The 115,343-nt window shown below is 63.0% G+C and carries 101 protein-coding genes and 2 tRNA genes (2 of these 103 cut by a window edge); 58 read left to right on the top strand and 45 right to left on the bottom strand.

Annotated elements, in window-relative coordinates; translation table 11 throughout:
• Positions 1-1,507: the 3' portion of a hypothetical protein gene (locus J2W46_RS06330; protein WP_310352246.1), read on the top strand. The gene continues 701 nt to the left of window position 1, outside the view; the window shows 1,507 of its 2,208 coding nt (coding positions 702-2,208); the start codon falls outside the window, past its left edge; its stop codon occupies positions 1,505-1,507.
• A gap of 92 nt (positions 1,508-1,599) precedes the next feature.
• On the opposite strand, the gene iolB is transcribed toward J2W46_RS06330, so the two are convergent.
• The 7 genes from iolB to J2W46_RS06295 all read right to left on the bottom strand — a co-directional run bounded on the left by iolB (position 1,600) and on the right by J2W46_RS06295 (position 10,664).
• Positions 1,600-2,400, bottom strand: coding sequence for a 5-deoxy-glucuronate isomerase (gene iolB / locus J2W46_RS06325; protein ID WP_027776561.1), 801 nt, complete (start codon positions 2,398-2,400; stop codon positions 1,600-1,602).
• The gene (gene iolE, locus J2W46_RS06320) at positions 2,397-3,347 is read right to left on the bottom strand and encodes a myo-inosose-2 dehydratase (protein ID WP_020069481.1); all 951 of its coding nucleotides are present in this window, start codon (positions 3,345-3,347) and stop codon (positions 2,397-2,399) included. The genes iolB and iolE overlap by 4 nt, the downstream gene beginning before the upstream one ends.
• 10 nt (positions 3,348-3,357) lie before the next feature.
• Positions 3,358-5,343 (bottom strand): 3D-(3,5/4)-trihydroxycyclohexane-1,2-dione acylhydrolase (decyclizing), encoded by a 1,986-nt coding sequence (gene iolD / locus J2W46_RS06315; RefSeq protein WP_310352244.1) that lies wholly within the window; start codon positions 5,341-5,343, stop codon positions 3,358-3,360.
• Positions 5,340-7,388, bottom strand: coding sequence for a bifunctional 5-dehydro-2-deoxygluconokinase/5-dehydro-2-deoxyphosphogluconate aldolase (locus tag J2W46_RS06310; protein WP_310352242.1), 2,049 nt, complete (start codon positions 7,386-7,388; stop codon positions 5,340-5,342). Before J2W46_RS06310 ends, iolD begins: the two co-directional genes overlap by 4 nt.
• Positions 7,389-7,451: 63 nt before the next feature.
• The gene (locus J2W46_RS06305) at positions 7,452-8,291 is read right to left on the bottom strand and encodes an ATP-binding cassette domain-containing protein (RefSeq protein ID WP_310352241.1); all 840 of its coding nucleotides are present in this window, start codon (positions 8,289-8,291) and stop codon (positions 7,452-7,454) included.
• 13 nt (positions 8,292-8,304) lie between these two features.
• The gene (locus tag J2W46_RS06300) at positions 8,305-9,477 is read right to left on the bottom strand and encodes an ABC transporter permease (RefSeq protein ID WP_131319802.1); all 1,173 of its coding nucleotides are present in this window, start codon (positions 9,475-9,477) and stop codon (positions 8,305-8,307) included.
• 140 nt (positions 9,478-9,617) lie between these two features.
• Complete coding sequence (locus J2W46_RS06295; protein ID WP_020069486.1) at positions 9,618-10,664, bottom strand: sugar ABC transporter substrate-binding protein; 1,047 nt, start codon at positions 10,662-10,664, stop codon at positions 9,618-9,620.
• A 276-nt stretch (positions 10,665-10,940) separates the two neighbouring features.
• On the opposite strand from J2W46_RS06295, the gene J2W46_RS06290 reads away from it, so the two are divergent.
• The 4 genes from J2W46_RS06290 to J2W46_RS06275 all read left to right on the top strand — a co-directional run bounded on the left by J2W46_RS06290 (position 10,941) and on the right by J2W46_RS06275 (position 14,237).
• Entirely contained in the window at positions 10,941-11,822 is an 882-nt protein-coding gene (locus J2W46_RS06290) for a MurR/RpiR family transcriptional regulator (RefSeq protein WP_020069488.1), read from the top strand.
• Positions 11,815-12,834 (top strand): inositol 2-dehydrogenase, encoded by a 1,020-nt coding sequence (gene iolG / locus J2W46_RS06285; RefSeq protein ID WP_310352239.1) that lies wholly within the window; start codon positions 11,815-11,817, stop codon positions 12,832-12,834. The genes J2W46_RS06290 and iolG overlap by 8 nt, the downstream gene beginning before the upstream one ends.
• On the top strand, positions 12,831-13,877 hold the full coding sequence (locus J2W46_RS06280; protein WP_310352238.1) for a Gfo/Idh/MocA family oxidoreductase: 1,047 nt from the start codon (positions 12,831-12,833) through the stop codon (positions 13,875-13,877). The genes iolG and J2W46_RS06280 overlap by 4 nt, the downstream gene beginning before the upstream one ends.
• Positions 13,878-14,009: 132 nt before the next feature.
• The gene (locus J2W46_RS06275) at positions 14,010-14,237 is read left to right on the top strand and encodes a sulfurtransferase TusA family protein (protein WP_027776570.1); all 228 of its coding nucleotides are present in this window, start codon (positions 14,010-14,012) and stop codon (positions 14,235-14,237) included.
• Positions 14,238-14,355: 118 nt separating this feature from the next.
• Here J2W46_RS06275 and galU read toward each other — a convergent pair whose 3' ends face one another.
• On the bottom strand, positions 14,356-15,237 hold the full coding sequence (gene galU, locus J2W46_RS06270; protein ID WP_027776571.1) for a UTP--glucose-1-phosphate uridylyltransferase GalU: 882 nt from the start codon (positions 15,235-15,237) through the stop codon (positions 14,356-14,358).
• 70 nt (positions 15,238-15,307) lie between these two features.
• Positions 15,308-18,187 carry a valine--tRNA ligase gene (locus tag J2W46_RS06265; protein ID WP_131319798.1) on the bottom strand — a complete coding sequence of 960 codons (2,880 nt, stop codon included), beginning with the start codon at positions 18,185-18,187 and terminating at the stop codon, positions 15,308-15,310.
• Positions 18,188-18,214: 27 nt separating this feature from the next.
• Between J2W46_RS06265 and J2W46_RS06260 the strand changes: the two genes are divergently transcribed.
• The 9 genes from J2W46_RS06260 to J2W46_RS06220 all read left to right on the top strand — a co-directional run bounded on the left by J2W46_RS06260 (position 18,215) and on the right by J2W46_RS06220 (position 30,649).
• Entirely contained in the window at positions 18,215-18,532 is a 318-nt protein-coding gene (locus tag J2W46_RS06260; RefSeq protein ID WP_310068318.1) for a hypothetical protein, read from the top strand.
• 244 nt (positions 18,533-18,776) lie between these two features.
• Positions 18,777-20,717: a type VI secretion system baseplate subunit TssF gene (tssF, locus tag J2W46_RS06255; protein ID WP_310352236.1), complete on the top strand. Its 1,941-nt coding sequence runs from the start codon at positions 18,777-18,779 to the stop codon at positions 20,715-20,717.
• Positions 20,718-20,728: 11 nt separating this feature from the next.
• Positions 20,729-23,404 carry a type VI secretion system Vgr family protein gene (locus J2W46_RS06250; protein ID WP_310352235.1) on the top strand — a complete coding sequence of 892 codons (2,676 nt, stop codon included), beginning with the start codon at positions 20,729-20,731 and terminating at the stop codon, positions 23,402-23,404.
• Positions 23,405-23,434: 30 nt separating this feature from the next.
• Entirely contained in the window at positions 23,435-24,610 is a 1,176-nt protein-coding gene (locus J2W46_RS06245; protein ID WP_310352233.1) for a DUF2515 family protein, read from the top strand.
• Complete coding sequence (locus tag J2W46_RS06240; protein WP_310352230.1) at positions 24,607-25,521, top strand: hypothetical protein; 915 nt, start codon at positions 24,607-24,609, stop codon at positions 25,519-25,521. The genes J2W46_RS06245 and J2W46_RS06240 overlap by 4 nt, the downstream gene beginning before the upstream one ends.
• A 10-nt stretch (positions 25,522-25,531) precedes the next feature.
• On the top strand, positions 25,532-25,813 hold the full coding sequence (locus J2W46_RS06235; protein ID WP_310352229.1) for a PAAR domain-containing protein: 282 nt from the start codon (positions 25,532-25,534) through the stop codon (positions 25,811-25,813).
• A gap of 254 nt (positions 25,814-26,067) precedes the next feature.
• Positions 26,068-27,150, top strand: a complete 1,083-nt coding sequence (tssG, locus tag J2W46_RS06230; protein ID WP_310352227.1) for a type VI secretion system baseplate subunit TssG — start codon at positions 26,068-26,070, stop codon at positions 27,148-27,150.
• Positions 27,151-27,479: 329 nt separating this feature from the next.
• A complete protein-coding gene (locus J2W46_RS06225) occupies positions 27,480-29,843 on the top strand; it encodes a UvrD-helicase domain-containing protein (protein ID WP_310352225.1) in 2,364 nt (787 codons plus the stop codon).
• A complete protein-coding gene (locus J2W46_RS06220; protein ID WP_310068353.1) occupies positions 29,840-30,649 on the top strand; it encodes a 5'-methylthioadenosine/adenosylhomocysteine nucleosidase in 810 nt (269 codons plus the stop codon). Before J2W46_RS06225 ends, J2W46_RS06220 begins: the two co-directional genes overlap by 4 nt.
• Positions 30,650-30,678: 29 nt before the next feature.
• On the opposite strand, the gene J2W46_RS06215 is transcribed toward J2W46_RS06220, so the two are convergent.
• Positions 30,679-32,586: a propionate--CoA ligase gene (locus tag J2W46_RS06215; protein ID WP_310352223.1), complete on the bottom strand. Its 1,908-nt coding sequence runs from the start codon at positions 32,584-32,586 to the stop codon at positions 30,679-30,681.
• Positions 32,587-32,787: 201 nt separating this feature from the next.
• Positions 32,788-34,065 carry an MFS transporter gene (locus J2W46_RS06210; RefSeq protein WP_310352222.1) on the bottom strand — a complete coding sequence of 426 codons (1,278 nt, stop codon included), beginning with the start codon at positions 34,063-34,065 and terminating at the stop codon, positions 32,788-32,790.
• A 509-nt stretch (positions 34,066-34,574) separates the two neighbouring features.
• Here J2W46_RS06210 and J2W46_RS06205 point away from each other — a divergent pair.
• A complete protein-coding gene (locus tag J2W46_RS06205) occupies positions 34,575-36,257 on the top strand; it encodes a methyl-accepting chemotaxis protein (protein WP_310352221.1) in 1,683 nt (560 codons plus the stop codon).
• Positions 36,258-36,324: 67 nt separating this feature from the next.
• Here J2W46_RS06205 and J2W46_RS06200 read toward each other — a convergent pair whose 3' ends face one another.
• Genes J2W46_RS06200 through J2W46_RS06185 form a run of 4 tightly spaced genes read right to left on the bottom strand, consistent with a single transcriptional unit; the run spans position 36,325 to position 41,275 of the window.
• The gene (locus J2W46_RS06200; protein ID WP_131319332.1) at positions 36,325-37,185 is read right to left on the bottom strand and encodes an efflux RND transporter periplasmic adaptor subunit; all 861 of its coding nucleotides are present in this window, start codon (positions 37,183-37,185) and stop codon (positions 36,325-36,327) included.
• Positions 37,186-37,198: 13 nt separating this feature from the next.
• Positions 37,199-37,399 carry a DUF1656 domain-containing protein gene (locus J2W46_RS06195; RefSeq protein WP_020069500.1) on the bottom strand — a complete coding sequence of 67 codons (201 nt, stop codon included), beginning with the start codon at positions 37,397-37,399 and terminating at the stop codon, positions 37,199-37,201.
• Entirely contained in the window at positions 37,389-39,599 is a 2,211-nt protein-coding gene (locus J2W46_RS06190) for an FUSC family protein (RefSeq protein WP_310352219.1), read from the bottom strand. Before J2W46_RS06190 ends, J2W46_RS06195 begins: the two co-directional genes overlap by 11 nt.
• 11 nt (positions 39,600-39,610) lie before the next feature.
• Entirely contained in the window at positions 39,611-41,275 is a 1,665-nt protein-coding gene (locus tag J2W46_RS06185) for an efflux transporter outer membrane subunit (protein WP_131319330.1), read from the bottom strand.
• 155 nt (positions 41,276-41,430) lie between these two features.
• Between J2W46_RS06185 and J2W46_RS06180 the strand changes: the two genes are divergently transcribed.
• Entirely contained in the window at positions 41,431-42,369 is a 939-nt protein-coding gene (locus J2W46_RS06180) for a LysR family transcriptional regulator (RefSeq protein WP_131319328.1), read from the top strand.
• Between the two features lie 217 nt (positions 42,370-42,586).
• Positions 42,587-42,745 (top strand): hypothetical protein, encoded by a 159-nt coding sequence (locus J2W46_RS06175; RefSeq protein WP_193610902.1) that lies wholly within the window; start codon positions 42,587-42,589, stop codon positions 42,743-42,745.
• A 68-nt stretch (positions 42,746-42,813) separates the two neighbouring features.
• Here J2W46_RS06175 and J2W46_RS06170 read toward each other — a convergent pair whose 3' ends face one another.
• The 4 genes from J2W46_RS06170 to wrbA form a co-directional block, all read right to left on the bottom strand.
• On the bottom strand, positions 42,814-43,632 hold the full coding sequence (locus J2W46_RS06170; protein ID WP_020069505.1) for a metallophosphoesterase: 819 nt from the start codon (positions 43,630-43,632) through the stop codon (positions 42,814-42,816).
• Positions 43,633-43,699: 67 nt separating this feature from the next.
• On the bottom strand, positions 43,700-45,124 hold the full coding sequence (locus J2W46_RS06165) for an FAD-binding oxidoreductase (RefSeq protein WP_310352215.1): 1,425 nt from the start codon (positions 45,122-45,124) through the stop codon (positions 43,700-43,702).
• A gap of 73 nt (positions 45,125-45,197) precedes the next feature.
• Positions 45,198-45,605 carry a DUF2069 domain-containing protein gene (locus J2W46_RS06160; RefSeq protein WP_310352214.1) on the bottom strand — a complete coding sequence of 136 codons (408 nt, stop codon included), beginning with the start codon at positions 45,603-45,605 and terminating at the stop codon, positions 45,198-45,200.
• Positions 45,602-46,204 (bottom strand): NAD(P)H:quinone oxidoreductase, encoded by a 603-nt coding sequence (gene wrbA, locus J2W46_RS06155; RefSeq protein WP_020069508.1) that lies wholly within the window; start codon positions 46,202-46,204, stop codon positions 45,602-45,604. The genes J2W46_RS06160 and wrbA overlap by 4 nt, the downstream gene beginning before the upstream one ends.
• Before the next feature lie 164 nt (positions 46,205-46,368).
• On the opposite strand from wrbA, the gene J2W46_RS06150 reads away from it, so the two are divergent.
• On the top strand, positions 46,369-47,682 hold the full coding sequence (locus J2W46_RS06150; protein WP_084690157.1) for a YihY family inner membrane protein: 1,314 nt from the start codon (positions 46,369-46,371) through the stop codon (positions 47,680-47,682).
• 37 nt (positions 47,683-47,719) lie between these two features.
• Here the strand turns inward: J2W46_RS06150 and J2W46_RS06145 are convergent, their stop codons facing one another.
• The 3 genes from J2W46_RS06145 to J2W46_RS06135 form a co-directional block, all read right to left on the bottom strand.
• Entirely contained in the window at positions 47,720-48,040 is a 321-nt protein-coding gene (locus J2W46_RS06145) for an Mpo1-like protein (protein WP_027776586.1), read from the bottom strand.
• A gap of 239 nt (positions 48,041-48,279) precedes the next feature.
• Positions 48,280-49,113, bottom strand: coding sequence for an alpha/beta fold hydrolase (locus J2W46_RS06140; protein WP_310352212.1), 834 nt, complete (start codon positions 49,111-49,113; stop codon positions 48,280-48,282).
• Entirely contained in the window at positions 49,110-50,489 is a 1,380-nt protein-coding gene (locus J2W46_RS06135) for an O-acetylhomoserine aminocarboxypropyltransferase (RefSeq protein WP_131319318.1), read from the bottom strand. The genes J2W46_RS06140 and J2W46_RS06135 overlap by 4 nt, the downstream gene beginning before the upstream one ends.
• A 241-nt stretch (positions 50,490-50,730) precedes the next feature.
• Here J2W46_RS06135 and J2W46_RS06130 point away from each other — a divergent pair, with 241 nt between their 5' ends.
• The 4 genes from J2W46_RS06130 to J2W46_RS06115 all read left to right on the top strand — a co-directional run bounded on the left by J2W46_RS06130 (position 50,731) and on the right by J2W46_RS06115 (position 56,135).
• Positions 50,731-51,189 carry a CBS domain-containing protein gene (locus tag J2W46_RS06130; RefSeq protein WP_020069514.1) on the top strand — a complete coding sequence of 153 codons (459 nt, stop codon included), beginning with the start codon at positions 50,731-50,733 and terminating at the stop codon, positions 51,187-51,189.
• Positions 51,190-51,417: 228 nt separating this feature from the next.
• Complete coding sequence (locus J2W46_RS06125; protein ID WP_310352209.1) at positions 51,418-53,406, top strand: MFS transporter; 1,989 nt, start codon at positions 51,418-51,420, stop codon at positions 53,404-53,406.
• A 102-nt stretch (positions 53,407-53,508) separates the two neighbouring features.
• A complete protein-coding gene (aroC, locus tag J2W46_RS06120; RefSeq protein WP_088173558.1) occupies positions 53,509-54,609 on the top strand; it encodes a chorismate synthase in 1,101 nt (366 codons plus the stop codon).
• 50 nt (positions 54,610-54,659) lie between these two features.
• Positions 54,660-56,135, top strand: a complete 1,476-nt coding sequence (locus J2W46_RS06115; RefSeq protein WP_310352206.1) for a glycosyltransferase family 9 protein — start codon at positions 54,660-54,662, stop codon at positions 56,133-56,135.
• 107 nt (positions 56,136-56,242) lie between these two features.
• On the opposite strand, the gene J2W46_RS06110 is transcribed toward J2W46_RS06115, so the two are convergent.
• Complete coding sequence (locus tag J2W46_RS06110) at positions 56,243-57,916, bottom strand: electron transfer flavoprotein-ubiquinone oxidoreductase (protein WP_310352203.1); 1,674 nt, start codon at positions 57,914-57,916, stop codon at positions 56,243-56,245.
• Positions 57,917-58,103: 187 nt separating this feature from the next.
• Between J2W46_RS06110 and J2W46_RS06105 the strand changes: the two genes are divergently transcribed.
• Positions 58,104-58,880 carry an SDR family oxidoreductase gene (locus J2W46_RS06105; protein WP_006052429.1) on the top strand — a complete coding sequence of 259 codons (777 nt, stop codon included), beginning with the start codon at positions 58,104-58,106 and terminating at the stop codon, positions 58,878-58,880.
• A 230-nt stretch (positions 58,881-59,110) separates the two neighbouring features.
• On the top strand, positions 59,111-59,554 hold the full coding sequence (locus J2W46_RS06100; RefSeq protein WP_020069519.1) for an acyl-CoA thioesterase: 444 nt from the start codon (positions 59,111-59,113) through the stop codon (positions 59,552-59,554).
• A gap of 122 nt (positions 59,555-59,676) precedes the next feature.
• Here J2W46_RS06100 and J2W46_RS06095 read toward each other — a convergent pair whose 3' ends face one another.
• The gene (locus J2W46_RS06095; protein WP_020069520.1) at positions 59,677-60,222 is read right to left on the bottom strand and encodes a LuxR C-terminal-related transcriptional regulator; all 546 of its coding nucleotides are present in this window, start codon (positions 60,220-60,222) and stop codon (positions 59,677-59,679) included.
• 240 nt (positions 60,223-60,462) lie between these two features.
• Between J2W46_RS06095 and J2W46_RS06090 the strand changes: the two genes are divergently transcribed.
• The 15 genes from J2W46_RS06090 (at position 60,463) to J2W46_RS06020 (ending at position 74,398) form a co-directional block, all read left to right on the top strand.
• Positions 60,463-61,167, top strand: a complete 705-nt coding sequence (locus J2W46_RS06090; protein ID WP_020069521.1) for a CoA transferase subunit A — start codon at positions 60,463-60,465, stop codon at positions 61,165-61,167.
• Positions 61,168-61,169: 2 nt separating this feature from the next.
• Positions 61,170-61,811, top strand: coding sequence for a CoA transferase subunit B (locus J2W46_RS06085; RefSeq protein WP_020069522.1), 642 nt, complete (start codon positions 61,170-61,172; stop codon positions 61,809-61,811).
• A 277-nt stretch (positions 61,812-62,088) separates the two neighbouring features.
• Positions 62,089-63,000, top strand: coding sequence for an alpha/beta fold hydrolase (locus J2W46_RS06080; RefSeq protein ID WP_310352199.1), 912 nt, complete (start codon positions 62,089-62,091; stop codon positions 62,998-63,000).
• An 80-nt stretch (positions 63,001-63,080) separates the two neighbouring features.
• Positions 63,081-63,434, top strand: a complete 354-nt coding sequence (locus tag J2W46_RS06075; RefSeq protein ID WP_020069524.1) for a RidA family protein — start codon at positions 63,081-63,083, stop codon at positions 63,432-63,434.
• A 69-nt stretch (positions 63,435-63,503) separates the two neighbouring features.
• On the top strand, positions 63,504-65,747 hold the full coding sequence (locus J2W46_RS06070) for a RelA/SpoT family protein (RefSeq protein ID WP_087754169.1): 2,244 nt from the start codon (positions 63,504-63,506) through the stop codon (positions 65,745-65,747).
• Between the two features lie 138 nt (positions 65,748-65,885).
• Positions 65,886-65,962, top strand: a tRNA-Val gene (locus tag J2W46_RS06065).
• 251 nt (positions 65,963-66,213) lie between these two features.
• Entirely contained in the window at positions 66,214-68,121 is a 1,908-nt protein-coding gene (gene thrS / locus J2W46_RS06060) for a threonine--tRNA ligase (RefSeq protein ID WP_087754168.1), read from the top strand.
• Positions 68,122-68,170: 49 nt separating this feature from the next.
• Positions 68,171-68,695 carry a translation initiation factor IF-3 gene (gene infC / locus J2W46_RS06055; protein WP_074263967.1) on the top strand — a complete coding sequence of 175 codons (525 nt, stop codon included), beginning with the start codon at positions 68,171-68,173 and terminating at the stop codon, positions 68,693-68,695.
• A gap of 246 nt (positions 68,696-68,941) precedes the next feature.
• Positions 68,942-69,139, top strand: a complete 198-nt coding sequence (rpmI, locus tag J2W46_RS06050; RefSeq protein WP_006052501.1) for a 50S ribosomal protein L35 — start codon at positions 68,942-68,944, stop codon at positions 69,137-69,139.
• 29 nt (positions 69,140-69,168) lie between these two features.
• Positions 69,169-69,528, top strand: a complete 360-nt coding sequence (gene rplT / locus J2W46_RS06045; protein ID WP_006052502.1) for a 50S ribosomal protein L20 — start codon at positions 69,169-69,171, stop codon at positions 69,526-69,528.
• A 158-nt stretch (positions 69,529-69,686) separates the two neighbouring features.
• Positions 69,687-70,700 (top strand): phenylalanine--tRNA ligase subunit alpha, encoded by a 1,014-nt coding sequence (pheS, locus tag J2W46_RS06040; protein WP_310352194.1) that lies wholly within the window; start codon positions 69,687-69,689, stop codon positions 70,698-70,700.
• Positions 70,701-70,884: 184 nt separating this feature from the next.
• Positions 70,885-73,320 (top strand): phenylalanine--tRNA ligase subunit beta, encoded by a 2,436-nt coding sequence (gene pheT / locus J2W46_RS06035; protein ID WP_310352190.1) that lies wholly within the window; start codon positions 70,885-70,887, stop codon positions 73,318-73,320.
• A gap of 69 nt (positions 73,321-73,389) precedes the next feature.
• Positions 73,390-73,800, top strand: a complete 411-nt coding sequence (locus J2W46_RS06030; protein WP_012433735.1) for an integration host factor subunit alpha — start codon at positions 73,390-73,392, stop codon at positions 73,798-73,800.
• Between the two features lie 46 nt (positions 73,801-73,846).
• The gene (locus tag J2W46_RS06025) at positions 73,847-74,260 is read left to right on the top strand and encodes a MerR family transcriptional regulator (protein WP_027804876.1); all 414 of its coding nucleotides are present in this window, start codon (positions 73,847-73,849) and stop codon (positions 74,258-74,260) included.
• 61 nt (positions 74,261-74,321) lie between these two features.
• A tRNA-Pro gene (locus J2W46_RS06020) sits at positions 74,322-74,398 on the top strand.
• Between the two features lie 187 nt (positions 74,399-74,585).
• On the opposite strand, the gene J2W46_RS06015 is transcribed toward J2W46_RS06020, so the two are convergent.
• A complete protein-coding gene (locus J2W46_RS06015) occupies positions 74,586-75,494 on the bottom strand; it encodes a LysR family transcriptional regulator (RefSeq protein ID WP_310352188.1) in 909 nt (302 codons plus the stop codon).
• Between the two features lie 111 nt (positions 75,495-75,605).
• Between J2W46_RS06015 and J2W46_RS06010 the strand changes: the two genes are divergently transcribed.
• From J2W46_RS06010 to J2W46_RS06000, 3 genes are read left to right on the top strand one after another with little or no spacing between them, the layout of a single operon-like run.
• Positions 75,606-76,955 carry an MFS transporter gene (locus J2W46_RS06010; protein ID WP_310352187.1) on the top strand — a complete coding sequence of 450 codons (1,350 nt, stop codon included), beginning with the start codon at positions 75,606-75,608 and terminating at the stop codon, positions 76,953-76,955.
• A complete protein-coding gene (locus tag J2W46_RS06005; RefSeq protein WP_310352184.1) occupies positions 76,952-77,995 on the top strand; it encodes a hypothetical protein in 1,044 nt (347 codons plus the stop codon). Before J2W46_RS06010 ends, J2W46_RS06005 begins: the two co-directional genes overlap by 4 nt.
• Positions 77,996-78,054: 59 nt before the next feature.
• Positions 78,055-79,710 carry a tannase/feruloyl esterase family alpha/beta hydrolase gene (locus tag J2W46_RS06000; protein WP_310352183.1) on the top strand — a complete coding sequence of 552 codons (1,656 nt, stop codon included), beginning with the start codon at positions 78,055-78,057 and terminating at the stop codon, positions 79,708-79,710.
• A gap of 98 nt (positions 79,711-79,808) precedes the next feature.
• Here the strand turns inward: J2W46_RS06000 and rng are convergent, their stop codons facing one another.
• From rng to upp, 9 genes are all read right to left on the bottom strand, one after another.
• Complete coding sequence (gene rng, locus J2W46_RS05995) at positions 79,809-81,278, bottom strand: ribonuclease G (RefSeq protein ID WP_020069534.1); 1,470 nt, start codon at positions 81,276-81,278, stop codon at positions 79,809-79,811.
• Positions 81,279-81,287: 9 nt separating this feature from the next.
• A complete protein-coding gene (locus J2W46_RS05990) occupies positions 81,288-81,917 on the bottom strand; it encodes a Maf family protein (protein WP_214877716.1) in 630 nt (209 codons plus the stop codon).
• A gap of 191 nt (positions 81,918-82,108) precedes the next feature.
• Entirely contained in the window at positions 82,109-82,579 is a 471-nt protein-coding gene (rlmH, locus tag J2W46_RS05985) for a 23S rRNA (pseudouridine(1915)-N(3))-methyltransferase RlmH (RefSeq protein WP_020069536.1), read from the bottom strand.
• A 66-nt stretch (positions 82,580-82,645) separates the two neighbouring features.
• A complete protein-coding gene (gene rsfS, locus J2W46_RS05980; RefSeq protein WP_020069537.1) occupies positions 82,646-83,101 on the bottom strand; it encodes a ribosome silencing factor in 456 nt (151 codons plus the stop codon).
• Between the two features lie 4 nt (positions 83,102-83,105).
• Positions 83,106-83,822, bottom strand: coding sequence for a nicotinate-nucleotide adenylyltransferase (locus tag J2W46_RS05975; RefSeq protein WP_374726816.1), 717 nt, complete (start codon positions 83,820-83,822; stop codon positions 83,106-83,108).
• 61 nt (positions 83,823-83,883) lie between these two features.
• A complete protein-coding gene (hemF, locus tag J2W46_RS05970; RefSeq protein WP_020069539.1) occupies positions 83,884-84,807 on the bottom strand; it encodes an oxygen-dependent coproporphyrinogen oxidase in 924 nt (307 codons plus the stop codon).
• 160 nt (positions 84,808-84,967) lie between these two features.
• Positions 84,968-86,266: a phosphoribosylamine--glycine ligase gene (purD, locus tag J2W46_RS05965; protein ID WP_310352176.1), complete on the bottom strand. Its 1,299-nt coding sequence runs from the start codon at positions 86,264-86,266 to the stop codon at positions 84,968-84,970.
• Between the two features lie 340 nt (positions 86,267-86,606).
• On the bottom strand, positions 86,607-87,335 hold the full coding sequence (locus J2W46_RS05960) for a YebC/PmpR family DNA-binding transcriptional regulator (protein WP_013339911.1): 729 nt from the start codon (positions 87,333-87,335) through the stop codon (positions 86,607-86,609).
• A gap of 466 nt (positions 87,336-87,801) precedes the next feature.
• The gene (gene upp, locus J2W46_RS05955) at positions 87,802-88,452 is read right to left on the bottom strand and encodes a uracil phosphoribosyltransferase (protein WP_027776630.1); all 651 of its coding nucleotides are present in this window, start codon (positions 88,450-88,452) and stop codon (positions 87,802-87,804) included.
• Between the two features lie 249 nt (positions 88,453-88,701).
• Here upp and J2W46_RS05950 point away from each other — a divergent pair, with 249 nt between their 5' ends.
• The 15 genes from J2W46_RS05950 to J2W46_RS05880 all read left to right on the top strand — a co-directional run bounded on the left by J2W46_RS05950 (position 88,702) and on the right by J2W46_RS05880 (position 104,869).
• On the top strand, positions 88,702-89,481 hold the full coding sequence (locus tag J2W46_RS05950; RefSeq protein ID WP_310352173.1) for an SDR family oxidoreductase: 780 nt from the start codon (positions 88,702-88,704) through the stop codon (positions 89,479-89,481).
• Positions 89,482-89,579: 98 nt separating this feature from the next.
• The gene (locus J2W46_RS05945) at positions 89,580-89,969 is read left to right on the top strand and encodes a methylglyoxal synthase (protein WP_310352171.1); all 390 of its coding nucleotides are present in this window, start codon (positions 89,580-89,582) and stop codon (positions 89,967-89,969) included.
• Positions 89,970-90,032: 63 nt separating this feature from the next.
• Positions 90,033-91,007, top strand: a complete 975-nt coding sequence (locus J2W46_RS05940) for a quinone oxidoreductase family protein (RefSeq protein ID WP_088173575.1) — start codon at positions 90,033-90,035, stop codon at positions 91,005-91,007.
• A 213-nt stretch (positions 91,008-91,220) separates the two neighbouring features.
• Positions 91,221-91,334 carry a hypothetical protein gene (locus J2W46_RS05935; RefSeq protein WP_020069546.1) on the top strand — a complete coding sequence of 38 codons (114 nt, stop codon included), beginning with the start codon at positions 91,221-91,223 and terminating at the stop codon, positions 91,332-91,334.
• Positions 91,331-91,423, top strand: coding sequence for a K(+)-transporting ATPase subunit F (gene kdpF, locus J2W46_RS05930; protein WP_020069547.1), 93 nt, complete (start codon positions 91,331-91,333; stop codon positions 91,421-91,423). The genes J2W46_RS05935 and kdpF overlap by 4 nt, the downstream gene beginning before the upstream one ends.
• Positions 91,420-93,225, top strand: a complete 1,806-nt coding sequence (gene kdpA, locus J2W46_RS05925; RefSeq protein ID WP_310352168.1) for a potassium-transporting ATPase subunit KdpA — start codon at positions 91,420-91,422, stop codon at positions 93,223-93,225. The genes kdpF and kdpA overlap by 4 nt, the downstream gene beginning before the upstream one ends.
• A gap of 82 nt (positions 93,226-93,307) precedes the next feature.
• Positions 93,308-95,404, top strand: a complete 2,097-nt coding sequence (kdpB, locus tag J2W46_RS05920) for a potassium-transporting ATPase subunit KdpB (RefSeq protein ID WP_027776635.1) — start codon at positions 93,308-93,310, stop codon at positions 95,402-95,404.
• 43 nt (positions 95,405-95,447) lie between these two features.
• Positions 95,448-96,026: a potassium-transporting ATPase subunit KdpC gene (kdpC, locus tag J2W46_RS05915; protein WP_214877709.1), complete on the top strand. Its 579-nt coding sequence runs from the start codon at positions 95,448-95,450 to the stop codon at positions 96,024-96,026.
• Between the two features lie 193 nt (positions 96,027-96,219).
• The gene (locus tag J2W46_RS05910) at positions 96,220-99,138 is read left to right on the top strand and encodes a DUF4118 domain-containing protein (RefSeq protein ID WP_310352166.1); all 2,919 of its coding nucleotides are present in this window, start codon (positions 96,220-96,222) and stop codon (positions 99,136-99,138) included.
• On the top strand, positions 99,131-99,829 hold the full coding sequence (kdpE, locus tag J2W46_RS05905) for a two-component system response regulator KdpE (RefSeq protein ID WP_020069552.1): 699 nt from the start codon (positions 99,131-99,133) through the stop codon (positions 99,827-99,829). Before J2W46_RS05910 ends, kdpE begins: the two co-directional genes overlap by 8 nt.
• Before the next feature lie 120 nt (positions 99,830-99,949).
• Positions 99,950-100,270, top strand: a complete 321-nt coding sequence (gene sugE, locus J2W46_RS05900) for a quaternary ammonium compound efflux SMR transporter SugE (protein ID WP_020069553.1) — start codon at positions 99,950-99,952, stop codon at positions 100,268-100,270.
• A 203-nt stretch (positions 100,271-100,473) separates the two neighbouring features.
• Entirely contained in the window at positions 100,474-101,085 is a 612-nt protein-coding gene (locus tag J2W46_RS05895) for a DUF4126 domain-containing protein (RefSeq protein WP_027804877.1), read from the top strand.
• Between the two features lie 134 nt (positions 101,086-101,219).
• Positions 101,220-103,709 (top strand): ABC transporter permease, encoded by a 2,490-nt coding sequence (locus J2W46_RS05890; protein ID WP_310353059.1) that lies wholly within the window; start codon positions 101,220-101,222, stop codon positions 103,707-103,709.
• A gap of 31 nt (positions 103,710-103,740) precedes the next feature.
• Entirely contained in the window at positions 103,741-104,154 is a 414-nt protein-coding gene (locus J2W46_RS05885) for a group II truncated hemoglobin (RefSeq protein WP_020069556.1), read from the top strand.
• Positions 104,147-104,869 carry a DUF924 family protein gene (locus J2W46_RS05880; RefSeq protein ID WP_310352160.1) on the top strand — a complete coding sequence of 241 codons (723 nt, stop codon included), beginning with the start codon at positions 104,147-104,149 and terminating at the stop codon, positions 104,867-104,869. The genes J2W46_RS05885 and J2W46_RS05880 overlap by 8 nt, the downstream gene beginning before the upstream one ends.
• A gap of 127 nt (positions 104,870-104,996) precedes the next feature.
• On the opposite strand, the gene J2W46_RS05875 is transcribed toward J2W46_RS05880, so the two are convergent.
• From J2W46_RS05875 to J2W46_RS05825, 11 genes are all read right to left on the bottom strand, one after another.
• Positions 104,997-106,820, bottom strand: coding sequence for an ArnT family glycosyltransferase (locus J2W46_RS05875; RefSeq protein WP_310352157.1), 1,824 nt, complete (start codon positions 106,818-106,820; stop codon positions 104,997-104,999).
• 265 nt (positions 106,821-107,085) lie between these two features.
• A complete protein-coding gene (locus J2W46_RS05870) occupies positions 107,086-107,832 on the bottom strand; it encodes an SDR family oxidoreductase (RefSeq protein ID WP_020069559.1) in 747 nt (248 codons plus the stop codon).
• A gap of 67 nt (positions 107,833-107,899) precedes the next feature.
• Positions 107,900-108,484, bottom strand: a complete 585-nt coding sequence (locus tag J2W46_RS05865; protein WP_310352154.1) for an LOG family protein — start codon at positions 108,482-108,484, stop codon at positions 107,900-107,902.
• A gap of 11 nt (positions 108,485-108,495) precedes the next feature.
• Positions 108,496-109,209, bottom strand: coding sequence for a TetR/AcrR family transcriptional regulator (locus J2W46_RS05860; protein WP_310352152.1), 714 nt, complete (start codon positions 109,207-109,209; stop codon positions 108,496-108,498).
• Positions 109,210-109,444: 235 nt separating this feature from the next.
• A complete protein-coding gene (locus tag J2W46_RS05855; protein ID WP_310352150.1) occupies positions 109,445-110,092 on the bottom strand; it encodes a diacylglycerol kinase in 648 nt (215 codons plus the stop codon).
• Positions 110,093-110,112: 20 nt separating this feature from the next.
• A complete protein-coding gene (locus J2W46_RS05850) occupies positions 110,113-111,144 on the bottom strand; it encodes a glycosyltransferase family 4 protein (RefSeq protein WP_310352148.1) in 1,032 nt (343 codons plus the stop codon).
• A gap of 43 nt (positions 111,145-111,187) precedes the next feature.
• Positions 111,188-112,129, bottom strand: coding sequence for a UDP-2,3-diacylglucosamine diphosphatase (locus J2W46_RS05845; protein WP_020069564.1), 942 nt, complete (start codon positions 112,127-112,129; stop codon positions 111,188-111,190).
• A 164-nt stretch (positions 112,130-112,293) separates the two neighbouring features.
• Entirely contained in the window at positions 112,294-112,794 is a 501-nt protein-coding gene (locus tag J2W46_RS05840; RefSeq protein WP_088173645.1) for an RDD family protein, read from the bottom strand.
• 70 nt (positions 112,795-112,864) lie between these two features.
• Positions 112,865-113,623 (bottom strand): DUF3106 domain-containing protein, encoded by a 759-nt coding sequence (locus tag J2W46_RS05835; protein WP_310352144.1) that lies wholly within the window; start codon positions 113,621-113,623, stop codon positions 112,865-112,867.
• 16 nt (positions 113,624-113,639) lie between these two features.
• Positions 113,640-114,068, bottom strand: a complete 429-nt coding sequence (locus J2W46_RS05830) for a DUF3619 family protein (protein WP_020069567.1) — start codon at positions 114,066-114,068, stop codon at positions 113,640-113,642.
• Complete coding sequence (locus J2W46_RS05825) at positions 114,065-114,628, bottom strand: RNA polymerase sigma factor (protein WP_020069568.1); 564 nt, start codon at positions 114,626-114,628, stop codon at positions 114,065-114,067. The genes J2W46_RS05830 and J2W46_RS05825 overlap by 4 nt, the downstream gene beginning before the upstream one ends.
• A 355-nt stretch (positions 114,629-114,983) precedes the next feature.
• Here J2W46_RS05825 and J2W46_RS05820 point away from each other — a divergent pair, with 355 nt between their 5' ends.
• Positions 114,984-115,343 carry the beginning of an acetolactate synthase 3 catalytic subunit gene (locus J2W46_RS05820; RefSeq protein WP_020069569.1) on the top strand. It continues 1,404 nt past the right edge of the window, so only the first 360 of its 1,764 coding nucleotides appear in the window; the start codon lies at positions 114,984-114,986; the stop codon falls past the right edge of the window.

The raw sequence follows: 115,343 nt of genomic DNA, 5'->3' as shown, positions 1-115,343 counted from the left end.
CGCGCATGTCAGGATGGCCGATCTGTTGAAGGTCGATACGCCGATTGCGCGTCTCGACGGCGACGACGTCGTCATGCAGGTCGCGAAACTGACGCCGCCGCCCGCGCTGCATCTGACGATAACGAAGCTCGACACGAGCGCGGCCGGCGTGCGCTTCATGCTCGACGACGGCTCCGTGCCGAAGATCGACTGGCCTGCGAACATGCCCGCGCGCGGCATGCTGCTGGAAGGCGGGGACGTCAAATTCATGCGCTCGATGCCGATGAACATCGACATGGCGCTCACGCCTATCGACGCGGACGCGCCGTTCGTGCTCGATCTGTACCACTATCGCGACCAGATGGCCGCGGGATATTTCACCTTCGACGAAGCGGGCGCGCTTGCCGTCCACCTGCCTTCGTACACGACGCTTGCGGGTGCCGCGAAAGATTCGTCGCTGCTGATCGGCAGCGCTAGCGCGCGCTTTAACGACAGCTTGATTCGCGCGCAGCAGGCCTCGCTTGCTCAGGCGCGGCTCGAATGGCGACGCGTGCCGCAGGAGTTGCAAAGCGCGTCAGCGGCGCGTGCTGTTCCTGTCAGCATGCGGAGGGCGTTTTCCGGTGCCAGGGAGGGGACTCGAACCCCTACACCCGGCGACGAACGTCATTCATCCGGCCATGCGTCGTTGATACACGTCGAAAACGTCGACTTCTATGTAGCGGGTCGCATCGGCTTTCATGTGCGTTCGCTCGACGCACAGATGATTCCGAAGACGCCGGGCGAGCCTGTCGACCTCGACGATCCGGGACAGTACGACATTCGCATCATCGGCGGGGAAGTGGTCGAGCCTTGGCCGGCCATGGCGGCGCTCTTCAACGACTACCTGCTCGATTACGAGCCGCGTTCGCTCAATGATCTGCAGTTGAAGCCGGTGGACGGCAAGCTCGAAGTCACGGGCGGCATCAAGTTGTGGAATCACTTTCCCGGCGTGTGGCTGCCCACGACGATGAGCGGCACCATCGTCGCGAGAGACGATCGGCACCTCGTGTATGAACCTTCGTCGGTGAAAGTGCTTGGCATACCGCAGGCCGGGCTGCTGCGCGCACTCGATATTCCGCTCGCTTCACTCACGCCATTTGCGCGCAAAGGCGTCGCGCTCGAAGGCAACGAACTCGTGTTCGATCAGTACACGGTGTTTCCGCCGCCCGTCTTGCAAGGGCGTCTTGCAAGCGCGACCGTGACCGACGAAGGTCTTCTACTGAAGTTCAGGCGCGAGACCGGGATCGCGCCCGCGCGGCCGCCGGAAAACATGGTCAACGCCGCAAAAAGTTATGTGTGGATCGAATCCGGCGACGTGAAGATGTTCAATTCGCTCGTCACGAATGCGCGGACGTTCATCAAGGACAGCTCGAACGCCGGCGCGATGAAGTTCGATTTATACGGCTATCGCAGGGACGTTTCGAAGGGCACGGTGAAAATGGACGCCAACGGGGGCCTCGAAGTGGATCTCGCCGCGCGAGGCAAATGATCGGGCTTTGGCATCGCGCGAGTCGCCTGCGCGGCGTTGTGTGTTGTTACGCGAAGTTGCCTCGCTCCTCGCACGAGGCAACTTCGCGCGGCTCAATCTTCCTTGTTGATGATCCACTCGTGCGCCGGGTCGTTGCGGAAATGCCAGACACGTTGGGCACCAGCCATGACATTCAGATAATACGAGTCATAGCCATACGGCACGACGACCGGATGATAGCCGCGCGGCACCATCACGACATCGTGGTCCTCGACGGCCATTGATTCGTCGATGTCGCGCATATCGGTGTACACGCGTTGGAACGCAAAGCCTTGCGGCGGATTCAACCGATGGTAGTACGTTTCTTCGAGCGAACTCTCGTGGGGCACGTTATCGGTGTCGTGCTTATGCGGAGGATAGCTCGACGCGTGTCCGCCAGGCGTTCTCACTTCAACCACCAGCAACGATTCCGCCGGCTCTGTTTGCGGAAGAATGTCGCAAACGTATCGCGTATTAAGACCCTTCCCGCGGGTCGAGCGCTTCATTGAAGACGGCTCGATCAGGCGTGCGGGCAGCTCGCCTTTCGCAGGCGCGCTCGCTACGCCGACCTCCGCATCGCGGCACGCGCGCACGGTGGCGCGCACGCCCGGCGGCAAATAGACCGCGTAAGGCGCGGCATCTTCGAATACGCTGTCGCGCGAACCGAGCGAACTCCATCGCGTGTCCGCAGTTTCAATATCCACGGCGCCCGTGAGCACGACAATGCACACTTCGCGCGACGGCTCCATCACGTGCACGACTTCACTCGTGCCAAGACGGTAAGCGGCAAAGCCGACATAGCGCCAGCATGCCGATGCCGGTGTAACTCGCGCGATCGTCTGGCCTTCGCGCTGCGCCTTCACTAATAGAGTCATGCTGCCTCCTGCGTGGTGCCATGGCTGTCGCCCCGAGTGCCGGCAGACGTCGTGTCGAGCGGGGCATCGACCAACGCACGCAATGTCTGATAGCCCTTCTGCGCATACTCGAACGACGGCGCCACGACCGGGTCCTGTTCCGCCTCCACGACGAGCCAGCCCGAATAGCCATGCCGCTTCAGGCGCGCGATGATCGACGGGAAATCGACTGCGCCGTCGCCGGGCACCGTGAAAGCGCCGGCGATCACCGCGTCGAGAAAGCTCCAGTTGCGATTGCGCGCGAGTTTCATGACGGCAGGGCGCACGTCCTTGCAATGCACATGACACACCCGTCCGATGTGTTTGTCGAGCACGACGAGCGGATCGCCGCCTGCGAAGGTGATGTGCCCGGCGTCGAACAGCAGGCCGACCGCGTCGCTCGTGCGTGACATCAGCTGATCGACGTCGGCCGGCGTTTCCACATAAGCACCCATATGATGATGGTACGCAAGCCGCACGCCGCGGCTTAGCGTATAGCGCGCGAATTCGTCGACGCGTGCGGCGTAGGCGGCCCACTGTGCGTCGCTGAAAAAACGCGGCCGTTGATATAAAGGTCTTGGCGCGCCCTGGATAGAATCCGCCACTTCGCCATACACCATGACCGTCGCGCCGTTTCGCGCGAGCAGTTCGAGATGCGGGCCGACCTCGGCGATTTCCTCTTCGACGCTACGCCGCGCGAGACGTCCCGAGTACCAGCCGGACACGAGCGCGAGATCGTATTGCGCGAGCAGCGTCTTCAATGCCTGCGGTTCGCGCGGAAACTTGTTGCCGAGTTCGAAGCCCTGGTAACCGATCTCGCGGCCTTCGGTCAGCGCTAGTTCGAGCGGCGTCTCGCCGCCGAGCGAAGGCAGATCGTCGTTCATCCACGACAACGGGTTGATGCCGATGCGTACGTTGAAAGCTGTCATGCGAGCGTCCTCAATCGTTGGCCTGGTCGTTGCTGTTGCTGCCGTTGCCGCTGTTCTCTGCCGAAGCGGGTGGTTTCCCGCGCGCCGAGATCTGCGCCTCGTAGTTGGCCCGCGCTTCGCGCACGCTCGCTCGCGGCGAGACTTCGGGCACCGCGACTTCCCACCACCAGCCGCCGTCGCTCGTCGTGCGGGCCGGATCGGTGTCGATGCTGATCACGTAGGTCCGGTCCGCCGAGCGCGCGCGTTGCAGTGCGGCTTCCAGTTCCGCCACATTCGCCGCGTGTTCCGCCCGCGCACCGAGCGCGCGGGCATGCGCGGCGAAGTCGATCTGCGGCGCGCCGAGCGGGCCCTGCATGCTGTCTTCGAGCAGGTTGTTGAACGGCGCACCGCCGCATGCCTGTTGCAGGCGATTGATGCAACCGTACCCGCGATTGTCGAGCACCACGACAATGAGCTTCGCGCCGAGCATCACCGACGTGGCAATCTCGCTGTTCATCATCAGATAGCTGCCGTCGCCCACCATCACGATCACTTCACGCTCGGGCCGCGCAAGCTTCACGCCGAGTCCTCCGGCGATTTCGTAGCCCATGCACGAGTAGCCATATTCGACGTGATAGGCGCCTGGCGTTCCGGCGCGCCACAGCTTGTGCAATTCGCCGGGCAAGGTGCCGGCCGCGCACACGACGATGTCGTTCGCCGGTGAATCCGTGCTTGAACGTTGCACGGCGCCGATGACATCGCCTTCATAAGGCAGCACGGACTCTCGTTGCGGCGCGTGCGTGAGCGCATGCACCGTATCGCGCCAGCTTGCGGCTAGTTCGTGGGCGCGCGAGGTCCACGCGCGATCCGCCTGCCAGTCTTGCAGACGTTCGGCGAGTGCGTCGAGCGCGAGACGCGCGTCCGCCTCGACGACTTGCGCGCGATGCTTGAGGGCGTCGAACGCATTTGCATTGATGCCGATCACGTCGGCTTGCGTGAACAACGTATTCGAGCCGGTTGTGAAGTCCTGCAAGCGCGTGCCAAGCGCGAGCACGCAGTCGGCATCGCGGGCGAGCGCGTTGGCCGCGGGCGAGCCGGTCACGCCCAGCGATCCGGCGTTCAGTGGATCGTCCCATGCAAGCGAACTCTTGCCGGCTTGCGTCTCCGCGACGGGAATGCCGTGCGCGGTAGCAAAACGTTGCAAGGCATCGGTCGCGCGGCCATAGAGGACGCCGCCGCCCGCAACGATCAGCGGACGCTTCGCGCGCTGCAAACGTGCTACAGCAGCGTCGATTTCATCGACACGCGGTGCCGGCGCATAGAAGGTGACAATGCGCGGCGGAAAGAAGTCGGCAGGGAAGTCCCACGCCTGCGCCTGCACGTCTTGCGGCAACGCAAGCGTGACCGGCCCGCACAACGCGGCGTCGGTGAGCACGCGCAGTGCGCGGGGCAGTGCGCTCAGCAGTTGCGCGGGATGCATGATGCGATCGAAGTAGCGCGACACGGGTTTGAACGCGTCGTTCGCGGAAACGCCGCCATCGTGGGAATCTTCAACCTGCTGCAGGACCGGATCGGGCGCCCGCGACACGAAGATGTCGCCCGGCAGCAGCAGCACCGGCAAACGGTTCACGTGCGCGAGCGCGGCGGCCGTCAGCAGATTGGTAGCGCCAGGTCCGATCGACGTGGTGACCGCCATCATGCGTCGGCGAAAGTGCGCCTTTGCATAAGCGATCGCACTGTGCGCCATCGCCTGTTCGTTATGGGCGCGCAGCGTCGGCAGCTCGTCGCGATGCTGATACAGCGCCTCGCCCATGCCGGCGACGTTGCCGTGTCCGAAGATCGCGAACACGCCGCCGAAAAGCGGTTCTGTTCCCAAGCCGTCTTCAGTGGCGACGCGTTGCGCGGCGAGATAGCGCACGAGCGCTTGCGCGGTGGTCAGCCGGATGGTCGTACCTGAGACTACGGCGCCCGCCGGTGCCGCTTCGTCGTGTCCATGATGTAACTCGCGCTGATTCATGCCGCCTGCTCCTGATGAACACGGTTGCTAGCGCCTCGTTCGGCGGCGGCGGCGTCCCGCGCCGCGCGCCACGATGCGATTAGCGTTTCGAACGTGCGGCGCACGCGCGCGATCAATTCGTCGTCGCCGATCTCGCCTGCGAGCCACGCATGACTCGGCTCGTGGAAGATCGTGCGGCCAACTGTGAAACCGCGACACGTCGCCGAGCGCGCGGCCGCTCGAAAGCCCTCGTTTAACTGCTCGACGCCCGCCGACAAACCGAGCAGCACGACGCCCCGGCAATACGGATCGCGCTCGGCGATCAGCGCGTCGATGTTGCGCCATTGCGCGGCGTCCATCGGTTCGAGCTTCCACCACTCGGGATAGATGCCGATGTTATAGAGCCGCTTCAACGCGCGATACACGATATCAGGACCCTGCGGCAAGTTCGCATGCTTCGGCGGAATCACTTCGAGCAGCAACTCGTGCCCGCTTGCTTGCGTCGCGTCGTAGAGCGCGCGCAATTGGGCTTCCTGTTCGAGGCGCTGTTCGACGGGTTCGTCGGGGTGGAATTGCACGAGGCACTTCGCGACGTGTTCCTGCGGCCACGACACGAGTGCCGTGCCGACCGAGCGGCCATGGTCGAACACGAGCGGCACCGAGCCGGGCAGCTCGACCGGGCGGCCGATCCACCAGCCGCGCCCCGTTGCGGCGTTGAGCGCGTCCTGGCCGTAGCGGCTATCGATCAGCACGCCAATGCGGCCTTGCAGGCCCAATGCGCTTTCGGTCTGCGCGACCGCGTCGACGAACAGCCCCTTGAGCTGGGCGATGCGTGCTTCGCTTGCGCCGCTCTGCTGCGCGAGTTCAAAGAACTGATTCCGATGATCGAACGCGAAGCCGAGCACTTCGTCCCACTGCTTGCGCGCAGGTGTCACGCGATGCAGTCGCGCCAGTGTCGCGTCGCGGTCGGGGCGGCGCATACGCTCAGGATCGGCCTTCGCCTCGCGTAGAAAGTAGTCCAGTTCAGCGGGCGTCGGCATGGCCGGTGCGCACGCGTGGCGCGAGACGACGAGTGCGCCGCTCGCATTGGCGGCACGCGCGCAGGCGTCGAGCGGTTGATCGCGCAGCCATCCGGAGAGAAAGCCGGACGCGAAGGCGTCGCCGGCACCGAGCACGTTCAGCACTTCGACTTCCACGCCGCCGTGCACCGGCGTGTCGTCGAGCGAGGCGGGCACTTCGCCGTCGATGATCTGGCAGCCCATCGGCCCGCGCTTGAGCACGAGCGTGGCCGGAGTGACCGCGCGCACCATTGCCAGGGCGTCGACGAGATCGCTTTTGCCGCCCGCAATGCGGAATTCCTCCTCGGTGCCGATCACGAGATCGAACAACGGCAGGATGCGCTGCAGATGCGCGGTGACGCCTTCGCTTGCAACAAAGCGCGTTTCGCCGTCCGCCTTACCCGTGAGGCCCCACAACACGGGACGATAGTCGATGTCGAGAACGGTGCGAACCTGGTTGCGCCGCGCGTAATCGAGCGCGCGGCGGCTCGTGCGGTTCACCTGTTCGGTCGAGAAGTGTGTGCCGGTAATCAGCAGCGCTTTCGACGACGCGATAAATGCCTCGTCGAAATCCGCTTCGTCAACGGCCATGTCCGCGCAATTCTCGCGATAGAAGATCAGTGGAAACGTATCGCGATCCTTCAGGCCGAGCAGCACGAGCGCGGTCAGGCGTTCAGGATCCACGCGCACGTGGCTCACATCGCAGCCTTCCTTCGTCAACGTCTCGGTGAGAAAGCGGCCCATGTGATCGTTGCCCACGCGTGCGAGCATTGCCGACGCAAGTCCAAGCCGCGCGCAGCCGAATGCAATGTTCGCCGACGACCCGCCGAGATACTTCGCGAAGCTCGACACGTCTTCGAGCCGCGCGCCGACCTGCTGCGCGTACAGATCGACCGCGAGCCGGCCAAGACACACGATGTCGCGGCTGCGGCCCGGCGCGAAGCGGCTGCCGGCGGTTGCGCCCGGTTGCTGCGCCGGCGTGCCGCTGAATGTACTGGATTGAGCCATGAATGTCCCTGAATGACAGAGCGCGGCGAGCGGTGCCACGGCAGCAGCCGCCGCGCGAATGAATCAGATCGTTGCGCCTTCGAGTTCGCCTATCATCTTCTGCATCTCGGCACCACCCGCCATCATGTCGAGCACTTCGTCCTTGCTGATCGTTTCTTTTGTGAACGTACCGAGCGATTTGCCGCGATTGAGCAACGTGAACGAATCGCCGATCGGATAGGCGTGATGCACGTTGTGCGTGATGAAGATCACCGAGATGCCTTTCGCGCGCGCCTTGTGGATCAGCTTCAGCACATTGAAGCTCTGCTTGACGCCGAGCGCAGCGGTCGGCTCGTCGAGGATCAGCACACGCGCGCCGAAATGGATGGCGCGCGCAATCGCAAGGCACTGTTTTTCGCCGCCCGACATCGTGCCGATCGGCTGATGCGGATCGCGCACGTTGATGCCCATTTCTGCGAGCTTGTCGCGAGCTGTCGTCGCGCTCGTTTCGAGGTCCATCACGTTCAGGAACCCGAACAGTTTCCTTTGCGGCTCGCGTCCCATGAAGAAATTACGCGCGACGGAGAGCAGCGGCACCAGCGCAAGATCCTGATAGACAGTCGCAATGCCGAGATCCAGCGCGTCTTTGGGCGACTCGAACAGCACCGGCTTGCCGTCGACGAGATACTGGCCCGACGACGGTTGATGTACGCCCGCCAGAGTCTTGATGAGCGTCGACTTGCCCGCGCCGTTGTCGCCGAGCAGGCAATGAACTTCTCTGCGTTTCAGGCGCAAGGTCACGCCGCTTAGCGCGATTACTTTTCCAAAGTACTTGTTGACGTTCTCGAGAGCGAGGATCACGTCGTCCTGCGGCGCGGCGCTCGACAGGTTCATTTCGTTCGTCACATGGTTCGTATCGGACATGTGCGTCTCCTCGTTACGATTGCGCGACGCGACGGCGCACATAGTGATTGAACAGCACGGCGATGAGCAGCATTACGCCGAGGAATACGCGGAACCAGTCGGAGCTCACATTCGTATAGGTGATGCCGATTTGCACCACGCCGAAAATCAGCGCGCCGAAACATGCGCCGATTACCGAGCCGTAGCCACCCGTCAACAGTGTCCCGCCGATCACCGCCGCGATGATTGCCTCGAACTCCTTCTGCAAACCGCGGTCGGCCGCAGCGGAGCCGATGTCGCACACTTGCAGCACCGCGAACAGGCACGAGCAGAACGCGGTCAGCACGAAGAGAAGGATTTTTACGCGACGCACCGGGATGCCGACGTTTTTTGCCGCGTTGGCGTCACCGCCCACTGCGAGAATCCAGTTGCCCGCGCGCGTTTTCGCGAGGACGAATGCGCAGATCGCGGCGAGACCGAACCACCACAGAATCACTTTCGGAATGCCCGGCACGAGCGCGTGACCGTTATCGAGCAGGGTGCCGATGCCGTGATGCGCGAGCATCGTGAAGAGACCCTGCAGCGCAACGCCGTGAAAGAGCGTGTTGGCGAGCCAGTCCTGCTGTGCAAGATCGCCCACGCCGGAAACGATGGTGCGGTCCGCGAACATGATCGACAGCGCAAGGGTGAGGCCGCGCAGAATAAAGAGGAACGCGAGCGTGACGATGAACGACGGCAGGCGCGTGCGCATCACGAGATAGCCGTTGAGCGCCCCCAGCAGCATCGAGCCGACGAATGCAAAGAGAATCGCGAGCGAGATCGGCCAGTGAAAGTACACAGTGGGGATCGCGACCATCATGCCGGCAAAGCCGATCATCGAGCCGATCGACAGATCGAACTCACCGGCGATCATCAGGAGACAGGCGCCCACGGAAAGAATCCCGAGATAAGCGGACACCTGCGACCAGTTCATTACGCCGTCGAGATTGAACATGCCGGAGCCGCCGGCCGTCAACGCGAAGACTAGAAACACCAGCACCGCGCCGGAGATCGCGGCGAACTCGGGGCGGTTCAGCAAATGACCGAACCATGATTCCTTGCGCACGCGCTCGTCGCGCCCGTCCGTTTCGGGACGCGACGCAGCGCTATGCGAAGCGGCGCTATTCGAGTCGACGCGCGGTGGAAAGTGCTTGCCGGCTACACCCATGATGTCTCCTTGGAGCCGGCTGTGTGTCCGGGCAAGCGGGAATGCGTTGCGGGAACGACAGCCGGTGAAATGCGCGCTGGCAGCGAAGCCGCCCGGCGGGAGCGTTGCCCGCCGCGCGCGTGACTAGCTAGAGAAAAGAATCAGCGGTACTGCCCTGCGTATTTGATGACCTTGTCGAGGTTTTCCTTCGTGATGAAGCCCGGACCGGAGCGAATATTCTTCGGGCCATACGAGGGCGCCAGGCCGTAAGTGGCAAGCCGTGCCTTGAACTTGGGATTCGCTTCGAGAATCTGGCGAATCTTCGCGGGGTCGGTGGTGTGCTCTTTCTTCACGATGGCCAGCACGGCGACCGGAATGTAGCCCTGCAGATACGGCTGCTGATCGATCGCGAACTGGATCGTGCCGTTCTGGATCGCCTTCGCGATGTCGTCGGAGAAGTCAAAGGTGCAGAAGTAGATCTTGCCGTTCAGGCCCATTTGCTGCACTGCTTTGAGCGTGGCAGAAGCCGGCGTCGGTCCGAGCGTGAGAATGGCGCCGGTGTTCGGATGGTTGCGCAAATAGGCGCTGACTTTCGATTGAATTTCGGTCGGGTCCTGGCCGGAATCGATCGTGGAGGACTTGTAGTCGACGCCAAGCGCCTCGGCGAAACCGCGGCAACGGTCGAACGAAACGGTGTTGGTCGCGAGGTGATTCACGCACAGGAACGACTTCACGCCGGCTGCTTTCGCCTTTTCGCCTGCCGCCTTGCCGGCGACGTATTCCGGCTGGCCGATGTGCATGATCGCGCCGAGTTGCGCGCTTTGTTCCTCGGTGCCCGAGTTGATCGTGACGAGCGGGATCTTCTTGGCGGTGACTTTGTTGATAGAGCTTTTCAGCACGTCGTAATCGGCGATGGTGACGATCACACCGTCGTAGTTGCGCGCTGCGGCCTGTTCGACGAGACGCGCCATATCGGCGATGTCACCGTTCGGCGGATTGCGATAGTCGGTCTCGACGTTGAAGTCTTCGTCGGCCTGCTTGATGGCGTTTTTAATCGTGTTCCACCACGAATCGGAGTCCGGCGCGTGGCTGATCAGCACGAAATGAGCGTCAGCCGCGCGGGCGGCCGAGGCCGCTCCGAATCCCGTCGCCAACGTCAAAGCCGTCACCAGAATCCTGAGCGTAGCCTTGCCCTTGCAAAGTCTCATGTCTCCACCTTTCTCGGTCTGTCGTTATTGAAGGAGCGTGTGGCGCACGGTACGCAACGCGGCACCGAGGTGTCGCACGATCGCCGCAGCACCATCGCTCACGACCAAGATTAGGTCATCTTCGAATGGCTTGCAATGGAAATTTCACCGTAGATAAAAATGGAAAATACGTTCCATTTATGCGGTGTGCTGCCTATAATCGGCAACGTCAGCAGCCTCTGCGGCGCACGTCCGAAAGCGTCTGCCGCAGTGCAGTAAAGCCCCGAAGAGAGAACCATGGCGGAAGAGAGCACAGAAGAATTGCCGAGCGTTGAAGAATTGATGCAGCGCATCGCCGATAACTACGAGGCGCTGCCGCGTCAGTTGAAGAATGTCGCGACGTATATCGAGCAACATCGTTCGAGCGTGATGGTGGACCGCACGAGCGATATCGCCGCGAGTTGCGGCGTGCATCCGTCGGCGGTCGTGCGATTTGCGCAGCGCTTCGGTTTCTCCGGCTTCTCCGATTTGCAGGCGGTGTTTCGTCAGGCATATACAGGCCAGGGTGCGTCGTCGCCCAGTTATCAGCAACGCATTCGCAAGCTCATTGACGAGAAGCCCGGTGCGTTGTCCGGTGGCGCGGTCGCGCGCGAGTTCATCGCGGCTTCCCGCGGCGGTCTCGAAGAACTCGAAGCGGGGCTCGACGACAAGCAGTTCGACGCCGCCGTGAAGATGCTGCAACAGGCGGACAACATCTATGTGATCGGCGTGCGGCGCTCGTTTCCGGTGGCGAGCTACATCGTCTATGCGTTGCAGCACACGCCCAAGCGCGTGCACCTCGTATCGGGTTTCGGCGGCATGTACCGCGAGCAGATTCGCAGCGTGAAAAAGGGCGACGTGGTGATCGCGATCAGCTTCGCGCCTTATGCGAAAGAAACGCAGTATTGCCTGCGGGTCGCGCATCATCATCAGGCGAAGACGCTGGTCATTACGGACAGCCAACTATCGCCGCTCGCGCGTTATGCGAGTACCCAGCTGTATGTGAAAGAGGGCAGCGCGTTCGCGTTCCGCTCGCTGACCAGCACGATCTGCCTGTGCCAGGCGCTCTTCATCGCGCTTGCGTACAAGCTCGAATTAAACGTAGAAGAATCGAAAGACACTGGAGGATACGATGACTGACGCAGCAAAACCGATCGACGTCGCAGTGTTCGGCGCGGGCCGTATCGGCAAGATTCACGCGGCCAATCTCGCGCGGCAACCGGGCGTGCGGCTGAAATATGTGGTCGATGTGAATAGCGAAGCGGCCGCGGCGCTGGCTGCCGTGCATGGCGCCAAGGTGGCCGATATCGACGGCGCAATGGGCGACGCGTCCGTCGGCGCCACGGTGATCTGTTCGAGCACGGACACGCATGCGGATCTGATCTTGAAGTCGGCCGCTCAGAAAAAACATGTGTTCTGCGAGAAGCCGGTCGACCTGACGCTGGAGCGTGCGCGGGCTTGTGCTGATGCCGTTGAGCGCGCGGGCGTGGTGTGCATGATCGGCTTTCAGCGCCGCTTCGATCCGACGTTCTCCGCGTTGAAGGCGCGCCTCGATGCGGGCGAGATCGGCACGCCGGAAATGCTGGTGGTGACGAGCCGCGATCCCGGCGCGCCGCCGGTGGACTACATCCGCCATTCGGGCGGCATCTTCAAGGACATGCTGATTCACGACTTCGACATTTTCCGCTGGATTCTCGACGACGAAGCGGACACGTTGCACGCTACCGGCAGTTGTCTGAGCGACCCGGCAATCGCGGAGGCGGGCGACATCGATTCGACCGCGGTGACGATCCGCACGAAGCGCGGCCGCCTGTGCCAGATCAACACCGCGCGCCGCGCCGCCTACGGCTACGACCAGCGCTTCGAAGTGCTCGGCAGCGCGGGTATGCTGCAGGCGGGCAACGTGCGGCCTACGGAAGTCACCGCTTACTCCAGGACGCAGGTGTCGAGCGACGTGCCCGAAGCGTTTTTCCTCGAACGTTATCGCGCAGCTTATGCGCTCGAAATTGCGCATTTCTTCGAGGCGGTCGCGCAGGGCAAGCCGGTGCGCACCACGGTGGCCGACGGTTTGAAAGCGCTGGAACTCGCTGAGGCCGCCACGCGCTCATGGCGCGAGGGGCGTGCGGTGAAGCTCGGCGAGGCCGCGCAATGAGTGCGGCGGCGTCAACGCGGCGGCTGCGTCTCGGCGTGGTCGGCCTCGGGCGGCTCGGCAAACGTCACGCTGAAAATCTCGCGTATCGCGTGCCGGGCGCGGAACTGGTTGCTGCTTGCAGCCCGCTCGAGGACGAGCGGGCGTGGGCGCGCGACGCTTTGCCGGCGCCGCGCCTTTACGATGACTACGCGCGGCTGCTGGACGACAAAGACGTGGACGCCGTGTGGCTTGTCACGCCGTCGTCGCTGCACGCGCAGCAGATCGTCGACGCTTTGCGCGCCGGTAAGCACGTGTTCTGCGAGAAGCCTTTGTCGCTCGATCTGGCCGAGTGCGAGCGCGTGCTGCACGAGGCTGCGCAGTATCCGCATCTGCAGGCGACGATTGGCTTCATGCGGCGTTTCGATCCGAGCTACAAGGACGCGTTCGACAAAATCGAAGCGGGCGCGATCGGGCGGCCGTTTCTGGTGCGCTCGCAAACCACTGACAAGAACGACACCGACGGCTTCTTCGTGCGCTTCGCGGCAACTTCCGGCGGCATTTTCCTCGACTGCACGGTGCACGACATCGACGTCGCGCGCTGGCTGCTCGGAAAGCCGCGCGCAAAGCGCGTGTTCGCGGCGGGCGCCGTCGCGCTGCACGAAGGCCTGCGTGAATTCGGCGATGTGGATAACGGCGTGGCGATCTGCGAATTCGAGGACGGCAAGCTCGCCATGTTCTACGCGTCGCGGACCCAGGCACATGGTAACGACACGCACAGCGAGGTGATCGGCACGGCAGGCGGACTGACCATTGGCCATAATCCGCGCGCGAATCGCGTCGAGATTTACGACGCGACGGGCATTCGCAACGAGTGCACACCGAGCTTTTTCGATCGCTTCGAAGAAGCGTTTCTGCACGAGGCGCGCGCGTTCGTTGCGTCGGTGCAGGGCGGGGCGGGATCGACCGCGCAAGCGGGCGCGACGCTCGCCGACGCGCTGGAAGCGACCCGCATCGGCAATGCGCTGCGGCAGTCGCTGCAAAGCGGGCAGGCTGTGACGCTGTAGCGTCGATATGGCTGGTTGGACGGCGTGGTGCGCGGTGCCTGCGCCGGCAAGGCGGCGAAGGCTGCGGTAGAATTTGACCCTCTGTCCGGCGTCGCGAACGACGCCTTGTCCCGAAGGTCATCGTCGATGCAAATTCAGATTCATAAGGAAGTCGATGCGCGCGGGCTGATGTGCCCGTTGCCCATTTTGCGCGCCAAGAAGGCGCTCGCCGATATGGAAAGCGGTCAGATTCTCAAGGTGCTCGCTACCGACCCCGGCTCGCAGCGCGATTTCGCCGCGTTCGCGAAGCAGACCGGCAATGAGATCGTCGAGAGTTCGGCGCACGACAAGGTCTTTACGTTTCTCATGAAGCGCCGCTGAAGCGCATACATTCAGACGCACGCTCCCAAACAAAAGGCGCTGTGCCCGCGAAAGCGGGGCACAGCGCCTTTTTGACTTTCGGGAGATGCCTCGCGATTCAAGGCATCTCGCAGGGGCTTTAGCCTTCCAGAACCGGCGAACGGGTACGCAGATATTCGTCGAAATCCGCGGCCACTTCGGGGTGACGCAGCGCGAACTCGACCGTTGCCTTCAGATAACCGAGCTTGCTGCCGCAGTCGAAGCGCGTGCCATGGTACTTGTACGCGAGAACCTGTTCGTCGGCGAGCAACGACTGGATTGCGTCCGTCAGCTGCAGTTCGCCGCCGGCGCCCGGCTTGATCGAGCGGATGTGGTCGAAAATGCGCGGTTTGAGCACGTAGCGGCCCACCACGCCGAGATTCGACGGTGCGACGCTCGGTTCCGGCTTTTCGACGATGCCCGACATCTTGATGATCGAGTCTTCCCATTCCTTGCCGTCGACAATGCCGTACGACTTGGTTTCCTGCGCCGGGATCTCTTCGACGCCGATCACCGAGCTGTGATAGTGGTCGAACACCTCGATCATTTGCGTCATGACGGGCGGCGTGCCGTACAGCAAGTCGTCAGCCAGAATCACGGCAAACGGGTTGTCGCCCACCAGCTTTTCCGCGCACAGCACGGCGTGGCCGAGGCCGAGCGCTTCGGGCTGACGCACGTAGAAGCAGTCCACATGGCTCGGCTTGATGCTGCGCACGAGTTCGAGGAGCTTGTCCTTGCCGCGCGCTTCCAGTTCGGCTTCGATTTCATACGATTTATCGAAGTGGTCTTCAATCGCCCGTTTGCTGCGGCCCGTGACGAAGATCATTTCGGTGATGCCGGCCGCCATGGCTTCTTCCACCGCGTACTGAATCAGCGGCTTGTCGACGATCGGCAGCATTTCCTTCGGGCTTGCCTTCGTGGCAGGGAGGAACCGGGTGCCAAGACCTGCTACCGGAAATACTGCCTTTGTAACTTTTAGCATGTGATTACCCTGAGTCCTCTGGTTTAGCTATCTGTCCGTGCCCGCCGCGCGGGCGGGCGTGGAGCGTCGATCAGGCCGGCAAGCGCGCGAGCTGCGCTTTCAGCTTGCCGACAGTCGCTTCGAATTCCGCCAGCCTTTTCTGCTCCTGCTCGACGACTGCGGGCGGCGCCTTGGCGACAAAACTTTCGTTCTGCAGTTTAGCGTTGCACTTGACGACTTCTGTGCTCAACCGCGCAATCTCCTTAGACAACCGCTCGCGCTCGACCGCGACGTCGATTTCCACCTTCAGCACGAGCTTGTCACTGCCTACGATAGCAATTGGCGCGCCATCTGCTTGCGCGTCGAGCGCGGCTTCGTCGGCAATGATCTGCACTTCCGACAAACGGGCCAATGCCTGGGCGTACGGAGCGAAGGTGCGCAGACGCTCCGCGTTGCCGGTAGCGAGCAACGGCACCTTGACCGCCGGCGACAGATTCATTTCGCCGCGCAGATTCCGGCACGCATCGATCACTGCTTTCAGGTCGGCCGCCCATTGCTCCGCGTCTTCGTCGAGCTTCGACATCTCGGCAACGGGGTACGGCTGCACCATGATGGACGCTTCGCCCTCGGCCTTGCCCGCGGGATAACGCCCGGCCAACGGCGCAACTTTTTGCCACAACGCCTCGGTGATGAACGGAATCACCGGGTGCGCGAGGCGCAACACCGTCTCGAGCACGCGCAGCAGGGTGCGCCGTGTGGCGCGCTGCTGGTTCGGTTGACCCGTCTGGATCTGAACCTTGGCGAGTTCGAGATACCAGTCACAGTATTCGTCCCAGACGAACTTGTATAGGGCGTTGGCCACATTGTCGAAGCGATAGTCGGCGAAACCCCTGGCGATCTCGGTTTCCACGCGCTGCAGGCGGGACACGATCCAGCGATCCGCCGACGAGAAGTTCAGGTGGCCGTCCGGGCCGCACTCGCCGCACTGTTCCGGCTTGCCGAAACCGCAATCGTGACCTTCGCAGTTCATCAGCACGAAGCGGGTGGCGTTCCACAGCTTGTTGCAGAAATTGCGGTAGCCCTCGCAGCGTGCGAGATCGAAGTTGACGTTGCGCCCGAGCGTGGCCATTGACGCCATCGTGAAGCGCAGCGCGTCGGTGCCGAACGCGGGAATGCCGTCGGGAAATTCCTTGCGGGTTTTCTTTTCGATCGACGCGGCCTGCTTCGGGTTCATGAGGCCGGTGGTCCGTTTGGCGACGAGGGCGTCAAGGCCGATGCCGTCGACGATATCGATCGGATCGAGCGTATTGCCCTTGCTCTTCGACATTTTCTGACCTTCGGCGTCGCGCACGAGACCGTGCACGTAAACCGTGTCGAACGGCACCTTGCCCGTGAAGTGCGTGGTCATCATGACCATGCGCGCCACCCAGAAGAAGATGATGTCGAAGCCCGTAACCAGCACCGACGACGGCAGGAAGTGCTTCAGTTCCTGCGTTTCGTTCGGCCAGCCGAGCGACGAGAACGGCACGAGCGCGGACGAAAACCACGTGTCGAGCACGTCTTCGTCGCGTTTCAGCGGGCCCGTGTAGCCGGCTTCTGCCGCTTTTGCGTGCGCGCCTTCCTCGGTCTTCGCAACGAAAATCTCGCCATTTTCGCCGTACCACGCGGGAATCTGATGGCCCCACCAGAGTTGGCGCGAGATACACCAGTCCTGGATGTTCTCGAGCCACTGGTAGTACGTGGTGGTCCAGTTTTCCGGCACGAAGCGGATTTCGCCGTTGCGAACCACGTCGAGCGCGGTTTCGGCGATCGATTTGCCCGGATTGAACGTGCCTTCAGGCGCCGGTTTGCTCATCGCGACGAACCACTGGTCGGTCAGCATCGGCTCGATCACGACGCCGGTGCGGTCGCCGCGCGGCACCATCAGCTTGTGCGGCTTGACCGATTCGAGGGCGCCGAGCGCTTCGAGGTCGGCGACGACCTGCTTGCGGGCTTCGAAACGGTCGAGGCCACGGTATTTTTCCGGCGCGTTGTCGTTGATCTTCGCGTCGAGCGTGAGAATCTCGATTTGCGGCAGCTTGTGGCGCAGGCCGACCTGATAGTCGTTGAAGTCGTGCGCGGGCGTGACCTTGACGACGCCCGTGCCGAACTCGCGGTCGACGTAGTCGTCGGCGATGATCGGCACTTCGCGGCCTGACAGCGGCAGCGTGACGGTCTTGCCGATCAGATGCGCGTAGCGCTCGTCTTCCGGATGGACCATCACGGCGGTGTCGCCGAGCATGGTTTCGGGCCGCGTGGTCGCGACCGTCAGATGGCCGGAGCCGTCGGTGAGCGGATACTGGATGTGCCACAGGTGGCCGTTTTCTTCTTCGCTGACCACTTCGAGATCGGAAACGGCGGTAAGCAGCACCGGGTCCCAGTTGACGAGGCGTTTGCCGCGATAGATCAGGCCCTGTTCATAAAGGCGCACGAACACGTCGCGCACGGCGGCCGACATCTTGTCGTCCATCGTGAAGTATTCGCGCGACCAGTCGATCGACGCGCCGAGGCGGCGCACCTGGTTCGTGATGGTCGAGCCGGATTCCTGCTTCCATTCCCAGACGCGTTCGACGAATTTCTCGCGGCCGAGGTCATGGCGCGACACGCCTTGCGCGTCGAGTTGCCGTTCGACGACGATCTGCGTGGCGATACCCGCGTGGTCGGTGCCCGGCACCCACAGTGTGTTGTCGCCGAGCATGCGGTGATAGCGGGCGAGGCCGTCCATGATGGTCTGGTTGAACGCGTGGCCCATGTGAAGGGTGCCGGTGACGTTCGGCGGCGGCAACTGGATCGAGAAGTCTTTCCTGTTCCCGTCGAAAGAGGGCGCCGCGTAGGCGCGCTTTTCCCATTCGGGGCCCCAGTGGGCTTCGATGGTGTGCGGCTCGAAGCTTTTGGCAAGGGTAGAGGAGGTGTCGCTCGGGGTGTCGCTCATGGGTCGATCGGCTGGTAAATGCGGAGAATGTTCGATTATAAAGGGCGCCGGGGCGCGGCTCTGGTTTTGGTGTTTCTCTGCTGCCGGAGGCTCGAAGGCGAGCGCCTGGCGACGCTGGCCCGAGGTGAGGTGCCGACGCTGCGCGACGTGTACGACAACACGCTGACTGGCTTCGGGCCGCGCTTGCGGCCTAACGGCTCCGTGTCGTTCGTGTACCGCTCGAGCGCACCTGAAGGCCAGCAGAAAAGGAGCACGGGACGCCGGCCGGGGATAACCGTCGAGGAAGCATGGGCGACCGCAAAGGCGTTCATGGGTGTGCCGATCACCGCTCCGCAGGCAGAGTGAAGAGGCCGATTCCCACCGCGACAATCAACTGTGGCGCAATCAGACGAATCCAATTTTCTGAATTTCATTGCGCGCGCGCAAGTCGTGACAGTTCTCGACGATCCTAGGGGCCGGATCGTGGGACCATCGTGCGGCTGTATTCCGCAGACAAAATGGTCTCTCGCACCGGGCTGGAGTTTGGTCACGCGGATGTGCCCCCGCATCGACGGGATTCAGGACCGGACTGCCAGACGAAACGAATGCCATGACGAAGCCGCATCAACCGCTCGCAGACCCCGAACTGCTCGACTACTACACCGGTGAACTGCTCTATGCAGGCAGCCGTGCGCAGGAATTCGCCGCAGGGCACCTGAAGATCGCGGCGCGGCTGGGCATGCAGGCGGGCGGGATCGACGACCCCTCTGTCGAGCGCCTGGTCCAGGCCTCCGCGTTCGTGAACGCCCGCGCGCAGATGCGCATCGACCGTGCGCCGGATCCGTTCACGCTGCGCCTGCTCGAGAGCGTGCATCCCAACTACGTCACGCCGTTGCCGTCGATGGCGCTCGTGCAGTTCTACCCTGGCGAAGGTGCGGGACAGGGCGGCGAGGCACAGATGCTGCCGCGTGGCACGCCCCTTTTCTCGCGTGCGCAGGAAGGTCAGACGGCGGTGGAATTGCGCACCGCCTTCGATGTGACCGTCCAGCCACTGACGATTGCCGCTGTCATTGCGGGCGGTATTCCGCCCGATATTCCCAACCTTTACCGCCATGTGTCCGGAGGTGTCCAGGTGCGCGGCTCGCTGCGCCTGCGCATCCGGACAACCCACGGCGGCCCCATCCGCGCGCTGTCCGCTCTGGACCGCCTGCCTGTTTATCTGTGTGGCGCGGAGCGGATTGCCTCGCAGCTCTTCGATCTGATCCACACGGCGACTGTGGCGAGCATTACGGGCGTGCCGGGGAAGTTTGCGACGGGCGAGCTGCACAGCGTGTTCCAGGACGGCATGCGCAATGGCCGTATCGAGCATGCGGTTGAGTACGAGGGGCTGGAGCCGCAGCGGAGTCTCCTGCCGCCCGTCCATGAGGGCATGCACGGCCATAACCTGCTGCACGAGTACATGGTTTTTCCGCAACGGTTCTGGTTCTTCACACTCGCCGGCCTGGCCGGTGGGCTGTCGCGCATCGACGAACCCGAAGCCGAGCTCGTGCTGCTGCTATCCCGCGAGCCGGGAGAACTGGCGCAGCATGTCGATGCCTCGCAGTTTGCGCTGCACTGTGTGCCTGTCGTGAACCTGTATCCGGCCGCGTCCGAGCGGCTGAAGGTGGCCTCCCAGGACAGCGAGCACCGGCTCGTGCCCGAGGTGACCGCGCCCGACGATCATCTGCTTCACTCGGTCAATCACATCATCGGCCAGGTGGACGATGACGCGACATCGGAGGCAATTCCCTTTGTGCCTCAGGACGTGGCACTCCCAAACGACGAGCGTCGCGATGTGCGCCGCTTTACCGTGCGGCGTGAGCTGGAACTGCCGGCGGACAACGTGCGCCGCTACGCCACCCACCAGCCGTTTGTGCGCACCCATACGTGGCTATCGCTCCTGCGGCACGACCAGCAGCCAGACGATTCGGGGGTGCGCTACCTGTCACTCGATGCTTGGCTGACCAATGGCGACCTGCCTTGCACACTGCCGCGCAATGGCCGCGATGACCTGATCGTGCATGGTGCGAAATCAGTCGCCAGTGTGGGCTTCGTGCGGCCACCCACCATGCCCGGGCCACCGCTGGCGCGTGGCGAGGCGGCATGGAAGCTTCTGCGGCAGTTGAACCTCGAATACGGCGTGTTCGATGACGAATACGACGAGCCGTGGCCCGGCGAGGGGCTGCGCATGATGCTGGAGCCGTACCTCGCTGCAGGTGCACCGCAAATGCGCCACCAGCTCGACGGCCTCATCGCTGCGCAGGCTGTTCCGGTGAACGACTGGCACCGGATCGCGGGCGACATGCAGTTCATGCGCGGCATCGGTATCACGCTGGAGTTTGACGAGGCGGCGTTCGAAGGCTGGTCGGCCTTCACGTTCGCCCTCGTGCTGGAGCGCTATGTGGCCCGCCACGTTTCCAGACATTCCTTCACGCGCACTACGTTCAGGACGAAGCAGCGTGGCGCGGTTTTCACCTGGCCCGCGCGTGACGGTACGCGCGAGGTTTTCTAGGAGGTGCATTCATGTCATGGAATACCCAGGCCCGCACGCTTGAGGTGAGCTGCGAGGCGTTTCCGACCTACCGGGGCGAGCCGGTGTTCGTGGCCACGCGCCTGGCGGGCACGGAAAAACTCGGCCGTCTCTACGACTATGAGGTCGATGTCTCGACCATCGAGGCGGACGGCCTGCACATCAGCGAATTACACAAGCTGGTTGATGTCAACAAGCTGGTGGGCAAGCGCATGACGGTGCGCATCGCCATCGGAGGCAACGGCACCTGGCAGAACGGCCTGACACTGGACAGCGGCGTGAACTTCGGGACCGACATCCGCGAGATCACGGGCGTGATCACCGAGGCAAGCTGCCTTGGAGCGGAAGCGCCGCGCCGCATGTTCTATCGCTTTCGCCTGCGGCCCGCGCTCTGGCTCACCAGCCTGAACCGCGAAAACCGCGCGTTCATGGACAAGGATGTCGTCGAGATCACGCGCGAGGTCCTGAAGAAGTATCCCATCGAGGTGCGCTACCGTCTCAGCGGCCCCGGTGGTCAGAAGAGCTATTACCCGAGAAGGGACTACACCCGACAGTGGTTTGAATCTGACTGGAATTTTCTGGACAGACTATGGCAAGAATTCGGGGTGACATTTTTCCAGCAAGGCGACACCCTGGTACTGTTCGACAACGCGAGCTGGAAGAAGCATGGCCCCGCGTACCGAACCATCCGGTTTCTCGACCGGGGCGGCCAGCGCATTGACGAGGAGCATGTTCATACTCTGAAGCTCTCGCGGGCGCTGACCACCGGCCAGACGACGGTCACCGACTACGACTATATGCAGGGCGAGTCGCACCGCACGTACACGGTCAAGATGCATCGGGACGCCTCGCACGACAACGCCGAGGAGTACATCCAGGCCGACTATGCGCAGCCGCTGCAGGGGGCGATGGGTGTCAATGGCCAGCGCAACGACGAGCAGTATGAGGCTCGATTCCTGGCGCGGGTGCGCGTCGATGCGCATCGCTGCAAATCAATGCGCATCAAGGGGGAAGGCAACCTGCGCGGCCTGATGACGGGTTACTCGTTCTTCCTTGAGGGCTATCCGTACCAGCCGGCGAACGCCGAGTACGTGGTGACCGGCACGACAATCGAAATCGTGAACAACGACACGGTCACCCAGGGTGGCGGCCTGAAACGCCAGTACACGTGCAAGACGAAGTTCACGGCGCAGGACGCCAACGAGGTATACCGCACGCCGCTGAAGGCGAAGAAGCCTCGCGCGTTTGCCGAGACCGCCATCGTGTGCGGCTACGACAACTCGGTTGTGACCACAGACCCGCTCGCGCGGCTGCGCCTGTGGTTCACCTGGGACCGCAAGGGCCAGCGCGACGGGCAGGCCACGTGCTGGGTGCCGCTCGCGCAGCCGTGGCAGGGCACGCGCCGTGGTGCGATCTGGATTCCGCGTGTGGACGACCACGTCCATGTGGGGTACTACAACTCCGACCCGGACCGCCCATTCATCCTGGCAAGCCATACGACGAACGATAACAAGACGCCGTGGGACCTGCCCGCGAACGAGGCGCTGTCGGGCTGGCGCAGCCAGGACATTGGCAGGAAAAGCGGGTCTGCCTCGAACAGCGTTGTGACCGACGACACGCCCGGCAGGCTTCAGGTGCAGGTGACGAGTGACCATGCCAACTCGCGCTTCGTGGCGGGCTTCAACACACGCATTGATGGCAACAAGGGGCGCACGGAGGCGCGTGGGGAAGGCATCGAGGTGGCCACCGATGCACACGCGGTAATGCGGGCGAACAAGGGCACGCTGATCACGACAGAGTCGCGCTCAGGTGCAACCGCGCCTGCGCTGGATCGGGGGGAAACAGTCCAGCGCCTGGCCCAGGCAGCGGAGCAGCACGACGTGCTGGCCGCCGCGGCCGTTCAGGCGGGAGCGCAACAGTCGCAGGACAGGCACGAACTTGGCCAGCCGCTGAAGCAGCAGGCAACGGAAATTGGTCGCACGGGAGACGATGGTCTTGGCGGGCCATCGAAGCCGCATCTCGTTCTGGCCTCCGCTGCCGATGTTGCAGCAACCGCGACCGCCAATACCCATCTGCATAGCGGCAAACATACCGCCCTGACGAGCGGCGAGCATACGAGCGTCAGCACGGGCGGCAACCTGTTCGCTTCGGCACGCAAGGCGATCAGGCTGTTTGCCTATCAACTCGGCATCCGCATCATCGCCTATGCCGAGGACATTAATATTTCCTCGCTGAAGAAGAACCTCAATCTGCTGGCGAAACTCGACATCACCCAGAGTGCCAACCGCATCACGATCAAGGCAACCGAAGAGGTGATGCTGCACGGTGGCGACAGCTATATCAGCCTGAGGAGCGGCAAGATTACCGTCGGCGGCGGTGTCTATGAGGTCAACGCCCAAGCGAAAAACCTGCCCCCGAAACCGATGGGGGTGAATGCGAATGGACTGCCCGATGTCCAGGCGAACGACCAGCTTTTCCGCGTGCTCTCGCCGACGGGCCAGCCGCTTCCTGGTGTGGACTACCAGATGATCGCCCAGTCAGCCGGTCATATCTTCAGGACAGACGAACTGGGACGCTCACCGGCACTGAATACCGTAGAGCAGGAAGGCGCAGCGTTCCAGTTGCACTGGGATGAATTTTTCGCCGCTCGCGGCGAGGTCAATGCGTAATTACGACATGGATCAGGGAACGAGAAAATTTTGGCAGAAAATCTGACAGCGACCGGCACGACGAATCCCCGGCCCAATACGTGCGTCGACGCGAAGTGTAGTTGTGATGTTATCTGGTCGCTCGCGCAGCAGTTTGCGATGCGGCACCTCGTGACGCATGCGCCGGTTCACCAGCACATGCCCGACTACCGCGAGGGCGATCCGCATGTTTCGGGCACACAGGTTGAAAAGGGAGCGCCGGCGTTCGTCAGTGATCCTGAGGTACGGGCGAGACGCATCGCCGCAGCCTATGCGCGAGTGTTCCTTGAAGACTTCCATCTGGGTGACAAGAGCAAGATCGGCCGCTTCTATTGGCTCGGCCTGGGCGCGTTCGCGTCCAAGCAGGTTGCGGCCACGCTCGCGCTCTGGCGGGTGAAATATGGCGCACGGTGGTCCGACTTACGCGCAGGCCTGGGCCGTGGCAATCTCTGGCTGTTCAACGATGTTCTGCCATGGTTCTATGGCTATGCCGCTGGAGCCGGCACCTTCGATATGTGTGCGCAGTCCCGCGACAGCAGGAATTTTGTCGATCAGGTTGCAACCAACTTCTCCCGGCAGAAGATCCATGCGGAATCAATCGGCAAAGTTCCGTACGAGATTGATGGCGACACTGGAGTGAAGAAGGCCAAGCTTGGCTATCTCAAGTGTACGCCGCTGGTTTTAGATGGATTTCAAAAAGTATCGAAATGGGAGGACGCACCAGAAGGACAGCGAGCACGTATCGCTTTCAACCACCTGCTTGCCATTGCAATGCACGAACAAGGTGAGGTGCTCCAGGGGTTGATCTACGATGATCCGTCTTTCCAGTGGTGGCTCAACGGCCAGCGATCGGCACTGGCGACCTCCGACGATACAGCAATCAACGCTTCGGTAAGCGGGATGCAATATGGCTTGTCAGACGGTTCCGACATTGCGCTGTCGCCGGTTATTCGAGCCTTGGTGCCGAGTCTTCAATTGGTACTTACCGACGAAGACACCACGAACAACGCGGAATTCCGATCCGATGCTCCAGACCGGCTCGTGCTGCAGGATTACCAGAAGAGGATGGCCTGGATTGCGGATGCTGCAACGAAGTATCACGGTTTGATGAAAGGCGACAAGCGACAGACGATGCTTGACTACCTCTCAAACATCAGGAACTGGGGCGATATGCCGGACAACTCATGAGGACGATCCTTTCCGCAACGTTGGCCATCGGCACATTGTTATTTGCCGTTCTGATGGTTGCGCATCACTGGAGTCCTCCTTCATCATTTTCTAACGATCGCGACATGTCACAGTTACCTACGATTATCCGGCTTGGAAAGCCACAACGCTCCGACCTGAATGGTCCCGGCTCATCCGTCGACAATCATCCCACAGGCGCGAAGTTTTACCAGCGTGACTGGCAAAGAGGCGACCTTGGTACGGTGCAGTTTGTGAGTGGGAATCACAGTTTCGTGATCGATAACGTTCTGTCGATGATCGGCTTCGCGGCCGAAAACGTACCGGAGGGGATCTACGAGTGGAAGATCAGTTTTGGCGTGAGTCCCGAGCAGGCTGATACGCACGAAGCGGCGCGTGATCGGGTTATGACGTTGCTCGCACAATTGCGCTCCCTTGGATGGAAGCACTATATCGATTCATTTGATCCGCGTCTTTCTGGGAAGCAGGCGTGGATTTATGCCGCGTCAGATGCAGCAGATTGGGAATATTCTCTCGATTCAACCTATATGCCCAGTATGGATGAGTGGATGAAGGCCAAGGGAAAATTTCCCAGATGGGTTTTCTATGCCGATGGCGCGTATCTCGAAGTTAGCCTTATGGAAAGCAACATGGGCGGATTCGTCGGAAAGAGCACCTACCTGCTAACGGTCGATGTGAAGAGTGAATACGCTTTTTATGGTCTAGGGTATTTCCCGGGAAAAGCAGAAAAAATCCACAACTGGAAGGCACTCCTGCCCGCAGAACTGGAGAAGTACCAAGCCATGAGGCTCAAGACGGAAGCGGCACTGAGGGCACAAGGCTACGCCATCGACACGACCTACCAGGACCCACCCATCAAGGCGCTGCAGTCGTCCAGTGCATCCGCAAATTGAGGGGGAAATCATGCTGATGGAACGTGCGGACATAAATGGCAAGAAGCAGATCGTGGTGGGCGATACGACAAGCCACGGCGGTAAGGTTGTTTCGGGCAGTCCGTCTTCGACCTGGGGGCCTTCCGAAATGCCTATCGCGCGTAAGGGTGACAAGGTGACCTGCCCGAAATGCGCACCTCATATGTTCGAGATTGCCGAGGGCTACGATGGAAGCCTTGATTTCGGCTCGCCCATCGCAGTAGAGGGGCACAAGACCACATGCGGCGCAACGTTGATCGCTAGCGAGCAATGACGCAGCGGGAAGCAAAATCGCATCCTGTACCTCGGCGTGCCCGCGCGGCAAGACAATCGCGCCACGTGCGGGCGCGGACGAAGGGTCTGCGCCTGAGCATCGGGGACATGCGCGCGATGCCACTATGCGACGGACCGGATATCCTGGTCAATCCGTTCGCCAGCACCTCCGGGCTGCGGTGCCCGGCTGGCGGCCCGGCGCCTGCCAGTCATCTGCTGCATTAGCCGTGCGCTTCACTCTCATGAGATGACCTGATGAAGTCTGAACAACCGGATACGGCTTCGGCCGTACCGCCGCTTTCTCAAGCGCTGATCGCGCACGTGGAAGCCGAGCCGTGGCGTTACGGGTTTATTGCGCTCATGCGCCGGATCTATGCGAACCCGGCCATCGATCCGGTCGGCACGGCTGCACTGACTACCACCGAGACATTCAGGCTCGGCCAGAAGCCGAGCCTGGTCTTCGCGCCACGCGAAATTGCGGATGCCACGCTCAAGGGCGGCAGGCTTCGCATCCGGCTCTTTAGTCTCGGCATGCTCGGCCCCAACGGTCCGCTACCTATCCACGTCACGGAGATTGCACGCGAGCGTGAGGAAAGCCGTCGCGATCCAACACTCTGCAATTTCCTCGACATCTTCCATCACCGCTCTCTCTCGCTGATGTTTCGCGCATGGAAGTGGTCGCAGTCGGCGGCGAGCCTCGACCGGGCCGACGACGATCACTTTTCTTTTTACGTGGCCTCGCTGCTGGGGGATGGGGGGCGGCGCGAGCGGCGCTTTCCGCTGGCCTCCCATGCACGCCTGTCGGCCGCTCCACACCTGATACGCCAGTCGCGCAATCCTGACGGCCTGCGTGCCACGCTGGCGCACTACTTTGGCGTGCCGGCGGAGATAAAGGAGTTTGGACTGCACTGGATGGCCATTGAGCCGGGGCGCGAGAGCCGTCTGGGTGGAGAGCGGATGTCGTCCTGCATGGCGATGGGCGCGACCCTCGGGCAGGTGGTCCCTGACCGCAGGCACCGTTTCTGTCTCGTGCTTGGGCCGCTCGATTCGGAACAGTATCAGCGCTTTACACCGCGGGGCGCCGACTTGCTCAAGCTCATCGAGTTCGTTTGGACCTTTGTCGGCCGCGAGTATTCCTGGGAGCTTGAGCTGTTGCTCAAGCGGGAAAGCGCGACACCCTCGGTCATGGGCGGCTCTCAGCAGCTCGGCTGGTCGAGCTGGCTGGGCCAGTCACCTCAGTGGAAGCCCATCGCCGGGATGCGCTTCGAGCCGGAAAACTACGTGCGCCAGCTGCGGCAGAAAGTGAAAGCCCGGGCCTCAGGCGACATGCCCGCGTAGCGCTCGACCGTTCTTTGAGTTCAACATCGCTGACCTCCTGGCGAGTACCCCGATAAGCCAGCCGGACTGGTGGGTGTCATCGCTCTTCGGCTCGACTGGCGGGATGCCAGTATCCAGGACGGACATCTGGTGCCCGAACTGGATGTCGAAGACGAAGAAGTGGAAACGCGAACGCTGTGATGTGGAAGGCCGAAAAGGGACCAAAAGAAAGAGCTGCTGCAAGCAAAGGAAACCGCCGCCGCCGGCAGCATGACCGCACCGAGGGCGCAAAAAATCCCTTCCCCCTCGCGGGCATATAATGACGAACACCCCGCCGTCCCTCCGAAAAAATGCCCGATCTGCTAGCCAATCTCAACCCCGAACAACACGCCGCCGTCACGCTCCCCAACGAGCCCGCGCTCATTCTCGCCGGCGCGGGCAGCGGCAAAACCCGCGTGCTCATCACGCGCATTGCGTGGCTCATCCAGCACGGGCTTGCGTCGCCCGCCACCATTCTGGCCGTGACCTTCACCAACAAGGCCGCGCGCGAAATGATGTCGCGCCTGTCGGCGCTTTTGCCCATCGACACGCGCGGCATGTGGATCGGCACCTTTCACGGCCTGTGCAACCGCATGCTGCGCGCGCATCATCGCGATGCCGGCTTGCCCGCCACCTTCCAGATTCTCGACACCGCCGACCAGCTGTCCGCGATCAAGCGTCTGATGAAGGGCCTGAACATCGACGACGAAAAATATCCGGCCAAGAACCTCCAGTACTTCATCAACAACGCGAAGGAACAAGGACTGCGCCCGAAAGACGTCGACGCCACCGACAATTTCAACCGCAAATTCGTCGAACTGTACGAAGCGTATGACCAGCAGTGTCAGCGCGAAGGCGTCGTCGACTTCCCGGAACTGCTGCTGCGCTGTTATGAACTGCTCGCGCACAATCCGCCGCTGCGCGCACATTATCAGGCGCGCTTCAAGCACATTCTCGTCGACGAGTTTCAGGACACGAACAAGCTGCAATACGCGTGGCTGAAGCTGCTCGCGGGTCAGACCAATTCGATCTTCGCGGTCGGCGACGACGACCAGTCAATCTACGCGTTCCGCGGCGCAAACGTCGGCAACATGCGCGACTTCGAGCACGAGTTCAACGTGCGGCATCTGATCAAGCTCGAACAGAACTACCGCTCGCACGGCCATATTCTCGACGCGGCCAATCAGCTGATCGCGAACAATTCGCGGCGTCTCGGCAAGAATCTGCGCACCGACGCCGGTCATGGTGAACCGGTCCGTGTTTATGAATCGGCGACGGATTCGCAGGAAGCCGGCTGGATCGTCGAGGAAATCAAGGCGCTGATCAGCACCGGCACGTCGCGCAGCGAAATCGCGATTCTCTACCGCAGCAATGCGCAGTCGCGCACGATCGAGCACACGCTCGTCAATGCGGGCATCGCGTATCGCGTGTATGGCGGCTTGCGCTTTTTCGAGCGCCAGGAAGTCAAGCACGCGCTCGCGTACCTGCGTCTGATCGACAATCCGAACGACGACACAGCGTTCGCGCGCGTCGTCAACTTCCCCACGCGCGGCATCGGCGCGCGCTCGATCGAACAGCTCGCGGACGCGGCGCGACTGTATAACTGCTCGATGGCCGCGGCGATCCCATATGTCGCCGGCAAGGCGGGCTCCAGTCTTGCGAGCTTCGCGAACCTGATCGGCAAGATGCGCGCGGAAACTCAGCAGATGACCTTGCCGGAAACCGTCGAGTACGTTGTCCGTGCAAGCGGTCTCGCGGACTTCTATCAGAACGAGCGCGAAGGTCAGGACCGGCTCGAGAACTTGCAGGAACTCGTCAACGCGGCCGCCGCGTTCGTCAGCGAAGAGGGCTACGGCATGGACACGCCCGCGCGCTCCATTCCGCTGCGTCCGGGCGCCACCGCGGCGCCCGAACTGGCAGTCGCGACCGACGACCCGAACACCGTAGTGCTCGACGCGCCCGGCATCGCCGACCCCGCGCAAAACCCGGACACCATGACGCCGCTCGCCGGCTTCCTGTCGCACGCGTCGCTCGAAGCGGGCGACAACCAGGCGCAAGCCGGCCAGGAAGCCGTGCAACTCATGACGGTGCACGCGGCCAAGGGCCTCGAATTCACGGCCGTGTTCATTACGGGTCTCGAAGAGGGGCTGTTTCCGCACGAGAACAGCGCAATGGAGTCGGACGGACTGGAAGAAGAGCGCCGTCTGATGTATGTCGCCATCACGCGCGCGAAGGAGCGCCTGTACTTGTCTTTCGCGCAAAGCCGGATGCTGCACGGCCAGACCCGCTACAACATTCGCTCGCGTTTCTTCGACGAATTGCCGCAGGAAACGCTCAAGTGGCTCACGCCGAAAGTCGAGGCGGGCGCGCGCTGGGGCGGCCGCTCGGACAATGCCGGTTATGGACGAGACTGGTTCGCCCGGCCCGACCGCCAGCAGGGGTACGGCGGCGGGGCGTCCACGGCAGCCGCGCCGTTGCCGGCCTTCGCTAACGAGCAACGTGCGGCGGAGGCGGGCTTCCGCGTCGGCCAGCAGGTGTTTCACACCAAGTTCGGCGAAGGCACGATCACCGCGCTGGAAGGCGGCGGGGCCGACGCGAAGGCGCAAGTCAAGTTCAAGCGCCACGGCGAGAAGTGGCTCGCGCTCGCGGTCGCCAAACTGCAGGCGGTCGAATGAGCGCCGCAAGTCAGGGCCATGACGCAGCGCTGGCCGCGTCGTCGTCGAAGAGACCGCTCGGCATACTCGCGGCCTTGCCGCAAGAACTCGGCGACCTGATCGAGGCGATGCGCGCGGAATCCGGCGTGCGCACCGTCACGCACGGCCGGCGCGACTATCACGTCGGTACCGTCCATGGCGCACCGTGCGTCGTAACGCTCGCGCGCGTCGGCAAGGTCGCGGCGGCGGCAACGGTCAGCGCATTGATCCATGCATTCGACGTCGAATCTGTTGTGTTCACCGGCGTCGCCGGCGGAGTGGGCGCCGAGGTGCGAGTTGGCGACATCGTCGTTGCCAATGCGTTGTTGCAACACGATCTGGACGCGTCGCCGCTCTTTCCGCGTTTCGAAGTGCCGTTGCTAGGAATGTCGCGCTTTACCGCCGACGCCACGTTGGCCGCGCAGCTCGCCGCCGCGTGTGAGCGTTTTGTCGCGGAGGAAGGCGCTGCGTCGGCGGCGCGTTTCGGCACGATGCGGCCGCGCGTGCATCGCGGGCTGATTATCAGCGGCGATCAGTTCGTGGCGAGCGCGGCGGGCGTCAAGGCTTTGCGCGAGGCCTTGCCGGACGCGCTTGCCGTCGAGATGGAAGGCGCCGCGATCGCGCAGGTCTGTCACGAATACGGCGTGCCGTGCGCAGTTGTGCGCACTATCTCCGATACCGCCGACGATCACGCGCCGGCGTCGTTCGTCTCGTTTCTCACCGAAATCGCGGGCGCTTATTCAAACGCGATCCTCACGCGCTTTCTGGTCGCGCGCAGCGCGGGTTGAGTCGAAGCGGGCCGACGGAAACCCGGCCCTCACTCGTTGCGCGCCGACTCGCTCAGCCCCTCGCGCACCTGCTGCAACGCGGCCGGATCTTCGATAGTCGGCAGTTCGCCCGGCTCGCGTCCTTCTGCCAGTGCGGCGATAGCCCGGCGCAACAACTTGCCTGAGCGCGTCTTCGGCAGCATCGAAACGATCACCACGCGCGACGGCCGCGCAATCGCGCCGAGTTGCCGGTCGACCGTCGCCGTGAGTTCCGCCTCCAGCTTCGTGCGTGCGTTGGCATCCGGGTAAGCCTGAGCGTCGCGCAGGACGACGAAAGCCATCGCCGCCTGACCCTTCAACGGGTCGGCGACGCCGACCACCGCGACTTCTGCAACGGCCGCGTGACTCGACAACGCTTCCTCGATCTCGCGGGTACCGAGCCGGTGCCCCGCGACGTTGATCACGTCGTCGGTGCGGCCGAGAATCGTCACGTAACCGTCTTCGTCCTGAATGCCCCAGTCGAAGGTCGAATACACCTGCTGGTCCGGAAAGCTCGACCAGTACGTACTGACGAAGCGCTTGTCGTCCCCCCAGACCGTCGACATGCAGCCCGGCGGCAACGGGTAATTCAGCGTCAGCACGCCTTTTTCGCCGGGCGGGCACGGCTCGCCCGTCAGCTCATTGCGCAGGGTCAGATTGAATCCGGCCGACGGTACACCCGGCGAGCCGAGCTTCGTCGGCAGCGCTTCGACGCCGCGCGGAATCGCGAGCATCGGCCAGCCGGTTTCCGTTTGCCAGTAGTTGTCGATCACCGGCTTGCCGAGCGCGCCGGTAATCCATGAGGCGGTCGGTTCGTCGAGCGGCTCGCCGGCAAGGAACAGCGTGCGCAGGCTCGACAGGTCGGCGCTTTCAAGCAGCGCCGGGTCCTGTTTCTTCAGCACGCGCAGCGCGGTCGGCGCGGTGAACATCAGATTGATCTTGTGCTGTTCGACGAGGCGCCACCAGATGCCGCCGTCGGGGCGGATCGGCGTGCCTTCGTACATCACCGTGGTCAGCCCCGCGATCAGCGGCGCGTAGACGATGTAGCTATGGCCGACCACCCAGCCGACATCCGACGCGGTGAACATCGTGTCGCCTGCCTTTCCTTCGAAGATGTATTCCATCGACGCCGCCAGCGCCACCGCGTAGCCGCCCACATCGCGTTGCACGCCTTTGGGCTTGCCGGTCGTACCCGACGTGTACAGCACGTACGAAGGCTCGCTCGACTCGAGCCATTCGCAGGACACGTGCGCGTCGAAGAACTGTTCGCGCAGCGGTTCGTAATCGACCAGGTAAGTTGCGTTGAGCCGCTCCGGCGCGAGCTGGCGGTCGATCAGCAGCACGCGCGCCGTCTTGTGCGTTGCGCGCGCGATTGCTTCGTCCACGAGCGGCGTGTAGTCGATCACCTTGCCGCCGCGCGCGCCGGCGTCGGCGGTGACGATCAGCACCGGCTTGGCGTCGTCGATGCGCGCGGCCAGGTTCGGCGCCGCGAACCCGCCGAATACGACCGAGTGGATCGCGCCGAGCCGAGCGCAGGCGAGCATGGCGAAGAGCGCTTCGGGGATCATCGGCAGATAGAGCAGCACGACGTCGCCGCGCTTCACGCCAAGCGAGCGCATCACTGCGGCCATCCGGTTGATTTCGGCATATAGCTCGGCGTACGTGTAGCGCCGCTCGATACCGGTTTCCGTCGACACATATACCAGTGCATTTTGCTGCGCGCGGTCGACAAGGTGCCGGTCTACCGCGTTATGACACAGGTTCGTGCGCCCGCCGACGAACCACCGCGCGAACGGCGGATTCGAGCGGTCGAGCACGGTGTCGAACGGCGTTTCCCAATGAATGCGCCGCGCCTCGTCGCGCCAGAATGCCTCGGGGTTCTCGATCGAACGGCGGTGGAAGTCGCGGTAGCGGGTCATCTGCGGCGATCCTTCGGATGCTGGGTGACGAACAGGTGGAGAGGCCGTGCGCTGCGGCCATGTTGGGCGGCGCCGGAGCGAGGCGTGTGGCACAAGCATAGAGTACGCGCGGCTCGCCGGACAACGGGGGTTCACCATGAGCGGCGCGCGCAAAAGAAAAAGGCGCCGCAGCGCCTTTTTTCATCCGTCGACAGCAGGCTTTTACGCCTTCGCGCGCTTGCCTTCCACGTCCGGCAGAAACACCGTGAGCACGCCGATCAACGGCAGGAACGAGCAGACTTTGTACACGTACCCAATGCTGGTCGCATCGGCCAGTTCACCCAGCACCGCCGCGCCGATACCGCCCATGCCGAACGCGAAGCCGAAGAAGAGCCCGGCGACCATGCCGACCTTGCCCGGAATGAGCTCCTGCGCGTACACGAGAATCGCGGAGAACGCCGAGGCCAGCACGACGCCGATGATCACCGTCAGCACGCCGGTCCAGAACAGATTTGCGTAGGGCAGCAGCAGCGTGAACGGCGCGACGCCGAGAATCGACACCCAGATCACGTATTTGCGGCCGATGCGGTCGCCGATCGGACCGCCGATCACCGTGCCCGCGGCGACCGCGGCGAGGAACACGAACAGATGAATCTGCGCGGCCTGCACCGGCAAATGGAAGCGGTCGATCAGATAGAACGTGAAATAGCTGTTGATACTCGCGAGGTAGAAATACTTCGAGAACACCAGCAGGATCAGCACGCCCATCGCGAACATGACCTGGTTGCGCGACAGCGTCGCATGACCGGTCTGGCTGCGCGCCTTCTTGACCGACGGATGCTGCTTGTACCAGCGCCCGATCTGCGTCAGCACGACGATCGCGACGAGCGCCGCCACCGAAAACCACGCGATGCTGCGCTGGCCGTGCGGAATCACGATCAGCGCGGCAAGCAGCGGTCCGAGCGACGAACCCGCATTGCCGCCCACCTGGAAGAGCGATTGCGCAAGTCCGTGACGGCCGCCCGACGCCATGCGCGCGACCCGCGACGACTCGGGATGAAACACCGACGAGCCGCAGCCGACGAGCGCCGCCGCTACCAGCAACACGCCGAAATTAGGCGCCATCGACATGAGCAGCAGGCCGGCCAGCGTGAAGCCCATGCCGACGGGCAGCGAGTACGGCTTCGGATGCTTGTCGGTATAGATGCCGACGAGCGGCTGCAGCAGCGACGCGGTGATCTGATAGGTCAGCGTGATCAGACCGATCTGGCCGAACGACAGCGAGAAGTTGTCCTTCAGCATCGGGTAGATGGCGAGAATCAACGACTGGATCATGTCGTTGAGCAGATGCGAAAAACTGATTGCGCCGAGCACCGAATAAACCGTGCGCTGCACGGTCGCGGCCGGCTGCGCGGACGAGCCCGTCGAGTTGGGAGTGGCGGTGGTGCCGGTTACGGCTGACGCGCCGGCAAGTGCGCGTTTATCGAGGCTGGTTTCCATACGCTTGGACAAAGGAAGAGAAAGGGGCAATTCCTGGCTGGCGATAGATCGCGATCGGCGTACTACGCCGCGCTTCGTCGTACTTCGTCGTCTCGGCATTTCGACGGGGCGTCGCGGGGCTGCCAGCTATTTGTCGCAGTTTAATGTGGCTCGACGGAACTGTAAGGACAAGTTTTGTCGCGAATGAGACATCGCGCTGGGCGGTCCACGCCCTCCTGCGCGCAGCGATGGGGCGTTTGACGCACCGTCGCAGTGCCCGGTCCCAAACGACCGGCACGCGAGTAAGCGTCTGGCAAGCCTACCGATAAAAGCGCTATGGGGATTTTTGGCCATGTATAAACGGGCGCGGACGCGCGCTCACAAAGCTGCGCGTCGAGGACCGGGCGATCACGATCGGCTTTTTACGAACCGCACTAAAGATCGCGGGCGTCGATGCCGTAGACCCGGAGAGATAAGAAGCAATGCCGGAACAGACCTTTGCGGCAGTTCTAAACGTGGGGACGGGGAATATGAAAGCAGTTTCGTTGGGCAGCCGGACAGGCGCGGGCTTTGTTCCGGATGGAAAAGCGGCGGCGTCGCCGTCGCGCGGAAAGGGTGGAAACGGCGGCCGCTCGCGGGCGGTGAGCTTGAAGGGCTTGTCGGTCAAGACGATGTTGCGCCTCGCGTTCGCCGTGCTTCTGATCGGCACGCTGGCGATCGGCGTGTTCTCCCTCACCCAGATCAGCCGCCTGAATGCGTCGGCCCAATCCATCTACGATCAAGGCCACGTTGCGAGCCGCGCTGCGGAAGAAGCCCGCGGTCACATGTTGCGCGCGAGCCGCGCGCAAAAAATGCTGTTGACGGCAACGACTGCTAAAGAACGCGACGAACTGGGCACCGACATCGACAAGGGCTTGAACGGCCTTTCCACCGAACTGGGCACGCTGCAACAGTACGTCGACAAATCCGACGCGAAGGCCGTCGAGCATCAGAAGAAGTTTTCCGCCGCTGTGACGGTGTGGAGCGCGCATCTGCGCGACTTCGTGACGCTCGTGAAGGCGCAGCCGCTCGACCTGTCGCAGATGAACTGGCAGGTCGGCACGCAAGACGTGTCGCTGCTGGTCGAAACCGGCAAGCTCGAAAAACTCGTCGACGAAATGGTCACGGAGCGCGGCACGGCCGCGAAGGCGACGATCGACGCCTCGCGTTTCATTTACCAGTCGTCGTTCGTCATGCTCGCCGTCATGACGATTGGGCTGATCGTGCTGGCCGCCGGCATCAGCGAATGGGTCGTGCGGCGTCTCGCGCGCCAGCTCGGCGGCGAGCCGGCATACGCGAAGGAGATCGCGAGCCGGATCGCGGCGGGCGATCTGTCGAACCACATCACGCTGGGACGCAAGGACAAGTCGAGCGTGCTGTACGCGCTCTCCGACATGCAAAGCGGTCTTGCGACGACTGTGTCCGACATTGCATCGAGCGCGGACGCGATTGCGACCGCTTCGGGCGAAATTTCGATGGGCAACCTCGACTTGTCGCAGCGCACCGAGCAGCAGGCGATGGCGCTGGAGCGCACCGCGACCAGCATGGAGCAGCTGACGTCGACGGTCCGGCAAAACGCCGACAACGCGAAGCAGGCGAGCACGCTCGCGAATAACGCGTCGGAGATCGCGGAGAAGGGTGGCGAAGTGGTGAGCCGCGTCGTCGCGACGATGAACGAGATCAACGACAGCGCGCGCAGCATCGGCGACATCATCGGCGTAATCGAGGGGATCGCGTTCCAGACGAATATTCTGGCGCTGAATGCGGCAGTCGAGGCAGCGCGCGCCGGCGAGGAAGGCCGCGGGTTTTCAGTAGTCGCAGCCGAGGTGCGCAACCTCGCGCAGAGAAGCGCCGCCGCGGCGAAGGAGATCAAAGGGCTGATCAGCACGTCCGTGGAGCGCGTGAGCAACGGTTCGACGCTCGCTCAGGACGCGGGGCAAACCATGGACGAAGTCGTCAAGGCGGTGAAGCGCGTGACGGACATCATGGGCGAGATTTCGGCGGCTTCTTCCGAGCAGAGCGCAGGTATCGAGGAGATCAATCTTGCCGTCGCGCAGATGGATTCGGGCACGCAGCAAAACGCGGCGCTCGTCGAACAGGCGACTGCCGCAGCACGATCGCTGGACGATCAGGCTCACGGCCTGAAGCAGATGGTGGGCAAGTTCAGGTTGTGAGGCTTAGGACGGGTTAGGCCAATCGATATGGCAGCGCGCCCGGCACGAACCGGGCGCACTGTGCCGCTCAGCTTTGCTTCACCACCACCGTGCAGGTAATGCCCGCCGCGAGCACCACACCGTCAGGCACCGAATCGATCCTCACGCGCACCGGCACGCGCTGCGCGAGCCTGACCCAGTTGAATGTCGGGTTCACATCGGCGAGCAATTCGCGGCTTTGCGGATTGTCTCGATCGTAAATACCGCGCGAAATGCTCTCCACATGGCCTTCGAGTGTGCCGCCGCTCATCAGCCGGACTTCAGCCTTGTCGCCGATATGCACGTGCGGCAGCTTGGTTTCCTCGAAGTAGCCATAGACCCAGAACGAGTGACTGTCGACAATGGCGAGCTTCGCCGCACCGGCTGTCGCATAGTCGCCGCGAAACACATTCAGATTCGTCACGTAACCGTCGACCGGCGACACCACCCGCGTGCGCGCCAGATTGAGCTTCGCGGCATCTAGCGCGGCGAGCGCCTGCTGATAGGCAGCCTCGGCGGCCGACGCCGTATGCGTCGCGTTTTCCTGGTTTTCTTTCGACACCACGAGCGAATCCATATCCGCGCGGCGCTTTGCGTCGTCGCGCCTCATCTGCAATTCGGCCTTGCGCGCGGCCACGGCGGCCTGTGCCTGTTCGACGGCGATCTCGTAGTGCGACGGATCGATCTGCATGAGCAGATCGCCTTTTCTCACCATTTGATTGTCCTTCACCGGCAGATCGACGACCGCGCCTGAAACGTCGGGCGCGACGTTGACGATCTCGGCGCGCACGCGTCCGTCGCGCGTCCAAGGTTCGTCCATGTAGTGAACCCACAGCACGCGTCCCAGCAGGATCGCGACGATAAAGATTATGGCTGTCGCGACGAAGCCAACAAGATTTCGAATGGTCATGTTTCGACTCTGATCAACGGTAAACGGCGAGGCCCAGCACGCCGCAAACACACACGAGCAGGCTGGCCCGGAATAGGGACGGGTGCCACACGACGCGATACACGCCCGTGTAGGCGATGACGCGATCCAGCACCCAGGTGAGCACGGCGCCCGCAATGAACAGCAGAACGATCGTCGGCACGTAGGCGTCGAAAACGGCAATGTCACGCGGCATGCGGAACTCCTTCTGACGCGTCGGCTCGTGCGCTCATCAACGGTTCGAGCGGCGATTGCGGATCGAGCAACGCGGTACGAATGAAATGCAACTGACTCAGAATGCGCTGCAACTGATGACGCTCTTCGCGCGGCGGCGTGAACTCGGCGAGCAGCAACTGGACGGCGCCGATCGAGTTTGCGGTGGCGGCGAGTGCGCGCTCGAAACGCTCCGTACGCGGCCGCTCGAACAGAACGCTCAGCGCATCGCACACTGCGTGCAGCGAGACCCGCCACGGCATAGTCTTCGCATAGCGCGGGTCGGCGGGCAGCATCGCCACTTCGCGTCGCAGATCGATGACTGCGTTGCCCACTTCGAGCACCGAGAAGAGCCAGCGCAACGTGTCGCGCTTCGCCGACGCGTCGTCCTGCGCGAGCGCGTTGATCTGGAACATCAGATCGCGCGCGCCGCTCTCGAAGCGCGAGCGCACGCGACCGAGGCGTGCACGGCTCGCCACCGCGACCTGGCGTCGCAGATCCACGAGCAGCCGGTTGCGCAGCCACGGCGTGGACGGCGGCAGCAGCACGGCGAACGCGACCGACGACACCAGCATCGACAGCACGAGCGCGATCGCATCGTTGATAAAGGCGCTCGGGTCGTAGTGCATCACGTTGTCCGGACCGGCAAGAAAGCAGAAGAAGATGCAGTAGCCGACGCCGTAGCCGGCGAGCGCGGGCCGCGTGGTCATGAAAACGCCGAACAGCAGGAACGGCGCGAGCGCCGCGCACAGCAGCGGAAATCCGTCGATGCGCGGAAACACGCCGTACACCGCAAGCATGCCCATCACCGAGGCGACGAGCGTGCCCCCCGCCATCTGGAACACGGTGCGTTTCGGATTCGGGGACGACGACGCCAGCGCGCAAACGGTCGCTGCATTCAGCGTCAACGTCAAGCCGCTCGGCCACGCGGTGGCTATCCAGAACGCGCCGAGCACTATCATCACGAGAGCCGCGCGCAGGCCCGCGACGCCCGCGGCGATCGCGTTCGTCTTGGGCTGGTAACGCTCGACCCAGCGCTCGCGCTCGTGCGTGTCGACGGCAAGCGACGCGTAAGTGGCGGCATATGCATGCAGATCGTCGATAAAGCGGTACAGCAGTTCCGCGCCCGTGTCGAAGTCGAGCAGCGGCGCATTGGGATGCGCTTCGAGCGCGGCGCGCGTCGCGCGCACGCGGCGCGGCAACTCGGCCTTGTACGCGTCGAGTTGCGCGGCGGCGTGGGCGGCGTCGGCCGCGCTCAACACGGGTTCGCCGGACTTCGCGAGCAACGGTGCGATTTCCTTGAAGTACGGTTCGAGTGCGTCGATGGCGATGGCCGCGCCGTGCGTGCCGGCGTCGCGCAGTCGGTTCATCAACTGATGCAGCGCGTGAAAACGCGTTGATGCGGTCATGAACTCGCTGTTCAGCCGCGCGAGGCGGCCGCCGCGCATCCGCGAATCCGGTCCTTCGAACACGGCGACACTGCGCGCCGCCTCGAACCCGACGATGTCCGCGACGAAGCGCGCATTGGTCGCTTCGATCTGCGCGCGGTCATTGCGGCCGGCGAGCGACGTCGACACGTATTCGACGAACGCGGAGAACCGCGCTCGCACCGTGCCGCGCATCTGCAAGCCGGTGAACTGCGGGAAGACGAGGCCGCTTACGGCGCCCGCGCAGACAATGCCCAATACGACTTCGGCGACGCGCGTGAGCGCGCTCAGAAATGCGCCGTCGGGATGTTGCGAAGCGGGAATGCCGATCAGCGCGGCCGTGTATCCGGCAAGCACAAATCCGTAGGACCTGAAGTTGCGGTTACGCGCGGCGCCCGCTGTGCAGATGCCGACCCAGATCGCCGTCGCGACGATGAACATTTCCGGCTGTTGCGCGAACAGTCCGAGCAACGCAAGCGTCACGACGAGGCCAACGAGCGTGCCGCAAATCCGGTAGAAGCTTTTCGCGAACACCATGCCGCTTTGAGGCTGCATCACGATGAAGACGGTCGTCATCGCGGTGCGCGGTTGGGGCAGGTCGAGCTTCATTGCGATACCGAGCGCGAGGAAGCACGCGGCGAGCGCCTTGAACAGATAGATCCACGTGAGGCCGTCGGTGCGCGCCCATTCGGCGGCGGCCGAGTACCGCACGGCGAACGACGAAGGGCGCGGAGCGCATGAAGAGGGGGCTGACATGGCGGGCTTCCTTATTCGGCAGCCGGTGCGGCGTTGCCGGTGTCCGCATGGCTGGCCGCCGCCGCGCGCTTCGGCGTCATGTTCGCGGCGGGCTCTGCGTTGCGCTCGCCTGCCGTGCCTATCGCGGCTGGTGCAACCGCTGCTTTCGCGGCAGTCGCGTTCGACGGTTGTACGGCAGCTTTGCCCTTGCCCTTACCGTGCTCCGGCAGGGTCTGGTCCGCTTGCGGACCGTTGGCCGGATCGTCGAGCCCGCCGCCGAGAGCCGTGACCAGCGACGCATGCACGCCGAGCCGCTCGGCCTGAATCCTGGCCACACCTTCCTGAGCCCGAAGCAACTGATTCTGCGCGATCAGCACGTTGAGATAATCGGTCAAACCGCGTCGATAACCCTCACGCGAGAGGTCGTAGTTTTTGCGTGCGGCGGCGACCGAACGGTCGGCGTCTTGCGCCTGGGTCGTGAGCGAACGCATGCGGATGACCTGATCCGAGATGTCCTTCAGCGCGCCGACGATCGACTGGTTGTAGCGCTCCACCGCCTCGTCGTAACCGGCCGACGCTGCGCCAAGCTGCGAGCGCAGCCGGCCGCCGTCGAAAATCGGCAGCGACAGCGCCGGTCCGGCGCTCCAGCTATGCGAAGGATTCTTCAGGAACTGGAACAGCGGTCCCATTGCCGCATAACCGCCGATCGACGCGAGCAGGTCGATATCCGGATAGAACTCGGCTTTCGCAACATCGATGCCGCGTGCCTGTGCCGCGACTGTCCAGCGCGCGGCAACCACGTCCGGCCGATGCCCGATCAATTCCGCGGGCAGGGCGCTCGGCAAGCCGGCGGGCGCGCTGAGCGACAGCACCGGCCGCTGGATCGAGTCGCCCGCGCCGGGACCCTTGCCGGCCAGCGCAGCGAGTTGATTGCGGCTCAACGCGATGTTTTCTTCGATCGAGTCGATCTGGCGTTCGTATTCCGGCAGCGGCGTTTCGGCCTGGCTTACTTCGAGCTGCGTGCCGATGCCGCCTTTCATGCGCCGGCGGGCCAGGTCGGCGATTTGCTGCTGTTGTTGCAAGGTGGCGCGAGCGATGTCGAGGAGCGCGTAATTCAGCGACATCTCGATGTAAGTGCGCACCACGTTGGCCTGGAGTTCGAGTTGGGCGGCGCGGGCATCGGCGGCGCTGGCATGCGCGGCGTCGAGAGCGCGCTCGGCGGCGTTCTTGTCCTTGCCCCACAGATCGAGGTGATAGGACAGCGCGAGCGTTCCGGTGTTGTTCCACGACTGCTCGCCTGCGAGCGGTCCGGGACCGTAGTAGAGGTTGTCGGCCCACTTCTGACGCTGGATCGACAGATGGCCGTTCACTTGCGGCGACAGTGCCGAGCGCGCGACGCCCGCCATCGACATGGCCTGGCGCACGCGCGCCTGAGCGGCGGCGAGGCTCGGGTTGTTCTCCTGTGCGGCCTCGATCCATGCGTCGAGTTGGGGGTCGTTGTACGCGCGCCACCAGTCAGCGGCAGGCCATTGCGCGTCGGCGTTCGCCGCGCGAATGGCGTTGCCGGCGTCGAGCGACGCCGCGTCTGTAGCGCTCGCCTGGGGGGCGATGCCTCCGGTATTTGCGCAGCCGGCGATTGTTAATAGGATCGTAAGAACCGCGGCTGCGGTGATCCTTGTTGGTACCGGAGACTGCACGATTTCCTCCAAAAGTCGCTATAGAAGCAAGTTGCCAATTATATTTTTGGATCGATTGCGGAATAACCGGTAAAAATGCAAGGCATTCTTACGGACGTTGAGATAATCGCTCTTGCAAACCGTGTAACAATCGCTGCGGATTCTCAAGGAAAGGTATGGATACGCTTCAAAACATGCGCGTATTTGTCCGCGTCGTCGAAGCGGGCAGCTTCACGGGTGCCGCGCAGCACCTGAATACGACGACTGCATATGCGTCGCGCGCGGTGTCCGATCTGGAAGCGCATCTACGCACGCGCCTGTTGAACCGCACCACGCGCCGCATTGCGCTGACCGAAGCCGGCGAGCGTTATCTGCAGCGCTGCGAGCAGATTCTTGCGTATGTCGATCAGGCTGAAGCCGAGGCGAGCGACGCGCACGCGCGTCCGTCCGGCAAGCTGAAAGTCCACGCAATGACGAGCTTCGGCCAGCACTACGTCGTGCCGGCCGTGGGCCGCTATCAGGAGCGGTATCCGGAAGTGAATATCGAGCTGACGCTCGCGCAGCGCATGCCGGATCTGCTCGACGAAGGCTTCGACGTGTCGCTGACGCTCGCCACCGGCTTGCCTGATTCGGGACTGGTGTCACAGCGGCTCGGCAGCGCGTTTAGCATTGCTTGTGCGTCGCCGGCTTATCTGGAGAAGCACGGGGTGCCGCAAACTCCCGGCGACCTCGCGCGCCACACGTGCCTGCAGATGGTCACGCCGGTGTTTCCGCCCGACAAGTGGGCGTTCGACGGCCCGAACGGCGAGGAAACCGTTACGCTCGGCCCGGCCACTTTCCAGGTGAACGTGGCGGAGGCAATGGCCGTCGCGGTGGCGAGCGGCATGGGCGTCGGGCTGATTCCGATCTACTCCGCAATCAGCGGTTTGCGGAACGGCTCGCTGGTGTGGCTTCTGCCGGAGTACACATCGCAGGAAATGAATCTTTATGCGTTGTATCCGTCGCGCCAATATCTGGACGCCAAGATCCGGACATGGATCGAGCATCTGCGCGAGGAGCTTCCGGCGACGCTTGCGGCCGATCAGGAGGAGTTGCGGCAGTTTGCGCGGACGTGACGTTAGCGCCGCATTGGCGCCCCATCGGCGCCGGCAGCGCTCGCTGCGCCCGCGGCACTCGGATAACGCCCTGTTACATGAGCGCCGCGTCGCAACATTTCCTTACTTCTGGGCGGAAATCGATTTGATACCGTGTCGATGACGCTGCTGCTCGAGCCGGCACGTTCAGTTCGCCGCCACGATTCGGCAATCGCAATCACTGAAGGACGAGGGTTTCATGGATACGCACCTGATGATCGGCGTGGCCGTCATGTTTGGACTAATCGGCATTGCCGCATCTCGCGACCTGCTGCGCCGCCTGCGCGAACAGCAGCCGCAACTTGTACCCATCAAGATCGAGCGTCCGGAGACGGGCAAGCAGCGAGGCGGGCGGTAATCGTCTCGGCGTGCGTTCGGGCATGCGGCCATGGCCGCGCGAGCTGAACCGCGACCTCTGCCGCCGGGCTATATCTCGACGACCTTGTCCCACGCGAATTGCGGATTTTCCCACTGCCCGCTGCGCCGGTCGAAATAGCCCCGCGGATTGCAAACCACGCGTGTGCCGTTGACCGTGTAGTCGAACGGCGTGTGCGTGTGCCCGTGAATCCATAGTGCGACCGGCGTTCGGACGAGTTCCGGCAGGTGGTTGACGAATCCGGCGGACACGCGGTCTTGCGCGTAGCGCTCGGCAAGACTCAACCGATGCGGCGCATGATGCGTGACCACGATCGTCTGGCCGGCAAATGGTTTTGCGAGTTCGTGTTCGAGCCATGCGCGCGCATGGCGGTGCAGCGCGAGCGAGTCGCCGGGCGTGAAATCGCGCGATGAGTCCTCGGCATATTTCTGCGAATCTTGCGGCCAGTTCATCTGGATCAGTCCGCGGAAGTCGAGCATGGCGCGCCGCGACGCCTCTATCGATTCTTCAAGCGCTGCGCTATCTGCGCCGAACAGCGCGAAATCTGTCCACAACGTCGTGCCCAGCACGCGCCAGCGGCCCTGCGGATCGACGAGCGCGGCATTGTTCAGCACGTGCACGTTGTCAACCTGCGCGGCGGCATCGTGAAGTGCGCTTTCCAACGCTCCGAACTCGCCGTCGTAGTACTCGTGATTGCCGGGCACGTAGACCACGGGCACCGCGCCGTCGAAAGCCTGTGCGGCCCAGCGCGGCCCAGCCGCATGATTGTGGATGTCTCCGGCCAGCACGACGAGGTCCGCCTGCGCGTGCGGAATCAGTTCAGGCTCGTCGTTCTCCAGATGCAGGTCGGACAGCACGCGAATTTTCACGGATAGGGCTCCTGCGAGTGACCCGCGTCGACATGCGCGGGCTAGGCTTCGGCGTGAAGTTTCAGCTTTAGTTCGAGCGTAGCACCTTGCCCGGGTTCATCAGGTTCAGCGGATCGAGCGCGCGTTTGACAGCTTGCATCAATTGGACCTCGACGTCCGGCTTGTAGTGCATCGCCTCGTCGATTTTCAGCTGACCGAGCCCGTGTTCCGCGCTGATGCTGCCGCGATGCCGATGCACGCTGTCATACACCACGCGATTGATCGGGCTCTGGTACTGCTCGAGGAACGCCTTCGCGTCGACACCCTCCGGCGCCTGCACGTTGTAGTGCAGGTTGCCGTCGCCGAGATGGCCGAACGTCACCATGCGCGCGCCCGGCGCCGCCTGCTCGATCGCCGCGTCGGTTTCTTCGATGAAGTGACCGATGCGCGAAATCGGCACGGCAATGTCGTGCTTGATGTTCAGACCTTCCTCGGCCTGCGCGAGCGGAATATGTTCGCGCAAATTCCAGAACGCGCGCGATTGCGCGAGACTCTCGGCGACCACCGCGTCGTGCACCATGCCGTCTTCGAGCGCCTGTTCCATCAGACGCTCGAACAGTGCGCGCGCGTGCTCCTCGCTTTCGCTGTCCGACAATTCCAGCAGCACGATTTGCGCGTGCGGTTCCGCGAACGGATAGCGCATCTGCTCGAAGTGCCGGCCAACGAGCCGCAGGCAGAAATCCGACATGAGTTCGAAACCGGTCAGAAGCGGCCCGGCGACGCTTTGCGTGAGCGACAGAAAGTCGAGTGCGGCATGCGGCGACGCAAGCGCGGCGAGCGCCGTTACGCGTGCAGCCGGCTGCGGATGCAGCTTCAGCACGGCTGCGGTGATGATGCCGAGCGTGCCCTCCGCGCCGATGAACAGATCGCGCAGATCGTAGCCGGTATTGTCCTTGCGCAGTCCGCGCAGACCGTCCCACACCTCGCCTTGCGGTGTGACTACTTCCAGGCCGAGGCATAGCTCGCGCGTGTTGCCGTAGCGCAGAACGCCGGTGCCGCCCGCGTTGGTCGCAAGATTGCCGCCGATCGTGCAACTGCCCTCGGCGGCGAGGCTCAGCGGGAAGAGACGTCCGGCTTCTTCCGCGCGCTTTTGCACTTCCGCGAGGATCACGCCCGCTTCGACGGTAATCGTGTTGTTGTGCGGATCGATGTCGCGGACGCGGTTCAGACGCCGCAAGCTGACGACCGCCTGCGCACCGCTCGAATCGGGCGTGGCGCCGCCGGCGAGACCCGTGTTGCCCCCTTGCGGCACTACTGCGATGCCGTGTTCCACGGCCAGCTTGACGAGCGCGGCGACTTCATCGGGTGTGGCCGGGCAGAGCACTGCGCAGGCCGCGCCGGTGTAGCGGCGGCGCCAGTCGGTGAGGTAGGGCGCCGTGTCGTGTGCGTCGGTCAACACATGGGCGGCGCCGATGGCGTCGCGGCAGGCAGTGAGAAAAGCGGTTTGGGTCATGTCGGTCGATCAGCGGGGTTGGACTGCGTGATGTGGCGCGTGACGTTCATATTTCCGTGAAGGCGCGTGAAATTCAGGTGTCCGCGCCTGCAGGATGTTCGCGGCGCAGCTTCGCGGCGCGCTTTGCCGCCCGTTTGAATGGCGCAATATAGGCCAGCGTGCAGACAAAAAAGACCAGGGTTAGCACGGCTTCCAGCCAGCCGAGCCGCGCGCTCAAGCCACGGTCGCTCCAGCCGCGCACGACGCCTTCGGCAAAGTACAGCAGGATCAACATCGACGCCCATTGCAGCGTGTAGAGCCGCTGGCGCCACACGCCAGGCAGCGCCAGCAACAGCGGCAACGCCTTGAGCACCAGCGCCGAGCCGCCCGGACGCAGCGGCGCCAGCCACCATTCCCATGCGATCGACAACGCGATCAGTGCAACGAGGGCGGCGGTCGCGCCTGACGCGGCGCCGCGTTTTCGCGGCGTTGGATCGTTCACGGCCGTTCGCTCATGGATGCCGCCGTGCGCGCAACGCGTGCGCCGAGCGCAACGGCGAGAGTTTTCTCGTCCGCGGAAATGCCCTGTGCGGCACTGCCCGCGCGTGCGAAGTGCGATGCGCCGTATGGTGTGCCGCCGGTTTGCGTCGTGCTCAGTGCGCTCTCCGTGTACGGGATGCCGACGATCAGCATGCCGTGGTGGAGCAGCGGCAGCATCATGGATAAAAGCGTGGACTCCTGGCCGCCGTGCAGACTGCCGGTTGACGTGAACACGCAGGCCGGCTTGCCGGAAAGTGCGCCGGAAAGCCACTGCGGCGTCGTGCCGTCGAGAAAGTACTTGAGCGAAGCGGCCATATTGCCGAAGCGTGTCGGCGAGCCGAGCGCGAGACCCGCACATTCCTCCAGGTCGCGCAGTTCGACGTACGGTGGTCCTTCAGCGGGAATGTCGGGTTGGGTCGCTTCGCAGACGGTCGAAACTGCCGGCACCGTCCGAACGCGCGCCTGCATGCCGGGGACGCTGTCGACGCCGTGCGCGATCGCCAGCGCGAGTTCCCGCGTGGCGCCGTGACGGCTGTAATAGAGCACGAGAATGTCTTTCATAGGCCTCATCGGTGAACGGGTATTATAGGGCTTGGGTCCGCTCTACAGGCCGTTCCCAGCGATTCACAGCCATTGGTGGCCATTCGGCCAGGCTCGCGCCAGGAACTCCGCACAGTTCTGTAATGCGGTCCTGAAACACGGTTCGACGAAGCAAGGAGGCAGGTTTGTTGTCCAGGGTGCGTTTCGATCTCGACACGCTCAAGCGGCTCGCGCAGTTCGCCGCGAAGCGCAGCAGCGAGGACCGTATTCCGCAGGTGGCCGGCAGTCTCACCTTCACGACCATGCTCGCGCTGGTGCCGCTCGCCACCGTCGCGTTTGCGCTCTTCACCGCGTTTCCGCTCTTCAGTTCGTTCCAGGAGTCGCTGCAGTTCTTCCTCGCGGATCACCTGATGCCCGCGCAGCTGAACAGCCAGATTTTCAGGTATCTGAACCAGTTCGCCGCCAAGGCGAAAGGCTTGACCACCATCGGCATGGTGCTGCTGTTTCTCACGGCCGTCATGACCATGATGACGATCGAATCCGCATTCAATGTGATCTGGCGCGTGCGCAAGGCGCGGCCAATCGCGCAGCGCATCCTCGTGTACTGGGCGATCATCACGCTCGGTCCGATTCTGATTGGCGTGAGCCTCTCCATCTCGTCGTATCTGTTCACGCAGTCAATGACCTTCAGCGCCGCCCAGCGCATCACGCCGGTTATCGAGTGGGCGCTCACGGGTGCGGCATTGCCGTTGACGGCGCTCGCGTTCACGATTCTCTACGTGTATTTGCCGAATTGCCGCGTGGAATGGCGCGATGCGGTGATCGGCGGCGTGACCGCGGCAATCGCCTTCGAGCTCGCCAAGCGCGGCTTTGGCTATTACGTGCGCCGCATTCCCACTTACACAGCGGTCTACGGCGCGTTCGCGGCAGTGCCGCTTTTCCTGCTGTGGATGTACCTGTGCTGGTTCATCACGCTGGCGGGTGCGATGATCGCGTCGGCGTTGCCTGCAATCCGGATCGGCCAGTTTCATCGCCCGACTTTCGAAGGCAGCAATCTCTTTGATTCTCTCGAATTGCTTGCACGGCTTTGCGAAGCGCGCGACGCCGGCAAGCGCGGCTACACGGTGCCCGAGCTTTCACGAATGCTCCGCCGCGATATGGACACCACCATCAATCTGCTGCAACGGCTCGAACAGATCGGATGGATCGCGCAACTGGAGGAAGACGGCTCGCGCCCGCACTTCCTCTTGCTGGCGAACCCGGCGCAGATCACCGTTCAGCAGGTCTACGACCTCTTTGTGATCGATCGTGCAGAGCTGGAGTATCAGCTTCAGCTTGCTTCTACTCGCGTGGACGGCGCCACGCTGCTCGCGGCGCTGGAGAACGACAAACTCAAAGTGACGCTCGCGACGCTGCTCGCGGCGCGTGCCGCGGCACGCGAGTCGGAGGCCGAAGAGAACGAGCGCGGCGCGTCCTCGATGCCGCATCAGGCGGCGTAGGCGTCGCGCGAGGCGGCGGAGCTATCTTGCGCCGGGTCTACAACGAGATCTTGCCTACGCAGATGTCCTTGAACATCACCCAGTCGCCCATCAGGCTATAAAGCGGATGACGAAACGTTGCCGGCCGGTTCTTCTCGAAGAAAAAATGTCCGACCCAGGCGAAACCGTATCCGCAGATCACGGCGGCCGGCAGCCATAGCCAGTCGCCGGTGGCAAGCGCCATGGCGAGACAGCCGATGACCCCGAGCGATCCCACGAAATGCAGCCGCCGCGAGACCTGGTTGCGATGCTCGCTCAGATAGTACGGGTAGAACTCCGCGAAGTTCGCGAAGTGGTCGGTGTGCGCGGTATGAGCCATAACGCCTCCGGATTGCTACGCGCTGCGAGTGCACGCCCGCCGCTGCGAACGCTCTTTTGCTGAGCGCGCCTGCATGCCCGCGGCGCCTCGACGAGGACACGCTCGAACCATTGTGCGGCTATCGTGCGACTCGCGCAACCTGGCCATTCGGACGATGGCGCCAGCGTCCCGCAGCCGCTATCTTGAGAACTCGTCACGGCTTGCAAAGCGGGAGCGACCGGCGCGCAATTGCGCAGCGGCTAGCCCGCGTCGCGTGGCGGCGTACGAGCGAAGCTGAACAACGCGTCGAGCGTCGCGTCTGGCTGTTCGGTCATCAGTGCGTGACCGGCGTCGAGCGTCACCGTATCCACCGGTGCGCCTGCTTGCAGAAGCGCATCGGCCAACGCCTTGGCGGCTCGCGGCGGCGTCATCGCATCGCGCCGGCCAACGACGAGGCGTGTGGCGCAGCGAATCTGCGCGGCTCGCGCGAGGCCGTCGGCGTACGTATTGCACGCGGTGAAGTCGGTATGAAAGAGATTCGCTTCACCCTTTGCTGAAACGCGCTCCATCAACCGCTGGTTCATGCCGTGCAGCCAGAAGCCGGGTCCGGGGCACGAAGGCTTCGCGGCGAGCGTCGAGTGCGACCACTGGTTGACCATGTCGATCGCTTCGGGCTCGCGGTGCAGGGCGGCCTCCAGCAAGGTGTCGGATACCGCCATTGGCAAAGCGGTGGCGAGCAGAGCGAGGTGAGTGGTTCGTTCGGGGTAGCGGCCCGCGAAGTCGAGCGCGACAAGCGAGCCCATGCTGTGGCCGGCTACGAATGCGCGCTGCACGCCCGCGGCGTCGAGCAATGCGGCGAGCCAGTCAGCCATCGCCGTGACCGTGCGTAGCGCCGGGCCGGCGCTACGGCAGTGCCCAGGCAGATCCACGGCGAGCACGCCGAAGCCGTGATGCGCGAAGTAACGCGTCTGCAGCGCCCATACGCTATGGTCGTGCTCCGCGCCGTGGATGAAGACGGCGGTCGGCAGACTGGCGTCGAACGGTTTGCCGCCGGTGTAGGCGTAGGCTGCTTTGCCTTGAACGTCGACGATCATGCGGACTCCTTGCCGGGACGTGTAGCCGCGGAACCCGAGCCACGAGGTTCGGTGGAACCAGATTGCCCGCTTCGCTGCGCCGCTGAGCCAGACGCTTTCTGCGCCGCTTTCAGACCGCGTTTCAGGTCGTCGATGAGGTCGTCGGGGTCTTCGAGGCCGATCGACAACCGGATCGTGCCTTCAGCAATGCCGGCTGCGGCCAGCGCGGCGGCGTCCATGCGAAAGTGAGTCGTGGAAGCAGGATGGATCACCAGCGAGCGCGCGTCGCCCACGTTCGCGAGGTGAGAGAACAGCGAAAGTGCTTCGATAAAGCTGCGGCCTGCGGCGCGGTCGCCGCGCAGATTGAAGCTGAATACGGCGCCCGCGCCACGCGGCAGCAGCCGCTTTGCGAGCGCGTGGTCGGGATGCGTCTGCAATTCCGGGTACGCGACGCCTTCGACCGCCGCATGACCGGCCAGGAACTCGACCACGCGGCGTGTGTTGGCCACGTGCCGCTCCATCCGCAAGGGCAGCGTTTCGATGCCTTGCAGAAGCTGCCACGCGGCTTGCGGATGCAGGCACGCGCCGAAGTCGCGCAAGCCTTCGCGGCGAGCGCGCAGCAGGAAGGGAGCGGCGGTGCTTTCCTCGCTGAATATCATGCCGTGAAAACCTTCGTAAGGCTCGGTGAATTCCGGGAAGCGCCCGGAAGCGTCGAAGTCGAACGTGCCGCCGTCTACCAGCACGCCGCCGATGGTCGTGCCGTGCCCGCCCAGGAACTTGGTGGCCGAGTGATAGACGAAGTCGGCGCCGTGCTCGAAAGGCTTCAGCAGGTATGGCGTGGTGAACGTGGAATCCACGAGAAGCGGCACGCGGTGCTCGTGGGCGATCTGCGCGACGGTTGCGACGTCAAGCACGTCGAGGCCCGGATTGCCGAGCGTTTCGCCGAACAGCAGGCGCGTGTTGGGACGCAGAGCCGCGCGCCATGCGTCGATATCGCCGGGTTTGACGAAGGTGGTCTCGATGCCGAAGCGGCGCAACGTGTAATGCAGCAGATTATGCGAGCCGCCGTATAGCGCGCTCGAGGCCACGATGTGCGACCCTGTGCCCATTAGCGTGACGATCGCCAGATGCAAGGCAGCCTGGCCGCTTGCCGTGCCGATTGCGCCCGCGCCGTTTTCAAGCGCGGCAACCCGTTCTTCGAATACGGCCACGGTAGGATTCGAAATGCGCGAGTAGACGTGGCCCGCACGCTCCATGTTGAAGAGCGCGGCTGCGTGGTCCGAGTCGCGAAACGAGAACGACGTGGTCTGATAGATAGGCGTGGCTCGCGCACCGGTGGCGGGGTCGGGAGCGGCGCCGGCGTGCAGCGCAAGCGTATCGAAACGGTTGGCGGACATGCTGGTCGGCGAGGCCACGGACAGCCTCGCGAAAGGTGAAAGTGGCGGCCATCGTATCACCGGCATGAACTGCTTCAAGCGCGGTTTTCCCGATGCGTCTGCGCGCCGCAAGGCCTTTGCAGGGCGGCGTAAGCCCGCCGTGCCTTGATGGGCGGGCCGCTTTCCTTTTATGGGCCTTTCCGCTAGGATCGAAAGTCATTGATGCATCACCATGCCTAGCGGGTATTTCGGGAGACAGATCATGCGAGTCAGCGACATTCTTAAAGTCAAAGGCAACACCCTTTTCACGGTCACGCCAGACGCCACGCTGCACGACGCAGTCAACACCATGGCCGAGCACGACATCGGCTCGCTCGTCGTGATGGAGTACGGCGACCTGGTCGGCATGCTGACATTCCGCGAAATTATTCTTACGCTGAGCGAGAACGGCGGAAGCGTGGGCACGTCCACAATCCGCAAGGTCATGGACGATCATCCGCTCACCTGCACGCCTGAAACGGACGTCAACGAAGTGCGCCGCATGATGCTCGAACATCACGTGCGCTACCTGCCGGTCATGGAGAGCCGCACGCTGATGGGCGTTATTTCTTTCTACGACGTCGCGAAGGCGGTGGTCGAGGAACAGGGCTTCGAAAATCGCATGCTGAAGGCGTACATCCGCGACTGGCCGGAAGAGCAGGGGCAGCAGCCGGCGCGTTGATGCGCGGCCGCCCGGTGGCGGAGCCGCCGGTATTGCCGCGTGGGTGGCCGGACAGGGCGCCGCGGTGCTTGGGAGGGCCAGCGGTGGGGAACGTCCAGTAAAGACGTAACATCCAGGAAAGGCGTGCGCGAGAGCGCGCGCTTTTTTTGTGCGCGCCGTCATGGTTCTTCATGTGGCCTTTAGCCGCTTTTCCTGGCGCCTGCTATCGAATCTGTTTCAACGAACTTCATGAGTCAAAGCCCGCTGCCCCCAACGCCTCCCACGCCGCCTGCGCCGCCCGCGTCTGCGTCTGCGTCGGCCGCCGTCCACCGTGCCGCGCGCCAGCATGGTCAGCACGAATCGCAGTTCAAGCTGCTGGGCCAGCGCCGCTTTGCGCCGTTTTTCTGGACGCAGTTCCTCGGCGCGATGAACGACAACGTGTTCAAGATAGGTTTCACGTCGCTCGTCACGTTTCAGGCGGCGCGGTTCTCAGGCGTCGATCCGAAGACCGCCGCGTTCATGATCTCGGCGATCTTCATCTTGCCTTTCGTGTTGCTGTCGGCCACGTCCGGACAGATCGCCGACAAGTACGACAAGGCGATGCTCACGCGTTTCGTGAAGAGCTTCGAGATCGTCGTCATGTTGGTCGGCGGCGCGGGCTTCCTGCTGCATAGCGCGCCGCTGCTGTATCTGTGCACGTTCATGATGGGCGTCCATTCGACTCTGTTCGGGCCGGTCAAGTATTCATATCTGCCGCAACATCTGTCGAGCGAGGAACTGGTCGGCGGCAACGGCATGGTCGAGATGGGCACCTTCGTCGCGATCCTGGTCGGCACGATTGTCGGCGGCGCGGGCGCGGGTTTCGTCGAACATGGCGCGCTGGTTCTGGCTTGTGCCTGCGTCGCCATTGCGCTCGCGGGGCGCGTCGTATCGAGCTTCGTGCCGGTAACAGCGGCGCCGCAGCCGGATTTGCGCATCAACTGGAACCCGGTCAGCGAGACCTGGCGCAACCTCAAGCTCGCGCGCGAAAACCGCACGGTGTTTCTGAGCCTGCTCGGCATATCGTGGCTGTGGTTCGTGGGTGCGACGTTTCTGTCGTCGTTTTTCAGCTTTGCAAAAGATGTGCTGTCGGCCAACCCGGACGTCGTGACTGTGCTGCTCGGTACCTTCTCCGTTGGTATCGGCCTTGGCTCGCTGCTGTGCGAGAAGCTATCCAAGCGGCGTATCGAGATCGGCCTCGTGCCGCTCGGCTCGATCGGCATGAGCGTGTTCGCCATCGACCTGTTTTTCGCGAGCCACGCGCTGCCGGCCGCCGGTCACCTGTTGAGCGTCGGCGAGTTCCTCGCGCACGCCGCGCATTGGCGCGTGCTCGCCGATCTGTTTCTACTTGCCATGTTCGGCGGTTTCTACAGCGTGCCGCTTTATGCACTGATCCAGAGCCGCAGCCAGCCGAGCCACCGGGCGCGCATCATCGCCGCGAACAATATTCTCAATTCGCTGTTCATGATCGTCTCGGCGTTGATGGCGGTCGGCCTCACCTCGGCGGGTTTCAGCATTCCGGCCATTTTTCTCGTGACCGCGCTGCTCAATATCGTGGTGGCGACCTACATCTATTCGCTCGTGCCCGAGTTCCTGTTGCGATTCATCGCATGGTTGCTCGTGCACACGTTCTACCGGATTCGCCTCGTGCACGCGGAGCGGATTCCGGAAGAGGGCGCGGCCGTGCTCGTGTGCAATCACGTGAGCTTTGTTGATGCGGTCGTGATCATGGCCGAGAGTCCACGGCCGATCCGCTTCGTAATGGACTATCAGATCTTCAAAAACCCGTTCGCCGGCTGGGTCTTCCGTCATGCGAAGGCAATTCCCATAGCGCCCGCGCATCAGGACCCGCAGGTGCTGGCGCGCGCGTACGAGCGTTGCGCACAGGCGCTTGCCGACGGCGAACTCGTGTGCGTCTTTCCCGAAGGCAAGCTCACCCGGACGGGCGACATGAATGAGTTCCGTCGCGGTGTCATGGAAATCATCGCGCGCACGCCCGCGCCGGTCGTTCCAATGGCGTTGCGTGGCCTGTGGGGCAGCGTGTTTTCCCGCGCCGACGACGCACGGTGGCCACGCCCCGTGCAAAAGGGCGTGATGAGCCGGCTGACTCTGGCAGTAGGCGAGCCTATCGACCCGGCGCTGGCCACACCCGAGTTGCTTCAGAGAATCGTCACGGACTTGCGCGGCGCGCGGAAATAGGCGCGGTCTTGTCCGGAAGTCATAAGCCGGCGCGCGGCGTCGTCCCGGGCGGCAAGGGGCTGGCATAATAGCGTCTTCCCCGCATTCCTTTGGACGACGCCCATGTCCGGCAACACGCTCGGTACGCTTTTTACTGTCACAACCTTCGGCGAATCGCACGGCCCGGCTATCGGCTGTGTGATCGACGGTTGCCCGCCGGGCATGGCGCTGACCGAAGCCGACATCCAGCTCGAACTCGACCGCCGCAAGCCGGGCACGTCGCGCCACGTCACGCAGCGTCAGGAAGAGGACAAGGTCGAGATTCTGTCGGGCGTGTTCGAGGGAACCACCACGGGTGCACCCATCGCGCTGCTGATTCGCAATACGGACCAGCGCAGTAAAGACTACGGCAACATCGTGGACACGTTTCGTCCCGGCCACGCCGACTACACCTATTGGCAAAAGTACGGTATTCGCGACTACCGCGGCGGCGGCCGTTCGTCGGCGCGTTTAACAGCGCCTACGGTCGCGGCCGGTGCCGTTGCGAAGAAATGGTTGCGCGAGAAATTCGGCACTGAAATTCGTGGCTACATGGCCGCGCTTGGCGAGATCGACGTGCCGTTTGTCGACTGGGCGCATGTGCGCGAGAACCCGTTCTTCGTGCCGAACGCGGACATCGTGCCGCAGCTCGAAGCGTATATGGACGCACTGCGCAAAGAGGGCGACTCGATTGGCGCCCGTATCAACGTGGTGGCTTCGGGTGTGCCCGTCGGTCTCGGCGAGCCGTTGTTCGACCGCTTGGACGCGGACATCGCTCACGCCATGATGGGTATCAACGCGGTGAAGGGCGTTGAGATCGGCGCAGGGTTCGCGAGCGTCGCGCAGCGCGGGTCCGTGCATGGCGACGAACTCACACCCGAAGGCTTTGTCGGCAATAACGCGGGCGGTGTGCTTGGCGGTATTTCCACCGGTCAGGACATTACCGTGTCGATTGCCATCAAGCCGACGTCGAGCATTCGTACTCCGCGCCGCTCGATCGACAAAGCGGGGCAACCAGCAATGGTCGAGACGTTCGGGCGGCATGACCCGTGTGTCGGCATTCGCGCTACGCCTATCGCCGAATCCATGCTTGCGCTGGTGCTGATCGACCATGCGTTGCGCCATCGCGCGCAATGTGGCGACGTTTCGGTGAGTACGCCGAAGATCGCAGCAAGCGCGCCGTAAAGGGCGCGGTTCGCGCGTTTTAATCGCATTGCGCGAACTGCGCTTTTCGCATGAATCATCTCTCCAGCCAGCCGGCGGACAACATTCTCCCGGCGTTGCGGGCCCGCGCCGCGGCGCCGCACGCGGTCGCGCACGACTGTCTCGCGTTCGGCCAGACGCTGCTGCAACACGCGGGCGGCGACAAGGCGCTGCAACGCGAAGCCCTCGGGGCGCTCGTACGCGCGTATCAGGCCGATCCAGCCTGTGAGCCGACGCTCCTCCACACTATCGCGCAGACGGCCTTCGTCGTGCGCGATTGGGCGCTTGTCGAATCTGCCACGGCACTGCTGCTCTCACAAAACCCCGCCGATGCCAACGCATTGATCTGGCGGTCCGCCGCCGTCCAACATCATAACGATTTCGCGACTGCCGAGAATTTGCTGCGTGAAGCGGTGCGCCTCGTGCCGGGCAATCCGATCGCGCTTCATAAACTGGCGTTGTGCATCAAGGAGCAGGCGCGTTTTGCGGAAGCCGAAGCGCTCCTTCGTGAGGTGCTCGCGTTGTCCGCGGATAACGCACATGCGTTGTTCGATTTGTCCGAACTCCAGATCCGCAGCGGGCGTTTCGCCGGGGGCTGGGCGCTCTACGAGTCGCGCCTTGCATTCGCCAGCGATCTGAACAACGCGCAGCAAGCGCTCGCCGCGATCAGCGCACCGTGGCAAGGAGAGTCGCTGGCGGGCAAGACGCTCGTCGTGTACGGCGAGCAAGGCAACGGCGACTGTCTGTGGGCGGTGCGCTTTCTGCCGCTGCTCGCCGAGCGTGCGCGGCGTGAGGGCGGTCATGTGATCTTCGGTCACGACGGGCCGTTGCGGCATCTATTCGAACGGACGCTGCCTGCCGACCTGCGGCTTGAAACAAGCCTCGAAACGCAGCCTGATTTTCATTGCGGGTTGATGAGCTTGCCCTTGCGTCTAGGCATTGTCGAGGCGGCCGGTTTGGGCGCGCCTTATCTGAGCGCAGACCCGCAACGGCTGCAACCGTGGCAGCAGTGGGTGCATGCGTGTGTCGACGGCAAGCCCGGTAATCGCAAAGTGGGACTCGTGTGGAATGGAAATCCGGACCATATCCGCGATGCGCGGCGTTCGGTGTCGATCGAGCAACTGGAGCCATTGTTGATCGTGGCCGGTGTCACCTATTTCGCGCTGTCGCCAGGACGCGGCGAGACGGTCGCGCAATGGCGTGCAATGGGCTTCGACGTCGTCGATCCTACTCAGTACTTTGAAGCCGGCTTCGACGACGTCGCCGCGCTGCTGGCGAATCTCGATCTGGTGGTAACGATCGACAGTGGACCCGCCCATCTGGCCGGCGCGCTCGGCGTACCGACGTGCTTGATGATCGATCACGTATCGGCCTGGTTCTGGGGAGTGGGGGCGCCGGTTACGCCCTGGTACGACTCGATCGAACTGTTCCGGCAACCGGCGGTGGGCGCCTGGGCGCCGGTGGTGGCACAAGTGTGTGCGCGTATCGAAGGAATGGTGCGCGGCTAAGCGGTGGCCTTGGCGGGTTGCCCTGGTGGGTGGCCTTGGGGTGGCCTTCGCGGCTTGCCTTCGCAACGCAGAGGTCGTCTGCCTATGTTGCGAAGGCGAAGCGCCGCTCACATGTTCGGGTAGTTCGGCCCGCCGCCGCCTTCAGGTGTCACCCACACGATGTTCTGCGTCGGGTCCTTGATATCGCAGGTCTTGCAGTGCACGCAGTTCTGCGCGTTGATTACCAGCCGCTCGCTGCCGTCGTCGTTATTCACGAATTCATAAACGGCCGCCGGGCAGTAACGCGACTCCGGACCCGCATACGTCTGCCAGTTTACGTTCACCGGGACCGTGGGGTCTTTGAGCGTCAAGTGAGGCGGCTGGTTCTCTTCGTGATTCGTGTTCGATATGAACACCGAAGACAACCGGTCGAAGGTCAGCTTGCCGTCCGGCTTCGGGTATGTGATCGGCGTGCATTGCGACGCGGGCTTGAGCATCTCATGATCGGAATGCTGATGGTGCAGCGTCCACGGCACATTGCCGCCGAGCAGCTTCTGCTCGATGCCGACCATCAACGTGCCGAGGTACAGGCCCTTGCTCATCCACTGCTTGAAGTTGCGGGCCCTGTAGAGCTCCGTGTGCAGCCACGAAGTCTTGAACGACTCGGGATAAGCCGTGAGCTCGTCGCTCGTGCGGCCTGTCTGCACGGCTTCAAATGCGGCATCGGCGGCGAGCATGCCGGTCTTGATCGCGGCATGCGAACCCTTGATCCGCGATGCGTTCAGGAAGCCCGCGTCGTCGCCGACCAGTGCGCCGCCGGGGAACACGAGCTTCGGCAGCGACATCAGGCCGCCCGCAGTGATTGCCCGCGCGCCATACGACACGCGCTTGCCGCCTTCCAGAAAATGACGGATTGCCGGATGCGTCTTGTAGCGCTGGAATTCCTCGAACGGCGACAGATACGGATTCGTATAACCGAGCCCGACCACGAAGCCGACCACCACCTGGTTGTTGTCCATGTGATAGAGGAACGAGCCGCCGTACGTGTCCGTCTGCAAAGGCCAGCCGGCCGTGTGCATGACGAGCCCCGGCTTGTGTTTCGACGGATCGATCTCCCACAATTCCTTGATGCCGATGCCGTAGACCTGCGGATCGACGCCGTCGCGCAGCCTGAACTTCTCGTTCAGCTGACGTCCGAGATGCCCGCGCGCGCCTTCGCAGAAAAGGGTGTATTTCGCGTGCAGTTCCATGCCGAGCTGGAAGTTTTCAGTCGGCTGGCCGTCCTTGCCGATGCCCAGATTGCCCGTGGCGACGCCTTTTACCGAACCGTCGTCGTTGTAGAGCACCTCCGCCGCCGGGAAGCCGGGGAAAATCTCCACGCCGAGCGCTTCGGCCTGCTGGCCCAGCCAACGCGTGACGTTGGCGAGGCTGATCACGTAGTTGCCGTGGTTCTTGAAGTTATCGGGCAGCGCCCAGTTCGGCACGCTCTTCGCGCCGGTTTCCGAAAGGAACAGGAATCGGTCTTCGGTGACTTCGACGTCCAGCGGCGCGCCTTTTTCCTTCCAGTCGGGAATCAGTTCATTCAACGCGCGCGGGTCCATGACGGCGCCCGAGAGGATGTGCGCCCCGATCTCCGAGCCTTTTTCCAGCACGCAGACGCCAAGCTCGACGCCCTTGTCGGCCGCCAGCTGCTTCAGGCGGATCGCCGCGGACAAGCCAGCCGGGCCGCCGCCGACGATCACGACGTCGTATTCCATCGACTCGCGCGGGCCGTACTGCTCAATGAGACTTGCGGGGGTCATTGATGCTCCTCTTACCGTTAGAATGCTTTTTTCGGGATCGTATTGTGGGCGATGGTCTCTTGCACCGCAACCCGATCAGCAGAGATTAGCACGAGCGTTCTATTTATATGCTACGGTATTGACCCGAGCATGGGTCGGACCGCGACCGACAACCGTATTCGTAACTACAACCGAACAAGGAACGACAATGGGCCGTTCGATCAATCTGGAAGGCAAAGTCGCGCTCATCACGGGCGCCTCGAGCGGGTTGGGAAAGCGCTTTGCTCAAGTGTTGTCGCAGGCGGGCGCCAAGGTCGTGCTAGCGAGCCGGCGAACCGAGCGCCTGAAGGAACTGCGCGCCGAAATCGAGGCGTCGGGCGGCGCGGCGCACGTCGTTTCGCTGGATGTGACCGATTATCAGAGCATCAAGTCGGCGGTCGCCCATGCCGAGACCGAGGCGGGCACCATCGACATTCTGGTGAACAACTCGGGCGTGTCGACCACGCAGAAGCTGTCGGAAGTCACGCCGGCCGACTTCGAATATGTGTTCGACACCAACACCCGCGGCGCGTTCTTCGTCGCGCAGGAAGTGGCCAAGCGCATGATCATGCGCGGCAACAACGCGCAGAAACCTTCGTACCGGATCATCAATATCGCGTCGATGGCCGGCTTGCGCGTATTGCCCCAAATCGGCCTTTATTCGATGAGCAAGGCAGCCGTCGTCCACATGACGAAAGCCATGGCGCTCGAATGGGGCAAGCACGGCATCAATGTGAACGCGATCTGCCCGGGCTATATCGACACGGAGATCAATCATCATCACTGGTCGACCGAGCAGGGGCAAAAGCTCGTGTCCATGCTGCCGCGCCATCGCGTCGGCAAGCCTGAGGACCTGGACGGATTGCTGCTGTTGCTGGCGGCGGACGAATCGCAGTTCATCAACGGCTCGGTAATCGCCGCCGACGACGGCTTCGGTCTGGCCTGATCGCCGGCTTATGAGTTGACGCGCGATCACCGGAATCCGGCGAGGTGCGCCTGGCACTCGTCCCGGCGCGCCAGGCGATTAACGCAGTTTCGAAGAAGCTCTTTTACGCGCGCGGGCCTTCTGCCGACGAAACGTCTGCGCTATGGTGCAGGCATTGGCCTGAATGGCCACGGTTTTACCCGATTCGATCCTTGAGCAATCTTTTGAGAAGTAAGAAGAGCAGAAGCACGATGAGCGATTTTCACGCAGTTTTCGAGATGTCGATGCCGATCCGCTGGGGCGACATGGACGCATTTGGCCATGTGAACAACACGGTCTATTTCCGCTACATGGAGCAGGTGCGTATCTCCTGGTTCGAGCAACTCGGCCTCGCCGGCAGCAATGCGGATGGGCAGGGGCCGGTGATCGTGAACGCGTCGATGGAGTTTCTCAAGCAACTGCATTATCCCGGAGACGTGATCGGCCGCATGACCGTCGCGACGCCCGGCCGCAGCAGTTTCGACACGGGCTTCGAACTCGTGCGTGCAGACGATCCCAGCACCGTCTATGCACGCGGCGCCGCCCGCTGCGTATGGATCGACTACGCGGCCGGCAAGTCGGTGCCGGTTCCTGATTTGTTGCGCGAGACCATCGAGCGCGCCGCGCTCGTGAAAGCGGCCGAGCCGGCCGCATAAGTTCGTCGTTTATTTTTGCATGACCGCGCAGCGCGAGGCCTCAACTCTAAGGTCTCGCTTCATCGTTCCACTTCTTGCCTCGACTTCGCACAAAGCGGTGTCGCGCGCCGCGGCTGCGGCCGTCAATGCCCGAGCAGACGCTGCAACAGTTCGGTAGCGTTACCTGTATCGTATTTGCGCATCAAGCGGGCGCGATAAACGTCGACGGTGCGCGGGCTGATTTCCAACGCCCGTCCAATCTGTTTGCTGGTTTTGCCGGTCACCAGTTGGGCGGCGATTTCCCGCTCGCGAGGCGTCAACTCGACCGCCACGCGCCGCGTCGCGCTCAGATCCTCGAAAGTCCAGACGCCCGCCGCGTGCGGGTCGGTGCGTCGCTGCGCGCGGCCCGTCACATGGCACCAGAACAACTCGCCGTTGGCGCGCTTCATGATGCGGTCGTCGGCATAGCTGCCTTGAGCGGTCATGATGGGCGGGATCCGTGCGCCGATCCGCTCGAATTCGTCCGCCGACGGATACAGAATCTGGAACGACTGCCCGAGCAGCGCCTCGCGCGGACAGCCGAAGATGGACGCCAGTTCGTCATTGCAGTCTTCGATAATGCGCTCACGCGACAGCACGAGCCCGATCGGCGCGAGATGAAAAGCGGTTTGGTAATCCAGTGCGGGCATGGGCTGGCGGCAAGTACTTATGTATTTTTGCGTATTGTGCCGTATGGCGCACGCAGCGTACTCTTTCGGGCACATGAGAACGCGGTGAGGCGTCCATGGCGGCGTTTGCGCAAAGCGTGAAACAGGCTTCGCGCACGGCACCCGCCGGATGACTAGAATGACGTGTCGGGCCGCGCCTGAGCGCGTCACACGAGCCGCAAGAAAACGGTTTCAGGTTTCCATAAAGGAAGGGACATACTGATGAACAAAGTCTATCCAGGCGCCGCCGAGGCGCTGAAAGACATCGTCAAGGACGGTCAGACGTTCGCCGTCGGCGGCTTCGGGTTGTGCGGCATTCCCGAAGCGCTGATCGCTGCGCTGCGCGACACCAAGGTGCAAAACATTACCTGCATCAGCAACAACGCGGGTGTCGACGGATTTGGCCTCGGTCTGCTGCTCGAAACGCGCCAGATCAAGAAGATGATCTCGTCGTATGTCGGGGAAAACAAGGAGTTCGAGCGCCAGTATCTGGCCGGCGAACTCGAACTCGAATTCACGCCGCAGGGCACGCTTGCCGAGAAACTGCGCGCGGGCGGCTCGGGCATCCCGGCGTTCTTCACGAATACCGGCTACGGCACGCTGATCGCCGAAGGCAAGGAAACCCGCCAGTTCGGCGAAAACCACTATGTGCTCGAACATTCGCTGACGGCGGATGTCGCGCTCGTGAAGGCATGGAAAGCCGACAAGTCGGGCAACCTGATCTATCGCCGCACGGCTCGCAACTTCAATCCGATGTGCGCGATGGCCGGCAAGATCACCGTCGCGGAAGTCGAGGAAATCGTCGAGGTAGGCGAGCTCGATCCGGACGCGATTCATACGCCTGGCATCTTCGTTCAGCGCATCGTGCTCAATGCGCATCCGGAAAAACGCATCGAACAACGCGTCGTCCGCGCGAAAGGAGACTGATCATGGCATGGACTCGTGACGAAATGGCCGCGCGCGCGGCGAAGGAATTGCAGGACGGTTTTTATGTGAACCTCGGCATCGGCTTGCCGACGCTGGTGGCGAACCACGTGCCGCCGGGTGTCGAAGTGTGGCTGCAGTCGGAAAACGGCCTGCTCGGCATTGGCCCGTCGCCGACCGAAGACGAAGTGGACGCCGACCTCATCAACGCGGGCAAGCAAACGGTGACCACGTTGCCGGGCTCGTCGATTTTTTCGTCGGCGGATTCGTTCGCGATGATTCGCGGCGGCCACATCAACCTGGCCATTCTGGGCGCCATGCAGATCAGCAAGAAGGGCGACCTTGCCAACTGGATGATCCCCGGCAAGATGATCAAGGGCATGGGCGGCGCAATGGACCTGGTGGCCGGCGTGAAGCGCGTGGTTGTGCTGATGGAGCACGTCGCGAAGGGCGATCAGCACAAGATTCTCGAAGAATGCACGCTGCCGTTGACGGGCGTGGGCGTGGTGGATCAGATCATCACCGACCTCGGCGTGATCGAAGTCACCGACGACGGCCTGAAGGTGACAGAACTGGCGCCTGGCGTGAGCGTCGACGAGATCAAGGCGAAGACGGGCGCGCCGCTCGATGTGAGCGCGGTGAGCTGATCACGGTTGTCGGGTTTGCTGCCGGGCTGACGCATGTGCGTTGGCCCAGGCGGCGGGAATGGTGGGCGGGGCGGGCGAGGCGGAAGTCTCGCCCGCTTTTCTTTTTGCGGCTCGCGGTTTTGCCGCTCCCGTCCTATGCCTTCTGGCCGATCCTTGTCACGCGGCAAAGCGGTTTACAATCGTTCGAAGCAATCACTTGACGATTCGTCGCCTGTTTCTTCGCGCCGCGTTACGGTGCCCACGGGCCACATGCACAGCGCTTTTGCAAGGAGCACAGATGACCGCAACGACAGCTTTCGCCGGCGAGCGGCTCGCGCCGCGCCAACGTTATGTGCAGTGCGCGAGCGCCGCGGGCCTGCATCGCATTGCCTACACCGAGTGGGGCCATCCGGACAATCCGCGGGTGCTGCTGTGCGTGCATGGCCTGACGCGCTCGGGGCGCGACTTCGACCGGTTAGCGGCGCAGTTCGCCGATACCTACCGTGTGGTCTGTCCTGATGTGGCGGGCCGGGGCTTGTCTTCGTGGCTCGCCAACCCAAACTTATACAGCGTGCCGCAATATGTCGCCGACATGGTGACGCTCATTGCGCGGCTGAATGTGGAAACGGTCGACTGGTTCGGCACGTCAATGGGCGGCCTGATCGGGCTCGGCCTCGCGGGTCTCGCGGACACGCCTATCCGCAAGCTGTTGCTGAACGACGTCGGTCCGCATCTGGAGCCCGAGGCCGTCAAGCGTATCGGCGATTATCTCGGCAAGCCCGTGCGCTTCGACTCGCTGCGGCAAGGCATCGATCACGCGGCGTTCCTCGCGCGCAGCTTCGGTCCGCTCACCGCGGAAGAATGGCGCGAGATCAACACGCCGCTGATTCGCGAAGAGAACGGCACATGGCTGTTCCGCTACGATCCGCGCATTGCGCAGCCCTTTGCCGCGACTACAGAAGAAACCGCGAAGCTAGGGGAAGCCGCGCTATGGCATTCGCTTGCGTCGTTTCAAGGCCCGGTGCTGGTGGTGAGAGGCGAGCTTTCCGATCTGCTGTCGCGTGAAACAGTCGCCAGGATGGTCGAGACGGGGCATGCGGTGTCGAGCGTCGAGATCAGCGGTGTGGGCCACGCGCCGGCGTTTCTTTCGACGGATCAGATCGACATTGCGAAGCGGTTCTTTATCGGCAATGGCGGCGACGCGTCATAATATGCAGTTGCGCGTGGCGCTCTAACGCGTCATGCATAGCGCATGCAGTCAATCTTCTTCTACCTACTTCAGGATTCTTCATGGCAGTCATTCGTCACCATGTCGGCAAGCGTCTTTCTGAAATTGCCGTGCACAACGGCACGATCTACCTTGCCGGCCAGATCGCCGAAGACGCGGACCAGGACATCACGGGGCAAACACGCGAAGTGCTCGGCCATATCGACCGTCTGCTAGCCGAGGCAAACAGCGATAAATCGCATTTGCTGTCCGTGCAGATCTACATTTCGGACATGGAGCATTTCGCCGGCATGAACGCGGTGTGGGACGAGTGGGTAGCGCAAGGCGCGACGCCGCCGCGCGCGACCGTCGAGGCGAAGCTCGCCAACCCGAAGTGCCTGGTTGAGATCGTCGTGGTCGCGGCGCAGCGGAGCTGAGCGAAGCAAAACCAGGCAGTTGCTTTTGAAATTCCGTTGATTTGCCAGGGCCCGGTGGGCCGCCGCACCATGAATACCGAAACCGCTACGAGCACGCCGAATCCTCTTCCGTCTTTCGACGAAGCAATGGCGTTCGTGCGTCGTCATGCGGGCGAGGTGCGGCTGTCGTCGGGCGAGTCTCTCGCGGATCATGCGGCGGGCACCGCGTCGATCATGCGCACGCTCAATGTCGATCCGCCGGCCGTGCTGGCGGCGGCGTTGTTTGCATTGACGCCGCATTTGCAAGACCCCGAGCGCGTGATCGCCGACAACTTCGGCGAAGAAGTCGCGCAACTCGTCGGCGACGTGCGCAAGTTGCTGCGCCTCGGCACCGTGAGCTTGCGCGCTGCGCAAAACGCCATGCCTGAAGCGGGGCGTGATGCGCAGGCCGCGCGGCGCGCGCAGGTCGAGGCGCTGCGCAAGATGCTGCTCGCGTTCGCGCAAGATATTCGCGTGGTGCTGATACGGCTCGCGTCGCGGCTGCAGTCGCTGCGCTATTACGCGGCGGCGAAGCTCACGCCGTCGCCGGATGTGGCGCGCGAAACGCTCGATATCTATGCGCCGCTCGCGAACCGCCTCGGCATCTGGCAATTGAAGTGGGAACTCGAAGACCTTGCGTTCCGCTTCGAAGAGCCGGTGACTTATAAGCGCATCGCGAAGTTACTGGACGAGAAGCGCGTTGAACGCGAAAGCTATGTTGCGCAGGCCATTGAACGGCTGCAGCAGGAACTTGCCGCCGCGAACATTCGCGCGGAAGTAAGCGGCAGGCCAAAGCATATCTATAGCATCTGGCGCAAGATGCGCGGCAAGGAACTCGACTTCGCCGAACTGTACGACGTGCGCGCGTTTCGCGTGATCGTGCCGGACATCAAGGATTGCTACACGGTGCTCGGCATCGTGCACAACCTGTGGCAACCGGTGCCGAGAGAGTTCGACGACTACATCTCGCGGCCGAAGCCGAATGGCTATAAGTCGCTGCATACGGTCGTGATCGGCGACGACGGCCGCGCGTTCGAAGTGCAGATTCGCACGCACGACATGCATCAGTTCGCCGAGTACGGCGTGGCCGCGCACTGGCGCTACAAGGAGGCCGGTACGCGTGGGTACGGCGGCCAGTTTGCCGCCAATGAGAAGTACGACGAGAAGATCGCGTGGTTGCGTCAATTGCTCGCGTGGAAAGACGACGTGTCCGAAGGCGAGCACGGCGAGAAGCGCGCGGCGCAGCCGTGGGAGCAATTGCGACAGGCCACGCTCGACGACGACCACATCTACGTGCTCACGCCGCAGGCGCGCGTGATCGCGTTGCCGCATGGTGCGACGCCGGTGGATTTCGCGTATCACCTGCATAGCGAGTTGGGGCATCGGTGCCGCGGGGCGCGCGTCGACGGGGCGATGGTGCCGCTGAACACCCAGTTGCAGAACGGCCAGACGGTGGAAATCGTCGCGGTAAAAGAAGGTGGGCCGTCGCGCGACTGGCTCAATCCACAGCTCGGTTATCTGCATAGTCCGCGTGCGCGCCAGAAAGTGCGCGCCTGGTTTAACGCCGTCGAGTTGCAGGAGCACATTGCGAGCGGCCGCGCAATGGTCGAAAAGACCCTGCAGCGCGAGGGCAAGACCTCGGTGAACCTGGATCAGCTCGCGGCCAAACTCGGCTTCAAGACTACCGACGATCTGTTCTCGGTCGTCGGCAAGGAAGAGTTCAGTCTGCGGCTCGTCGAGCAGGCGCTGCACGATGCGCCGCCGCCGGAACCGGTGGTCGAAGTACCCGAGCAATTCGAAAAGCGCAGTAGTGGCGCGAGCGTGGCGCGCGGTGCGTCGACGGGCGTGCTGGTGGTCGGCGTCGACGCATTGCTCACGCAGCTTGCTCGATGCTGCCGTCCGGCGCCGCCTGACGACATCTGCGGATTTGTGACACGCGGCAAGGGCATGTCGATTCATCGGAGCGACTGCCCGACGTTTTTGCGCATGGCCGAACGCGCGCCGGAGCGTGTGTTGCAAACGGCGTGGTCAGCCGACGTGATGAGCGGCCGCGGGCAATCGGTGTATCCGGTCGACCTCTCGATTGAGGCGACGGACCGCCAGGGTTTGCTGCGCGATATCTCCGAAGTGTTCGCGCGAGAAAAAATGAATGTGATCGGTGTGAAGACCCAAACCCGCCGCAATGCCGCGTTCATGCAGTTCACCGTCGAGGTGTCGAGTGCCGCGCAGATTCAGCGCGCCTGCACGCTGCTCGGCGAAGTGACGGGTGTCGTGCGGGCGTCGCGCAAAGGCTGACGCAGTGACGCGATGTTGAGCCGATGTGCTCACTTGCTCATGCGCAAGCGAGTGAGTGATGTGGGTAAGCGCAATTTAAAGTCGATGCATAAAAGTACTTGCCAAGCAGTGTGGGGCTCCATATAATCTCGTTTCTTCAGGCTCGTAGCTCAGCTGGTTAGAGCACCACCTTGACATGGTGGGGGTCGTTGGTTCGAGTCCAATCGAGCCTACCAACGAAAGAGAAATTCCGGTTCTGCCGGGGTTTCGCAAACTGCAGTAAGCGCCTGTGGCGCAAAAGGCGAATACGGTTATGACACCGCGAACGTTGACCGAAACCACTTCGGAGCGACGCTAGTCGAGGACCACTTTCGCCAGTGTAGTTTGCAGGAAATGTGAATGCGGCCCCTCGAAAGCGGGGCCGCATTTTTTTTGGCTTGTTTGATTGATGTATATGCCGCCGCCGGTCGGCACCACGGAGAACGCAATGGTTTCGATACGTCTGCCTGACGGTTCTGTTCGACAGTACGAGCATCCGGTGACCGTCGCCGAAGTGGCCGCGTCGATCGGCCCCGGCCTCGCGAAGGCCGCGCTCGGCGGCAAGATCGACGGTGAACTGGTCGATACGTCCGCGCTGATCGACCACGACGCGGCGCTTGCCATCGTCACCGAAAAAGACGCAGACGGTCTGGATATCATTCGTCATTCTGCGGCGCACCTGCTTGCGTACGCAGTGAAGGATCTCTATCCGGAGGCGCAAGTCACGATCGGTCCGGTCATCGACAACGGCTTCTATTACGACTTTGCGTACAGCCGTCCCTTCACGCCGGAAGATCTCGAGAAGATCGAAAAGCGCATGCAGGAACTCGCGAAGAAAGACGAGCCTGTTTCGCGCCGCGTTGTGTCGCGCGACGAAGCGGTGGACTACTTCAAGAGCATCGGCGAGAAGTACAAGGCTGAGATCATCGAATCGATTCCGGCTACGGACGAAATCAAGCTGTACTCGCATGGCGGCTTCACCGACTTGTGCCGCGGTCCGCACGTGCCGTCCACCGGCAAGCTGAAGGTCTTCAAGCTGATGAAGGTGGCCGGCGCCTACTGGCGTGGCGATTCGAAGAACGAGCAATTGCAGCGTATCTACGGCACGGCCTGGACGAAGAAGGAAGATCAGGACGCGTATCTGCACATGCTCGAAGAGGCGGAGAAGCGCGATCACCGTAAGCTCGGCAAGCAACTCGACCTGTTTCACATGCAGGACGAGTCGCCGGGCATGGTGTTCTGGCATCCGCGCGGCTGGACGCTGTGGCAGCAGGTCGAGCAGTACATGCGCCGCCGTGTGAACGACGCTGGCTACCTCGAGATCAAGACGCCGATGATCATGGACCGGTCGTTGTGGGAAGCGTCGGGTCACTGGCAGAACTATCGTGAAAACATGTTCACGACCGAATCGGAAAAGCGCGATTACGCGATCAAGCCGATGAACTGCCCGGGTCACGTGCAGGTGTTCAACCACGGTCTGCGCTCGTATCGCGATCTGCCGTTGCGTTACGCGGAATTCGGCTCGTGCCACCGCAATGAATCGTCGGGCGCGCTGCATGGATTGATGCGCGTGCGTGGTTTTGTGCAGGACGACGCTCATATTTTCTGTACTGAAGACCAGTTCATCAGCGAGTCGATTGCCTTCAACACGCTGGCCATGAGCGTGTACAAGGACTTCGGCTTTGATAACGTCGAAATCAAGCTTTCGTTGCGCCCCGACGCCCGTGCCGGTACCGACGAGACCTGGGATCGCGCGGAGCAGGGCTTGCGCGAAGCATTGACGGCTTGCGGCGTGACGTGGGAAGAGCTGCCGGGCGAAGGGGCGTTCTACGGTCCCAAAGTGGAATATCACATCAAGGACGCTCTCGGCCGCTCGTGGCAGTGCGGCACGTTGCAGCTCGATATGGTGCTGCCGGAGCGGCTGGGCGCGGAGTACGTTGCGGAAGACAACAGCCGTCGCCGTCCGATCATGCTGCACCGGGCAATCGTCGGATCAATGGAGCGTTTTCTCGGTATTCTGATCGAGCACCATGCTGGTGCAATGCCCGCGTGGCTCGCCCCGATGCAGGTAGTGGTGATGAATATCGCCGAAAGTCAGGCCGAATACGCCCAGTCTCTGGCCCAATCGTTGCAAAAACAAGGGGTTAGAGTAGAGGCCGATTTGCGCAACGAGAAGATTAGCTATAAAATACGTGAGCACACGCTTGAGAAGGTGCCGTACCTGCTTGTGGTCGGCGACAAGGAGCGTGAAGCCCAAACGGTAGCCGTGCGTGCCCGTGGTGGTGTCGACCTAGGTGTGATGCCTGTCGATTCTTTCATTGAGCGTCTGCGCCAGAACGTGCAGTCGTTCAACTGAGCCACTTGGCAGCGCGGCTCGTTTTTTTAATTTTTAGAGGAAACGTAACATCGCTACTGATAAGTCTGCGCACCGCATCAACGGTGAAATTACGGCACCCGAGGTGCGTCTGGTCGGAGTCGAGAACGAACCGCTCGGCATCGTGAAACTTGCTGATGCGTTCCGCATGTCGGAACAGCAAGACGTGGATCTGGTGGAAATCGCGCCGCAAGCGGTTCCGCCGGTCTGCCGTTTGATGGACTACGGCAAGTTCAAGTACTCGGAAGCGAAGAAGCAGCACGAGGCCAAGCTCAAGCAGAAGATCGTTCAGGTCAAGGAAGTCAAATTCCGTCCGGGCACTGACGACGGTGACTACAACGTCAAACTGCGCAACCTCATTCGCTTTCTCGACGACGGCGACAAGACGAAAATCACGTTGCGTTTCCGTGGCCGCGAAATGGCTCACCAGGAAATCGGTATGCGCATGCTGGAACGCCTGCGCACGGACCTCGACGAAGTCGGTCAGGTCGAGCAAATGCCGAAAATGGAAGGGCGCCAGATGATCATGGTGCTCGCTCCGAAGAAAAAGAAGTAAACGGTCAGAGCGGCGACGCGCCATGTGGCGCGTGTTCTGGTTGTGAAAAGTCGAACGATGCCGCACCGGGTGTCCGGTGCGGCATCAGCAGGTTTCGAGACGGCGCTTATGCAAATGCGCGCTGTCTCCGAAAAGCGGCTGCCGGCAGTATTGGCGGTCTGCATACCAAGTGGAATGGGTTTCGAAGGGCGGGTAATGGCCATCTGGCCGACCGCACACCCATATCCATCTAATAATGGAGTTGTCATGCCGAAGATGAAGACCAAGAAGAGTGCTGCGAAGCGCTTCGTGGTGCGTCCGGGCGGTACCGTCAAGCGCGGTCAAGCCTTCAAGCGCCACATTCTTACCAAGAAGACCACCAAGAACAAACGCCATCTGCGCGGTTCGACGGCAGTTCATGATTCCGATCTGAACTCCGTGCGCGCAATGCTGCCGTTCGCTTAACCCTTAACCGAAACTCATAGGAGCGAAACATGCCTCGAGTAAAACGTGGGGTTACCGCACGGGCCCGTCACAAGAAGATCATCAAGCTGGCCAAGGGTTACCGCGGCCGTCGCAATAACGTCTATCGCATCGCCAAGCAGGCGGTCATGCGCGCAGGCCAGTACGCCTATCGCGATCGCCGCAACAAGAAGCGTGTGTTCCGTGCATTGTGGATCACGCGTATCAATGCGGCGGTGCGTCAGCACGACATGACGTACAGCGTGTTCATCAACGGCCTGAAGAAGGCTTCGATCGAACTCGACCGCAAGGTGCTGGCCGACATGGCTGTGTTCGACAAGGCTGCTTTTGCTGCGATCGTTCAGCAGGTGAAAGCCGCCGTTGCAGCCTGATTGCGCTTCTGGCAATTAACACTGCGTGGTTCGTTGCAGCGAACATCCGGTAGTCTCGGTGACGCTGCAACAAAAACGGGGCTCCTCACCGAGCCCCGTTTTTGTTGGTAGAACCAGTTTTGCATCGATTGAACACTGACGTTGAAATGATGGGATCAATGGACCTGGACCAGATTGTCGCGGACGCGCAAAAAGCCTTCGCAGAAGCCTCCGACGTCACCACCCTCGAAAACGAGAAAGCACGCTTTCTCGGCAAGTCGGGCGTGCTGACTGAACTGTTGAAGGGCCTTGGCAAACTCGATCCCGAAACGCGCAAGACCGAAGGCGCACGGATCAACCTCGTCAAGCAACAGGTTGAAGCCGCGCTGACGGCTCGCCGCCAGGCGCTGGCCGACGCGTTGCTGAATCAGCGCCTCGCCGCCGAAGCGATCGACGTCACCCTGCCTGGCCGCGGCGCCAATACGGGCAGCCTGCACCCGGTCATGCGGACCTGGGAGCGCGTCGAACAGATTTTCGGCAGCATCGGATTCGACGTGGCCGATGGCCCCGAAATCGAAACCGATTGGTACAACTTCACCTCGTTGAACAGCCCGGAAAATCATCCGGCGCGCTCAATGCAGGACACTTTTTACGTCGACGGCAAAGATGCCGACGGCCGCCAACTGCTGCTGCGCACGCATACGAGCCCGATGCAGGTGCGTTACGCGCGTACCAACATGCCGCCCATCAAGGTGATCGTGCCGGGTCGGACCTACCGTGTGGACAGCGACGCGACTCACTCGCCGATGTTCAATCAGGTCGAAGGCCTGTGGATCGACGAGAACATCAGCTTTGCCGATTTGAAGGGCGTCTATACGGACTTCCTCAAGAAATTCTTCGAACGCGACGATATTCTGGTGCGTTTCCGTCCGTCGTATTTCCCGTTCACCGAACCGTCGGCCGAGATCGACATGCTGTTCGAAACGGGCAAGAACGCGGGCAAGTGGCTCGAGATTTCGGGCTCAGGCCAGGTGCATCCCACCGTGATCCGCAACATGGGCCTCGACCCGGAGCGCTACATCGGCTTCGCTTTCGGCAGCGGCCTCGAACGGCTCACCATGTTGCGCTACGGCGTGCAAGACCTGCGTCTGTTCTTCGAAAACGACCTGCGTTTCCTGCGTCAATTCGCTTGAACGAACGCATTGCGCGACAAGCATAGAGCGCGGTATTGCACCGAGTGCATGCCGCCACAGCGTCCCGGCAGTGACAGGCAGTGACTCGCTGTAACTCATGGCAACTGGCGATTGCGCCGCACGCCGAGTTGCGCGATGTATCTGCCTCACGCGGACCTAACCTGATCAGAACGTACAGAGAACCATGCAATTCCCGGAATCCTGGCTGAGAACCTTTGTCGATCCGCAACTGACGACGGACGAGCTGTCGCACGCATTGACGATGGCGGGTCTCGAAGTTGAAGACCTGCGACCGGCTGCGCCACCGACCTCGAAGATCGTGGTCGGTCAGGTGCTGGAAGTCGTCAAGCACCCGGATGCGGACAAGCTGAACGTCTGCCAGGTCAACGCCGGCACAGGCGCCACGCTCAATATCGTCTGCGGCGCGCCAAACGTAGCGCCAGGCATCAAGGTGCCGGTTGCGCTGGTTGGCGCGCAACTGCCGCCGGCCGAAGAGGGCGGCGCGCCGTTCGAGATCAAACTCTCGAAGCTGCGTGGCGTGGAAAGTCAGGGCATGCTGTGCTCGGCGCGCGAACTGAAGCTCTCGGAAGATCATAGCGGCCTCCTGATCCTGCCGGAAGATACGCCGATTGGCCAGGACATCCGCGAAACGCTCAATCTCGACGACACCATTTTCGAGATCAAGCTGACGCCGAACAAGGCAGATTGCTTGTCGGTGTTCGGCGTGGCGCGCGAAACCTCCGCGATCACCGGTGCACCGTTGCGTCCGCTCGAGATCAAGCCGGTCCAGGTCAAGCTCGACGAGACGCTGCCCGTCAAGATCTCGGCGCCCGATCTTTGCGGCCGTTTCTCGGGCCGTGTCATCCGCGGTGTGAATGCGCGTGCGAAATCGCCGCAATGGATGGTCGAACGTCTTGAGCGTTCAGGTCAGCGCAGCATCTCCGCGCTCGTGGATATTTCCAATTACGTGATGCTCGAGCTGGGCCGTCCGTCGCACGTGTTCGATCTGGAGAAGATCCACGGCGGTATGGACGTGCGTTGGGGCCGCAAGGGCGAAACGCTCAAGCTGCTGAACGGCAACACCGTCGAAGTTGACGAAACGGTTGGCGTGATCGCCGACGAGCAACACATTGAAAGCCTCGCGGGCATCATGGGCGGCGACAGCACGGCCGTCACGCTCGACACGACCAACATCTACCTTGAAGCCGCATTCTGGTGGCCGGATAGTATTCGTGGCCGCTCGCGCAGGTACAACTTCTCGACCGATGCGGGCCATCGCTTCGAGCGCGGCGTCGATTACGCGACCACGGTCGAGCACATCGAGCGGATCACGCAACTGATCCTCGACATTTGCGGCGGCGAAGCGGGTCCCGTGGACGACCAGGTCGTCAATGTGCCGCAGCGCGAGCCCGTGAAGATGCGCGTGTCCCGCGCGAACCGCATCATCGGCATCGCGATCGGCGCCGAGGAAATCGCGCAGATCTTCACGCGTCTTGGCCTTACGTTCGAACACGACGGCGACACGTTCTCGGTCATGCCACCGTCGTACCGTTTCGATATCGAGATCGAAGAAGACCTGATCGAAGAAGTCGCACGTATCTACGGCTTCGAGAAGATTCCGGCGCGACCGCCGGTCGCTAAGAGCGAAATGCGCGCGACCAACGAAACGCGCCGCTCGATCCACGCAATCCGGCACGCGCTTGCCGCTCGCGATTACGCTGAGACGGTCAACTTCAGTTTCGTGGATGCCGAGTGGGAGCAGGACTTCGCCGGCAATGACAAGCCTGTGCGTCTGCTGAATCCAATTGCGAGCCAGTTGTCGGTCATGCGGACCACGCTGATCGGCAGCCTGATTCACGTGCTGCGCACGAACCTGAACCGCCGTGCTGCCGACCGCGTACGCGTGTTCGAAGCTGGCCGCGTGTTCCTGCACGATCCGTCGATCAAGGCCGGAGAGCTCACGGTCGAAGGCTTCGCCCAGCCGAAGATGATCGGCGGGCTCGCGTACGGTCCCGCGCTGGAGGAGCAGTGGGGCGCGCCGTCGCGTACCGTCGACTACTTCGACGTGAAGGCCGACGTCGAGGCGTTGCTCTCGCCGGCAGTCGCGCGTTTCGTGAAAGCGGAGCATCCCGCGCTGCATCCGGGGCGCAGCGCGCGCATTGAACTGAATGGCCGCGCGATTGGCTGGATCGGCGAACTGCATCCGCGCTGGATGCAAAAATATGATTTACCGAATGCGCCGATTATGTTTGAAGTCGAAGCGGACGCATTAATGCAACGCGTATTGCCCACACCGTCGGAAGTGTCTAAATTCCCGCCGGTGCGTCGCGATATCGCGGTAGTTGTCGATCAAAAAATCGAGGCGCAGGCGCTGCTGGACGAGCTCCAGAAGGCTCAGTCGGAGCCCGCCTGCAAGACCGTCCAGAAGGTTGTGCTTTTTGACGAATTCCGTCCAAAATCAAACACTTCCGGTGGCTTGGGGGCTCACGAGAAAAGCCTTGCGTTCCGTGTTACCTTGCAAGATACTGGCGGGACCCTTCAGGACGAAACGGTCGATCTGGCCATTCAGACTCTGGTGGAACGTCTGGCTCGAGTATATGGCGCACGGTTGCGCGGATAACCCGCATTTAACAATTGCGCGGCTGTTTCCGCATCCTTTGTTTTCTGCATGGCGCGCCATTTGATAGATATGAATGAAATGAACTCGAGTGATTTCGAAGCCCTTCTTACGGCGCAACGCAGCGCCATGATTCGAGAAATTCCGACATCACCCGCCGTCGTTTCAACTGAAACGCCGACGCTCACCAAAGCGGAACTTGCCGAGTTGCTGTTCGACAATGTCGGGCTCAACAAGCGGGAAGCGAAAGACATGGTGGAGGCGTTTTTCGAGGTGATCCGGGATGCGTTGGAGAGCGGCGACAGCGTGAAGCTGTCGGGCTTCGGCAACTTCCAGTTGCGCGACAAACCGCAGCGTCCCGGCAGAAACCCGAAAACCGGCGAGGCAATTCCCATTGCCGCGCGCCGTGTTGTGACGTTCCATGCAAGTCAAAAGCTGAAGGCTCTGGTCGAGAACGGCGCCGAAGCGAGCTTCACGCGCTGATCGACTGGCGCGTTCCTGCGCAACCCACCACGACGGCTAACTGACGATGACAGCGACGATGGAAAAAGTCGTCTTGCCTCCGATTCCGGCGAAACGCTACTTCACGATTGGTGAGGTCAGCGAACTATGCGGCGTCAAACCGCATGTGTTGCGCTATTGGGAGCAGGAGTTTACGCAGTTGCGGCCTGTCAAGCGACGCGGAAATCGCCGGTACTATCAGCATCACGAGGTGCTGTTGATCCGGCGGATTCGTGAGTTGTTGTACGAGCAGGGCTTCACGATCAACGGTGCCCGCAACCGCCTGGATTCACATGGCGGCGGTGCGCACAATGCGCCGGCTGAAATGGGCGAACAGGTCGAGGGCTTCGTTCCGCCGGAGGCACCAGCAACCGCGAACGCCGTCGACGTCGAGCAGTTGCGCAAAGAACTGCTGAACGTGATCGATCTGCTGAATCGCTAGTCGCTTTATTGGTGCGAACGGTTCTATTCGAATGAAGTGTCTGTTATAATTTTGTGCTGTTCGGGGCGTAGCGCAGCCTGGTAGCGTACCTGCATGGGGTGCAGGTGGTCGGAGGTTCAAATCCTCTCGCCCCGACCAAGAAATCAAGGCCTTATGGATATATGTCCATAAGGCCTTTTTCGTTTTGGGCCCATCTTAACCACACGTTTGCTCCACAGTACGGACTGCTCCAGCGGCAACAGAAGGTTCTTATACATCACAGAACACGCCGCAAGAAACAGCGGCACTGCCCACACCTCCGCCCAAAACCACGCCGACCCAACACTCACTCGCGGCTCGGATGCTGATGTACGAAAGCGAACAGCGTCTTACGAAAGTGGGAAGCCGCCCGGCTTTGCGAGTCATCACGCGTAACGAGATGCAGTGGTGCGCGAAAAGCATGGTCGCCCGCCACGCGGCAGTAGCGCACGCTTTCCTGGTGGTAGCGATGCATCGACGCGGGAACGAGCGAGATACCGCCGCCTGCTGCCACGAGGTTGATGGCCGTTACCATGCGCGGCACTTCCTCGACCACGTTTGGCTCGAAACCCTTTGACTGACAGGCGCTAATAAAATCCGCGTACATACCGGGAGCACCAGGCCGACGGACGAAAATAAACGACTCGTTGGCAAGCTTCTGGAGCGCTATTGCGCGGTTGCTTATGAGCCGATGTCCGACGGGCAGCACCAGCAACATTCGTTCTTCGGCCAACAGTTCGAACCGCAGACCTGCGGGCGTGTGAACCGGCTTGCGCAGAATCGCCGCATCCGCACGGTCTTCTACCATCATTTCGATGATGTCCGCCGCGTTGACCTCCGTCATCTCGATGGCGACCTCAGGGTAAAGCTCACGGAAATTGCGGATGGCCGTGGGCGTCAGAGGATGAAACGCAGCCGAACTCGTAAGCGCAACGCGCACGGTGCCGATGTGCCCTTGCGCAACGCGGCGCGCCTGAACGACCGCGTTGTCCAGTTCGAGCAGCACGGAGCGGGCGCGTGCTGCGAACGTTTCACCTGCCGCCGTCAACGAGACGCCGCGCGGCTGTCGCACGAAAAGCGCGAAGCCCAGTTCCTGTTCGAGTTCCTGAATCTGCTGCGATAACGGAGGCTGCTGAATGTGCAGCCGGGCGGCGGCGCGGGTGAACTGGCCTTCTTCGGAGACCGCTAGGAAGTAGCGCAAATGTCTCAGTTCCATGGTTGGCCTGCTATATGTGTTGGATATGGCAACCGCGCCTCATATGTATTTTACATTGGTGACTTCCGCACGTACTCTCTATTTTCAGGCAGCCGAATACAAAGGAGACACATGCAAACCGTTATGCAAGCGGTCACGCCCGCTGCGGCCGCGCCACCTCTCAGCCGTTCACAGATGCGCCGCGCGGTGCTTGCTTCAGTCATCGGCAATGGTCTTGAGTGGTTCGACTTCCTGATCTACGGGTATTTCGCCAAGGTCATTGCACAGGTGTTCTTTCCCGCGAACAACAGCTTTGTGTCGATCACATTGACGCTGGCCACGTTTGCAATCGGCTTTCTGGTGCGGCCGCTCGGCGGCATTGTTATCGGCGCGTGCGCCGATCGTTACGGGCGCCGCAAGACGCTGTCGCTGCTGATTCTTCTGATGGCGCTGAGTACGCTGATGATGGGCCTGACACCCGGCTACGCGACTATCGGCATTGCGGCGCCGCTCATTGTGATTGTCGCGCGCATTCTGCAGGGGCTGTCGGTGGGCGGAGAGTTCGCAACCGCAGCTGCAATGCTGACGGAATATGCGCCGCCTCGGCGCAAGATGTTCTTCGGCAGTTTTCAAATGACGTCGCAGGCTGTCGCGCTCCTGCTCTCGTCGTTGTGTGCGTTGCTCCTCACCACGCGGCTCTCGCACGAATCGCTCGTGTCGTGGGGCTGGCGCGTCCCGTTCCTGCTCGGCGCGCTCGTCGGTCCGGTGGGCTTCTATATCCGGCACAAAGTGGGCGAGTCGCCGGAGTTTCTTCAGCTGCGCGAGCGGCTCGGACACGCACCGCGTCAGTCGCTTCGCACGTTCATTCGTGAGCGCGGCGACGCGGCGCTGTGCGCGATGGGCGTCATCATCGTTGGGGCTGCAACGAATTACCTGTGGCATTCGTACATGCCGTTGTATGTCGAGCACCAACTGCATTTGCCGCTGAAAAATGCGCTGTTCGGCACGGCCATTTCTGGCCTGATCGGCATTGCCGGCTATCCGCTGGCGGGGCGTCTTGCCGACCGTTTCGGTGCATATCGTTTGTTTTTCCCGGTCACGATAGCGTGGGTGTGCGTTGCCTATCCGCTCTTTGCATGGGTGCTCGCGGCGCCGTCCGCTGAACGTGTGTTCACCGCGCAAATGATTGCGACTGTCGTGCTTAGCCTCATGTCCGGTGCGCACCCCGGCATGCTCACGCAGCTCTTTCCGACCTCGACGCGCTCCACAGGCGTTGCGCTCTCGTACAACGTGGCGGTCACGCTGTTCGGCGGTCTTGCGCCCCTCACGGTTTCGACGTTGATCGACTTCACCGGCTCGCGGTTGGTTCCGGCGTGGTATCTGATCTGCGCAGGCGTCATTTCGCTGCTGCTTGTGGGACTGACGGCCTCCGGGCGGCGCCTGGTTCGCAAGCCCGATCTCTGGCTGGCCGACGGTCAATGAGCGGCGCGATGAATCTTGTGACGGACAGCGATGCACGGCCACGCAACGAAGTGCCTGTGCAGGTGGTAGCCAGCGAACGGTTGATCGTATCGAACGCGCGCGGTGAGGCGGCCGTGCCGTTTTTCAAAGGCGGCAGTACGCGGCCCACTCAAGCGACTCGGGTGGTCGTGATGCTGCATGGAAGACTTCGTGATGCGGATGCGTATCTGCAATCCACGCAGTGTGCGCTAGCGTCGTCGACTGTTGAGCCCGATAGCGTGATCCTCGCCGTACCCCAGTTTCTTGCGACGGCCGATGTCCAGCATCATTCGTTGCCGGCCGACTGTCTGCACTGGGAGTGGACCTCGTGGATGGGCGGTCTCGATGCGATCGGGCCGGCGCCGCTAAGTTCTTTCGACGTACTCGACGCGCTGATCGAACACTACGTGCGTGACGACGCTTACCCGAACGTGCGGGGGATCGTCGTTGCCGGGCACTCCGGCGGGGCACAGGTCGCGCATCGGCACGCGATACTCAGCGACGCCGCCGCACGTTGCATGGCGGCGGGAGTGAACGTGCGTTATGTCATTGCGAATCCGTCGTCGTATGTGTACTTCGACGCGTGGCGTCCGCACTGTGCAGACGGATCGAGCGCAGACGCACGCGCCGCTTGCACCGGGTTCAACGCATGGAAGTACGGCACAGAAGGGTTGCCGCGCTATGCGAAGGAACTGGATGTCCAACAGCTCGAATACCGTTATGTCGATCGCGACGTCACTTATCTGCTCGGCACCCACGACAACGATCCGGCGCATCCGGCTCTGGACCGCTCATGCGAAGCCATGCTGCAGGGCCCGCATCGACTCGCAAGGGGTCGGGCCTATTTCGCGTATCTGCGCAGACGGCATCCGCAGTTGCGTCATCAACTGTATGAGGTGGCGGGCGCGGCGCACAGCGGTGACGCGATGTTCGTGTCGCAGGCGGGTGTGCAGGCGCTCTTCGGCACAACCGCACGGCTGATCGACACCGGCGTCGTGCACGAGGGCCGCGCCCTCGAATAGCGACAGCGGCGCGGACGCATAGCAACAACATAACCAGCCAATCGTTTCAGGAGACGAAGATGATCAGAAGATCGCTCGGGTGGGCGCTCGCCTTCACCTTTTGCATCAGCGGATGCGGCGGCAATGGACCGACCAGCGAGAATCCGGGCGGTTCGACGCCTGCGCCCACGGCGGCCACGCAATGCAGCGCGTTGAGCGGGCTGTCGATTCCGGCGTCCTCGATTGCTGTACCGACCAGCGGCGCGACGATTACCAGTGCGACGCTAGTGGAAACGAGCGGCGAATACTGCCAGGTGAACGGTGCAATCGCACCGGTCGACCCGGCTGCGCCTTCCATCAAATTCCAGGTCAATCTGCCGACCAGGTGGAATCGTAAGGCGCTGCATTATGGCGGCGGCGGTTTCGACGGCACGCTGATCACCGGTGTGGATCCGCTCGACATGGCCCCGACCGGCACATCCACGCCGCTCGCAAACGGCTACGCGACCTTCGGCGACGACTCGGGGCATCAGAGTTCGAGCATTACGGACGGCAAGTTCGCCGCCAACGACGAGTCGCTTGCAAATTACGGCGGCTTGAGCCTCAAGAAGACACACGACGTCGCCATGACCCTGATCAAAAAGCGCTACGCGAGCGCGCCCGACAAGGTCTATTTCTTCGGCAGTTCGACGGGTGGACGAGATGGTCTGAGCGAAGCGCAGCGCTGGCCGCAGGACTACGACGGCATCGTGGTGAACCGTCCCGCGCTCAACTACACGGGGCTTCGTCTGAGCAATGTCGTGCTGGGCCGGGCGCTGTATCTGAATAGCGGTGCGGGTTGGCTCGACGTGGCGAAAACGATGTTGCTGCAGAACGCGGTCATGACCGCTTGCGATGCGCTCGACGGCGTCGCCGACGGCGTCATCGCGAACGTGGCGGCGTGCAAGGCACAGTCGGCCACGGTGCTGGCATCGCTGCGCTGCCCGAGCGGCGCGGACTCGGGCGATACCTGTCTGTCGGACGCGCAGATCGCGACCGTGCAAACCATTGCCGCACCGCTGCAATTGAATTATCCGCTCGCTAATGGCGTGACGCGTTACGCCGGCTACAACATTCTCGCCGGTTCAGTGTTCGCCGGGCCGAACACCACGCGCGATCTTGGCGAGTCCAGAGTCCCTGCGAATCCCGCCGGCAAGAAGGACGCTAACCAATGGGTAACGGGCGACCAGTGGGTCAAGTACTTCGTCACGCGCGTGCCGACTTTCGATTCATTGACATTCGACCCGCTAAATCCCGGTACGTACCAGTCGCGAGTGCAAACCGTGTCGGCGCTCACGGACGCGACGAGCACCGACCTGAGCGCCTATGTCGCGAAAGGCGGCAAGCTCATCATGACGCACGGTCTTGCAGACGAGATTGTCAGCACTGATTCGAGCATGGATTACTACAACGGACTTGTGCAGCGCTTCGGGCAGAGCACGGTGGATGGGTTCGTACGCTTCTACCTGATGCCGGGAGTAGGGCACGGCACGGGACCGTTTCATCCGGCTGTCGATTCCCTTTCCGCACTCGATCAATGGGTAGAGACCGGCAAGGCGCCCGAAACGCTCTCGATGAGCGATCTGAACGCCGCAACGCTCGGTAGAACGCGGCCGCTTTGCCGTTATCCGCTATGGCCAAAGTACATTGGCGGAGATATCAATGTGGCCGCGAGCTTCCAGTGCGCAAGCTCCTGACGCGCAATTGCCTGACGCCGCCCGCAGGGCGGCGCCATGATCGGGGAGTCCAGTCTCTGAAAGATGAAGAGCGTTGTTTCCGGTCCAACTAGGTGGACCTACATCAGAACGATGTCGTACTGCTCCTGGCTCAGATTCGACTCCACCTGCAACGACACCGGCTTGCCGATGAAATCAATCAACATTGCCAGATGTTGGGACTCTTCTTCGAGAAACAGGTCAATCACCTGTTGAGACGCAACCACGCGAAACTCACGCGGATTGAACTGTCGCGACTCGCGCAATATCTCGCGCAGCACATCGTAGCAAACGGTACGCGGCGTTTTCACCTGGCCCTTGCCCTGGCAAACCGGGCAGGGCTCGCACAGCACATGCGCGAGCGATTCGCGCGTGCGCTTGCGCGTCATTTCAACCAGCCCCAGTTGCGAGAAACCGTTCACAGTCACGCGTGTGCGGTCGCGCGACAACGCCTTCTTCAACTCGCCCAGCACCTGATCGCGATGCTCGACGTTTTCCATATCGATGAAATCGATAATGATCACGCCGCCCAGGTTGCGCAACCGCAATTGACGCGCAATGGTATGCGCCGCTTCCAGGTTCGTCTTGAAGATGGTGTCGTCGAAATTACGCGCGCCGACGTAGCCGCCCGTATTCACGTCGATGGTGGTCATCGCTTCGGTCTGGTCGATCACCAGGTAGCCGCCCGACTTCAGATCCACGCGGCGCGACAACGCGCGCTGGATTTCGGCCTCGATGTTGTACAGATCGAAAAGCGGCCGCTCGCCTGTGTAGTGATGTAGTTTCGCGGACACCGCCGGCGTGAACTCCGCCGCGAAATCGGCAAGCATCTGATACGTCTCGCGCGAGTCGACCTGGATGCGCGATGTTTCATCGTTCACGAAATCGCGTAGCACGCGTTGCGCGAGATTCAGATCCTGATAGAGCAGACTCGTGGGCGGCATGCGCTGGCCTTGCGACAGGATCGTTGCCCATGTCTTGCGCAGATAGGCGACGTCGGCGGCCAGTTCTTCGCTCGTCGCATCTTCGGCGATGGTGCGCACGATGTAGCCGCCTTTCTCGTCGGCAGGCAATACGGCGGTCAAACGCGCGCGCACGGCTTCGCGCTCGGCTTCGCTTTCGATCTTCTGCGAGATGCCGATATGCGGCTCCTGCGGCAGATAGACGAGCGTGCGCCCGGCAATGCTCACTTGCGTGGAAAGCCGCGCGCCCTTGGTGCCGATCGGGTCCTTCACCACCTGGACCATCAGCGTCTGACCTTCGAACACGATCTTTTCAATCGGCTGATGCGGCGTCTGATGTTGCGGCTCGCCGGCAATGCGCGGGTGCCAGATATCGGCTACATGGAGAAACGCGGCGCGTTCCAGACCGATGTCGATAAAAGCGGATTGCATGCCCGGCAACACGCGCACGACCTTGCCGAGATAGACGTTGCCGACGCGGCCCCGCGACAGCGTTCGTTCGACGTGAAGTTCCTGGACGGCGCCTTGCTGGACGAGCGCGACGCGCGTTTCCTGCGGCGTGACATTGATCAGGATTTCTTCATTCATGGTGTTGTTCTAGAAGTCGATGCGCGCCGCACGCAGGAGGGCAGCGGTTTCAAAAAGCGGCAAACCCATGATACCTGAATAGGACCCGTCGATATGCTCGATAAACTCCGCGGCGCGCCCTTGCACGCCGTACGCTCCCGCCTTGCCGAACGGCTCGCCGCTCGCTACGTAGCGGCGAATCGCGTCTCGATGCAACGCAGCAAAGCGCACTGTGGATGTGGACAGCGCGGCGGGCAGTAGCTCGCCGTAAGCATCGACTACCGCCACGGCCGTCAGCACTTCGTGAGCGCGGCCAGACAGGCGCGCGAGCATCGCTTCGGCATCGTCGGCGTCGAGCGGCTTGCCGAGAATCGCGTCGTCGATCGTGACGGTTGTATCCGCAACCAGAACAGGTCGCGCGGCGTGGTTGCCGGCTACGAGCCGGGCATGCGCGGCCCGGGCTTTGGCCACGCACACGCGCTGCACGTAGTCGTGCGCACGCTCGCCCGGCAATTCGGCTTCGAGCGCTTCGGCGTCTTCGTCGGGGCGCGGCAGCAGCAGTTCGAAGCGCACGCCGATCTGTTGCAACAACTCCTGACGGCGCGGACTTTGCGACGCGAGATACACGAATGGATGCAGCGAAGCGGTGGACGTTGGCATGAAGTTGTCTCGAACAAACGGTTTATGTGGGCGTGCGATAACGGGCACGCCCGAGCACGAGGCTGCGGGAGCGCGTCAGCAGCGTAACGAGGAACTAAGGCAATTGCTGGCGATTGCTGGCAACTGTGGTCGCAACGTCCCGCGTCAAAACCAGCGAGACTCGAAACGCCAGGCGTCCCGATCGATCTCACTCACGCGCGATGATAGGGATGATTCTGCGTGATGGTCCACGCGCGGTAAAGCTGTTCGGCGAGCAGCACACGTACCATTGCGTGCGGCAGCGTGAGGCTCGACACGCGCAGCATCATGTCGGCACGTGCCTTGAGTTCGGGATCGAGCCCGTCTGCACCGCCGATCAGAAACGCGACGTCGCGGCCGTCCTGCTGCCAGCCGGGCAGCGCGCCGGCAAGTTGCATGGTGGTCCAGTCTTTGCCGCGTTCGTCGAGCGCGACGATGCGCGCGTTTTTGGGCAACGCTGCTTCGATCTTCAGTCGCTCGGCGGCCATTACGCTCTCGGCCGGACGGCCCGACGACCGCTGCTCGGGCTTGATTTCGCGCAGCTCGATACGCAGCTCCGGCGGCATGCGCTTCGCGTATTCGTCGAAGCCGACAGCGATCCAGTCGGGCATCTTGTGGCCGACAGCGAGGATGTGCAGTTTCATGATGCGTAGGAGCGCCGCTCGCGCAGCTCCGCTGGGACGCGGTTGCAGCGAGCGGTCAAAGCCCGCTCACTTGCGGCGCGCGGCCGTCTTGCGCGCGGGCTTCTTCACAGCCGGCGCCTCTTCGTCTTCTTCGTCCTCGTCGGGCTCGCTCGAACGCGCGCCGCCGAACGGATCAGGCGTAGACAGCTTGATGCGGACCGGCTTGTCGCCCCAAATTTCCTCGAGGTTGTAGTACTGGCGCAGCGCCGGTTGCAGGATGTGGACGATCGCGTCGCCGCAATCGACCAGCACCCATTCGCCGATGTCCTCGCCTTCGGTGCTGACGATGTCGCCGCCGGCTTCCTTCACGCCCTCGCGCACGCTCGAAGCCAGCGCCTTGGTTTGCCGGTTGGAGGTGCCGCTCGCGACGATTACGCGATCGAACAGCGCCGTCAGGTGGCTGGTGTTGAACACCTTGATGTCTTGCGCTTTGACGTCTTCGAGAGCGTCGACGATCACGCGTTGCAGTTTGCGAATATCCATGGATTTACCGGTGGTACAAATGATGTTGAAGAATGTAGTCCCACACCGCAGTGGGGACGTGGCTTGCGGCCTCACCCTGTTGTTCGCCGCCCACATGGGCAAGCCGCTGGCTCACCTGTTCACGCAGATGCGCGCGAATGTCGGTGGCCGAGACGTTGAACGCAAGCGTGGTGTCGATCAGCAAGTGGCCGCAAGGCGTGGCTCGCAGAACGTCGGCGCCGGCGCGGCGTGCGTCGATTTCACTCGCGACCGCGGACGGAATCGACGCGAGATCGAAACCGGGCCGCGTGGCCGCGCAGATGTGCGCGAAGTCGAACAGGCGCCGCCAGTCGCGCCATGTATCGAGATGCACCAGTTGATCCGCGCCGATCAGCAATGCAATGGATACCTCGTCGCCTTCCCGTTCGCGCCAGCGCTGCAGCGTGTCGACAGTGTAGGTCGGGCCTTCGTGTTCGATTTCGTCGGTTGCGACTCGCACCGTCGCGCCCGGCAGCGCGAGTTGACCGGCCGCCGCGCGTGTCATGGCGAGGCGATGCACGGCCGGCGACACGTCCGCTTTCTGCCACGGCTGGCCGGCCGGCATCAGCACCAGTTCGGTCAGTTGCAACACGTCGGCGAAACGCCGCGCGAGCGCAAGGTGGCCGTCGTGGATCGGATCGAAAGTGCCGCCGAGCAAACCGATCCGGCGAGGCAGTGCAACAGGATGAGCGTTCGGCTTCAGGTGAAAGTCCTTTGTCGTAGCCAGGTGCGGGGCAGTGCGCGTCCGCGGGATTCCGCAGCGCTCACACCCAGTCGCGCGGCACGAGAAAATCGGTGTAAAGGCGCGCTTCCGGCGTGCCCGGTTCGGGATGCCAGTTGTAGCGCCAGTTCACCACAGGCGGCATCGACATCAGAATCGATTCGGTGCGTCCGCCGCTCTGCAGCCCAAACAGTGTGCCACGGTCGAAGACCAGATTGAACTCGACGTAGCGCCCGCGCCGGTAAGCCTGGAAATCGCGCTCGGCCTCGCCGTACGGAATGTTGCGGCGCTTTTCGATAATCGGCAGGTACGCTTTGAGGAATCCTTCGCCCACGCTTCTCAGCATCGCGAACGATTGATCGAAGCCCGGCGCCGAGTAATCGTCGAAAAAAATCCCGCCGATGCCGCGCGGCTCGTTCCTGTGCTTCAGGAAGAAATAGTCGTCGCACCAGCGCTTGAAGCTCGGGTACAGGTCCGCGCCATAAGGCTCCAGCGCATCGCGGCACACGCGGTGGAAATGCCGCGCGTCTTCTTCGTAGCCGTAGTACGGCGTCAGATCCATGCCGCCGCCGAACCAGAACACCGGCTCTTCACCAGGCTTGGTGGCGACCAGCAGGCGCACGTTCATATGCACCGTCGGGCAATGCGGATTGTGCGGGTGCAGCACGAGAGACACACCCATCGCCTCGAAGCCGCGCCCGGCCAGTTGCGGACGCGCCGCGCTCGCGGAGCCCGGCAACGCGTCGCCCGCGACGTCGGAAAAGCCAATGCCGGCACGTTCGAAGAAGTTGCCGCCTTCCAGAATGCGCGTGAAGCCACCGCCGCGCAGCTTTTCGCCGGGCGTGCGCTGCCATGCGTCGGTGGCGAAGGGCTTGCCGTCGAACGCGCCCAGCGTGTCCGCGATTTGCGTTTGCAGGCTTTGCAGCCAGATGCGCACGGCTTGTGCGTCGTAGCTCGAATCGGTCATCAATGCAGGTGCTGAAGGCGGCACGTCGGTGCCGCGGGTTGCTCGTGAGGCGCCGCGCTGTGTTTCAAAAACGCCGTCCCGAAGGCGCGGCCGAACGGGCGCGCCCGCATACCCGCAGTGTAGCGCCGCTGGCGCCGCGAACCGGCGAGCGCCTCGCGCGTCAGTGCTTGCCTTCCGTCTTCGCGTCGTGCTTGCGGTTCAGCGCGCGATAGCCGATGTCGCGCCGGTACTGCATGCCGTCGAACGAGATCTGGTTGATCGTTTCATATGCGACCGACTGCGCGCTGCGCACCGAGTCGGCCAGGCCGACCACACACAGCACGCGGCCGCCCGACGTGAGGAGCTTGCCGTCGGTTAGCGTGGTGCCCGCATGGAAGGTGACCGAGTCCGCCGTCTCCGCAGGAATGTCGTTGATACGGTCGCCCTTGCGTGGGGTATCCGGATAGTTGTGCGCGGCGAGCACCACGCCCAGCGCGGTGCGGCGGTCCCACTCCAGTTCCACTGTATCCAGCGTGCCTGCGATTGCCTGCTCGACCACCTTCGAATAGTCGCCCTTCAAACGCGCCATGATCGGCTGCGTTTCGGGGTCGCCCATGCGGCAGTTGAACTCGAGCGTTTTGGGATTGCCTTGCGCGTCGATCATCAGACCCGCGTACAGAAAGCCGGTGTAGCGGATGCCTTCTTTTTCCATGCCGCGCACGGTCGGCAGGATGATTTCGCGCATCACGCGTGCATGCAGTTGCGGCGTGACGATCGGCGCGGGCGAGTAGGCGCCCATGCCGCCGGTGTTCGGGCCCTGATCGCCGTCGAGCAGACGCTTGTGGTCCTGGCTCGACGCGAGCGGCAGCACGTGCTTGCCGTCGACCATCACGATGAAGCTTGCCTCTTCGCCCGCGAGGAACTCCTCGATCACGACGCGCGCGCCGGCGTCGCCGAGCTTGTTGTCCGACAGCATCATGTCGACCGCGGCGTGCGCTTCTTCCAGCGTCTGCGCGACGACCACGCCCTTGCCGGCGGCGAGGCCGTCAGCCTTGATGACGATCGGTGCGCCCTTGGCGTCGAGGTACGCGTGCGCGGCGGCGACGTCGGCGAAGGTTTCGTATTCGGCCGTGGGGATCGCATGGCGCTTCATGAACGCCTTCGCGAAGTCTTTCGAGCTTTCGAGCTGCGCTGCTTCCTTCGTCGGTCCGAAAATCTTCAGGCCGCGGGAGCGGAACAGATTGACAATGCCTGCCGCGAGCGGCGCTTCCGGCCCAACCAGCGTGAAGGCGATCTGTTCCTGCTCGACGAAATCGGCGAGCGCGGCCGGCTCCGTAATGTCGACGTTGCGCAGACGCTCGTCCTGCGCGGTGCCGCCGTTGCCAGGAGCCACGTAGACGAGCTGGACCCGCGGCGATTGCGCGAGCTTCCATGCGAGCGCATGTTCGCGACCGCCGGAACCGACGACGAGTAACTTCATGTGAATCCCCGAGACTTTAAAAACGATAAACGGCTGAAGCAGCGAGCGCAGCCGTGCAATAAATAGCGAGATTCGCGCCGGGTCGGCCCGCGCCGGCGTTTAAGCCTGCGCACCAAGCCCGGGACGAGCCCGAGTGGCGATGACATGGCGGGCGCACGATCCTGCACCTCTGTCCAGAACGCCCGTTCAGCGCAACGATCTGCATAAAGCGGCGGTAAAGCAGCAGCAAACCAGCAATCGAGCCGCAATCAAGCAGCAACGAGAAGGCGCGCCGGCAGCCCGTCGCGGGTTTGGGTTCGTCGATCAACGCGAGCCCAACCCGAACGGTGCCTGAGCACACTCACTCGTCGGCGATCGCGGCGTTTGTATAGACTTCCTGCACGTCGTCCAGATTTTCCAGCGCGTCGAGCAGCTTCTGCATTTTCACCGCGTCGTCGCCGGTGAACTCGACTTCCGTCTGAGGTTTCATCGTCACCTCGGCCACTTCGGCCTTGAAGCCCGCGGCTTCGAGCGCGGCCTTCACCTTCGGGAAGTCGTTCGGCGGGCACAGAACTTCAATGCTGCCGTCTTCGTTCGTGACGACGTCGTCGGCGCCGGCTTCGAGCGCGGCTTCCATCAGCTTGTCTTCGGGCGTGCCCGGCGCAAACAGGAACTGGCCGACGTGATCGAACATGAACGAGACGGAGCCGTCGGTGCCCATGTTGCCGCCGTTCTTCGAGAACGCGTGACGCACTTCCGCCACCGTGCGGGTACGGTTGTCGGTCATGGTGTCGACGATCACCGCCGCACCGCCGATGCCGTAGCCTTCGTAGCGGATTTCTTCGTAGTTCGCGCCGTCCACACCGCCCACGCCGCGCTGGATTGCGCGGTTGACGTTGTCTTTCGGCATGTTGGCGTCGTACGCCTTCTCGACGGCGAGCCGCAGACGCGGATTCGAGTCGATGTCGCCGCCGCCCATGCGCGCCGCGACCTGAATTTCCTTGATGAGCCGCGTCCAGACCTTGCCGCGCTTGGCGTCGGCCGCTGCTTTCTTATGCTTGATGTTGGCCCATTTCGAATGACCCGCCATACCTTTCTCCGTCGCGCGCGCCAGCGGGGCGCACGCATTGTGCAATTGTCGTTGCGATTCCGGGCGCTCGTGCGTGTGCTTGCCGCTTTGCGCCTCGATGCTGAATTCGCGCCCCTGTCCGTTTAGCCGCCGTTACTCAAGTCCAAGTCGTGTCGCGTCGCGCCGTGTCTCGTCTCATCGCGCGGGGCGCGGCTGGCGGGTGCGAAGCACTGTGGCGCGGCCGGCAGGCGCCGTGCGGCTAACGCCGCAAATAACGGCTTGCTCGCCCGGTCAGCGTGCATTGCCCGCCAGGACACGCTGCGAGCCTCGAGGTGTCGGAAGCGGGGCTGCCCTTTAAGTGGACTCGAATTTTATCACGGCGGGACGGGCCGGCAGAGGCAGACGTCGACGTGAATTGCACAGAAAGTGCGCGTGCGCGGCGTTCAGCGGCGGCAATGAGATGCCGCCGGCCCCATTTTTCTATTCGTCAGTTCTTCGTGCCGAACAAGCGGTCGCCCGCATCGCCGAGGCCCGGCACGATGTACGCGTGCTCGTTCAGATGCGAATCGAGCGATGCAACGAAAAGCTTCACGTCCGGATGCGCGTCCTGGAACACCTGCACGCCTTCGGGCGCGGCGACCAGCGCGAGGAACAGGATGTTCTCGCCGGCCACGTTGCGGCGCTTGAGCACGTCGACTGCATGCACCGCCGAATAGCCGGTCGCGACCATCGGATCGCACAGAATGAACACACGGTCCTCGAGATCGGGCAGGCGCACCAGATATTCGACCGGCCGGTGATCTTCCGCGCGATACACGCCGATGTGACCCACGCGCGCCGACGGCACCAGTTCCAGCAGACCGTCCGACATGCCGATGCCCGCGCGCAGCACCGGCACGATCGCGAGTTTCTTGCCGGCGATCACCGGCGCGTCGATCTCGACGAGCGGCGTGCTGAGCCGGCGGGTGGTCATCGGCAGATTGCGGGTGATTTCGTAGCCCATCAGCAGCGTGATCTCGCGCAGCAGTTCGCGGAACGTGCGCGTCGAGGTGTCCCGGTCACGCATGTGCGACAGCTTGTGCTGGATCAGCGGGTGATCGAGGATGAAAAGGTTGGGAAAACGGCTGTCCTGAGTCATGGGCGGGGGCACGAGCGGCGGCAAAAAGGTCGATTCGGGGCCGATTCGGGGATCGGTTCGGCGCATTGCGCGGCGAGCGCAATCAACTTGCGACGGCCGGCGCACGCGCCACGGCGCAAGTTTACCGAAAGAGTGGCCCCGGAAGATACCGGAGATTGCAACAGCCCGGCGCAGTCCGGCACCGATTCTTCTAGAATCGGGGGAAACTTTGCAACCATTCAGCAAGACGCCAGCGAGGAGAACGCACACATGGACATGGGCATTGCAGGACGCACAGCGCTGGTATGCGCGGCGAGCAAGGGTTTGGGGCGTGGTTGTGCTGAAGCGCTCGCGGCCGAAGGCGTCAACCTGACGATCGTCGCCCGCACTGCCGGCCCGCTCGAAGCGACAGCCGACGACATTCGCCGTCGAACTGGCGTCGAGGTGAAGACGGTCGCATGCGACATCACCACGCCCGAAGGCCGGGCAGCGGCGCTCGCGGCTTGTCCGCAGCCGGACATTCTGGTGAATAACGCGGGCGGCCCGCCGCCCGGCAACTTCCGCGAATTCACGCACGACGACTGGATCCGCGCGCTGGAAAGCAACATGCTCACGCCGATCGAGCTGATCCGGGCGACCATCGACTCGATGAGCGCGCGCGGCTACGGGCGCATCGTCAACATCACGAGTTCGTCCGTGAAGGCGCCGATCGACGTGCTGGGCCTGTCGAACGGCGCGCGCTCGGGCCTGACCGGTTTTGTCGCGGGTCTCGCGCGCAAGATGGCGCCCACCGGCGTGACGATCAACAACCTGCTGCCGGGCATGTTCGATACGGACCGGATCGCCGTCACCATGCAGGCGGCAGCGAAATCGAACAACATTTCCCTCGAAGAAGCCCGCGCGCAGCGCATGAAGGCGATTCCCGCCGGACGCTTCGGCAATCCCGGCGAATTCGGCCGTGCCTGTGCCTTTCTGTGCAGCGTCCACGCGGGTTACATCACCGGACAGAACTGGCTGATCGACGGCGGCGCCTATCCCGGCACGTTCTAGACGCATACGTTCACATAGGTGCGTGCCGTGGGTCCACGGCAGCACTTTGAGCAACATCACAACAACGACAATCACAACGGTTCCAGGAGTCTTACGTCATGACCACCCGCATTGCGCTGATCGCGCACGATCACAAGAAAGACGACATCGTCAAACTGGCCGGCGAATACGTCGACACGCTCAAGCGCTGCGATGTCGTCGCGACCGGCACGACCGGCGGGCGCATTAGCCAAGCGCACGGGCTGACCGTCGAGCGCATGCTGTCCGGCCCGCACGGCGGCGACCTGCAGATCGGCGCGCAACTGGCGGAAGGGCGCGTGGACATGGTGATTTTCCTGCGCGATCCGATGACGCCGCAACCGCACGAACCGGATATCAACGCGCTGGTACGCGCATGCGACGTACACAACATTCCGTGCGCGACCAACATCTCGACGGCACGCATGGTTCTCGACGTCCTCACGCTGCGTCTCACGCAACAAGTTTGACGCTGCATACGCGAGGCTCATCGGCCAGACAATCAGCCCGCATTCCAAATCAAGGAGACACGAATGGTCAAAGCAATCCGATTCGATAAAACCGGCGGCCCCGAGGTGATGAAATGGGTCGACGTCGAGGTGGGCGACCCCGGAGCCGGCGAAATTCGCATCCGTCAGACGGCGGTCGGGCTCAACTATATCGACGTGTACTTTCGTACCGGTTTATATCCGCTGCCGCTGCCGGGCGGCCTCGGCATGGAAGCAGCCGGCGAGGTGATCGCGGTCGGCGCGGGCGTGAACGATCTGAAAGCGGGCGATCGCGTCGCCTACGTGGCAAGGCCGCCTGGCGCTTATGCGCAGGAGCGCGTGTTGCCGGCCGCACAGGTCATCAAGTTGCCGGACGCAGTGAGCGATGAACAGGCCGCCTCGGTGATGCTGCAAGGCCTGACCGCTCAGTACCTGCTGCGCCGCACGTATCGCGTCAAGGCCGGCGACACCATCCTGATTCAGGCGGCCGCGGGCGGGGTCGGCTTGCTCGTGTGCCAGTGGGCGAAGGCACTGGGCGCGACGGTGATCGGCACCGTCGGCTCGGACGAGAAAGCGGAGATCGCGAAGGCGCATGGCTGCGATCACGCGATCGTCTATACGCGCGAAAACTTCACGAAGCGCGTGCGCGAAATCACCAACGGCGCGGGCGTGCCGGTGGTGTACGACTCCATTGGTAAAGATACGTTTACGGGCTCGCTCGATTGCCTCGCACCACTCGGCATGTTCGTGAGCTTCGGCAATGCGTCGGGACCGTTGCCGCCTATCGACTCGTCCGAATTCGCCGGCCGCGGCTCGCTGTTCTTCACGCGCCCCACGCTGTTCACGTATATCGGCAAACGCAGCGACTACGAGGCGATGTCGGCCGAACTATTCGATGTGCTGGTTTCAGGCAAGGTCAAGACGAGCATCAACCAGCGCTACGCGCTCGCCGATGTGGCTCAGGCGCATACGGATCTCGAATCACGCAAGACCACGGGGTCGACCATCCTGTTGCCGTAGTCCTCATGCGCGTTCGCGCGCCTTCCTGACAGCCCGGACCTGAGCATGTAACCAGGTCGAGCCGTTGACCGCCACCAGGGCCGTTGCATCTCGCGATGCAACGGCCTTGTGCGTTTACGCGATTTTTATATCGCGAACCCCAGCTTTGATCAGCCCTTTACGCGCATGCGCATACCGTTGCGGCTATCCGAATTCCGTCAATGGAGAATAAAAATGGATGCGCTGTACGTCGTAGCCGTCGCGCTTTTCACCGCGCTGACGTTTGCATTGATTGCCGGCTGCGAGAAGCTGATGCTGTCCCGTCGCGGCCAGGGAGCACGCTCATGAACTGGATGTTGTGGCTCTCCGGCGCGGCGACCGCGCTGCTGTTTGCGTACCTCGTCTATGCGCTGTTGCGCGCGGAGGACATTGAATGAACGCGAATAATGTCTTGCAGGCGGCGCTCTTTATCGTCGTTCTGCTGGCCGCCGCGGTGCCTGTGTCGCGCTATCTGCACGGCGTGATGGAGGGCAGTTCGCGCGTGCTGCGCATCGGCGGACCGATCGAGCGGCTGTTGTACCGCGTCGCCGGCGTCGATCCGTCGACGGAAATGAGCTGGAAGCACTACGCGATCGCCACGATCGCGTTCAATGCGCTGGGCGTCGTGTTCCTTTATCTGCTGTTGCGCGTGCAGGGCTGGTTGCCCGGCAACCCGCAACAGTTCGGTGCCATGACCGTCGACGGTGCGTTCAATACCGCGATCAGCTTCGTGACCAATACGAACTGGCAGGACTACACGCCGGAACAAACGGTGGGTTATCTCACGCAGATGCTCGGCCTCACGGTGCAGAACTTCTTCTCCGCGGCGACCGGCATCGTCGTCGTGATCGCGCTGGTTCGTGGCTTCGCCCGCCATACGGCGCAAACCATCGGCAATTTCTGGGTCGATCTCACACGGGTAACGCTGTACGTGCTGCTGCCGATGTCGGTCATCGTCGCGACGCTGATGATGAGCCAGGGCGTGATCCAGAACTTCAACGCGTATAAAGACGTGCCGACGTTGCAAACCACGACCTACGCCGCGCCGAAGCTCGACGCGCAAGGCAATCCGGTCAAGGACGCGAAGGGTAATGCGGTGACAGTCGATACGCCGCTCAAAACGCAGACCATCGCGATGGGTCCGGTTGCGTCGCAGGAAGCGATCAAGATGATCGGCACCAACGGCGGCGGTTTCTTCAACGGTAACTCTGCGCATCCGTACGAGAACCCGACGCCGTTCTCCAACTTCCTGCAGCTCTTCTCGATCCTGATCATCCCGGCCGCGCTCGCGCTCGTGTTCGGCCGCATGATCGCGGACCGCAAACAAGGTGTGGCCGTGCTCGCGGCAATGACGATTGCGTTCGGCGTGTGCGTGTTCGGCGAGATCGGAGCGGAGCAGGGCGGCAATCCGGCTTTCACCGCGCTGCATGTCGATCAGTCGGCGAGCGCGATGCAGTCTGGCGGCAACGCGGAAGGCAAGGAAACGCGATTCGGCATCGCGCAATCCGGCATCTTCACTGTCGCGACGACGGCGGCTTCGTGCGGCGCGGTCGCCAACACGCATGATTCGCTGACGCCTATCGGCGGCCTTTATCCGCTGCTGCTGATGCAGCTTGGCGAAGTGATCTTCGGCGGTGTCGGTTCGGGCCTGTACGGCATGCTGGTGTTCGCGCTGCTCGCCGTGTTCGTGGCGGGTCTGATGATCGGCCGCACGCCGGAATATGTCGGCAAGAAGATCGAAGCGTACGAGATGAAGATGGTGTCCATCGTCGTTCTGCTCACGCCGTTGCTCGTGCTGGTCGGCACGTCGATCGCGGTGCTGAGCGACGCAGGCAAGGCGGGCATCGCCAATCCGGGCGCACACGGCTTCTCGGAGATCCTCTACGCGTTCAGCTCGGCCGCGAACAACAACGGCAGCGCGTTCGCGGGCCTGACCGTGGGCACGCCGTTCTATAACTGGCTCACTGCAATTGCGATGTGGTTCGGCCGCTTCGGCACCATCGTCCCTGTGCTCGCGATTGCCGGCTCGCTTGCTGCCAAGAAGCGCATCGGCGTGACCGGCGGCACGCTGCCGACGCACGGGCCGCTCTTCGTCGTTCTGCTACTCGGCACGGTGCTGCTGGTCGGTGCGCTCACTTACGTGCCGGCTCTCGCGCTCGGTCCGGGCGTCGAACATCTGATGATGATGGGCGCGAACTGATGTCAGCACTGATATGCACGGACGTGGCAAGACGCGTATCCGTACGCGTCGGCAAAAAAGCAACGCGAAATTCGAGGATGCAATGACTGAACACAATGCAACGAGGTCCATGTTCGATCCGGCGCTGCTGCGCCCGGCGATCGCGGACTCTTTCAGGAAGCTCACGCCGCGCACGCAGTTCCGTAACCCGGTGATGTTCTGCGTGTACGTCGGCAGTATTCTCACGACGATCCTGTGGATCGCCGCGCTCGCCGGTCAGGCGGAGGCGCCTGCGGGCTTCATTCTCGCGGTCACGCTGTGGTTGTGGTTCACGGTGCTGTTCGCGAACTTCGCCGAAGCGCTCGCCGAGGGCCGCTCGAAAGCGCAGGCCGCATCGCTGCGCAGCGCGAAGAAAGACGTGATGGCGAAGAAGTTGAACGAGCCGCATCCGAAGTCGCCAATCCGGATCGTCACCGCGTCGGATCTGCGTCGCGGTGACGTGGTGCTGATCGAAACCGGCGACGTGATTCCGGCCGACGGCGAGGTAGTGGAGGGCGTCGCGTCCGTCGATGAATCCGCGATAACCGGCGAATCCGCGCCGGTGATTCGCGAGTCGGGCGGCGACTTTTCTTCGGTGACGGGCGGCACGCGCGTGCTGTCCGACTGGATCGTCGTGCGCGTCACCGCAAATCCCGGCGAAGCATTCCTCGACCGCATGATCGCGATGGTCGAAGGTGCGAAGCGTCACAAGACGCCGAACGAGATCGCGCTGACCATTCTGCTGGTTGCGTTGACCATCGTGATGCTGCTCGCGACGGCCACGCTGCTGCCGTTCTCGATGTTCTCCGTGGAAGCGGCGCATCTGGCCAACGCGGCGGGCCACGTCGTGACGATCACCGCTCTCGTCGCGCTACTGGTTTGCCTGATCCCGACCACGATCGGCGGCCTGTTGTCGGCCATCGGCGTGGCCGGCATGAGCCGCATGATGCAGGCGAACGTCATTGCAACGTCGGGTCGCGCGGTCGAGGCGGCCGGCGACGTCGACGTGCTGTTGCTCGACAAGACCGGCACGATCACGCTCGGCAATCGCCAGGCGTCGCTCTTCGTTCCGGCGCCGGGTCTCACCGAAGAAGCGCTTGCCGACGCAGCGCAGCTATCGTCGCTTGCCGACGAAACGCCAGAAGGACGCAGCATCGTCGTGCTCGCGAAGCAGCGTTTCAACATCCGTCAGCGCGATATGGCGTCGCTGCACGCGGTGTTCCTCGCGTTTACCGCGCAAACGAGAATGAGCGGCGTTGATCTGCCGAACCGCGAAATTCGCAAGGGCGCCGCGGATGCGGTGAAGCATTACGTCGAAGCGAACGGTGGCCGTTTTCCGCACGAAGTCAGCGACGCAGTCGCCGAAGTCGCGCGGCGCGGCAGCACGCCGCTCGTCGTCGCGGAGAAAGGCGAACACGGTGCGCGCGTGCTGGGCGTGATCGAGTTGAAGGATGTGGTGAAAGGCGGCATCAAGGAGCGCTTTGCCGAACTGCGCAAAATGGGCATCAAGACGGTGATGGTGACGGGCGACAACCGGCTGACGGCGGCGGCGATTGCGGCAGAAGCGGGTGTCGACGATTTTCTTGCAGAAGCGACGCCTGAAGCCAAGCTCGCGACGATCCGCGCGCATCAGGCCGAAGGACGCCTCGTGGCGATGACGGGCGACGGTACGAACGATGCCCCTGCGCTCGCACAGGCCGACGTCGCGGTTGCGATGAACACCGGCACGCAGGCCGCGAAAGAAGCCGGCAACATGGTCGACCTCGATTCGAATCCGACGAAGCTGATCGAGATCGTAGAAATCGGCAAACAGATGCTGATGACGCGCGGCTCGCTCACCACGTTCTCGATTGCCAACGACCTGGCCAAGTACTTCGCGATCATTCCGGCCGCGTTCGCGACCACCTATCCGGCACTGAATGCGCTGAACGTGATGCATCTGGCAACGCCGGCATCCGCGATCATGTCGGCGGTGATTTTCAACGCGCTGATCATCGTGCTGCTGATTCCGCTCGCGTTGAAAGGCGTGCGTTATCGGGCGCTCGGCGCTGCGGTTCTGCTGCGACGCAATCTGCTCGTGTACGGGCTGGGTGGAATCGTGGTGCCGTTCATCGGCATCAAGTTGATAGATATGGTGCTCGCCGCGTTTGGCTGGGTTTGAGTCCGGCTGTTGAAAATCGGCAGCCTACGAGGAAACAATCGTCATGAAAAATCTTTTGCGTCCGTTGATCGTTCTTTTCGCGGTGCTCAGCGCCGTTACCGGGCTAGCTTATCCGGCGTTGGTCACCGCCGTGGGCCAAACGCTGTTTCACGATGAGGCCAATGGCAGCCTCATCGAGCAGGACGGCAAGGTGGTCGGCTCGAAGCTGATCGGCCAGCAGTTCGACGCGCCGCAGTACTTCTGGGGACGTCTATCGGCCACGAGCCCGATGCCCTATAACGCGCAAGCTTCGGGCGGCTCCAATCTCGGGCCGACCAATCCGGCGCTTCTGGACGAAGTGAAAGGCCGCATCGACGCTTTGAAGGCAGCGGGAACGGATATGTCCAAGCCCGTGCCGGTCGATCTGGTGACGTCGTCCGGAAGCGGACTGGACCCTGAGATCAGCCCGGCGGCGGCCGCTTATCAGATCGATCGGGTCGCGAAAGCGCGAGGGCTCGGAGAGAACGATGTGCGAGCGCTAGTGGACCGTTATACGAGTGGCCGTCAATTCGGCATTCTCGGTGAGCCCCGAGTGAACGTGCTGCAACTGAACCTCGCGCTCGACGAGATGAAGCGCGGGTGAGGGCGCCTGACCAGAGCCCGGCGCAACGCTAACCGGGGAGCGGCCGGACAACTCGCGGAACAGGCGGCGCGCGCGAATGCGGTTCTTATCTCTCACAGGCCATGGCCGTGCATCGTTATGAACGATTTGCGGCCGGGCCGCCGCCGTGCCACCATGCACGCACCGCCGCGTGCCTTCCATCGAACATGCAAGCATGAACCGCCCCGATCCCGATCAACTGCTCGACAAGCTGCAGCGCGACGAACAACAGCGTCAACGCGGCAGGCTGAAGATTTTTTTCGGCGCGTCGGCGGGCGTCGGCAAGACATACGCGATGTTGCAGGCGGCGCGCCGCCGTCGTGACGAAGGCGCGGACGTGGTGGTCGGCATCGCCGAAACGCATGGACGCGGCGAAACCGCTGCGCTGCTCGAAGGACTCGACGTGCTGCCGCTCGCACAGTTCGACTACCGTGGGCGCAAGCTCGGCGAATTCGATCTCGACGCGGCGCTGGCGCGCAAGCCGCAACTCATTCTCGTCGACGAACTCGCGCATTCGAATTTGCAGGGCGCGCGGCATCTCAAGCGCTGGCAGGACGTGTATGAACTGCTCGACGCCGGCATCGACGTCTATACGACTGTCAACGTTCAACACCTGGAAAGTCTGAACGACGTGGTTGGACAGATCACGGGCATCCGCGTGTGGGAGACAGTCCCCGACCGCGTGTTCGATCGCGCCGACGAAGTCACGCTGGTCGATCTTCCAGCCGAGGAACTGCTCGACCGCATGCGTGACGGCAAGGTGTATCTGCCGCAACAGGCCGAGCGCGCCGTGCGCAATTTCTTTCGCAAGGGCAACCTGATCGCGTTGCGCGAGCTGGCATTGCGCCGTACCGCCGATCGGGTCGACGCGCAAATGCGGGAGTATCGTGCCGATCGTTCGATCGAACGGATCTGGCAGGCGCGCGAACGCTTGCTGGTATGCGTCGGTCCCGGCCCCGAAGCGCCGATGCTGGTGCGCGCGGCGGCGCGTCTCGCCACGAGTCTGAAGGCAGACTGGATCGCCGTGTATGTGGAAACGCCCGCGCTGCAGCGCTTACCCGATGCGCGGCGCGAACGCACGCTGAACGCATTGAAGCTCGCCGCTGAACTCGGCGCGGAAACGGCGACGCTCGCGGGCGTCGACGCGGCTTCGGCGCTGGCCGGTTACGCACAGGCTCGCAACGTGTCGAAACTGGTGGCGGGCGCGTCGACCCGCTCGGGTTTAACGCGCTGGCTGCGCCGCCCGCTTGGCGAACGCATCGCGGAAAAGGCGGGTCATGTCGATCTCACGCTGATTCGCCCGTCGACGTCGGAAAGCGGCAGCGGCGAGCAGCACCGCTTGCTCAGCACGACTGCGAACGCATGGCGCGATGCGTTGAGCGCCGCGCGCGAACGCCGCTCGCCGCCGCGCGCGTACGGCTTCGCACTGGCGATCTGCGCGGGCATCACCGCGTTGTCGAGCCAGTTGAGCGATCACATCGATCTGACGAACCTGGTCATGCTGTATCTGCTCGGCGTGATCTTCACAGCAGCGAAACTCGGGCGCGGGCCCGGCGTGCTGCTGTCGTTCCTGAGCGTCGCCGCATTCGACTTTTTCTTCGTGCCGCCGCGCTTGTCGCTGTCGGTGTCGGATACGCAATATCTGTTGACGTTCTTCGGCATGTTGCTGACCTCGCTCGTGATCAGTCATCTAACGTCGAGCTTGCGACGCGAGGCGCGGGTGGCGCGGCGTCGCGAGCAGCGCACCGGCGCCATGTACTCGATGGCGCGCGAACTGGCCGCCGCGCTGACGACCGAGCAGATCGTCGGCATTGGGAGCCGTCACGTGAGCGAAGTGTTCGGCGCGCGCGTTGCGGTTCTGTTGCCGGACAGCGCCGATCGGGTGAAGCAGAAAATCGAGGACCCGGACGCCGCAATCACGCTCGAAGGCGAACTGCTCGATACCGATGTCGGCCAATGGGTCTACGATCACCAGAAGCCGGCCGGACACGGTACCGACACGCTGCCCGCTGCGGCTGCCCTGTATCTGCCGCTAAAGGCGCCGATGCGTACGCGCGGCGTGCTTGCGGTGGTGGTGCGCGACGAACGCGAACTGGACGTGCCCGAGCAGGAGCGCATGCTCGACGCGTTCGCCGCGCAGATCGCGCTCGCGCTCGAGCGCGTTCATTATGTGGACATTGCGCGCGACGCGCTGGTCAGTATGGAATCCGAACGTTTGCGCAACTCGCTGTTGTCGGCGATTTCGCACGATTTGCGCACTCCGCTTACAACGATCGTCGGCTTCTCGTCGATGCTCGCACAATCGCGGGGAACTCATGTCGACGTGGAGCGCGACGGTGAACTCGTCCAGGCGATCCATGAAGAAGCGCTGCGCATGACCGGGATCGTGACGAATCTGCTCGACATGGCGCGCTTGCAGGAGGGCAGCCTGCAGCTAAACCGGCAGTGGACGCCGCTCGAAGAAACCGTGGGCGCCGCGCTGCGCGCCTGCAAGCGTGCGCTGAGCGGACACCCGGTGCAGGTCAATCTCGCGGCCGGCCTGCCGTTGCTGCATCTGGACGCTGTACTGATGGAGCGGCTTTTCTCGAACCTGTTCGAGAATGCGGCGAAATACACGTCGCCCGGTACGCCGCTGACCATCGGCGCGCAACGCTTCGAGCCGGACGGCAAGCCGTTCGTGCGCGTCACTGTCGACGATAATGGGCCGGGCCTGCCAGCCGGCATGGAAACGCGAGTGTTCGAGAAGTTCACGCGCGGCGAGAAGGAATCGACCAAGCCCGGCGTGGGCCTGGGTCTCGCGATTTGCCGAGCGATCGTGGAAGCGCACGGCGGAAGCATCGGCGCGCTCAATCGCGTGGCCGCTGGGTCTGTAGGTTCGGCAGGGTCGGCAGAGGCGGCTGACGGCCGCATCGACGGTGCGCGCTTCTGGTTCACGCTGCCCGTCGACACGCCGCCGGACGCGCCGGATCCGATGGACGAAGAAGCCGACGACGATCTGGGACACAATCCGGGACAAGCAGACTCAACACCCGCGGATTTGGACTCGCATTCAAACCCGCACCTGGACCAGCTAGCGAAACCAACTCATGAGTGAGCCGAGCATCACCGTCGTTCTGATCGAAGACGAAAAGCAGATTCGCCGCTTTGTGCGCACGGCGCTGGAAGGCGAGGGCATCGCCGTGTATGACGCCGAGACCGGCAAGCAGGGCCTGGTGGAAGCCGCGACGCGCAAGCCCGATCTCGTGATCGTCGATCTCGGCCTGCCCGACACCGACGGTCTCGACGTGATCCGTGAATTGCGCGGCTGGAGCGAGTTGCCGGTGATCGTGCTGTCCGCGCGCACGCAGGAGAGCGAGAAAGTCGCGGCGCTCGATGCCGGTGCGGACGATTACCTGACGAAGCCCTTCGGCGTGTCCGAACTGCTCGCGCGAATCCGCGCGCATCTGCGGCGTCGCAATCAAGGCGGCGCGAACGAGTCGCCGCAGGTGCGCTTCGGCGCGGTAAGCGTCGATCTGGCGTTGCGCCAGGTGACGCGAGAAGGCGCCGCAGTTCATCTGACGCCGATCGAGTATCGGCTGCTCGCAACGCTCGTGCGCCATGCAGGCCGCGTACTGACGCACCGGCAATTGCTGCGCGACGTGTGGGGGCCGTCGCATGTCGAGAGCTATCACTATCTGCGAATCTATATGGCGCATTTGCGGGGCAAACTGGAGCGCGATCCGGCGCAACCCGAGCACATCGTCACGGAAACAGGTGTCGGATACCGGCTGGTCGGCGTGGCTTGAACACGGCGGCGTGCGCCTCACAGCGCGATGGCGAGCGGATCGTTATAATTACGAACCGTAAGGACGGCCTTACGCTTTTCACAAACGGGGACGGCCCCATCTGATCAATGGAGCTGTTCCATGTCCTGGATTCTTCTATTCGTCGCCGGTTTGCTCGAAGTCGCTTGGGCGGCCGGTCTCAAAAGCTCGGACGGTTTCACACGGCTGTGGCCTTCGGTGTTCACCATCGTGACGGCGGTCGGCAGCTTCGTGCTGCTGGCAATGGCTATGAGGCAGTTGCCGCTCGGCACCGCTTACGCGGTGTGGACCGGCATCGGCGCGGTCGGCGCGTTCATCTTCGGCATCGTGATGATGGGCGAGGCGCTGACGGTTGCGCGGGTTGCAAGCGCGGCGCTGATTGTCGTCGGCCTGGTCGGGCTCAAGCTGTCGTCGGGACATTGAGTCCCTGCACATGCCGCCATTTTGCAAGCCACTCTGCGTTCTGCGAATTAACGTGGCTATAATGAGATTGAAACCAACCTGAAGTTGCCCGCGGCCTGCCCGGCGCGGCCGGCTTGGCGCGGGTCTGACGACTTCGGTGTGGCGGCTCCTTCGTGATTGGCCTGCCGAAGCGCCCGGCACGCACCGCGCGCCTGGAGGCGGCCATGCTTGAATCACTTTCGCTTGCTGCGGGGCTCTCATGGGGCAGCGGCCTGCGCCTCTATCTGACGGTCCTGCTGGCCGGCGTGTTCGAGCGCCTCGGCCTCGTTCATCTTCCCGATACCTTGTCCGCGCTGTCCTCGCCTTGGGTGATCGGCGTGGCGGGCGCGCTGACCGTCACTGAATTTCTTGCAGACAAGATTCCCGCGTTCGATTCCTTGTGGGACGCAATTCACACCTTTATCCGCATTCCGGCCGGCGCCATGCTCGCAGCCGGCGCACTCGGCCATGCCGATCCCGCGCTGCTGACGGTAGCCGCGCTCGCGGGCGGCACGCTCGCAGGCACCGCGCATCTCACGAAAGCGGGTACGCGCGCCCTGATCAATCTGTCGCCGGAACCGGTGTCGAATATCGTTACGTCGACCGCCGAAGACGGACTCGTATTCGGCGGCATCCTGCTCGCGCTCTTCCTGCCGCTGCTGTTTCTCGTGCTGATCGTCGGCTTCCTGGTGCTGGCCGGCTGGGTGTTGCCGCGGCTCTGGCGCGGCGTGCAGGGCGGCTTTCGCGGCATGGCCACGCATATGGTGTCGCGCCTCGCGAGGAGCCGGCACGATTGAGCGATACCAGCGAAACCCGCGAGACCAGCGGTACCGACGAAGTCAGCGACAAGATCACACATTCCACGGCACGCGTCGGCGTGTCCGCGACGCGCCGCTTTAGCGGCGGCGATCTGCTGCGCCAGGCGATTCGCATGACGGCGCGCGACTGGCGCGCGGGCGAACTCACCATGCTGCTGCTCGCGCTGGTGCTGGCCGTCGCGGCGCTATCGAGCGTCGGCTTTCTCGCCGACCGTTTGCATCAAGGGCTCGAGCGCGACGCACGCCGCATGATCGCCGCCGACTTCATCGTGCGCGCGGATCATCCGGTCGATCCGCAGTTCGCGCAGCAGGCGTCGGCGCTCGGGCTGAGCACGGCGACCACGGCAATCTTTCCGAGCATGATCAACTCGACCGGCTCCCAGCCGGTGTCGCGACTCGCCGCGATCAAGGCGGTGTCGCCGGGCTATCCGCTGCGCGGCGCGTTGCGGATTGCGTCAGCGCCCACGGCGGCGGATCATCCCGCGCAAACCATTCCCGCGCCTGGCACCGTCTGGGTCGATCAGCAACTGCTCGACGCGTTGAAGGTGCGCATAGGCGACACGGTGAAGGTCGGCAACCGCAGCTTCACTATCGGCGCGATGATCACGCGCGAACTCGACCGCGGCTTCTCGTTCGTCAACTTTTCGCCCCGATTGATGATGCGCGCGGACGAAGTTCAGTCCACCGGGCTCATCACGTTCGGCAGCCGCGTGACATACCGGCTGCTGGTCGCGGGCGCCGATGTGTCGGTCGCGCGCTTTTCAGAGTTCGCGCACGGCAAGGTGGACGGCGGCAAGATGCGCGGGGTCGCGCTCGAATCCTTGCAGGACGGCCAGCCGCAAGTGCGCCAGACACTCGACCGCGCGAGTCATTTCCTCACGCTCGTCTCGCTGCTGACCGCGCTGCTCGCGGCAGTGGCGATCGCGATGGCCGCGCATCGGTATATGCGCAGGCATCTGGACGGATGCGCCGCAATGCGTTGTCTCGGCGTGAGTCAACGCACGCTGCGCGCACTGTTCACGCTCGAATTCGTCGGCGTGGGCGTGCTGGGCGGCGCGCTCGGCGTCGCGCTGGGGTATCTCGGCCATCTGGCGTTGCTGACGTGGCTTGGCAGTCTCATCGACGTCGCGTTGCCGTACCCCACGGCATGGCCGGCGCTCGAAGGCATCGCAGCCGGTCTGGTGCTGCTGCTCGGCTTTGCGCTGCCGCCGCTGTTGCCGCTTACGCGTGTGCCGCCGGTTCGCGTGCTGCGTCGCGAGTGGGGCGAAGAAGGGCGCACGGCGTGGGCCGCTTACGCGCTCGGCATCGTGCTCTTCGCGGGACTGTTGATCGTCGCGGCGGGCGAGTTGAAGCTCGGCGGAATCGTCGCGGGCGGTTTCGCGGGCGGGCTGCTGGTGTTCGCGTGCGTCGCCCGCGTTGCGCTGTGGGGCGCGGCGCGCGTGGTGCGCAGCGAGCGTGTGAATGCGGGCATCGGCTGGCGTTATGCGCTCGCCTCGCTGGAGCGGCGCAGCAGTGCGAGCGCGTTGCAAATCACCGCGCTCGGCATTGGCCTCATGTGCCTGCTGTTGATCGCGATGACGCGCAACGATCTCGTGGCCGGCTGGCGCAAATCGACGCCGCCCGATGCGCCGAACGAATTCATCATCGACATTCAGCCCGATCAGCGCGACGCGGTCACGCATTATCTGGACACGCACGGCGTGCCGGACACGGTGCTCTCGCCGATGGTGCGCGGCCGGCTCACCGCCATCAACGGCAAAGCGGTGAATCCCGATTCGTTCAAGGGCGACGACGCCAAACGCCTGGTGGACCGCGAATTCAATCTGTCGTACACGACGCAGTTGCCCGAGGACAATCGCCTTTCCGCGGGCACCTGGTACGGCGACACGAAGACGCCGCAGATTTCGATCGAAGAGGGCCTCGCGAAGCTGATCAACGTGAAGCCGGGCGACGTGCTGCGCTTCGACGTTACCGGCCTGCAGATCGACGCGCCGGTCACGAGCGTTCGCAAGCTCGACTGGGGTTCGTTCAAGGTCAACTTTTTCGTATTGATGCCGCCGGCCGCGTTGCAGGACTTCCCGGCTACGTTCATTACCAGCTTCCATTTACCGCCTGAAAAACGTTCGACTATCGACGGCCTGATCGCCGCATACCCGAACCTGACGGCCATCGACACCGGTCCGATTCTCGCGCAGGTGCAGCGCGTGTTGCAGCAGGTGATCGGCGCGGTGCAATTCCTGTTCGCCTTCACGCTCGCGGCAGGCGTGCTCGTGCTGTACGCGGCGCTCGCCGGCACGCGCGACGAGCGTATGCGAGAATCCGCGCTGTTGCGCGCGCTGGGCGCGTCCCACGGCCAGGTTCGCACGGTGCAGATTGCCGAGTTCGTCGCGGTCGGCGCGCTCGCCGGATTCATGGCGGCGCTCGGGGCGCAGGTGATCGGCTGGGTGCTCGCGACTCGCGTGTTCCAGTTCTATCTCGAGTTCAATCCATGGCTGCTGCCCGCCGGAATCGCGGCGGGCGTCGCGTGTGCGGCGGTCGGCGGCTGGCTGAGCTTGCGGCATGTGCTGTCGCGGCCCGCGTTGCAGTCTTTGCGGGACGCCTGAATTTTCCCTCGGTTTCTGTTGATGAGTTGTTATGAGTGAGCTTGATGACGAAGTGTCGGCGGCGCAGCCTACGGCCTTCGAACTGGTTGGCGGAGAAGCGCGTGTGCGTGAACTCGTCGACCGTTTTTACGACCTGATGGATCTCGAAGCGGAGTTCGCCGGCATTCGCGCGTTGCATCCCGAGTCGATGGACGGCTCGCGCGACAAGCTGTTCTGGTTCCTCTGCGGATGGCTGGGCGGGCCCGATCATTACATCAGCCGGTTCGGGCATCCGCGCCTGCGTGCGCGGCATTTGCCGTTCGCGATCGCGTCGAGCGAACGGGACCAGTGGCTTCGCTGCATGGCTTGGGCGATGGAAGACATAGGGCTTGCCGAGCCGCTGAGAGAACGGCTGCTCGGCTCGTTTTTCGAAACGGCTGACTGGATGCGCAACCGCAATGGCTGACCTCGACACGGACACCGACGGCGCGGCGCCGGTGCCGGTGCCGGTGGCGAATGCGCTTACAGGTGAGGTGGCCGACCGCAGGTCGGCTGACTACGCCGCGCTCGATCCGCAGGCGCGCGCCGTGCTCGACTGCTGGTTCGGTGCGCCCGACTCGCCGGACTTCGGCGAGCCGCGCAAGCTCTGGTTCACCGCCGACGATTCATTCGATGCGAGCTTGCGCGAACGTTTCGGAACGCTGACCGATGCCGCCCGCGAGTCCCAACTCGACAGTTGGGCCGCAACGCCGTTAGGAGCGCTGTCGCTCGTTATCGTGCTGGATCAGTTTTCGCGCAATTGCCACCGCGACACGGTTACGGCATTCGCGGCCGACCGGAAAGCGCTGGCTATTGCAGAGCAGATGGTTGCGAGTGGAGCGGACCGGCTGTTGCCGGGCGTGCATCATCGCGCGTTTGCTTATCTGCCGTTTGAGCACGACGAATCGCTCGCAAGCCAGCATGAGTCGCTGCGTCTTTTCAAGGCCCTTGCCGCCGAGCCGGGCGGTGCGTCTTATTATTCGTTCGCGGTGAGGCACGCAGAGATCATCGAGCGCTTTGGACGCTTTCCCCATCGGAACGCGGTGCTCGGGCGCGAGTCCACAGCCGATGAAATCGCCTTTCTGCGCGAGCCGGGCTCGTCGTTTCAATCGCGCGCGAAAAAGCCGGCCGTCGGTAGTTAAAGTGCGTTCTGGCCGCCTGACGCACCGCGTTGCGGGCTAATGCGCGTACGGCGGGCGCTCTTGAATGGGCGCATTGCCCGGATTCCTCTTTAGGCGCCCGCCGCTCTATCAACGCACGATTCTCGCGTTATCGCGTCCCTGCACCGACAGCCGGGGTGCGCACGAAGACGCGCAACAACTCGTCGGTATCGCCCGGACGCGCGCCCGACCAGAAGAGACGCCAGTCGCCAGCCGGTGTGGACGGGTTGTCCCGCCGGCCTCCGACAATCAGCCACGTACACCCGGTCGTGCGGGCGTCGACGGTCGGCTGATGCTCGATGCCCGCAAAATATTCGAGCATCGGCGCTTCTGACTCGCCTAACCCGATGCTCGCCATACAATCGCCGTCATTCCATTCCACGTTCAACGCCTCGCCGAGGTTTTCGAACACCGAGCGGTAGCTCTTCGCGTAATCGAGCCAGGGCAGCAGCAGCGTGCTCACCAAGCCCCACGCGACGACAGCGCCCGCGCACCAGCTGAGCGGGCCGCGCCACTTGCCCGTGTATTTGAACGCGGGCAGCAGCCACAGCCAGCCGATAGTCATCAATAGCGCGGCGGCGATCAGCCCGGGGCGGACGGGTAAGACGAAGTCGAGCGGCAGCCATCGGCCGAGCCGGTGCAGCGATGCATGCGTGTTCATCGGGCTGCTCGCGATGGACCAGACAATCCAGGCGAGCGCTGCCGTGCTGCCGAACAACACGCGGCTCGTCATGTCCCACGCCGTATGGAAACGCTGCGGCAACCGCTCGGCGCCTTGCATCGCGAGCAACGCCAGCGGCGCAATGAAAGGCAGAATGTAGAGTTCGCGAATCGTCGCGGAGCTTTGCAGCACGGCGAAACCAGTGCCCGCGAAAATCGCCGGCAACGCGACGCGCGGGTCGCGCCAGCGCCGCCATGCGCCGCCCGCGAGCGCGGCCACTGCCAGCGGCACGACGGGAAAACCGACGGTCAGCACGGTGCGCAGCACGAATAGCCGGTTCTCGCTTTCCGAGCCAAGTTCGGCCACCGAAAAACCAAAAAAGCGGCCGACGTTGTTATCCCACAGCCAGACCTTGAAGAGCGCTTCAGACCGTAGATAGAAGCAGGGCGGCCAGATCAGTGCGAACGGCGCGCACACCAGCGCGGCCACGCCGAGCGCACCGGCGAAGCTGCGGCTGCGGCAGGCCGGATAAAGCACGAGCACCGCGCAGACCGTCGCGGCGAACACGAGTGGCACGAACAGGCCTTTCGCGAGAAACGACAGGCCGACACCTGCGCCGAACATCGCGGCGCCGCTTAGTATCGCGTGGCGACGCTGCGCGGCGTCGTTGTTTCGTTCTCCGTCATAACGAAGATGCGCGAGCACGAGTTCGAACAGCCCGCAGAATCCGATCGCCGCACCGGCCATCAGCGCGACGTCGGTCATCATGTCGTGCACGTGTTTGACGACGACGAGGGTGCCGCCAAACAACGCCAGCGTGCTGACCACGCGCAAGTCGCGCCAGTTCGAGGCATCCACGGCGCGGCGCGCGACACGGGCCGTGTAGTACACGGTCAGCCCGGCGAACAGCGCGCTCGCGAGACGCGCCGCGTCATGCAGTGGCATGTAGCGGCCGAACATCCATGCGAGGCCGGCGGCCACCCAGTCGTACACAGGCGGTTTTTCGACGAACGGCTGGCCCGCGTTGGTCGGCACTACGATATCGCCGGTGTCGAGCATGTGCTGGACGATGCCGAATGTGTAAGTCTCGTCCTGTTTCCAGGGATCGTGGCCCAAGGTGCCCGGCAAAAGCCACGCGCAGACGATCGCCATCGCCACGAGCCAAAGCAGCGGGCGCACGTTGCTGAGCGCACGCCAACGATCGAGGTAAGGCGCGCGATCGGCGGCTCGCGAGCCGGCGGCCGGAGATGGTGCGACTGGCTTTTCTTGCATAAGACGATCTCTTATCGCGGCAAGCGGCAAGCGGCAACTCAGGCGCGCGTACCGGTTCTTTATTCGGCGTCGCGGGCATGGCGCGCGATCGGCCGCGATTGTAATCTCCTATTCTTACGAACGATTACACGGGCGGCGGCGCACAGACGCAGCGGTTGAACGTGTCGGGGCAATGCCTATGCGTGATGGGCTGCGAACGGGAACAGGAAGGAGGCGCGGCGTGACATCGGCCGCCGCGTGAATCGACGGTGAAGAAGAAGGGCGCCTAGCGGCCGCCCGCAACGTCGATGAGAGCGCCAGTCACATACGACGCGGCGTCGCTCAGCAGCCAGACGATGGTTTCTGCAACTTCGTCGGCGCGGCCGGGACGGCCGAGCGGGGTTGTCGAACCCAGTTGCGCGGCGCGATCCGGCTTGCCGCCGCTCGCGTGGATTTCAGTGTCGATGAGACCCGGCCGTACCGCGTTCACACGCACGCCTCGTGGGCCGAGTTCCTTCGCGAGCCCGAGCGTCATGGTGTCGACCGCGCCTTTCGCGCCTGCATAGTCGACGTATTCGTTAGGCGAACCCAGCCGCGCCGCCGCCGACGACACATTGACGATCACGCCGCCCGCACCGCCGCGATCCGTCGACATGCGCCGCGCGGCTTCGCGCGCGCATAGATACGCGCCCAGCACATTGACGTCGAAGATACGCGTGAGGCGCGCCAGATCCATGTCGGCGAGTTGCATCGACGGTGCAACGATGCCCGCGTTGTTGACGAGCGCATCGAGCCGGCCAAAGGTCTGCTCCGTTTGGTCGAACATCGCAATCACGTCGGCTTCGTTTGCGACGTCGCCGGCAACCGGCAATGCGCGCCCGCCGGCCCGCTCGACTTCGGCGACGGTCTCCTGCGCGGCGGCCAGATTCTGCGTGTAATTCACGACGACGGACCAGCCGCGCGCGCCCAGCAAGCGCGCCGTCGCGCGGCCTATACCGCGGCTGCCGCCGGTGATCAGAACGGTTTGCGTCATCGCAACCTCAACGTGCAGGGAGAGTGGGCGCCAGGCAAACGCGGCGGCCTTTCAATCGCGGACGAAGTCAGACGGCGTCGCGGTTGATCGCCCACTTGTCGGCGGCGGGCGGTTGATAGCGTTGCAGCTTGCCGATCAATGCGCCGGGATCGGCGTCGATCTGCAGGATGTCGAGATACGCTTTGCGCATGAAGCCTTCGTCGACAGTGTGCTGCAAGAGATTGATCAATGGATCGTAAAAGCCGTCGATATTGAGCAGTGCCACCGGTTTCTGGTGATAGCCGAGCTGCGCCCAGGTGTAGACCTCGAAGAGCTCCTCCAGCGTGCCCGCGCCGCCCGGCATCGCGACGAACGCATCGGACAGATCGGCCATCATCTTCTTGCGATGATGCATGTCGGGCACCACGTGCAGTTCGGTCAGCCCGTTATGGCCCACTTCCTTATTGACGAGCAACTCGGGAATCACGCCGATCGCGCGGCCGCCTTCGGCCATGACCGTGTCGGCGATCACGCCCATCAGGCCAACCTTGCCCCCGCCGTACACCAGCGCGAGATCGGCTTCAACCAGCGAGCGGCCGAACGCGCGCGCCGCTTCTGCATACAACGGTTTGGCCCCGTTCGCGGAGCCGCAATACACACACACCGACTTCATGGAGAAACGTCCTATTCGTTGCGAGGCGCGGCGCCTTCTTTCGGCGGCAGATAGTCGTAGAACTCGCGCTTGGGCAGCTTGCCCGACACCAGGTCGTCGAAAATCTGCCGCGAGCGGCCGCGCAGATAAGGCGCCATCAACGACACGATCTGTACGCTCACCTGGTGGAGTTCCGCGCGAATCGCTTCCTGCTCGTTGTATTTGCGCGGGTTCATCACGAACTGATACGACAGCCAATACGTTGCGATCACGCCGATGTTGGTCGCGATCACTTGCAGTTCGTCCGGCGTGGCGACCATCTCGCCGTCAGCCACGAGTTGACCGCAGAACTGGCTGGCAAAACGCACCTTGTGACTGATGATCTGCTTGAAGTGCGTTTCGAGCGTGCGGTTGCGCGCGAGCAGATCGTTCAGATCGCGATACAGGAAACGGTAGCGCCATGTGAAATCGACCATGTATTGCAGATACGACCACATTTCGTCGATGGTCGCACGGTGGTCGTCGGGAAAACGCAGACGCTTTTCGATCTCCTGCTCGAACTGGCTGAAGATGCTGTTGATGATGTCGTCTTTGTTGCGGAAGTGGTAGTACAGGTTGCCTGGACTGATCTCCATTTCCTCGGCGATAGTCGTCGTCGTGACGTTCGGCTCGCCGATTTCGTTGAACAGTTTCAACGACAGTTCGAGTATCCGTTCGCGCGTGCGGCGGGGAGGTTTGGCTTCCATGTCGTCCGGCCTTGGTTACGCCGGGTCGGACGCGCGGCGGTGTGCCGCTGCTGCGTATTCCACCCGGACGCGGTTGCTATTTTGAGACTGCCGGACGATTATAAACCGAGCGTTCTAATATCAAACGGATACCGAGGGTTTTCATTTTTGCGGCGGACGCAGGTCGTCTGCAAGCTGCGTTTTTTATCGCTTCGCTCGCGCCGCCTGGCGCCGTTGGGTTGTCGTTGCGGTGGCGTCAAAACCACGCCTTCACCCAGTGCACGGCGAGCGGACCCACGATCAGCACCCACGTCATCAGGCACATGCCGAGCGCAACCATCACCGCCGCGCTGCCCAGGTCTTTCGCGCGGCGCGACAGTTCGTGCCGTTCCAGCGAAATACGGTCAATCGCCGCTTCCACGCTCGAATTCAGCAACTCGACGATCAGCACCAGCAGCACTGAGCCAAGCAGCAACACGCGCGATACCGGTTCGACCGGGACCAGCACGCCGCACGGAAGCAGAATCGCAGCAAGTGTCAGCTCCTGGCGAAACGCGCTCTCCTCGCGGATAGCGACACGAAAGCCCGCGAGCGAGTTTTTCATCGCGTGCCAGGCGCGGGTCAGGCCGCGGTTGCCTTTGTATGGATTGAAGGGCAGAGGCGCGAGCGGGTCGTCGGGACCGAGCGGTTCGTGCTGGGTGTCGCTGTTCGCGGATGTGCTGCGGTGGGCACGCTCCGCGCTTTGGCTGTTCCGGCGATGCCCGTCGATTCGATCCGGCACGGTGGATTCGCTGACGTCGTCGAACGGCTCGACGCCCGCGGTGTCGTGCTCGTTGGGGGCGTGAACGGCGCGCAGCGCGCCGTTCACGGACGCGCGGCTTGCGGGAGAGTATCTGCTTCGCATGGGCAGCCAGGCGCGCCGCGTCACGCGGCCGCGCTCTCCTCGCGATACGACGCGCGCGGCAACGGCTTCAGATGCGCAGCGAACTGCTCGGAGGCCGCCGCCCACGAAAAGCGCTCGGCCCACGCGCGTGCGTGCGCGCGGTCGATCTTGAGCGCTTCCAGACACGCGTCGCGCAGGTCTTCGTTCATCGCGCCGGCGCCGCCGTTGCCGAGGACGTCGATCGGGCCGGTAACCGGATAGGCGGCGACCGGCGTGCCGCAGGCGAGCGCCTCGAGCAGCACGAGTCCGAACGTGTCCGTGCGGCTCGGAAAGACGAACACGTCTGCTGCAGCATAGACCCGGGCGAGTTCAGCCTGTGTCAGCACGCCCAGATAGTTGGCGGTCGGATAGCGCGATTTCAGCTCGGCCAGCGCGGGCCCTTCGCCTGCAACCCATTTCGAGCCGGGCAGATCGAGCTTCAGGAATGCCTCGACGTTTTTCTCGACGGCCACGCGGCCCACGTACAGAAAGATCGGCCGGGCGGTATTGAGTACCTTCGAATCCATCGGGTGAAAAATCTCGAGATCGACGCCGCGCGTCCACAACACGACATTCGTAAAGCCGTATTTTTCGAGGTCGCTTTTGACGACCGGCGTCGGCGCCATCACGGCAAGCGACGGCTTATGAAACCAGTGCAAGAACTTGTAAGTCGCGGCGAGCGGAATGCCGAAACGCGCCTGCACATATTCGGGAAAGCGCGTGTGATAGGCGGTCGTGAACGGTAGCTTGTGCTGGATCGCGTAAGCGCGCGCGGCCATGCCGAGCGGGCCTTCTGTCGCGATGTGCAGCGCGTCGGGCGCAAATTCGTCGATACGCTGGCGCAGCTTGCGGCGCGGCAGCAGCGACAGGCGAATCTCGGGATACGTCGGGCAGGGAATCGTCCGGAATTCGAGCGGCGTCAGCAAGTCGACGTTGTGGCCGAGCTCGGTCAGCTCGCGCGTGGTGTTCTTCAGCGTGCGCACGACGCCGTTGACCTGCGGTTCCCATGCGTCGGTGACGATCATGATCTTCATCGATTGGTTTTCCTCGATTCGAGCCAGCAGAGGTTGAGAGGGATTACGCCGTCGCCCGGGCCTTTTGCACGCCCGCTTCCGGGGCTCGCATCACGGTCCAGTAGATCACCTTGAGTTCGCCTTCGTACGTCTCGACGAGCGCCGACAGGCTTTCGACCCAGTCGCCGTCATTGCAGTACAGCACGCCGTCGATGTCGCGTATCTCGGCCTTGTGGATGTGCCCGCAGACCACGCCGTCGCAGCCGCGGCGGCGGGCTTCGTCGGTCATCACGCGTTCGAACGACGAGATGAAGTTCACCGCGTTCTTGACCTGATGCTTCAGGTATTGCGAAAGCGACCAGTACGGAAAGCCGAGCCGGCTGCGGATCCGGTTGAACCAGCGGTTCAGGATCAGGATCATCGTGTAGAGCGTGTCGCCGAGGTAGGCGAGCCACTTCGCGTGCTGGATCACGCCGTCGAACAGATCGCCGTGCACGATCCACAGGCGCTTGCCGGCGAGCGTCGTGTGGAAGGCTTCGCCGCGCACATGGATGTCGCCGAACGCGAGGTCGCAGAACTGGCGCGCCGCTTCGTCGTGATTGCCGGGCACATAGACCACCTGCGTGCCTTTACGCGCCTTGCGCAGCACTTTCTGCACGACGTCGTTGTGGGCCTGCGGCCAGTACCAGCCTTTTTTCAACTGCCAGCCGTCGATGATGTCGCCGACGAGATACAGATACTCCGACTCGTTGTAGCGCAGGAAATCGAGCAGATAAGGCGCCTGGCAGCCGCTCGATCCGAGGTGGATGTCCGACAGCCAGATCGTGCGGTAACGCTGTGGCTCTGCGTGCTCGTCGTCGTGCTGGGGCGCGTGTGTGTCGAGCGGCAGCGGTGCGACGGGAAGCGGCAAGCCGTGGCTATGGGTGGATTCAGGGCGGAACGCGACGGAGTCGACGCTCGGGCCAGTCTGGCGGAACAGGGAAGTCGCGGACGTTTTGGAGTCCATGGCTCACGCGTCGAGTTGCGGTGCCTGTATTGGGCCTACGGCGCGTGACTGTGCCGTGACAGTCATGAGAAGTTCTTATTACTGCGGCGGGCGGGGAGGGGCAAAGAAAGGCGAGAAGGACGAGCGAGGACTGCGGGAGAACGTGGGGAGTTGGGTCGAGCCGCTCAGCGCGCGACGTCGACGACGCGCGTTCCAGCAAGACGGTCATGCAGAAACTGACGGCTGGCGCCGAAGCGGCCGGTGGCCGCCCACAACACGAACCAGATAGCGGCGATCACGAGGGTTTGGGGCAAGCGCAGGCCGAGCAGCGGATGCAATGCGAGCGGCGGCAGAAACCACAGCCAGGCGAGCACGTAGCGTGCAATCGCCCGCCACGCGGAGAGCGGCGCGCCGCTGGCCGCGACCACGCGCAGACGCCAGGTTTTCATCGGCAGGGTCTGGCCGCTGTGGGTCCAGAACCACACGAAATACAGACCGACGACGAGGCCGATCCACGCCGCCAGCAGATTGTGGTGCGTGAGTCCGTTGCGCTGCTGCGTGAGCGTGCTGAACAGATAACCGGCGACGAAAACGACGCCGAACAGCAGCAGCGCTTCGTAAAGCAGCGCGGCGAGACGGCGACGCACGGTCGGCGGGGTGTCCGTTGAACCGGGCGGCTTGGCCAGAGACGGACTCGCGTTGGAGTTCGAACTGGATCTGGAAGTCACGCGCGGTTCTGACACGGGCAGGAGCGGCTCACGAACCGTTGAAAATCGACGGCGCTTCCGCCGGGGAGACCGGCAGCGGCGTGGCCGGCACGAAGCTGCCGGCGGCCGGGATACCCGGCAGCGAAGCCGGGCTCGGTAATGACACGGCGGCCGCCGCGCTCGCCGAAGACGTGCCGCTCGCGGCACGCTCGCGCGCATTGACAAGCCGGTCGAGCCCCTTGATCTCGCTGCGGCCCGACGGCGGCGCGCTGACCACGCTCGGACGCCGCTTGTGCTCGCTCGCGGCAAGCCGCTGCTTCAGTTCTTCCGGCAATTCCTGATAGGCCTTCCACGCGTTCTGGCGCGCTTCACGGGGCAATTGCTTCGAAACCTGGTAGTTTTCACGTGCGACGCGGCGCTGATCGGGCGTCATGCGCACCCATTCGGTCATCCGTTCATGCAGGCGTTTTTGTGCATCGGGTGACAACTTTGGGTAACGCGATGCGATCTTCAGCCATTTTCGTTTGCGTTCGTCGCTGAACGAATCCCACTGCGCCTCGAATGGCGCCAGCGCCACATGCTCCGCGGCGCTCAGCCGCGACCACGCCAGTGGACTTTTGCTGCCGGGCAGGCTAGGCAATTCGACGCCGAGTGCGGGCGCGGGCGGGCGCGCCGCGCCGTTACCGGTCGCGGCGGGCGCGCCGGCGGAGGAAGGGCTCGGGTAAAAGCGCGGATACGTCGCGGCAAACGACACAAGAGCCGCAATCGCACATCCGAAAACAACGGCAAGACCGCGCTTGTAGCTCACCCGAACACTCTCCCGCTCAGTGGGCGCGCGAAAGATACGCGTTGAAACCGTGGTCGAGATAGGCATTGAGCGGCAGGTCGTCGCTTAACATGGCGGCATCGATATCGGCGAGTTCAGCCGTGCGCTGCTGGTCTTCCCAGTAGGCAATGCCGACGAGGCTCACGACGAGCGCAGCGAGCGGCCACGCGAGAGCGAAGCGGCGCAGCGGCGAACGGCGGCGTTGTGGCAGTTCGCCATGCGACATACCGCCCGGCATACCCGCTCCGGCGAGAGCGGGCGCGAACACCGGCGCGCTCACGGTTTCGGGCTTCTTGCGGGCGAGCGCGGCGCGGCGCGCCGCGGCGAGTCGATCGACGGTGGCGGGCGGAATGCTGGCGGCGTTTTCGTCGAGCGCGCGGCGCACCTGGCGCGCGAACTCGAGTTCTTTTGTTTCTTGGGAGCTCATAGCGTGATTCCTTTGGCCTTGAGCGCTTGCGCCAGCGTGTGGGTGGCCCGCGAGCAGTGCGTCTTCACACTGCCTTCGGAGCAGCCCATTGCGGCGGCAGTCTCGGCGACATCCATATCTTCCCAATAACGCATGAGAAACGCCTCCCGTTGACGTGCCGGTAACTTTCGGATCTCGTCGTCGATCATCTGCAAGACCTGTTCGCGTTCGAGCTTCTGTTCGTTGCTCTCGGCGCCCGCCGAGCCCTGCTGGGCCTCGAACGTTTCCAGCGGATCGAATTCGTCGTCGTCGGCATTGCCTAGCGACGAGAAGAGACTGACCCACGTATTGCGTACTTTCGCACGACGGAAATGGTCGTGCATCGCATTCTGCAGAATACGCTGAAACAGCAGCGGAAGCTCGGCCGCCGGACGGTCGCCGTATTTTTCGGCGAGCTTGATCATCGCGTCCTGCACGATATCCAGCGAGGCGTCGTCGTCCCGCACGGCGTAGACCGTCTGCTTGAATGCGCGCCTTTCGACGCCCGCCAGAAAGTCGGCGAGTTCCTTGTCTGATGCCATCCGTTTGGGGGTCGGCGCAGCGAGCGTGCGCGTAATCGGTCGAAAAATGTCGTAAAACTCGCGGATGCTAACAAACTTTTGCGAAAGCAGGGGCGAAAGCTGGACCGGTCGACATCGTCATGACGTTGGTCGCCGGTCAGAAGAGCGCGCCGGGGACGGGGGTTCGGGCAATATTTGCTTGACCGCGCGGGCGTCTGCCGCTATCGTCGCTGGTTCGCAACATAAGTGACTTGTCTCATTGAGGTGTGGCCCAAGAAGCTCACCTGTCAACTGGACGCGCCGCTTGAACCCGAGCCACAAGCCCGGCAGAGAGCACCCGATCAATTTTTTGCCGAAAATTCGAAAGGTGAATTGAATGAATATGCCCAGCGCGGAATTCTCCACGTCGGATACCACTCCACAACACGAAGCTGACTCTATCGGCGCCACCGTGCTCATGAAGGCACTGGCCGACGAAGACGTCGAATTTGTTTGGGGCTATCCCGGCGGCTCGGTACTCTACATTTACGACGAGCTGTACAAGCAGGACAAGTTTCAGCACATCCTCGTGCGTCACGAGCAGGCCGCGGTTCACGCCGCCGACGCTTATTCGCGTTCCACCGGCAAGGTCGGTGTGTGCCTCGTGACCTCCGGCCCCGGCGTCACCAATGCGGTGACCGGTATCGCCACCGCCTACATGGATTCGATCCCGATGGTCGTGATCAGCGGCCAGGTG

The sequence above is a fragment of the Paraburkholderia strydomiana genome, assembly GCF_031456815.1.
GTDB classification, from domain to species: domain Bacteria; phylum Pseudomonadota; class Gammaproteobacteria; order Burkholderiales; family Burkholderiaceae; genus Paraburkholderia; species Paraburkholderia caledonica.
This window is presented reverse-complemented; position numbering and strand designations above follow the sequence as displayed.

Bases quoted from the DNA above. Each gene is read 5' to 3' on its own strand.
- iolB (WP_027776561.1), bottom strand. From the start codon at position 2,400: ATGACTCTATTAGTGAAGGCGCAGCGCGAAGGCCAGACGATCGCGCGA.
- iolE (WP_020069481.1), bottom strand. From the start codon at position 3,347: ATGACAGCTTTCAACGTACGCATCGGCATCAACCCGTTGTCGTGGATG.
- iolD (WP_310352244.1), bottom strand. From the start codon at position 5,343: ATGAATCAGCGCGAGTTACATCATGGACACGACGAAGCGGCACCGGCG.
- J2W46_RS06310 (WP_310352242.1), bottom strand. From the start codon at position 7,388: ATGGCTCAATCCAGTACATTCAGCGGCACGCCGGCGCAGCAACCGGGC.
- J2W46_RS06305 (WP_310352241.1), bottom strand. From the start codon at position 8,291: ATGTCCGATACGAACCATGTGACGAACGAAATGAACCTGTCGAGCGCC.
- J2W46_RS06300 (WP_131319802.1), bottom strand. From the start codon at position 9,477: ATGGGTGTAGCCGGCAAGCACTTTCCACCGCGCGTCGACTCGAATAGC.
- J2W46_RS06295 (WP_020069486.1), bottom strand. From the start codon at position 10,664: ATGAGACTTTGCAAGGGCAAGGCTACGCTCAGGATTCTGGTGACGGCT.
- J2W46_RS06290 (WP_020069488.1), top strand. From the start codon at position 10,941: ATGGCGGAAGAGAGCACAGAAGAATTGCCGAGCGTTGAAGAATTGATG.
- iolG (WP_310352239.1), top strand. From the start codon at position 11,815: ATGACTGACGCAGCAAAACCGATCGACGTCGCAGTGTTCGGCGCGGGC.
- J2W46_RS06280 (WP_310352238.1), top strand. From the start codon at position 12,831: ATGAGTGCGGCGGCGTCAACGCGGCGGCTGCGTCTCGGCGTGGTCGGC.
- galU (WP_027776571.1), bottom strand. From the start codon at position 15,237: ATGCTAAAAGTTACAAAGGCAGTATTTCCGGTAGCAGGTCTTGGCACC.
- J2W46_RS06265 (WP_131319798.1), bottom strand. From the start codon at position 18,187: ATGAGCGACACCCCGAGCGACACCTCCTCTACCCTTGCCAAAAGCTTC.
- J2W46_RS06260 (WP_310068318.1), top strand. From the start codon at position 18,215: ATGTTCGATTATAAAGGGCGCCGGGGCGCGGCTCTGGTTTTGGTGTTT.
- tssF (WP_310352236.1), top strand. From the start codon at position 18,777: ATGACGAAGCCGCATCAACCGCTCGCAGACCCCGAACTGCTCGACTAC.
- J2W46_RS06250 (WP_310352235.1), top strand. From the start codon at position 20,729: ATGTCATGGAATACCCAGGCCCGCACGCTTGAGGTGAGCTGCGAGGCG.
- J2W46_RS06240 (WP_310352230.1), top strand. From the start codon at position 24,607: ATGAGGACGATCCTTTCCGCAACGTTGGCCATCGGCACATTGTTATTT.
- J2W46_RS06235 (WP_310352229.1), top strand. From the start codon at position 25,532: ATGCTGATGGAACGTGCGGACATAAATGGCAAGAAGCAGATCGTGGTG.
- tssG (WP_310352227.1), top strand. From the start codon at position 26,068: ATGAAGTCTGAACAACCGGATACGGCTTCGGCCGTACCGCCGCTTTCT.
- J2W46_RS06225 (WP_310352225.1), top strand. From the start codon at position 27,480: ATGCCCGATCTGCTAGCCAATCTCAACCCCGAACAACACGCCGCCGTC.
- J2W46_RS06220 (WP_310068353.1), top strand. From the start codon at position 29,840: ATGAGCGCCGCAAGTCAGGGCCATGACGCAGCGCTGGCCGCGTCGTCG.
- J2W46_RS06215 (WP_310352223.1), bottom strand. From the start codon at position 32,586: ATGACCCGCTACCGCGACTTCCACCGCCGTTCGATCGAGAACCCCGAG.
- J2W46_RS06210 (WP_310352222.1), bottom strand. From the start codon at position 34,065: ATGGAAACCAGCCTCGATAAACGCGCACTTGCCGGCGCGTCAGCCGTA.
- J2W46_RS06205 (WP_310352221.1), top strand. From the start codon at position 34,575: ATGAAAGCAGTTTCGTTGGGCAGCCGGACAGGCGCGGGCTTTGTTCCG.
- J2W46_RS06200 (WP_131319332.1), bottom strand. From the start codon at position 37,185: ATGACCATTCGAAATCTTGTTGGCTTCGTCGCGACAGCCATAATCTTT.
- J2W46_RS06195 (WP_020069500.1), bottom strand. From the start codon at position 37,399: ATGCCGCGTGACATTGCCGTTTTCGACGCCTACGTGCCGACGATCGTT.
- J2W46_RS06190 (WP_310352219.1), bottom strand. From the start codon at position 39,599: ATGTCAGCCCCCTCTTCATGCGCTCCGCGCCCTTCGTCGTTCGCCGTG.
- J2W46_RS06180 (WP_131319328.1), top strand. From the start codon at position 41,431: ATGGATACGCTTCAAAACATGCGCGTATTTGTCCGCGTCGTCGAAGCG.
- J2W46_RS06175 (WP_193610902.1), top strand. From the start codon at position 42,587: ATGGATACGCACCTGATGATCGGCGTGGCCGTCATGTTTGGACTAATC.
- J2W46_RS06165 (WP_310352215.1), bottom strand. From the start codon at position 45,124: ATGACCCAAACCGCTTTTCTCACTGCCTGCCGCGACGCCATCGGCGCC.
- wrbA (WP_020069508.1), bottom strand. From the start codon at position 46,204: ATGAAAGACATTCTCGTGCTCTATTACAGCCGTCACGGCGCCACGCGG.
- J2W46_RS06145 (WP_027776586.1), bottom strand. From the start codon at position 48,040: ATGGCTCATACCGCGCACACCGACCACTTCGCGAACTTCGCGGAGTTC.
- J2W46_RS06140 (WP_310352212.1), bottom strand. From the start codon at position 49,113: ATGATCGTCGACGTTCAAGGCAAAGCAGCCTACGCCTACACCGGCGGC.
- J2W46_RS06135 (WP_131319318.1), bottom strand. From the start codon at position 50,489: ATGTCCGCCAACCGTTTCGATACGCTTGCGCTGCACGCCGGCGCCGCT.
- J2W46_RS06130 (WP_020069514.1), top strand. From the start codon at position 50,731: ATGCGAGTCAGCGACATTCTTAAAGTCAAAGGCAACACCCTTTTCACG.
- J2W46_RS06125 (WP_310352209.1), top strand. From the start codon at position 51,418: ATGAGTCAAAGCCCGCTGCCCCCAACGCCTCCCACGCCGCCTGCGCCG.
- aroC (WP_088173558.1), top strand. From the start codon at position 53,509: ATGTCCGGCAACACGCTCGGTACGCTTTTTACTGTCACAACCTTCGGC.
- J2W46_RS06115 (WP_310352206.1), top strand. From the start codon at position 54,660: ATGAATCATCTCTCCAGCCAGCCGGCGGACAACATTCTCCCGGCGTTG.
- J2W46_RS06110 (WP_310352203.1), bottom strand. From the start codon at position 57,916: ATGACCCCCGCAAGTCTCATTGAGCAGTACGGCCCGCGCGAGTCGATG.
- J2W46_RS06105 (WP_006052429.1), top strand. From the start codon at position 58,104: ATGGGCCGTTCGATCAATCTGGAAGGCAAAGTCGCGCTCATCACGGGC.
- J2W46_RS06100 (WP_020069519.1), top strand. From the start codon at position 59,111: ATGAGCGATTTTCACGCAGTTTTCGAGATGTCGATGCCGATCCGCTGG.
- J2W46_RS06095 (WP_020069520.1), bottom strand. From the start codon at position 60,222: ATGCCCGCACTGGATTACCAAACCGCTTTTCATCTCGCGCCGATCGGG.
- J2W46_RS06090 (WP_020069521.1), top strand. From the start codon at position 60,463: ATGAACAAAGTCTATCCAGGCGCCGCCGAGGCGCTGAAAGACATCGTC.
- J2W46_RS06085 (WP_020069522.1), top strand. From the start codon at position 61,170: ATGGCATGGACTCGTGACGAAATGGCCGCGCGCGCGGCGAAGGAATTG.
- J2W46_RS06080 (WP_310352199.1), top strand. From the start codon at position 62,089: ATGACCGCAACGACAGCTTTCGCCGGCGAGCGGCTCGCGCCGCGCCAA.
- J2W46_RS06075 (WP_020069524.1), top strand. From the start codon at position 63,081: ATGGCAGTCATTCGTCACCATGTCGGCAAGCGTCTTTCTGAAATTGCC.
- J2W46_RS06070 (WP_087754169.1), top strand. From the start codon at position 63,504: ATGAATACCGAAACCGCTACGAGCACGCCGAATCCTCTTCCGTCTTTC.
- thrS (WP_087754168.1), top strand. From the start codon at position 66,214: ATGGTTTCGATACGTCTGCCTGACGGTTCTGTTCGACAGTACGAGCAT.
- rpmI (WP_006052501.1), top strand. From the start codon at position 68,942: ATGCCGAAGATGAAGACCAAGAAGAGTGCTGCGAAGCGCTTCGTGGTG.
- rplT (WP_006052502.1), top strand. From the start codon at position 69,169: ATGCCTCGAGTAAAACGTGGGGTTACCGCACGGGCCCGTCACAAGAAG.
- pheS (WP_310352194.1), top strand. From the start codon at position 69,687: ATGGACCTGGACCAGATTGTCGCGGACGCGCAAAAAGCCTTCGCAGAA.
- pheT (WP_310352190.1), top strand. From the start codon at position 70,885: ATGCAATTCCCGGAATCCTGGCTGAGAACCTTTGTCGATCCGCAACTG.
- J2W46_RS06030 (WP_012433735.1), top strand. From the start codon at position 73,390: ATGAATGAAATGAACTCGAGTGATTTCGAAGCCCTTCTTACGGCGCAA.
- J2W46_RS06025 (WP_027804876.1), top strand. From the start codon at position 73,847: ATGACAGCGACGATGGAAAAAGTCGTCTTGCCTCCGATTCCGGCGAAA.
- J2W46_RS06015 (WP_310352188.1), bottom strand. From the start codon at position 75,494: ATGGAACTGAGACATTTGCGCTACTTCCTAGCGGTCTCCGAAGAAGGC.
- J2W46_RS06010 (WP_310352187.1), top strand. From the start codon at position 75,606: ATGCAAACCGTTATGCAAGCGGTCACGCCCGCTGCGGCCGCGCCACCT.
- J2W46_RS06005 (WP_310352184.1), top strand. From the start codon at position 76,952: ATGAGCGGCGCGATGAATCTTGTGACGGACAGCGATGCACGGCCACGC.
- J2W46_RS06000 (WP_310352183.1), top strand. From the start codon at position 78,055: ATGATCAGAAGATCGCTCGGGTGGGCGCTCGCCTTCACCTTTTGCATC.
- rng (WP_020069534.1), bottom strand. From the start codon at position 81,278: ATGAATGAAGAAATCCTGATCAATGTCACGCCGCAGGAAACGCGCGTC.
- J2W46_RS05990 (WP_214877716.1), bottom strand. From the start codon at position 81,917: ATGCCAACGTCCACCGCTTCGCTGCATCCATTCGTGTATCTCGCGTCG.
- rlmH (WP_020069536.1), bottom strand. From the start codon at position 82,579: ATGAAACTGCACATCCTCGCTGTCGGCCACAAGATGCCCGACTGGATC.
- rsfS (WP_020069537.1), bottom strand. From the start codon at position 83,101: ATGGATATTCGCAAACTGCAACGCGTGATCGTCGACGCTCTCGAAGAC.
- hemF (WP_020069539.1), bottom strand. From the start codon at position 84,807: ATGACCGATTCGAGCTACGACGCACAAGCCGTGCGCATCTGGCTGCAA.
- purD (WP_310352176.1), bottom strand. From the start codon at position 86,266: ATGAAGTTACTCGTCGTCGGTTCCGGCGGTCGCGAACATGCGCTCGCA.
- J2W46_RS05960 (WP_013339911.1), bottom strand. From the start codon at position 87,335: ATGGCGGGTCATTCGAAATGGGCCAACATCAAGCATAAGAAAGCAGCG.
- upp (WP_027776630.1), bottom strand. From the start codon at position 88,452: ATGACTCAGGACAGCCGTTTTCCCAACCTTTTCATCCTCGATCACCCG.
- J2W46_RS05950 (WP_310352173.1), top strand. From the start codon at position 88,702: ATGGACATGGGCATTGCAGGACGCACAGCGCTGGTATGCGCGGCGAGC.
- J2W46_RS05945 (WP_310352171.1), top strand. From the start codon at position 89,580: ATGACCACCCGCATTGCGCTGATCGCGCACGATCACAAGAAAGACGAC.
- J2W46_RS05940 (WP_088173575.1), top strand. From the start codon at position 90,033: ATGGTCAAAGCAATCCGATTCGATAAAACCGGCGGCCCCGAGGTGATG.
- J2W46_RS05935 (WP_020069546.1), top strand. From the start codon at position 91,221: ATGGATGCGCTGTACGTCGTAGCCGTCGCGCTTTTCACCGCGCTGACG.
- kdpF (WP_020069547.1), top strand. From the start codon at position 91,331: ATGAACTGGATGTTGTGGCTCTCCGGCGCGGCGACCGCGCTGCTGTTT.
- kdpA (WP_310352168.1), top strand. From the start codon at position 91,420: ATGAACGCGAATAATGTCTTGCAGGCGGCGCTCTTTATCGTCGTTCTG.
- kdpB (WP_027776635.1), top strand. From the start codon at position 93,308: ATGACTGAACACAATGCAACGAGGTCCATGTTCGATCCGGCGCTGCTG.
- kdpC (WP_214877709.1), top strand. From the start codon at position 95,448: ATGAAAAATCTTTTGCGTCCGTTGATCGTTCTTTTCGCGGTGCTCAGC.
- J2W46_RS05910 (WP_310352166.1), top strand. From the start codon at position 96,220: ATGAACCGCCCCGATCCCGATCAACTGCTCGACAAGCTGCAGCGCGAC.
- kdpE (WP_020069552.1), top strand. From the start codon at position 99,131: ATGAGTGAGCCGAGCATCACCGTCGTTCTGATCGAAGACGAAAAGCAG.
- sugE (WP_020069553.1), top strand. From the start codon at position 99,950: ATGTCCTGGATTCTTCTATTCGTCGCCGGTTTGCTCGAAGTCGCTTGG.
- J2W46_RS05895 (WP_027804877.1), top strand. From the start codon at position 100,474: ATGCTTGAATCACTTTCGCTTGCTGCGGGGCTCTCATGGGGCAGCGGC.
- J2W46_RS05890 (WP_310353059.1), top strand. From the start codon at position 101,220: ATGACGGCGCGCGACTGGCGCGCGGGCGAACTCACCATGCTGCTGCTC.
- J2W46_RS05885 (WP_020069556.1), top strand. From the start codon at position 103,741: ATGAGTGAGCTTGATGACGAAGTGTCGGCGGCGCAGCCTACGGCCTTC.
- J2W46_RS05880 (WP_310352160.1), top strand. From the start codon at position 104,147: ATGGCTGACCTCGACACGGACACCGACGGCGCGGCGCCGGTGCCGGTG.
- J2W46_RS05875 (WP_310352157.1), bottom strand. From the start codon at position 106,820: ATGCAAGAAAAGCCAGTCGCACCATCTCCGGCCGCCGGCTCGCGAGCC.
- J2W46_RS05870 (WP_020069559.1), bottom strand. From the start codon at position 107,832: ATGACGCAAACCGTTCTGATCACCGGCGGCAGCCGCGGTATAGGCCGC.
- J2W46_RS05865 (WP_310352154.1), bottom strand. From the start codon at position 108,484: ATGAAGTCGGTGTGTGTGTATTGCGGCTCCGCGAACGGGGCCAAACCG.
- J2W46_RS05860 (WP_310352152.1), bottom strand. From the start codon at position 109,209: ATGGAAGCCAAACCTCCCCGCCGCACGCGCGAACGGATACTCGAACTG.
- J2W46_RS05855 (WP_310352150.1), bottom strand. From the start codon at position 110,092: ATGCGAAGCAGATACTCTCCCGCAAGCCGCGCGTCCGTGAACGGCGCG.
- J2W46_RS05850 (WP_310352148.1), bottom strand. From the start codon at position 111,144: ATGAAGATCATGATCGTCACCGACGCATGGGAACCGCAGGTCAACGGC.
- J2W46_RS05845 (WP_020069564.1), bottom strand. From the start codon at position 112,129: ATGGACTCCAAAACGTCCGCGACTTCCCTGTTCCGCCAGACTGGCCCG.
- J2W46_RS05830 (WP_020069567.1), bottom strand. From the start codon at position 114,068: ATGAGCTCCCAAGAAACAAAAGAACTCGAGTTCGCGCGCCAGGTGCGC.
- J2W46_RS05825 (WP_020069568.1), bottom strand. From the start codon at position 114,628: ATGGCATCAGACAAGGAACTCGCCGACTTTCTGGCGGGCGTCGAAAGG.